At 48.9% G+C, this 115,343-nt stretch carries 104 protein-coding genes (1 of these 104 only partly in view); 55 read left to right on the forward strand and 49 right to left on the reverse strand.

Translation table 11 applies throughout. From position 1 onward, the window contains the following. Window positions 1-165: 165 nt before the first annotated feature. Window positions 166-1,188, reverse strand: coding sequence for a tRNA preQ1(34) S-adenosylmethionine ribosyltransferase-isomerase QueA (gene queA / locus Q320_RS0114175; RefSeq protein ID WP_027469548.1), 1,023 nt, complete (start codon window positions 1,186-1,188; stop codon window positions 166-168). A 207-nt stretch (window positions 1,189-1,395) separates the two neighbouring features. On the opposite strand from queA, the gene aroQ reads away from it, so the two are divergent. The 14 genes from aroQ to Q320_RS0114245 all read left to right on the forward strand — a co-directional run bounded on the left by aroQ (window position 1,396) and on the right by Q320_RS0114245 (window position 13,939). Next, window positions 1,396-1,851 carry a type II 3-dehydroquinate dehydratase gene (aroQ, locus tag Q320_RS0114180; protein WP_027469549.1) on the forward strand — a complete coding sequence of 152 codons (456 nt, stop codon included), beginning with the start codon at window positions 1,396-1,398 and terminating at the stop codon, window positions 1,849-1,851. A gap of 151 nt (window positions 1,852-2,002) precedes the next feature. Next, window positions 2,003-2,464 carry an acetyl-CoA carboxylase biotin carboxyl carrier protein gene (gene accB / locus Q320_RS0114185; protein WP_027469550.1) on the forward strand — a complete coding sequence of 154 codons (462 nt, stop codon included), beginning with the start codon at window positions 2,003-2,005 and terminating at the stop codon, window positions 2,462-2,464. A 77-nt stretch (window positions 2,465-2,541) separates the two neighbouring features. Next, entirely contained in the window at window positions 2,542-3,918 is a 1,377-nt protein-coding gene (gene accC / locus Q320_RS0114190) for an acetyl-CoA carboxylase biotin carboxylase subunit (protein WP_027469551.1), read from the forward strand. A 53-nt stretch (window positions 3,919-3,971) separates the two neighbouring features. Then, window positions 3,972-4,676 (forward strand): ParB-like protein, encoded by a 705-nt coding sequence (locus Q320_RS0114195; RefSeq protein ID WP_035853789.1) that lies wholly within the window; start codon window positions 3,972-3,974, stop codon window positions 4,674-4,676. 10 nt (window positions 4,677-4,686) lie between these two features. Next, a complete protein-coding gene (locus tag Q320_RS0114200) occupies window positions 4,687-5,703 on the forward strand; it encodes a S41 family peptidase (RefSeq protein WP_027469553.1) in 1,017 nt (338 codons plus the stop codon). A gap of 35 nt (window positions 5,704-5,738) precedes the next feature. Next, on the forward strand, window positions 5,739-6,626 hold the full coding sequence (prmA, locus tag Q320_RS0114205) for a 50S ribosomal protein L11 methyltransferase (protein WP_027469554.1): 888 nt from the start codon (window positions 5,739-5,741) through the stop codon (window positions 6,624-6,626). Window positions 6,627-6,709: 83 nt separating this feature from the next. After that, on the forward strand, window positions 6,710-7,708 hold the full coding sequence (locus tag Q320_RS0114210) for a DUF3426 domain-containing protein (RefSeq protein WP_027469555.1): 999 nt from the start codon (window positions 6,710-6,712) through the stop codon (window positions 7,706-7,708). Between the two features lie 97 nt (window positions 7,709-7,805). Beyond that, window positions 7,806-8,351, forward strand: a complete 546-nt coding sequence (gene tpx / locus Q320_RS19990; protein ID WP_051534769.1) for a thiol peroxidase — start codon at window positions 7,806-7,808, stop codon at window positions 8,349-8,351. Window positions 8,352-8,496: 145 nt separating this feature from the next. Continuing rightward, window positions 8,497-8,997, forward strand: a complete 501-nt coding sequence (gene tpx, locus Q320_RS0114220) for a thiol peroxidase (protein ID WP_027469556.1) — start codon at window positions 8,497-8,499, stop codon at window positions 8,995-8,997. A 57-nt stretch (window positions 8,998-9,054) separates the two neighbouring features. Continuing rightward, window positions 9,055-9,873 (forward strand): DUF3025 domain-containing protein, encoded by an 819-nt coding sequence (locus Q320_RS21000; protein WP_051534770.1) that lies wholly within the window; start codon window positions 9,055-9,057, stop codon window positions 9,871-9,873. A 174-nt stretch (window positions 9,874-10,047) separates the two neighbouring features. Further along, window positions 10,048-11,244 (forward strand): ammonium transporter, encoded by a 1,197-nt coding sequence (locus tag Q320_RS0114230; protein WP_035853791.1) that lies wholly within the window; start codon window positions 10,048-10,050, stop codon window positions 11,242-11,244. Window positions 11,245-11,409: 165 nt separating this feature from the next. Beyond that, the gene (locus Q320_RS21005; RefSeq protein WP_156939079.1) at window positions 11,410-11,943 is read left to right on the forward strand and encodes a hypothetical protein; all 534 of its coding nucleotides are present in this window, start codon (window positions 11,410-11,412) and stop codon (window positions 11,941-11,943) included. Window positions 11,944-12,002: 59 nt separating this feature from the next. Continuing rightward, on the forward strand, window positions 12,003-12,899 hold the full coding sequence (locus Q320_RS0114240; protein ID WP_027469558.1) for a TraB/GumN family protein: 897 nt from the start codon (window positions 12,003-12,005) through the stop codon (window positions 12,897-12,899). Beyond that, window positions 12,899-13,939 carry an NADP(H)-dependent aldo-keto reductase gene (locus tag Q320_RS0114245; RefSeq protein ID WP_308417138.1) on the forward strand — a complete coding sequence of 347 codons (1,041 nt, stop codon included), beginning with the start codon at window positions 12,899-12,901 and terminating at the stop codon, window positions 13,937-13,939. The genes Q320_RS0114240 and Q320_RS0114245 overlap by 1 nt, the downstream gene beginning before the upstream one ends. A 109-nt stretch (window positions 13,940-14,048) precedes the next feature. Here the strand turns inward: Q320_RS0114245 and Q320_RS0114250 are convergent, their stop codons facing one another. The 8 genes from Q320_RS0114250 to Q320_RS0114290 all read right to left on the reverse strand — a co-directional run bounded on the left by Q320_RS0114250 (window position 14,049) and on the right by Q320_RS0114290 (window position 23,046). After that, window positions 14,049-15,152 (reverse strand): ABC transporter ATP-binding protein, encoded by a 1,104-nt coding sequence (locus Q320_RS0114250; RefSeq protein WP_027469560.1) that lies wholly within the window; start codon window positions 15,150-15,152, stop codon window positions 14,049-14,051. A 144-nt stretch (window positions 15,153-15,296) separates the two neighbouring features. Further along, the gene (locus Q320_RS0114255; RefSeq protein WP_027469561.1) at window positions 15,297-16,229 is read right to left on the reverse strand and encodes a carbohydrate ABC transporter permease; all 933 of its coding nucleotides are present in this window, start codon (window positions 16,227-16,229) and stop codon (window positions 15,297-15,299) included. Window positions 16,230-16,249: 20 nt separating this feature from the next. Then, window positions 16,250-17,128 carry a carbohydrate ABC transporter permease gene (locus Q320_RS0114260; protein ID WP_027469562.1) on the reverse strand — a complete coding sequence of 293 codons (879 nt, stop codon included), beginning with the start codon at window positions 17,126-17,128 and terminating at the stop codon, window positions 16,250-16,252. 372 nt (window positions 17,129-17,500) lie between these two features. Continuing rightward, window positions 17,501-18,745: an ABC transporter substrate-binding protein gene (locus Q320_RS0114265; RefSeq protein WP_027469563.1), complete on the reverse strand. Its 1,245-nt coding sequence runs from the start codon at window positions 18,743-18,745 to the stop codon at window positions 17,501-17,503. Between the two features lie 723 nt (window positions 18,746-19,468). Continuing rightward, window positions 19,469-20,209, reverse strand: a complete 741-nt coding sequence (locus tag Q320_RS0114275) for a GntR family transcriptional regulator (RefSeq protein WP_027469564.1) — start codon at window positions 20,207-20,209, stop codon at window positions 19,469-19,471. 117 nt (window positions 20,210-20,326) lie between these two features. Continuing rightward, entirely contained in the window at window positions 20,327-21,205 is an 879-nt protein-coding gene (locus tag Q320_RS0114280) for a glucosamine kinase nucleotide-binding domain-containing protein (protein ID WP_035853794.1), read from the reverse strand. Window positions 21,206-21,453: 248 nt separating this feature from the next. Next, the gene (locus tag Q320_RS0114285; protein ID WP_027469566.1) at window positions 21,454-22,158 is read right to left on the reverse strand and encodes a phosphoadenylyl-sulfate reductase; all 705 of its coding nucleotides are present in this window, start codon (window positions 22,156-22,158) and stop codon (window positions 21,454-21,456) included. Between the two features lie 99 nt (window positions 22,159-22,257). Next, complete coding sequence (locus Q320_RS0114290) at window positions 22,258-23,046, reverse strand: sulfite exporter TauE/SafE family protein (RefSeq protein ID WP_027469567.1); 789 nt, start codon at window positions 23,044-23,046, stop codon at window positions 22,258-22,260. Between the two features lie 138 nt (window positions 23,047-23,184). On the opposite strand from Q320_RS0114290, the gene cysB reads away from it, so the two are divergent. Beyond that, complete coding sequence (gene cysB, locus Q320_RS0114295; protein ID WP_027469568.1) at window positions 23,185-24,120, forward strand: HTH-type transcriptional regulator CysB; 936 nt, start codon at window positions 23,185-23,187, stop codon at window positions 24,118-24,120. Between the two features lie 76 nt (window positions 24,121-24,196). Here the strand turns inward: cysB and Q320_RS0114300 are convergent, their stop codons facing one another. From Q320_RS0114300 to glgB, 7 genes are all read right to left on the reverse strand, one after another. After that, window positions 24,197-24,751, reverse strand: a complete 555-nt coding sequence (locus Q320_RS0114300) for an NUDIX domain-containing protein (RefSeq protein WP_027469569.1) — start codon at window positions 24,749-24,751, stop codon at window positions 24,197-24,199. A gap of 162 nt (window positions 24,752-24,913) precedes the next feature. Beyond that, entirely contained in the window at window positions 24,914-27,367 is a 2,454-nt protein-coding gene (locus tag Q320_RS0114305) for a glycogen/starch/alpha-glucan phosphorylase (RefSeq protein ID WP_027469570.1), read from the reverse strand. 133 nt (window positions 27,368-27,500) lie between these two features. Further along, window positions 27,501-28,934: a glycogen synthase GlgA gene (gene glgA, locus Q320_RS0114310; protein WP_027469571.1), complete on the reverse strand. Its 1,434-nt coding sequence runs from the start codon at window positions 28,932-28,934 to the stop codon at window positions 27,501-27,503. A gap of 192 nt (window positions 28,935-29,126) precedes the next feature. Then, on the reverse strand, window positions 29,127-30,401 hold the full coding sequence (gene glgC, locus Q320_RS0114315; protein ID WP_027469572.1) for a glucose-1-phosphate adenylyltransferase: 1,275 nt from the start codon (window positions 30,399-30,401) through the stop codon (window positions 29,127-29,129). Between the two features lie 32 nt (window positions 30,402-30,433). After that, complete coding sequence (locus Q320_RS0114320) at window positions 30,434-32,095, reverse strand: alpha-D-glucose phosphate-specific phosphoglucomutase (protein ID WP_245591026.1); 1,662 nt, start codon at window positions 32,093-32,095, stop codon at window positions 30,434-30,436. A gap of 6 nt (window positions 32,096-32,101) precedes the next feature. Further along, complete coding sequence (gene glgX, locus Q320_RS0114325; RefSeq protein ID WP_027469574.1) at window positions 32,102-34,144, reverse strand: glycogen debranching protein GlgX; 2,043 nt, start codon at window positions 34,142-34,144, stop codon at window positions 32,102-32,104. Next, window positions 34,144-36,330 (reverse strand): 1,4-alpha-glucan branching protein GlgB, encoded by a 2,187-nt coding sequence (gene glgB, locus Q320_RS0114330; RefSeq protein WP_035853796.1) that lies wholly within the window; start codon window positions 36,328-36,330, stop codon window positions 34,144-34,146. Before glgB ends, glgX begins: the two co-directional genes overlap by 1 nt. 182 nt (window positions 36,331-36,512) lie before the next feature. Here glgB and Q320_RS0114335 point away from each other — a divergent pair, with 182 nt between their 5' ends. Then, window positions 36,513-38,144, forward strand: a complete 1,632-nt coding sequence (locus Q320_RS0114335; protein ID WP_035853799.1) for an alpha-glucosidase family protein — start codon at window positions 36,513-36,515, stop codon at window positions 38,142-38,144. 332 nt (window positions 38,145-38,476) lie between these two features. Here Q320_RS0114335 and Q320_RS0114345 read toward each other — a convergent pair whose 3' ends face one another. Beyond that, complete coding sequence (locus tag Q320_RS0114345; protein WP_027469578.1) at window positions 38,477-38,845, reverse strand: 50S ribosome-binding protein YggL; 369 nt, start codon at window positions 38,843-38,845, stop codon at window positions 38,477-38,479. Window positions 38,846-39,021: 176 nt separating this feature from the next. On the opposite strand from Q320_RS0114345, the gene cysE reads away from it, so the two are divergent. The 10 genes from cysE to Q320_RS20005 all read left to right on the forward strand — a co-directional run bounded on the left by cysE (window position 39,022) and on the right by Q320_RS20005 (window position 47,480). After that, window positions 39,022-39,780, forward strand: coding sequence for a serine O-acetyltransferase (gene cysE / locus Q320_RS0114355; RefSeq protein ID WP_027469579.1), 759 nt, complete (start codon window positions 39,022-39,024; stop codon window positions 39,778-39,780). Window positions 39,781-40,081: 301 nt separating this feature from the next. Beyond that, complete coding sequence (iscR, locus tag Q320_RS0114360; RefSeq protein ID WP_027469580.1) at window positions 40,082-40,561, forward strand: Fe-S cluster assembly transcriptional regulator IscR; 480 nt, start codon at window positions 40,082-40,084, stop codon at window positions 40,559-40,561. Window positions 40,562-40,614: 53 nt separating this feature from the next. Continuing rightward, entirely contained in the window at window positions 40,615-41,829 is a 1,215-nt protein-coding gene (locus tag Q320_RS0114365) for an IscS subfamily cysteine desulfurase (protein ID WP_027469581.1), read from the forward strand. A gap of 171 nt (window positions 41,830-42,000) precedes the next feature. Next, complete coding sequence (gene iscU / locus Q320_RS0114370) at window positions 42,001-42,384, forward strand: Fe-S cluster assembly scaffold IscU (RefSeq protein WP_027469582.1); 384 nt, start codon at window positions 42,001-42,003, stop codon at window positions 42,382-42,384. Window positions 42,385-42,452: 68 nt separating this feature from the next. After that, entirely contained in the window at window positions 42,453-42,776 is a 324-nt protein-coding gene (iscA, locus tag Q320_RS0114375) for an iron-sulfur cluster assembly protein IscA (protein ID WP_027469583.1), read from the forward strand. An 88-nt stretch (window positions 42,777-42,864) separates the two neighbouring features. Beyond that, window positions 42,865-43,395 carry a Fe-S protein assembly co-chaperone HscB gene (hscB, locus tag Q320_RS0114380; protein WP_027469584.1) on the forward strand — a complete coding sequence of 177 codons (531 nt, stop codon included), beginning with the start codon at window positions 42,865-42,867 and terminating at the stop codon, window positions 43,393-43,395. Window positions 43,396-43,607: 212 nt separating this feature from the next. Continuing rightward, entirely contained in the window at window positions 43,608-45,464 is a 1,857-nt protein-coding gene (gene hscA / locus Q320_RS0114385; protein ID WP_027469585.1) for a Fe-S protein assembly chaperone HscA, read from the forward strand. 89 nt (window positions 45,465-45,553) lie between these two features. Then, entirely contained in the window at window positions 45,554-45,892 is a 339-nt protein-coding gene (fdx, locus tag Q320_RS0114390) for an ISC system 2Fe-2S type ferredoxin (RefSeq protein WP_027469586.1), read from the forward strand. Between the two features lie 100 nt (window positions 45,893-45,992). Next, window positions 45,993-46,187 carry a Fe-S cluster assembly protein IscX gene (iscX, locus tag Q320_RS0114395; RefSeq protein WP_027469587.1) on the forward strand — a complete coding sequence of 65 codons (195 nt, stop codon included), beginning with the start codon at window positions 45,993-45,995 and terminating at the stop codon, window positions 46,185-46,187. Window positions 46,188-46,532: 345 nt separating this feature from the next. After that, window positions 46,533-47,480 (forward strand): HD-GYP domain-containing protein, encoded by a 948-nt coding sequence (locus Q320_RS20005; protein ID WP_051534773.1) that lies wholly within the window; start codon window positions 46,533-46,535, stop codon window positions 47,478-47,480. A 32-nt stretch (window positions 47,481-47,512) separates the two neighbouring features. Here the strand turns inward: Q320_RS20005 and Q320_RS20010 are convergent, their stop codons facing one another. Beyond that, window positions 47,513-47,791, reverse strand: a complete 279-nt coding sequence (locus Q320_RS20010; protein ID WP_035853802.1) for a hypothetical protein — start codon at window positions 47,789-47,791, stop codon at window positions 47,513-47,515. A gap of 95 nt (window positions 47,792-47,886) precedes the next feature. Here Q320_RS20010 and Q320_RS0114410 point away from each other — a divergent pair, with 95 nt between their 5' ends. Further along, entirely contained in the window at window positions 47,887-48,198 is a 312-nt protein-coding gene (locus tag Q320_RS0114410; RefSeq protein ID WP_027469588.1) for a DUF2322 family protein, read from the forward strand. Between the two features lie 63 nt (window positions 48,199-48,261). On the opposite strand, the gene Q320_RS0114415 is transcribed toward Q320_RS0114410, so the two are convergent. Further along, window positions 48,262-49,656, reverse strand: a complete 1,395-nt coding sequence (locus Q320_RS0114415) for a DEAD/DEAH box helicase (RefSeq protein ID WP_035853804.1) — start codon at window positions 49,654-49,656, stop codon at window positions 48,262-48,264. A gap of 277 nt (window positions 49,657-49,933) precedes the next feature. On the opposite strand from Q320_RS0114415, the gene prmB reads away from it, so the two are divergent. After that, window positions 49,934-50,842: a 50S ribosomal protein L3 N(5)-glutamine methyltransferase gene (gene prmB, locus Q320_RS0114425; protein WP_027469591.1), complete on the forward strand. Its 909-nt coding sequence runs from the start codon at window positions 49,934-49,936 to the stop codon at window positions 50,840-50,842. Window positions 50,843-50,952: 110 nt separating this feature from the next. Here the strand turns inward: prmB and Q320_RS20015 are convergent, their stop codons facing one another. Continuing rightward, window positions 50,953-52,251: a GGDEF domain-containing protein gene (locus Q320_RS20015; protein ID WP_051534774.1), complete on the reverse strand. Its 1,299-nt coding sequence runs from the start codon at window positions 52,249-52,251 to the stop codon at window positions 50,953-50,955. Between the two features lie 344 nt (window positions 52,252-52,595). Between Q320_RS20015 and Q320_RS0114435 the strand changes: the two genes are divergently transcribed. The 8 genes from Q320_RS0114435 (at window position 52,596) to Q320_RS0114475 (ending at window position 61,562) form a co-directional block, all read left to right on the forward strand. Further along, window positions 52,596-53,615, forward strand: a complete 1,020-nt coding sequence (locus Q320_RS0114435) for a methionine ABC transporter ATP-binding protein (protein WP_027469592.1) — start codon at window positions 52,596-52,598, stop codon at window positions 53,613-53,615. Continuing rightward, window positions 53,609-54,277, forward strand: coding sequence for a methionine ABC transporter permease (locus tag Q320_RS0114440; RefSeq protein ID WP_027469593.1), 669 nt, complete (start codon window positions 53,609-53,611; stop codon window positions 54,275-54,277). Before Q320_RS0114435 ends, Q320_RS0114440 begins: the two co-directional genes overlap by 7 nt. Before the next feature lie 265 nt (window positions 54,278-54,542). Beyond that, window positions 54,543-55,322, forward strand: a complete 780-nt coding sequence (locus Q320_RS0114445) for a MetQ/NlpA family ABC transporter substrate-binding protein (protein ID WP_245591027.1) — start codon at window positions 54,543-54,545, stop codon at window positions 55,320-55,322. A gap of 197 nt (window positions 55,323-55,519) precedes the next feature. Then, a complete protein-coding gene (locus Q320_RS0114450; RefSeq protein ID WP_027469595.1) occupies window positions 55,520-57,334 on the forward strand; it encodes a CHASE2 domain-containing protein in 1,815 nt (604 codons plus the stop codon). Between the two features lie 65 nt (window positions 57,335-57,399). After that, window positions 57,400-57,870 (forward strand): SH3 domain-containing protein, encoded by a 471-nt coding sequence (locus tag Q320_RS20020; protein WP_169734464.1) that lies wholly within the window; start codon window positions 57,400-57,402, stop codon window positions 57,868-57,870. Next, window positions 57,867-58,730, forward strand: a complete 864-nt coding sequence (locus tag Q320_RS0114460) for a M48 family metalloprotease (protein WP_035853806.1) — start codon at window positions 57,867-57,869, stop codon at window positions 58,728-58,730. The genes Q320_RS20020 and Q320_RS0114460 overlap by 4 nt, the downstream gene beginning before the upstream one ends. A 140-nt stretch (window positions 58,731-58,870) precedes the next feature. Further along, on the forward strand, window positions 58,871-60,178 hold the full coding sequence (gene pepP, locus Q320_RS0114470) for a Xaa-Pro aminopeptidase (protein WP_027469597.1): 1,308 nt from the start codon (window positions 58,871-58,873) through the stop codon (window positions 60,176-60,178). Window positions 60,179-60,392: 214 nt separating this feature from the next. Further along, window positions 60,393-61,562 carry an FAD-dependent monooxygenase gene (locus tag Q320_RS0114475; protein WP_027469598.1) on the forward strand — a complete coding sequence of 390 codons (1,170 nt, stop codon included), beginning with the start codon at window positions 60,393-60,395 and terminating at the stop codon, window positions 61,560-61,562. Window positions 61,563-61,622: 60 nt separating this feature from the next. Here the strand turns inward: Q320_RS0114475 and Q320_RS20025 are convergent, their stop codons facing one another. Next, on the reverse strand, window positions 61,623-62,126 hold the full coding sequence (locus Q320_RS20025) for a GAF domain-containing protein (protein WP_051534776.1): 504 nt from the start codon (window positions 62,124-62,126) through the stop codon (window positions 61,623-61,625). Window positions 62,127-62,192: 66 nt separating this feature from the next. Then, entirely contained in the window at window positions 62,193-64,574 is a 2,382-nt protein-coding gene (gene metE / locus Q320_RS0114485; RefSeq protein ID WP_051534777.1) for a 5-methyltetrahydropteroyltriglutamate--homocysteine S-methyltransferase, read from the reverse strand. A 96-nt stretch (window positions 64,575-64,670) separates the two neighbouring features. Between metE and Q320_RS0114490 the strand changes: the two genes are divergently transcribed. Continuing rightward, the gene (locus tag Q320_RS0114490; RefSeq protein WP_027469600.1) at window positions 64,671-65,591 is read left to right on the forward strand and encodes a LysR family transcriptional regulator; all 921 of its coding nucleotides are present in this window, start codon (window positions 64,671-64,673) and stop codon (window positions 65,589-65,591) included. A 13-nt stretch (window positions 65,592-65,604) separates the two neighbouring features. On the opposite strand, the gene Q320_RS0114495 is transcribed toward Q320_RS0114490, so the two are convergent. From Q320_RS0114495 to Q320_RS0114505, 3 genes are all read right to left on the reverse strand, one after another. Then, entirely contained in the window at window positions 65,605-66,351 is a 747-nt protein-coding gene (locus tag Q320_RS0114495; RefSeq protein WP_027469601.1) for a substrate-binding periplasmic protein, read from the reverse strand. 312 nt (window positions 66,352-66,663) lie between these two features. Further along, entirely contained in the window at window positions 66,664-67,338 is a 675-nt protein-coding gene (locus Q320_RS21010) for a 4'-phosphopantetheinyl transferase family protein (protein ID WP_051534778.1), read from the reverse strand. A gap of 90 nt (window positions 67,339-67,428) precedes the next feature. After that, window positions 67,429-71,001: a DUF748 domain-containing protein gene (locus Q320_RS0114505; protein ID WP_027469602.1), complete on the reverse strand. Its 3,573-nt coding sequence runs from the start codon at window positions 70,999-71,001 to the stop codon at window positions 67,429-67,431. Between the two features lie 170 nt (window positions 71,002-71,171). On the opposite strand from Q320_RS0114505, the gene Q320_RS0114510 reads away from it, so the two are divergent. Both Q320_RS0114510 and hslV read left to right on the forward strand, forming a co-directional pair. Next, window positions 71,172-72,389: an STAS domain-containing protein gene (locus Q320_RS0114510; protein ID WP_027469603.1), complete on the forward strand. Its 1,218-nt coding sequence runs from the start codon at window positions 71,172-71,174 to the stop codon at window positions 72,387-72,389. Window positions 72,390-72,456: 67 nt separating this feature from the next. After that, window positions 72,457-73,008: an ATP-dependent protease subunit HslV gene (gene hslV / locus Q320_RS0114515; RefSeq protein WP_027469604.1), complete on the forward strand. Its 552-nt coding sequence runs from the start codon at window positions 72,457-72,459 to the stop codon at window positions 73,006-73,008. 105 nt (window positions 73,009-73,113) lie between these two features. Here hslV and Q320_RS0114520 read toward each other — a convergent pair whose 3' ends face one another. Continuing rightward, window positions 73,114-74,334: a PepSY-associated TM helix domain-containing protein gene (locus Q320_RS0114520; RefSeq protein ID WP_027469605.1), complete on the reverse strand. Its 1,221-nt coding sequence runs from the start codon at window positions 74,332-74,334 to the stop codon at window positions 73,114-73,116. Window positions 74,335-74,689: 355 nt separating this feature from the next. On the opposite strand from Q320_RS0114520, the gene Q320_RS0114530 reads away from it, so the two are divergent. The 8 genes from Q320_RS0114530 to Q320_RS0114570 all read left to right on the forward strand — a co-directional run bounded on the left by Q320_RS0114530 (window position 74,690) and on the right by Q320_RS0114570 (window position 83,181). After that, window positions 74,690-75,214: a sigma-70 family RNA polymerase sigma factor gene (locus Q320_RS0114530; protein WP_027469606.1), complete on the forward strand. Its 525-nt coding sequence runs from the start codon at window positions 74,690-74,692 to the stop codon at window positions 75,212-75,214. Beyond that, window positions 75,207-76,142 (forward strand): FecR domain-containing protein, encoded by a 936-nt coding sequence (locus Q320_RS0114535; protein ID WP_027469607.1) that lies wholly within the window; start codon window positions 75,207-75,209, stop codon window positions 76,140-76,142. The genes Q320_RS0114530 and Q320_RS0114535 overlap by 8 nt, the downstream gene beginning before the upstream one ends. A gap of 99 nt (window positions 76,143-76,241) precedes the next feature. Then, window positions 76,242-78,638, forward strand: coding sequence for a TonB-dependent siderophore receptor (locus tag Q320_RS0114540; protein WP_027469608.1), 2,397 nt, complete (start codon window positions 76,242-76,244; stop codon window positions 78,636-78,638). 199 nt (window positions 78,639-78,837) lie between these two features. After that, the gene (locus Q320_RS0114545; protein ID WP_027469609.1) at window positions 78,838-79,554 is read left to right on the forward strand and encodes a DUF4198 domain-containing protein; all 717 of its coding nucleotides are present in this window, start codon (window positions 78,838-78,840) and stop codon (window positions 79,552-79,554) included. Between the two features lie 227 nt (window positions 79,555-79,781). Then, window positions 79,782-80,759, forward strand: coding sequence for a biotin--[acetyl-CoA-carboxylase] ligase (locus tag Q320_RS0114555; RefSeq protein WP_027469610.1), 978 nt, complete (start codon window positions 79,782-79,784; stop codon window positions 80,757-80,759). Beyond that, window positions 80,759-81,505, forward strand: a complete 747-nt coding sequence (locus Q320_RS20035) for a type III pantothenate kinase (RefSeq protein WP_051534779.1) — start codon at window positions 80,759-80,761, stop codon at window positions 81,503-81,505. Before Q320_RS0114555 ends, Q320_RS20035 begins: the two co-directional genes overlap by 1 nt. Beyond that, the gene (locus tag Q320_RS0114565) at window positions 81,502-82,260 is read left to right on the forward strand and encodes an SPOR domain-containing protein (RefSeq protein WP_027469611.1); all 759 of its coding nucleotides are present in this window, start codon (window positions 81,502-81,504) and stop codon (window positions 82,258-82,260) included. The genes Q320_RS20035 and Q320_RS0114565 overlap by 4 nt, the downstream gene beginning before the upstream one ends. 405 nt (window positions 82,261-82,665) lie before the next feature. Further along, entirely contained in the window at window positions 82,666-83,181 is a 516-nt protein-coding gene (locus Q320_RS0114570; RefSeq protein WP_373277231.1) for an FxDxF family PEP-CTERM protein, read from the forward strand. A gap of 63 nt (window positions 83,182-83,244) precedes the next feature. On the opposite strand, the gene Q320_RS0114575 is transcribed toward Q320_RS0114570, so the two are convergent. The 6 genes from Q320_RS0114575 to thiS form a co-directional block, all read right to left on the reverse strand. After that, the gene (locus Q320_RS0114575; RefSeq protein WP_027469613.1) at window positions 83,245-83,916 is read right to left on the reverse strand and encodes a hypothetical protein; all 672 of its coding nucleotides are present in this window, start codon (window positions 83,914-83,916) and stop codon (window positions 83,245-83,247) included. Continuing rightward, a complete protein-coding gene (locus Q320_RS0114580) occupies window positions 83,909-85,198 on the reverse strand; it encodes a flagellar assembly protein T N-terminal domain-containing protein (protein WP_027469614.1) in 1,290 nt (429 codons plus the stop codon). The genes Q320_RS0114575 and Q320_RS0114580 overlap by 8 nt, the downstream gene beginning before the upstream one ends. Continuing rightward, window positions 85,195-85,761 carry an LPP20 family lipoprotein gene (locus Q320_RS21015; RefSeq protein WP_051534780.1) on the reverse strand — a complete coding sequence of 189 codons (567 nt, stop codon included), beginning with the start codon at window positions 85,759-85,761 and terminating at the stop codon, window positions 85,195-85,197. Before Q320_RS21015 ends, Q320_RS0114580 begins: the two co-directional genes overlap by 4 nt. Before the next feature lie 260 nt (window positions 85,762-86,021). Next, window positions 86,022-86,717: a tRNA (guanosine(46)-N7)-methyltransferase TrmB gene (trmB, locus tag Q320_RS0114590; protein WP_051534794.1), complete on the reverse strand. Its 696-nt coding sequence runs from the start codon at window positions 86,715-86,717 to the stop codon at window positions 86,022-86,024. Window positions 86,718-87,013: 296 nt separating this feature from the next. Continuing rightward, window positions 87,014-87,805, reverse strand: a complete 792-nt coding sequence (locus tag Q320_RS0114595; RefSeq protein ID WP_373277230.1) for a thiazole synthase — start codon at window positions 87,803-87,805, stop codon at window positions 87,014-87,016. Between the two features lie 78 nt (window positions 87,806-87,883). Then, window positions 87,884-88,087, reverse strand: a complete 204-nt coding sequence (thiS, locus tag Q320_RS0114600) for a sulfur carrier protein ThiS (RefSeq protein WP_035853811.1) — start codon at window positions 88,085-88,087, stop codon at window positions 87,884-87,886. 215 nt (window positions 88,088-88,302) lie between these two features. Here thiS and Q320_RS0114605 point away from each other — a divergent pair, with 215 nt between their 5' ends. Then, on the forward strand, window positions 88,303-88,647 hold the full coding sequence (locus tag Q320_RS0114605) for a DUF4870 domain-containing protein (protein ID WP_027469618.1): 345 nt from the start codon (window positions 88,303-88,305) through the stop codon (window positions 88,645-88,647). A 140-nt stretch (window positions 88,648-88,787) separates the two neighbouring features. Here Q320_RS0114605 and Q320_RS0114610 read toward each other — a convergent pair whose 3' ends face one another. The 4 genes from Q320_RS0114610 to Q320_RS0114625 all read right to left on the reverse strand — a co-directional run bounded on the left by Q320_RS0114610 (window position 88,788) and on the right by Q320_RS0114625 (window position 92,905). Next, a complete protein-coding gene (locus Q320_RS0114610) occupies window positions 88,788-90,971 on the reverse strand; it encodes a RelA/SpoT family protein (RefSeq protein ID WP_051534781.1) in 2,184 nt (727 codons plus the stop codon). 10 nt (window positions 90,972-90,981) lie between these two features. Beyond that, window positions 90,982-91,191: a DNA-directed RNA polymerase subunit omega gene (gene rpoZ, locus Q320_RS0114615; protein ID WP_027469620.1), complete on the reverse strand. Its 210-nt coding sequence runs from the start codon at window positions 91,189-91,191 to the stop codon at window positions 90,982-90,984. A 91-nt stretch (window positions 91,192-91,282) separates the two neighbouring features. Then, entirely contained in the window at window positions 91,283-91,897 is a 615-nt protein-coding gene (gmk, locus tag Q320_RS0114620) for a guanylate kinase (protein ID WP_027469621.1), read from the reverse strand. Between the two features lie 141 nt (window positions 91,898-92,038). After that, on the reverse strand, window positions 92,039-92,905 hold the full coding sequence (locus Q320_RS0114625) for a YicC/YloC family endoribonuclease (RefSeq protein WP_027469622.1): 867 nt from the start codon (window positions 92,903-92,905) through the stop codon (window positions 92,039-92,041). Window positions 92,906-93,256: 351 nt separating this feature from the next. On the opposite strand from Q320_RS0114625, the gene Q320_RS0114630 reads away from it, so the two are divergent. The 3 genes from Q320_RS0114630 to eco all read left to right on the forward strand — a co-directional run bounded on the left by Q320_RS0114630 (window position 93,257) and on the right by eco (window position 95,848). Further along, window positions 93,257-94,225, forward strand: a complete 969-nt coding sequence (locus Q320_RS0114630; protein WP_027469623.1) for a serine/threonine protein kinase — start codon at window positions 93,257-93,259, stop codon at window positions 94,223-94,225. Continuing rightward, complete coding sequence (locus Q320_RS0114635; RefSeq protein WP_027469624.1) at window positions 94,222-95,130, forward strand: PP2C family protein-serine/threonine phosphatase; 909 nt, start codon at window positions 94,222-94,224, stop codon at window positions 95,128-95,130. Before Q320_RS0114630 ends, Q320_RS0114635 begins: the two co-directional genes overlap by 4 nt. Before the next feature lie 235 nt (window positions 95,131-95,365). Next, window positions 95,366-95,848 (forward strand): serine protease inhibitor ecotin, encoded by a 483-nt coding sequence (gene eco, locus Q320_RS0114640; RefSeq protein WP_027469625.1) that lies wholly within the window; start codon window positions 95,366-95,368, stop codon window positions 95,846-95,848. 204 nt (window positions 95,849-96,052) lie between these two features. Here eco and Q320_RS0114645 read toward each other — a convergent pair whose 3' ends face one another. From Q320_RS0114645 to chrA, 12 genes are all read right to left on the reverse strand, one after another. Beyond that, entirely contained in the window at window positions 96,053-97,276 is a 1,224-nt protein-coding gene (locus Q320_RS0114645; RefSeq protein ID WP_027469626.1) for an HD-GYP domain-containing protein, read from the reverse strand. A gap of 82 nt (window positions 97,277-97,358) precedes the next feature. Further along, window positions 97,359-98,555: an NnrS family protein gene (locus Q320_RS20045; protein WP_051534782.1), complete on the reverse strand. Its 1,197-nt coding sequence runs from the start codon at window positions 98,553-98,555 to the stop codon at window positions 97,359-97,361. 22 nt (window positions 98,556-98,577) lie between these two features. Further along, window positions 98,578-98,877, reverse strand: coding sequence for a DUF2249 domain-containing protein (locus Q320_RS0114655; protein ID WP_245591028.1), 300 nt, complete (start codon window positions 98,875-98,877; stop codon window positions 98,578-98,580). 166 nt (window positions 98,878-99,043) lie between these two features. Then, on the reverse strand, window positions 99,044-99,655 hold the full coding sequence (locus tag Q320_RS20050) for an SCO family protein (protein ID WP_051534783.1): 612 nt from the start codon (window positions 99,653-99,655) through the stop codon (window positions 99,044-99,046). Between the two features lie 22 nt (window positions 99,656-99,677). Then, window positions 99,678-100,418 (reverse strand): formylglycine-generating enzyme family protein, encoded by a 741-nt coding sequence (locus Q320_RS0114665; protein ID WP_211251238.1) that lies wholly within the window; start codon window positions 100,416-100,418, stop codon window positions 99,678-99,680. 26 nt (window positions 100,419-100,444) lie between these two features. Continuing rightward, complete coding sequence (locus Q320_RS20055; RefSeq protein ID WP_051534784.1) at window positions 100,445-100,834, reverse strand: c-type cytochrome; 390 nt, start codon at window positions 100,832-100,834, stop codon at window positions 100,445-100,447. Between the two features lie 75 nt (window positions 100,835-100,909). Beyond that, window positions 100,910-101,956: a copper-containing nitrite reductase gene (gene nirK / locus Q320_RS0114675; RefSeq protein ID WP_211251239.1), complete on the reverse strand. Its 1,047-nt coding sequence runs from the start codon at window positions 101,954-101,956 to the stop codon at window positions 100,910-100,912. Window positions 101,957-102,168: 212 nt separating this feature from the next. Continuing rightward, window positions 102,169-102,498: a DUF2249 domain-containing protein gene (locus tag Q320_RS0114685; RefSeq protein ID WP_035853813.1), complete on the reverse strand. Its 330-nt coding sequence runs from the start codon at window positions 102,496-102,498 to the stop codon at window positions 102,169-102,171. Window positions 102,499-102,616: 118 nt separating this feature from the next. Beyond that, window positions 102,617-104,899, reverse strand: coding sequence for a nitric-oxide reductase large subunit (locus Q320_RS0114690; RefSeq protein WP_027469631.1), 2,283 nt, complete (start codon window positions 104,897-104,899; stop codon window positions 102,617-102,619). 439 nt (window positions 104,900-105,338) lie between these two features. Next, window positions 105,339-105,791 carry an RrF2 family transcriptional regulator gene (locus tag Q320_RS0114700; RefSeq protein WP_027469633.1) on the reverse strand — a complete coding sequence of 151 codons (453 nt, stop codon included), beginning with the start codon at window positions 105,789-105,791 and terminating at the stop codon, window positions 105,339-105,341. A 203-nt stretch (window positions 105,792-105,994) separates the two neighbouring features. Further along, entirely contained in the window at window positions 105,995-108,004 is a 2,010-nt protein-coding gene (locus tag Q320_RS0114705; RefSeq protein ID WP_027469634.1) for a glycosyl hydrolase family 18 protein, read from the reverse strand. A gap of 576 nt (window positions 108,005-108,580) precedes the next feature. Continuing rightward, on the reverse strand, window positions 108,581-109,939 hold the full coding sequence (chrA, locus tag Q320_RS0114710) for a chromate efflux transporter (protein ID WP_027469635.1): 1,359 nt from the start codon (window positions 109,937-109,939) through the stop codon (window positions 108,581-108,583). Window positions 109,940-110,119: 180 nt separating this feature from the next. Here chrA and Q320_RS0114715 point away from each other — a divergent pair, with 180 nt between their 5' ends. The 4 genes from Q320_RS0114715 to Q320_RS20065 all read left to right on the forward strand — a co-directional run bounded on the left by Q320_RS0114715 (window position 110,120) and on the right by Q320_RS20065 (window position 113,850). Continuing rightward, entirely contained in the window at window positions 110,120-111,124 is a 1,005-nt protein-coding gene (locus tag Q320_RS0114715) for a sulfate ABC transporter substrate-binding protein (RefSeq protein WP_027469636.1), read from the forward strand. A 63-nt stretch (window positions 111,125-111,187) separates the two neighbouring features. After that, window positions 111,188-112,270: a porin gene (locus tag Q320_RS0114720; protein ID WP_027469637.1), complete on the forward strand. Its 1,083-nt coding sequence runs from the start codon at window positions 111,188-111,190 to the stop codon at window positions 112,268-112,270. Window positions 112,271-112,377: 107 nt separating this feature from the next. Then, complete coding sequence (locus tag Q320_RS20060; protein ID WP_051534785.1) at window positions 112,378-113,190, forward strand: EAL domain-containing protein; 813 nt, start codon at window positions 112,378-112,380, stop codon at window positions 113,188-113,190. Between the two features lie 63 nt (window positions 113,191-113,253). Then, window positions 113,254-113,850, forward strand: coding sequence for an RBBP9/YdeN family alpha/beta hydrolase (locus Q320_RS20065; protein ID WP_051534786.1), 597 nt, complete (start codon window positions 113,254-113,256; stop codon window positions 113,848-113,850). A 46-nt stretch (window positions 113,851-113,896) separates the two neighbouring features. On the opposite strand, the gene hyoA is transcribed toward Q320_RS20065, so the two are convergent. Then, window positions 113,897-115,343 carry the final stretch of an NACHT domain-containing antiphage protein HyoA gene (hyoA, locus tag Q320_RS0114735; protein WP_035853815.1) on the reverse strand. Its footprint extends 2,912 nt past the window's final position, so only the last 1,447 of its 4,359 coding nucleotides appear in the window; the start codon falls outside the window, past its right edge — the gene reads right to left on this strand; its stop codon occupies window positions 113,897-113,899.

A 115,343-nucleotide genomic window follows, 5' to 3' on the forward strand; every position in this document is an offset into this window, starting at 1 on the left:
TTAATTACATTGATATGGGTATATAAATGAAGCCATTAACCAGCAATAGCTACAGTCAAATACCCTAAGGAATAAAACAAAAGCTCTCACACTGCATTGCTTCGTCTCGTCGTACGATGTGTACTGCCTTCGACGTTGCGCTTTGCGTGAAACCTTTTGTACGGATTAGTGATTTTTCTCTAGCAGCATCGCATCGCCATAACTAAAAAAGCGATATTCATTTTTAACTGCGTGTTCATACGCTGCGCGCATTGTATCAAAACCGATAAACGCGGCGACCAGCATCAGTAGCGTTGATTTCGGCAAGTGGAAATTGGTAATCAGGCGATCGACGACTTTAAATTCAAAGCCCGGCGTAATAAAGATATTGGTGTCACCCGTCAGCTCCGCCAAAACACCGTTTTGCGATGCGGCTTCGAGTGCGCGCAAACTGGTCGTGCCGACCGCAATCACGCGGCCGCCATTGGCTTTGGCGGCCAAAATCGCATCCTTAGTTGCTTGCGGAATACTGTAGCGCTCAAAATGCATTGTATGTTCCGCAATATCGTCAACGCGCACCGGCATAAACGTGCCAGCACCGACGTGCAAAGTCAGAAACGCGGTTTGCACCCCATTGGCGCGCAAATCATCCAATTGCGCATCGGTAAAATGCAGACCGGCCGTCGGCGCAGCCACTGCGCCGGGATCGCGTGCGTACACGGTTTGATAACGCTTGGCGTCTTCATCATCCGGCACATGCGTAATATACGGCGGCAGCGGCAAGAGGCCAGATTGCTCCAAAATCTCGAACACGCTAGCCTCGCCATCGAAGCGCAGTTTAAACAAATCGCCTTGCCGTTCGACCATCTCGGCGGTGAAACCGCCTTGAAAGTGCAAAATCGTCCCCGCTTTGGGCGCTTTCGACGCTTTGACGTGCGCGAGTGCGCTATGTTCGTCTAAAACGCGTTCAATCAGCGCTTCGATTTTGCCACCGCTGGCTTTTTCGCCAAACAAACGCGCTTTAATTACTTTGGTGTCGTTAAACACCAGCACATCACCTGCGCGCAAAAAATCAGGCAGACATGAAAACAGCGTATCCTGCCGCTGTTCGCCGTCGATATGCAGCAAACGGCTCGCGCCACGCACTTCAGGTGGGAACTGCGCGATCAATTGATCGGGCAAATGGTAATCAAAATCTGCAATCTGCATTTAAAAAACGCCTTCGTCGGACATGTAGCAAAACTACACGATTATATCAGCAAACATCGATATAAGCCGCGCTAACATTGATGTAGCGGCATTTTAAAACGATCGTTTACACATTAAACTTTAAAGAAAAAGCACGCTTTTTCTGGACAAGTTCGCAGAACTTGCGGCAAACTCCGCCGATTACATTGCGTTACAAGGAGTTCACGAATGGCCGACTTCGGTAAAATTCTGGTTTTGCATGGCCCTAACCTTAATTTACTCGGACTACGTGAACCCCAACATTACGGTAGCAATACACTCGCTAGCATCAACCAACAACTCATTGACTTGGGTGCTAGCCAAAAAGTTTCAGTCGAGACTTTTCAATCTAACCGCGAATACGAAATCATCGAACGTATCCATGCCACCCTACAAGACGGCACGGATTATATCGTGATCAATCCCGCTGCGTTCACCCATACCAGCGTAGCGATTCGTGATGCACTGGCTGGGGTGAAAGTGCCATTTGTTGAAGTACATCTATCGAATGTACATGCACGGGAAGCATTCCGGCATCACTCGTATTTTTCGGATCTCGCCATCGGCGTGATTTGTGGCCTCGGCGCGAAAGGTTATGCCTATGCGCTGGAATTTGTCATCGACCGATTGAAATCGGCCGAATAAGTACCCATGAACGCGTTTTGTTGCAAGGCGTAATCCACACCGCTTAAAAAGCGACGCGGCAACAAACGTTGATTTAAAGCCTATTTGTTTAAACCATAAGGTGGCCTGCACGACAGGGCACCACTTTTACTTCTCAGAGGGGATTGCAATCATGGATCTGCGTAAACTTAAAAAACTAATCGACTTAGTTGAAGAATCGGGCATTGCTGAATTAGAAGTGACCGAAGGCGAAGAAAAAGTACGTATCACGCGCAACGTACAAAATCACGCCCAGTATATGCAACCCATGCAATACCAAGTTGCACCTCAAGCAGGCGCTGCGCCAGCACCTGCCGCAGTTGCAGCCGCCCCAGCCGAAGCAGCCGCACCTGTGGTGGCTGGCGAAACACAAAAATCACCAATGGTCGGTACTTTCTATCGCTCATCCAGCCCAGATGCAAAAGCGTTTGTTGAAGTCGGCCAAAGCGTGACTGCAGGCCAAACACTTTGCATTATTGAAGCAATGAAATTGCTGAACGAGATCGAAGCTGAACACAGCGGTGTGATTAAAGCGATCTTGGTAGAAAACGGTCAGCCAGTTGAATACGGCGAGCCGATGTTTATTATTGGCTAATTCTGTGAGATGTATTGCCATGTGGCCTTTGATTTAAAATGGCTACAGCGCGATACCTCACGTCTCACGGAGTTCCTATGTTTAAAAAAATATTAATCGCCAACCGTGGTGAAATCGCGTTAAGAATTTTGCGCGCTTGCCGTGAAATGGGCATCAAAACCGTGGTCGTGCATTCTGAAATCGACCGCGAAGCCAAATACGTCAAATTGGCGGATGAATCGGTGTGTATCGGCCCGAATAATTCGGCACAAAGCTATTTGAATATGGCCGCGCTGATTTCAGCCGCCGAAGTAACTGAAGCCGAAGCCATTCACCCTGGTTATGGCTTTTTGTCAGAAAATGCTGACTTTGCGCAGCGCGTTGAAGAATCTGGCTTTGTGTTTATCGGCCCACGCCCAGAAACAATTCGCCTAATGGGCGACAAAGTGTCGGCCAAAGACGCGATGAAAGAAGCTGGCGTCCCTTGCGTGCCGGGTTCTGATGGCGCTTTGCCAGATGATGCGGATGAAATGATTAAGATTGGTCGCCAAGTCGGCTATCCAGTCATCATCAAAGCCGCAGGCGGTGGCGGTGGTCGCGGTATGCGCGTGGTTGAGCGTGAAGAAGATTTGCTCGGCGCGGTTGCAATGACGCAAGCTGAAGCCGGTGCAGCATTTGGCAATCCAGTCGTGTATATGGAACGCTATTTGCAAAATCCACGCCATATCGAGATTCAAATTTTGGCCGACCAACACGGCCACGCGATTTATTTGGGCGAACGCGATTGCTCTATGCAACGTCGCCACCAAAAAGTACTCGAAGAAGCGCCAGCACCGGGCATTACCGACGAACAACGTCAACGTATCGGTGAATCTTGCGCCGAAGCATGCCGCCGTATGGGCTACCGTGGTGCGGGGACGTTTGAATTTTTGTTCGAAAATGGCGAGTTCTTCTTTATCGAAATGAACACGCGCGTGCAAGTTGAGCATCCAGTGACTGAACTCATCACTGGCATCGACATCGTACAAGAACAAATTCGCGTTGCCGCGAACTTGCCACTGCAATACACGCAAGAAGACGTTCAGCTCAAAGGCCATGCCATTGAGTGCCGGATTAATGCCGAAGATCCACTGAACTTCTTCCCAAGTCCAGGTCGTATCACGACCTACCACACGCCAGGTGGCCCCGGCGTGCGCGTTGATTCGCATGTGTATCAAGGCTATTTTGTCCCGCCGAACTACGACAGCATGATCGGCAAGATCATCACTTACGGCGATACGCGCGCACAAGCAATTGCCCGTATGAAAATCGCGCTGTCAGAAATGGTGGTACAAGGTATTTCAACGAATATTCCATTACATCAACAATTGTTACTGGATCCGGAATTTGTTAAAGGTGAAACGAGTATTCATTACCTCGAACACCAAATGCCAGCGATTCGTGAATTAATTGCCAAGAAAACGGCAGCGCAGTAATCAATCATCCCAACGGAGCCGAATGGCTCCGTTTTTTATTGCACAGAAAACCTATGCCTACAAAATACCTCATCGCTGCTGCCCTATTCTTGCCACTGTATGTCGGCGCAAAAGAACTCCCGCCCTGCCAAGCGCAAACCGCCGTCGATAGCTGGTGCACTCTGCCACTGGCTGAATTGCATCCTACCCAGCCCGCCGTCGGCATGCTGCGCGTTGAAGACACGATACAAAAACTACGCGGGAAAAGCACAGCGGCGCTGCAAAAATATGCCAAGAAAAAAACCATCGTCGTTGTGATTGGCCCCAATGGCGAGTTTTACTTGGCGGATCGCCATCATTTATCGCGTTCGCTATTTGATTTAGGCCTTGAACAAGCGCCAGTCAAAATCATTGGCAAGCTCGACAATCCAGCGACATTCTGGACTGATATGCGCAAAAACAATTGGGCTTACCCAGTGGATGAGCACGGCAAAGAGATTGATCCGAATCAGCTGCCGAAAACCTTAGCCGAGCTAAAAAACGATCCCTACCGCTCACTCGCCGCCTACGCCCAAGAAGACGGCGCCTACGGTAAAGCCCAGAACGCTTACTTTATCGAATTTGCATGGTCGACCTATTTCGGCAACGCCATGCAATGGCGCCCGATAACGCGCAACAATCTGCACAGCGCGATCAACGAAGCCAAAATATTGGCGTGCAAACCTGCGGCAAAACCGCTGCCCGGTTACAAAGCTGAATGCGATTTAGTCTCTCAATAAAGCCATCCTCATGAATATCCATACCGATTTACTAGCGACCGTCCAGCTTCTTGAAGAGAACTACTCAGGCTATAGAGACAAACTCAGCAGCCGACGCGAACACATCCTTGCCGCCCGCGATGCCTTACTTCAGAGCGAAACCAACGTTGCAGTCGAGCTAGATCAAGCGATCTGCAACTATCTTGCAGCCTTTGCTGATGGGCATGTGAGTTTGCAGTCAAAAAGCACCCCGCCAAAACAACAAGCAAGCGTTGATTTGAGTCCATCGCTGGAAATGTCACCGGAATTGGCATGGTTACGAGTTCCCAGTTTTGATCCGCAATTTAGCCAAAGCCTTAGCAAATTACTTGAGGAAAATCACACACTACTCTGCGATGGTCGAACATTGATTATTGATTTACGGGATAACCGAGGCGGCTGCGACGATGGCTTTGAACCTTTACTACCGTACGTGATGTCGGAGGCAAACTATCAAGTAACAGGTATGGCGGTACTCAGTACCCCAGCTAATATCGCTGGCTGGGAGAAACTACCCGAACTCTACCCTAGCCTGCCAAGCGAAAGCCTAGCTTTAATCAAGCAACTCACGCTAAAAATGCGTCTATCCATTGGGCAGTTTGTTCTCTTTGATGACAAAGCCATCCATACAAAAGAGCTGAAAAAAATTCATCTCCAGCCATCACAAGTTCTAATTTTGATGAATCACATTACAGGAAGTAGCGCCGAAGAATTCCTACTCGCGGCCAAGCAAAGCGCGCGCGTCACGCTCATAGGCGAAAATAGCGCAGGTGTTTTGGATTATTCCAATGTTCGAGAATTTCCACTGCCATCAGGACAGCGCTCGCTCTGGCTTGCGACATCCCGTAGTTTACGACTGCCCGAGCACGGCATTGATGGCATCGGTATTCCACCCGACATCCCATTGCCAACAGAAATTTTGCAAAACCCCACCGCTTTACACGCTTGGTTTTGTACATATCTTGAGCAAACACAGCACGCATTCGCTGAAGAGGCGCTTTTAAGCTAAAATCGCAGCTCCTAACTTTACCCGCGAAACTCATCATGGCTTGGCAAGAACTCCGCCTAACAACCGACTCCAAACAGGCAGAAGCCTATTCGGACGCTTTATTTGATTTGGGCGCGCTTTCAGTTTCGATTGAAGATGCCGCTGCCGATACGGCGGATGAAAAACCGATTTTTGGTGAGCCGGGCGAGCCTGTCGACCAATTGTGGGATAACAGCATCGTACTGGCACTGTTTGACGTCGATGTGGATGTTGATGCCATCGTCGCTACTGCCGCTACAACGCTGAAATTAGCAGCACCAAGCTATGTGATTGTGAATGTCGCCGATCAAGATTGGGTGCGTTTAACACAATCGCAATTTGATCCAATTCCAATTTCAGCACGCCTGTGGATCACGCCAACATGGCATGAATGCCCGGATCCTGCTGCAGTGAGTATTCAGCTTGATCCAGGTTTAGCATTTGGCACGGGTAGCCACCCGACGACGCGTTTGTGCTTGCAATGGCTGGATACGAATATTGCGGGCGGCGAAAATGTGTTGGATTACGGTTGCGGCAGCGGAATTTTGGCGATTGCCGCATTGAAACTCGGCGCGGGTGAAACCGATGGTGTGGATATTGATGCGCAGGCGATGATCGCCAGCAATCAAAATGCCGAGCAAAACGGCGTCGTCGGCCAGTTCTACTTACCCGATTCAGCACCAAGCAAAACCTATGATGTCGTGGTGGCCAATATTCTGACCAATCCACTCAAAGCGCTCGCGCCGCTGTTGGCGGGTCGTTGCCGCAGTGGTGGCCGCTTGGTGTTATCGGGTATTTTGGCCGAGCAAGCGCATGAAATCGTCGCGATTTATAATGAATGGTTCGATTTTACTTCCCCTGCCGAGCATGAAGGCTGGGTATGTTTGTCGGCGCTTCGTAAATAAGCAAATAATAGCCTCGCGCCACAAACTGTCTTCTCAAGGCTGTGGCGCTTTTGGCGTAGTTTATAGATGAGCGAAATCAACGCATGAGCCAAATTACTTGCTGCCCCAATTGCAGCACCTCCTTTCGTGTTACCGACGCACAGCTCGCCGCGCACCAAGGCAAGGTGCGCTGTGGCCGCTGTGCATTTGTGTTTCATGCGCCTGATTTTATTCAAGCCTTGATGGCGGAATCACCCAGCGCTTTAGACCTTCCTAGTTCAGCAGTAACAAATCCATCCAACTTAGTCGAGCCAAGCGCTGCGATCGCGACACCAAATACACTCACTTCAACAGAAACGGCCACAACAGAAACAGAGGGTATAGCTACAGAGGCTAACCAAACTAAAGCCTTTGATGAAATACCAAGAGAAAATCAGCACACGCTCGCGCAATTAGCGCTTGAAGAATCCGAACTTGATGCCGCTCTAGCAAAGGATGAAGCTTTTTTCGATGAAGTTGATGCAGCTACGCCCACCAACACTGAAAATCTAGCTTTAGAAATCGACAGTGATTCGGAATACCAACCGATTCTGAGTGACGATGATTTATTCACACCACCGACAAAAACCCGCTCATCTTGGCTGTGGACTGTGGGTAGCGTTCTGGCAGCGCTGATACTCGTTGCCCAGCTCGGTTTTGTATTTCGCCAAACGCTGAGCCAAGAATTTCCAGTACTGCGCCCGAAATATCTCGCGCTATGCGCGCATTTGGAATGCTCGCTGCCCCTACCACGTGAAGCCCAGCTATTGCGCTCAGAATATTCCGAGCTGACTTTTATTCCGAATAATCCCACGCTGATTCAGCTCAATGCCACGCTACGTAATTTAGCGCCATTTGAGCAGGAGCTACCTAAGCTAGAACTCACGCTAACGGATGAAAATGAAAAAGTCATCGTGCGTAAAATCTTTACCGCACAGCAATATTTAGTGCAAAACGAGCGCGTACAAAACTCGATTGAAGCCAATGAAGAAGTCCGCGCCTTTTTGCAGCTAGATTTAGGCGAGCTACATTCAACAGGTTATTCTTTATATTGGTTCTATTAATCGGCTTGATTCAGCCAACCATTCAGCGCTTTGCCAACTTGTTTTTCCAGCTTTTACAGCCATACTGAAAGAATTCGTTTGCTCTGGAGAGGTTCGTATGTCTACCGTAATGCTCAACAGCACCCCGATCAGTATTGGCGGTCGCTTCCCCCGCGCTGGTGAAACCGCGCATAGTTTTATGCTGGTCGATACGCAACTGCAAGACGTGGCGCTATCCAAATTCTGGGGGCTGCGAAAGCTGATTGCGGTGGTGCCTAGCCTCGATGCTGCGATTGGCCTCACCATTGCCAGAAAACTTGAATCTGTGGGGTATGAGCTGGAAAACACCGTCATTATGACGGTATCGGTCGATACTCCCTATGCGCTCTCGCGAATCGGCGATGCCGAAGGTTTTCGCAAAATCCAATTGATGTCCACACTGCGCGGCCGTGACTTCCATAAAGATTACGGCGTCATGATTACCGACATTCCATTATCGGGCCTCATGACCACTGCTTTATTTGTGCTCGATACCGATGATACAGTTTTGTACTCCGAGCTCGTTAGTGATCTTAACTCTGAGCCGAGCTATCAATCTGCACTCGAAAAACTCGCGCCGCCACTCATCCATAAAGCCGAAATATCCCTGCCGCAAGACGAATAAAAAAGGCCGCAAGGCCTTTTGTTTTATCTATGCAGCCCCACTTATTGCATGGCAAGCTAAAAAACTATAATCCAAAAATATCCTGGCATCGAAACCTCTGATTGCCATGGTTTTTTACACTAAAACTTACTCACTGGAGAAATACATGACAGCAGTTACTCTTGGCGGCAACCCAGTCGCAATCAACGGTACTTTCCCTAGCGTTGGCAGCACTGCGCCGGCATTTAGCTTGGTGGCAAAAGATTTATCGGATGTGACTTTGGCAAGCCTAGCTGGCAAACGCAAAGTATTAAACATTTTCCCAAGCGTTGACACGCCAACTTGCGCGACTTCAGTGCGTCGTTTCAATGAAGTGGTTGCTGGCTTGGATAACACCGTTGTATTGTGCATTTCTGCTGATTTGCCATTCGCGCAAAACCGCTTCTGCGGCGCTGAAGGCATTGAAAACGTCATCAATCTATCGACGATGCGTGGCCGCGAATTCTTGGCGAACTACGGCGTTGAAATCACCAGCGCGCCATTAGCTGGCGTTGCTGCTCGCGCGGTTGTGGTACTCGATGAGAACGATCAAGTGTTGCACGCTGAACTCGTTGCTGAAATCAAAGACGAACCAAACTACGAAGCAGCACTGAAAGTTTTAGCCTAAGTAGCCATTGCAGGGTTAAAATTTAACCCTGCAATTTTCTGTATAAAATAGACCTCAATGACTTCTTGGCCGCTTGATTTTTTCCGCACTATCCCTGCATTTGCTCCCATCCTGCCTTTCCTTAGCCATTTTAAGCGCCCGCCCGAACACGCCGATTGGTTGACGGTCACACAGACTATTCAAACTCAAGGTGGTGCAACGGTGCGTTTTGTCGATCCCGACAGTATTACGCAATATTACGAGCTCGAAATTTACCAGCTTGGCAATGTCGCAACACGGCTTAATTGGCACGATACGTTTAACGCAATGGTGTGGCAGGCCTATCCCAAAAGCAAAGTGGCGCTCAATGCGCTGCATTATCATGCAATGCACGCAGTACCAGCAGAGCAAACAGCAGGCCAAGGAATCGAAGAACATCCAGCGACCCGCGGCGCGCAACGTGATGCAGCAACGCTGTTTGATGAATGTGGCCTTATCTTGCCGTATAGCAATCCAACGTTACTGGAATTGATGATTAGCCATCAGTGGAATGCACTCTTTGTCGACAATCCGAGTGCTTGGGGCACAGAAATCAATGCACTGGTGTTTGGTCACGCGACGTTTGAAAACCTGCTCGCACCCTTTATTGGGCTGACCGGAAAATGCTGGCCAGTGCTCGTTGAAGCTGAGTTTTTTAGCCTGAGCCTGCTCGAACAGCGTCAGCATTTAGATGGCATCATTGCCGAGCAAATTAATCAACGCTGGCTACAACGCCCGCGCCAACTGCCACCACTACCCTATTTGGGAATTCCAAATTGGTGGCCCGAACAAACTGCTGATTTTTACGCCAATCAAAGTTACTTCCGCACACATCAGCGACACAACGCACCAAAATAGCAAACAACGCACCAACTAAGCACAAACGAAGCGCACCAATACATCGCTACACAGCACCAAAAATAATCACTCCACTCTGAATATCTTTTTTAATCAGTAACTTAATTGCAATGGCACACTGCTTGCTTTTAGTGCAGCCACGATTGAGATTGCGAATAAATTGGAGTGAAGCAAATGAGTGCAAACAGTAGCGACGTGCTATTTATTTTGTTGGGTGCCATTATGATTTTGGCGATGCATGCTGGCTTTGCTTTTTTAGAGCTGGGTACGGTGCGTAAAAAAAATCAGGTGAATGCGCTGGTCAAAATTCTGACCGACTTTGCCGTGTCGGCCATTGCCTATTTTTTCATTGGTTACGGTATTGCCTACGGCGTGCATTTCTTTGGCCCCGCTGCAGAAATGACGCAAAATCACGGCTTTGAGCTGGTTAAATTCTTTTTCCTCCTCACTTTTGCCGCTGCAATTCCAGCCATCGTATCAGGCGGGATTGCCGAACGCGCTAAATTTCACCCGCAGTCAGCCGCGACATTTTTACTGGTTGGCTTCATCTACCCTTTCTTTGAAGGCATGATGTGGAATAACAATTTCGGCGTGCAAGATCTATTCAAAGCCTGGTTTGGCGCACCCTTCCATGATTTTGCTGGCTCGGTTGTCGTCCATGCCGTTGGTGGCTGGATAGGCTTGGCGGCAGTGCTTCATCTTGGTGCACGCCGTGGCCGCTACAACAAAGAAGGCCGCGTTGCCGCACATCCACCGTCGAGCATTCCATTTCTGGCGCTGGGCGCATGGATTCTGATCGTTGGCTGGTTCGGCTTTAACGTGATGAGCGCGCAAAAAATCGAAGGCATTTCCGGCCTCGTCGCGATGAATTCGCTGATGGCGATGGTCGGCGGTACTTTAGTCGCCACTTTCGTCGGCAAAAACGACCCCGGCTTTATCCATAATGGCCCACTCGCAGGTTTAGTTGCCGTCTGTGCAGGGTCAGACATTATGCATCCGCTGGGCGCGCTGATTGTTGGCGGTATCGCTGGTGGGATGTTTGTTTATCTATTCACCATCACGCAAAACAAATGGAAAATCGACGATGTACTCGGCGTGTGGCCGCTGCATGGTATTTGCGGCGCATGGGGAGGTATTGCCGCAGGGATATTTGGTAGTAAAGCCTTCGGCGGTATAGGTGGGGTGAGTATATTGGCGCAGATTGTAGGTACGCTAATGGGTATTTCGATTGCGTTTGTTGGTGGTTATATCGTATACGGCGTATTGAAAAAAACGGTTGGTATTCGGCTTTCTGATGAAGAGGAATTTAACGGTGCAGATTTAAGCATCCATCAAATCAGCGCCAGCCCAGAACGTGAGACAAACTGGTAAGAAACAATGCCAATCCGTGGCCGGCGCTGATCCGGCCAACCCTGCCACTGCAACACGCAAAATCCTCCCACAGGCTTCTTTACAAGTCTTTAAAGCATTCCTTAGCAGTGCTGCAACATTGCGGCTTTACTATGTATGCCTCTCGCGCCCAAATAGCGAATGGCCATGAACTCAATACCGTCCAGCATGATTAAAATCATTTATCGCAAAACCAGTGCAGGTGAGCGAGAAATTATTGCGCGGCAAATGGGGCTTTCAGCCAAACTACGCCGCGCGCTCATTTTGATTGACGGTGTAAAAACAGTCGGCCTACTCAGTGGCCTTGTATTGGGTATGGAGCTATTACCCGCGATCAATGAATTAGAATCGCTGGGCTTGATTCAATCCCAACAAAACAATCAGCTACAACAAGCAAAACCGCTTATCACAAGCCTAGTTTTAGAAGCCGCAAGCCCGCAGCCAGTCAAACCGAGTTTAGACGCCGAGCGTTTAAATGCGATTAAAGATCTAATGATAGCTAGCTCGGAAACACTGCTTGGTATTTTTAGTAAGACTTTAGTTGAAAAAATCAAAGTCATTGAACGCGAAGAGCAACTGGGCAATGCCATTTCGCAATGGAATATCAGCATGCGAGAATCAAAAAAAGGCCAACAGCATGCCGAGCAATATTTAGAAGCCATCAGAACACTAATGAAATAGCGTAGCAGCAAGGGCAGCGATATACTAAGCACCTATCCATTTTTTGTAGGTTTGCTCTAATGTTTGCTCGACTTAGCTCTTCATTACTTATTGCATTCAGCGCGCTGAGTTTTGCGCCATCGGTATCCGCCGAACAAAGCAGCCCCGCCATCTTATGGAAAGTAGAAAAAGATAATCTGCCTGCGTCATGGATACTGGCGACGGTACAAACCACCGACAAACAAGTCGGCGAATTCACACCTGCGACACTCAGTGCGCTGAGCAATGCCAAATACATCGGCACTGAATTTCATAACGACATTAATTCAGTAGTCGAAATGGCGCAAACCATGCTCGATGAAAAACCAAGCTTGGAGCAAAAAATCGGTAAAGAGAATTTTGCTAAATTGCTGCCCTTGCTTGAAGCACGCGGCTACCCAGCTTCGGTAACGGCAAAGCTCAAACCTTGGGCTGCGATTATGATGTTGCTCTCGCCGCGCCCAGCAAAAGACTTGATTCCAATGGATGATCGCTTGCTGAAATATTCAATGGAAAATAGCCGAAAATATTTTGGCGTTGAAAGCGTTGAGCAACAGCTCGCACCTTTTCAAGCTATTCCTGCCGACAAGCAAATCGTGATTCTCAATTCACTGATTCTGAACGAAGCCAAGCTTGAGCAAAACTACAAAAAAATTATCGCGGCTTACTTAAAGCAAGATCTGGATCAAGTTCAACGCTTATTGCAAATCGAAGCGTTAGCAATTCCAGCCAATGAGCGCGCTTGGTATAAAGCATGGCGCAACTCAACGCTCAGCCAAAAAAATAAAATCGCCGTTGAACGCCTAAAAACACCGTTTGAAAAAGGCGATTCTTTAGTTGGTATCAGCGCAGCACAATTGCCAGGCAAAAATGGGTTATTAGCACAATTGCGAGCAGCAGGTTACCGCGTGACGCCAGTCAATAAGGCCAGCAAATAATGCTGCAATATCGAACTTTGCCCGGCACTGATTTGAACGTCTCTAGTTTGTGCCTCGGCACAATGACGTTTGGTGAACAAAATACTGAAACCGAAGCTCATGCACAGCTTGATCGTGCCATTGAATGCGGGATCAATTTTATTGATACAGCAGAAATGTATCCGGTGCCGGCCAAAGCTGGAACGCAAGGCTTGACCGAAACTTATGTTGGTAGTTGGTTAAAACAGCAACAGCGTGAGAAAGTGATTGTGGCCAGCAAAGTCTCTGGCCCCAATCGCGGCATGGAATGGATACGCGGCGGGCCACAATTTAGCCGTGAACATATCATTGCCGCCTGTGATGCCAGCTTGCAGCGACTCAATACCGATTACATCGACCTTTATCAGTTGCACTGGCCAGCGCGGCATGTGCCGATGTTTGGCCAGACTTATTATGAACCGAGCCAAGAGTACGCCAATACACCCAGCCTACTGGAGCAATTGTCAGCACTGAATGAACTGGTTCAAAAAGGTAAGGTGCGATATATCGGCGTTTCTAATGAAACGCCATGGGGCGTGATGGCGCTGACGCGATTGGCTGAGCAACATCATCTGCCGAAGATCAGCACCATTCAGAACGTTTACAACCTAATCAATCGCAATTTTGACCATGGCTTAAGTGAAACCTGCCATCGTGAGCAAGTGAGTTTATTGGCCTATAGCCCACTCGCTTTTGGCCTATTAACCGGCAAATATTGGCAAAACCCACAAGCGGATGGCCGTATGACGCGATTTGCCAACTTTGGTCAGCGCTACCTCAAGCCACAAGTTAACGCCGCTGTGGCTGCATTTTGTGAATTAGCACTGCAACATCAATTAAGCCCTACGCAATTGGCGTTGGCATGGATGCAAAGCCGCTGGTTTGTTGCTAGTACCATCATTGGTGCGACGTTACTCACGCAGCTCGATGAAAACATCGCCAGCAGCAGCATCACGCTCAGTGCCGAACTATTGGCTGAAATCGAAGCAATTCATCGCCGTAGCCCTAGCCCTGCACAATAATTAAGTAAGCATTTTCTGGCATCTACACCACCCAAATCCAATAATTGATGCCTTCAAACACAAAAAAACCCGCAAATGCGGGTTTTTTTCATTGCTAATCAACATCCAATTAGCGAATGCGTTTGAACGCCAAGCCTTCAGCATCAAACAACATGCAGTGTTTTTCAGGGAACAGAACGCGAACTGTATCGCCAAATTTCAAGCCAGTCATATTCGCAGGTAATTTCAAGCAAATGATTTCGTTGATACCAGGGATTTCAACATACGCAAGTACGATATCGCCCAAATGCTCAACCAAATCCACTTTAGCAGGGATTGAACCTGCAACGCTTTCATCAGCCAATTCAATGTGTTCTGGACGAATGCCCAAAGTCACTTTGTCGCCGACTTTAGCGTTACCTGGTTGAACCGCTGCGCGAGCAGTAATGCCTTTTGGCAAGCGAACGACTGCTGCGCCTTGCTCAACTGTTACCAATTGTGATTCAAACAAGTTCATTTTTGGTGAACCCAAGAAACTGGCCACGAACAAGTTCGATGGATTTTCGTACATTTCCAGCGGGCTGCCCACTTGCTGAATAATACCGGCATTGAACACCACAATACGATCAGCCAAAGTCATCGCTTCAACTTGATCATGCGTTACGTAGAGCATGGTGGTTTTGAGTTCTTGATGCAATTTCGACAACTCAACGCGCATATTCAAACGCAATGAAGCATCCAAATTCGATAGCGGTTCATCCAACAAGAATACTTTTGGATTACGTACGATCGCGCGGCCAATCGCCACACGTTGACGTTGACCACCTGACAATGCTTTGGGTTTACGCTCTAGCAAATGCGTCATTTGCAAAATTTCAGCGGCTTTCTTAACACGTTGATCGATATCTGTTTTTGGCGTACCCGCTAATTTCAACGCGAATGCCATATTGTCATACACGCTCATGTGCGGATACAGCGCATACGATTGGAACACCATCGCGATACCACGTTTAGACGCGTGTAAATCATTGGCCAGTGTATCGCCGATATACAGCTCACCTGCAGTAATGTCTTCCAGACCCGCAATCATACGCATCAGCGTTGATTTGCCGCAGCCCGATGGGCCAACAAATACAACGAACTCGCCATCTTTAATTTCTAAGTCCACACCTTTGATCACGCAAACGTCTTTGGTGTAGTTCTTTTTAATATTCTTAAGTGTAATGCTAGCCATTTTTAATATTCCTTAATTCTGAATTGGGTGTTTTTAAAGTAAGCACTCGTGCAAAAGTTTTATGGCAAGGAGTCGAAGCCGCAGAAAGTACATTTCGTACGACAAGGCGAGACAACGAAGCAAGGAAACTTTTGCTTTACTAACTTATTTAACTGCGCCATCCATACCAGAGATAAAGTAGCGCTGCGTGAAGGCAAAGAAAATCAATACTGGGATAACAGTCAGAACAATCGCTGCCATCAGTGTATTTTGCGAACCCGCTAATGGACCGGTCAAATCATTAAATACACCGACTGCCAATGGTTGCATTTCTTTCGAGCGCATAATAATCGATGGCCAGATGAAATCATTCCATGTGTTCACTAAAGTGAAAATACTCAAGGCAGCGAGTGAAGGCACAGTTACAGGCAACATCACGCGCCATAAAATTTGCATTTCTGTTGCACCATCAACTCGCGCCGCATCAATCAAATCTTGTGGTACAGCTTCAAATGCTTGCTTCATTAAGAAGATACCAAATGCAGCAGCCACACCAGGAGCAATTACAGCAAAGTAGCTGTTGATACCGACAAAGCGTTTCCACGTTGCATCAGGGCTGCCAAGCAATGCTTGAAAATCATTCAGCAAATGACCGAACTTAGAAACGGTGATGAAATTCGTCACAAAAGCAGCTTCCCCCGGCAACATCAAGGTTCCAATAATGGCAACAAAGATAATGTTACGGCCAAAAAACTTCATTCGTGCTAATGGATATGCGGCCAATAGTGAAATGATGGCAGTAAAAATCACCGAAAAGCCTGAAATAACGACCGAGTTAAAGAAGTATCTTGAAAATGGGATTTCAGTAAAGACGCGCTGAAACCAAACCAGCGTCATACCAAATGTATAGTTTCCAGTACCATCGTCCGTAGTTGGCATAAAGCCTTGTGGAAACTTATATGCCGTTGAGCCATCTTGTGAAAGTGCAAATGCAAGCGCCCACAACAAAGGAAACACGGTAAAAAAGGCAAATAATATCAAGCCACTGTAATGTGCAGTTGTACCTAATGCTTTGCGAACTACTTTACTTTTAAACATAACAATTCTCCTCTATGTTCTTATTGTTGTTCGCCAAAGAAGCGGAATTGAACAGCGGCCAGCAATACACAAAAGAATGTAACAACCAAGCCAGCAGCAGCAGACACGCCGAAGTTGAAGTTTTTAAACGCCTGATCATAAACATAAAACAGTGCTGTATAAGTTTCAGCCTTACCCGATGTCAACACCACCACTTCTTGGAACACTTTCAGAGCACCGATTGTAGAAAGCATCGTGCACAGCAAAATGGTTGGTTTCATCATTGGAACAGTAATCCTCCAGAACCGATCCCAAGCGTTAGCGCCATCTAAAATTGCAGCCTCTTCAACTTCACTTGGGATGCCTTGCAAGCCTGCAAGGTATAGAACCATGTAATAACCCAAGCCTTTCCAGAAAGTGAACAACATAATCGAATACATTGCGATGTCTGGATTACCCAACCAATCGGTTTGGATCATTTCTGTGGGCGGGAGGATATGGAGTAGATGTGCAACTGATGATGTAATCGCATTCAACATACCTGTGTAATTCAGTACAAAAGACCAAACCACACCGGCAATAGAAATCGCAGTAATTACAGGAATGTAGTAAACCGCGCGAAAGAATGTCATCCCTGGTAATTTATTGTTTACTAATTTAGCAATCAGCAAAGAAAATAATTGAATCGGAGGCACAACCAACAAGAAAAACAATGAGTTTTTTACTGCTTGATGAAATAATTCATCTTCCCAGATGTGCTTGAAGTTCGCAAAGTTATTCCAAGTTAATGCTCCCCCTGAAATCTCATAGTCATGAAAAGCCAAATAGGTGTTAAAACCCACAGGCCAAAAAACAAAAATACCCATCAAGATCAAGGCAGGTGCCAAGAAAAAGTAGGCTAAGGAATTGGAGTTTTTCACGTTTCGACTCTTCAGTGCGTTACAGACAAGGTAGATAATAACTCAAACCACGGCAATTGTGACTTGATATTAACCAAACCCAAGCGATTTACAATGCACGGATTATAACTTAAGCAATGCGTTTTTTGCACATTTGCATTGTATTTTTAGCAATCCGAATTACATCAACGTAAAAAAAAAGCAGACATCTTAATATTTACAGCAACAATACAGTGCCCAATTAATTTTCAATGCTACAGAATGGTGCGCTAGAAAGAACAATTAACATTAAAGTAAGGAAAATAACTTCATACAAATAATATTGCGATGCACAAAAAAAAATGGCGGTAATGCATTAAGCATTTACCGCCACTCTACTAATTCACTAAATAATTATTTAGCGAATGCTGCGTTCCAAGCTGCAACTGCTTCGTTCAATGCTTGTTGAACTGGGATACGACCTTGAATTGCTGCATCGATCTTGTCGTTCATTACTTTACCCAAAGCTGCTTCATCAGCACCAGCTGGCAAATCTTTCAACATGAAGTGACGAGTTTTGTCGATAACCATACCGCCCATTTTGAATGCTTTTTTACCTGGGTCAGTCATGTCATTCAAAGCTGGATCTTTAGAAGCTGCTGCATTTGCCAATTTAGTAGAAGCAAATGTGTAAGAAGCTTTAGCGAATTGCTCTTGAGCCCACTCACCAGTGATGAAGTTACCTACAACACCAACAGATTTCATGTCTTTTTGGCCTTTTGGCACTACGTACATAGTAGTCCAACCACCAAATGCCAATTTGCCGCCATCACCCAATGGGAAGCTAGTTACATCAGCTGCTTTGTAAGCTGCTGGGTTTGCATCTTTAATTTTCTTAACTGCATGGCCACCTTCAGCAAACATTGCAAAGCTGTTGTTTGCGAAACCAGCGATTTGCTTGTCAAAGTCAAGGTTCACATCTTTAACGATAGTGCCTTCTTTGTATGCATCAGCAAATTTTTGAACCAAAGCTACGTGTTTTGGGCTGTTGAAAACTGCTTTGCCACCTGAAACAACTGGCAAACCTTCAAACATGAACCAACCTTGGAAACCGTCTTGAAGCTTAGAAGCCCAACCTGGTTTGCCAGTTGCTGCTTTGATTTTTTTAGCAGCTGCGAATACGTCATCCAAAGATTTGAATTCTGGTTTAACACCAGCTTTAGCAAACATATCTTTGTTGAAAACCATAACAGCAGTTACTTGGTACGATGGGAAACCGAAGATTTTGCCGTCAACAGTTGCATTTTGCAAAGCTGCATTAGTGAATTGAGCTTTGTTGATGATGCCGTCAACTGGAGTCAATAGCTTAGGCGCCATTTCGTTCATCCAGTCAGTAGGAACCAATGCCAAGCCTGGTACGTTACCTTCAGCAACAGCAGCAACGATAGCTGGCTTCATTGCGCCCCAGCCCAAATCTTTGTGTACTAGCTCGATGCCGTTATTCAAGCTGTTGAATTTCGCAACAACTTCTTTATGGTATGAATCGTAAGTTGGAGCCAAAGAGTGAGACCAGAACTCAACTTTAGTAGCAGCTTGAGCTGTTACAACAGAAGCCGCGAAAAGGGCAGCACCAACAAGAACGGAACGCTTAAAGTTCATAACAACTCCTAAAATTTAACATGAAATCGAGCAACACAAAGGCCGCTGAAAAAGGCGCAAGTCAAAAACTGCAAAACTACTTTAAGGCACAACAAATTTCAGAGTCAACTCAAATCACTATCATCACGACGCAAATGAAACATCTGCATTTCAAAAGACATCACGAGAATTTATCTCCGAAAACCTTTTAAATCTGGTGACAAATGCATCATTGGAGAGCTTATAAAACAGATGTTTCGTAAGCCGCTGTTTGACACTACGGAAGCTAGATTACCCCAATTCGTACAGGGAGTGAACTATGTAACGTAGTTCACAAGGGTATGGCATCAAGCCTGAATGAAGAGCGGATTGATTCCGTTTTTCGAGCTGAGATCAACACGTACGGAAAAATCTGTAGGCAAAACCCCTAACTCAAAAATAAAACTACATGGCCGCCGCATGAATAAGCAAAAAAATCACTACAAAACAAGGAAATAAAGCAGCCACACTTAGACAAAAATGTAGGAAATAACACAAAAAATGGCGGATTAACGACTAAAAAATACATTATGTCGGTTTAAAATCATGTGGATCGCCGAGAAAAATCGCCTAGCACTGCTTAAAAAAACATCGGCATGTGACAATTTACATTTGTATTTTTTTGTATCATCACCGCAACACAAGCCAATAAAAAAGGCATGTAGACTAAAGTCTCATGCCTTTTTATTGAATTTAAACCTTAGATTATCTATAAAGCTCGACGACAAAATCATAGTAGTCACTGCGGAACCACGAATGAGTCAACTCAATCGCCGCACCATCCTCCAAATACCCAACCCTAGTTAAATGCAGCATCGCAGCCCCCTTCTCAACCCCGGTAAGTTTAGCCAACTCTTCTGATGCATTTACAGCGCCAATATTCTGAATCGCTCGCACCACGCTCATATTCGCTTCACGCATATATTCATACAGAGATTCACCAATGAGTTCAGGTTCAGGCAGGTAGTGATAAGGAATCGAGGTATATTCGACCGCCATCACCACCTCATTCGCCAACCGCAAGCGCTCTAAATGAGCAATACGGCTGTTGGGCGTGAGATTCAAACGCAGTAATTCTTCTGAGCCCGCCAAAGCAATTTCGCGCTTTAACCATTTTGAAGACGGCCGAAACCCACGCTGCTTTAACATTTCCGACAAATTGGTAAGGCGAGTCAGTGGTTGCTCAAGTTTCGGTGTGATATACGTACCCGAACCTTGGCGACGCAAAATCAGTCCTTGCTCGAACAATAAATCTAGCGCTTTACGCGCGGTGACTCGCGAAATCCCCAAAACATCGCAAAACATTCGCTCAGAAGGCAGAGGATCATCCGCCTTCCAGAAACCCGCATGAATCGCTGCGGCAAGCTTATGGCCAAACTGCAAATACAGTGGCGTTGCACTGTCACTATCTGGCTTGAGTACCAAAAGCTTGTTTTGATTTTGCATCCCCTGCTCCTGTTGTTAAGTACTCGTGTAAAAGTTTTATGGCAAGGTGTAGAAGCCGCAGACAGCACATCGAGTACGGCAAGGCGATACAACGACGCAAGAAAACTTTTGCTTATGCTACTTAAACTCACGGGCGATTAAAATCAAAGCACCAGCACATGAATCTTTTTGCGCGCGCGAAGTGCTGGCCAAAAACGCGGCAGGCATATACGGGCGCAAGGCTTCAGATAAACCACCGCCACAAATCGCAATTGGCAAATCCGGCGTCGATGCACGTAAGGCTAAACCAATATTTTCAATTTCCTGACCTGCATCCAGCAAAAAAGCTTTAGCATATTCATCTGACTCACCAAACTGCACCACGGCAGGCGATAAAGTAGCGCATTCGCTTTGCTTCATCTTACCCATCCACTCAAACACTTTTTCGCGCGTATCACCCGTGATCGACAGGAGTTTTTCACCAAATGCGGTCACAGGACGGCGACCATCCATAATTCTTTGCACGTGATTAATCGCTTTCAAACCCAAATAAGCACCCGAGCCTTCATCCGACGTTGGGAAACCCCAGCCGCCCACTTCAAGCCGCGTACCGTCGCTCAGCCAAGCTTCACCAATCGAGCCGGTTCCAATTGCAATAATCCCGCCATGTAAACCATCGTGTGCACCGAGCAAAGTAGAATAACCATCGGTTTCTACGATAATTTTGGCAAAGCCTGGATTCTTAGCGGTAAATTCATCTGCCCATGCCTTTACTGTCACACCAGACAAGCCAAAACCGACTGCACATTGAGAGAAATCCGGCTCATCAATACCCAAAGCTTTAAAACCATCGCGAATCGCCTGCGTAATATTAGTCCAAGCTTTATCCACGCCCTGCCCCAATGCCGACGGGCCGGCTTCAGCGCGCAGTTTTTCTACACCATCCAAACCTGCGATACAAATCCGTGTGCCTGTACCACCACCATCGACACCAATCAAATACTGAATATTGCTCATTTTTCTTATCCTTCTTCTAATTGAGAGAAGCCTGAATCCCAACAAGGTAAGGGACTTGCAGACCACTTTGGGCGTTTGAAATAAATAAAATTAAACTAAACCAACAAAACCAAGCATTGCGCGCCATGTTGCGACTGAAATATCAACGCAATAAAAGTACCAATTTAGTCAGCCTATCGTTAATTGTCAATTCAGCGCGCCATAAAAAACGCCCGATTCCTCGGGCGTTTGTTTTCAAACAACAGTCTCTATTTCAAAATACTCACTGCGGCACTTTTTACATGCAAACCGCACTCTTTATTTTCTGGATTTTCCCACCACCAACGCCCTGCTCGAACGTCTTCACCCATCGCAATCGGCCGCGTACAGGGCGCGCAGCCAATTGACGGTACATGTTGATCATGCAATTTATTGTAGGGGATATTATTCTCGCGAATATAGGCCCAAACTTCTTTTTCAGTCCATTCAATCAAAGGATTGAATTTCTCTAAGCCGTTACCCGCATCAAACTCTTGGTAGCCCAAATCGGTACGCGTTGGCGATTGCTCACGGCGCAAACCGGTAATCCAGGCTTTCTGCCCATTCAGTGCACGCTGCAAAGGTTCAATTTTACGGATATGGCAGCACGACTTACGCAATTCAACCGAATCATAAAACGCATTGATCCCATTTGAATTCACATACGCTTCAACCGCTGCGGTATTCGGAAAGTAAACTTGAATCGGGTGCGTTGGGTAAGCCACAGCGACTTCTTGCATCAAAGTATAGGTTTCTGCTGGCAAGCGCCCCGTATCCAAACTAAAAATTTTCACCGCGACATTGTGCTGAGCGAGCAAATGCGTAATCACCATATCTTCTGCGCCAAACGAGTTGGCAAATACCGCCGGACTATACTCGGCGGCGATGCGCTCCAATAAAGCAATCGTCTCAGATAGTTTTTGTGCGAAGTCCATTTCAAATCCCCGAATTTAAGTACTTATATATTAAAGCTTTATGGCAAGGTGTCGATGTCGCAGACAATGCAACGATGCAAGAAGGCTTTTTTGCCTATTTTAAAAAACTAATTTGTAACCAATAAACACCAGCATCGTTGCCAAGCAAGGCCGCAGCACATTATCAGAAATACGTCCTGACAAATGGCTACCAAAATAGATGCCTGGCAATGAGCCCATCAACAAATAGGCCAGCAAAGTCCAATCCATATTGCCCATACTGGCGTGGCCCAAACCCGCCACCAAGGTCAACGGCACCGCATGCGCGATTTCAGTGCCGACTAAGCGTTTGGTCGTCATCAATGGATACAATAAGAACAAAGCCACGGTGCCCAAAGCGCCAGCGCCAATCGATGTCAGCGTCACAATAGCGCCGAGCAAGACGCCCGTTATCACAGTCAATAAATTCAAACGCGAACCGCTCAACGTAAATTGATCACCCGCATGTTTTTGCGCAAATGCAATAATTTGCTGCTTAAACACAATCGCCACAGCGGTAAACAACAGCGCCCAGCCTAGCGCATGTTTAATCACCGCATTCATCACCTGAGTATCAGTATGCAAATTATGCAGCACCAAAAGCGTAATCGCCGCAGCCGGAACGCTGCCCAGCGCCAGCCAACCTGTGATTTTCCAGTCGATATTCTTATTTTTCTGATGGACAAACACACCGCCGGCTTTAGTAATCGCCGCGTAGAGCAAATCTGTACCGACCGCTGCGGCGGGCGGAATGCCAAACCAAAGCAAAATCGGCGTCATTAATGAGCCGCCGCCAACGCCCGTCATACCCACAATAAAGCCAACAACCAAGCCTGCGACGATAAAACCTAGCATTCCTACATCAAGCATTCTCTAACTCCATAGCCAACCCTAAATCGCCATTCATCAGCGGGATTTATTCAGCCTGGCATCATAACAATTTTACTTATAACGCCTTAGACAAATATGTTACGATTTTAGAACTAGAAATTCTCAGCGAGACGCAAAATGAAATTACAACAACTCCGATATTTAGTTGAAGTCGCCAAACAAGGTCTAAATGTATCCGAAGCCGCTGAGAAATTACACACATCGCAGCCCGGTATCTCGAAGCAAATCCGCCTGCTTGAAGATGAACTCGGTGTACAAATCTTTATCCGTAATGGCAAACGCGTCGTCGATGTGACCGCGCCAGGGCGAGAAATTCTGCGCATTGCCGAACGTATTTTACTGCAATCGCAAAATCTAAAACGAATTGGCGAAGAATTTGTGAATGTCGAAGGCGGTAGCCTGACGATTGCGACGACACATACCCAAGCGCGTTACGCGCTACCGAAAACAATCCAAACTTTTCTGCAGCGTTACCCCAAAGTTCGGCTGTCGATTAAACAAGGTAGCCCGACGCAGATTTCAGAAATGGTTGTCGATGGTAGCGCCGATATTGCGATTGCGACAGAAGGGATCGACCATTATCCAGAGCTGGCGATGCTCGATTGCTATAGCTGGAATCGCAGTGTCGTCGTGCCTAAAGCGCATCCGCTGACTGAAATGAATCGCCCCATCACACTGCACGACATCGCCGCTTGGCCACTGATTACTTACGATTTTGCTTTTGCTGGCCGCTCAAAAATTAACCGCGCGTTTGAGGCGAAAGATTTAACACCCAATGTCGTGCTGACTGCCATCGATTCTGACGTGATTAAAACTTATGTCGGTTTAGGGCTAGGTATTGGTATCTTGGCTAGCATGGCGTTTGAGCCCGAGCGGGATACCCTGCTCACTGCAATTGATGTGAGCCATTTATTTGAAGCCTCAACCACACGGATTGGTATCCGCAAAGATGCTTATTTACGTGGCTATGGTTATGACTTTATTGAACTATTCGCACCACACCTGAATCGCCATGTCGTTCAGGCCGCATTATTGTGTGAAGCAGAAGATTAAACTAATAATATATAGATAGGTATTGCCACCTAGCCTTTAATTATTAATGTCTACATGGCAATACCCAGCATCCAAATTATAGCAAGCCTTTTTGCTGCGCCCAGAATATGCCGCTCACCGTTTTTGCATCCGTGATGCTGCCATCCAATACGCCCGCGACCAGCTCGGTCATGCTCATGCTGATGCTTTCTAAAAATTCGCCATCATCGAGCTGCTTTTCACCCGCACTTAAATCCTGCGCTAAAAACAGATGAATTTCTTCATCGGTATACGAAATAATGGGATGAATGACGCCGAGATATTCCCACGATGCCGCCGTATAGCCCGTCTCTTCCAGCAACTCGCGTTGCGCGCAGGCGAGCGGCTTTTCATTTGGATCTAGCTTTCCAGCAGGAAACTCAATAAATACCCGATCTAGTGGGTAGCGAAATTGCCGCTCCAGCAAAAGCCGACCATCGGGCAATTGCGGAATAATCATCACAGCGCCGGGATGCTTGATGTATTCGCGTGTGGCGGTCGAGCCATCCGGCAAACGAACCGTATCGCAAAATGCGTTCAATAATTTGCCTTTAAATAGCGGCTGGCTAGAAATTTTCTTTTCAATTAAATGGCGATCTACTGAATCAGACATCATTATTTCCATAAAAAAAGGCGACCTTAATGGTCGCCTAGTTTAACGCGTTTATAGCCTTACAATCGGTACAAAAGTGTTCTAACAAGTCGCGGCATCGAAGACAGTACAAATCGTACGGCAAGATGGCGCAACACAGCTAGAAAACTTTTGTCTTAATGCTTAAAGTTTGACCGGTTTGGTGTACCAAATCCGATCCGCATACTCTTTAATCGTACGATCTGATGAAAAATGTCCCATGCCGGCAACGTTGTAAATCGCTTTTTTCGCCCATTCGTCCGGTTTAGCATACAGTGCATCCACTTTGGCTTGTGTCGCTACGTAGGATTCAAAATCAGCCAACAGTTGATAATGATCACCCCAGTTCACCAACACATCAAAAATCACACGGTAACGCTCTGGCTCAGTGGGGCTAAAGTAACCTGAAGCCAGCATATTGAGCGTATCGCGCAAATCTTTATTGCCTTCGTACAGCGCACGTGGGTTGTAGCCATTGGCGCGCAGCGCGGCGACTTCTTCGGTGGTATTGCCGAAAATAAACATATTATCCGCGCCGACGGCATCTTGCATTTCAACGTTAGCACCATCGAGCGTGCCAATCGTCAACGCGCCATTCAGCGCAAATTTCATATTACCCGTGCCCGATGCTTCAGTACCCGCAGTCGAAATTTGCTCGGACAAATCAGCAGCCGGAATAATGATTTCAGCCAAACTCACACTGTAATTAGGCAAAAACACGACTTTGAGTTTGTCGCCAATTCGGCTGTCATTATTGATTTTGATACCGACATCGTTAATCAGCTGAATTACCAATTTCGCCATGTGGTAGGCCGAAGCGGCTTTACCCGCAAAAATCACCACGCGCGGCTGCCAGTTTTTTTCTGGATTGGCCAAAATTTGGTTGTAACGCGTAATCACATGCAACACGTTCAGCAACTGGCGTTTGTATTCATGAATCCGTTTCACTTGCACATCAAACAGCGCATGCGGATTAATCACGCCGCCTAAAGTACGCGCTACATAGCTCGCCAAGCGTTTTTTGTTTTCGAGCTTCGCTTCACGGAAAGCTTCAACAAATTGCGGAAAATCAGCCGACGCTTTGAGCTCTGCCAATTCATCCAAATTAGCGCGCCAAGTTTGGCCAATCGCGCCATCAATTAATTTAGATAGCGATGGATTCGCCAGTGCCAACCAGCGGCGCGGCGTTACGCCATTGGTCACATTGGTAAAGCGCTCTGGATAGAGACGCGCAAAGTCGGCAAAAATCGACTCAACCATCAAGTCCGAATGCAGTGCCGAAACACCGTTGATTTTATGGCTGCCGACCACGGCCAAATACGCCATACGCACTTTGCGATCACCGTGCTCTTCAATCAATGAGACGCGGCGCATAAACTCGGCATCGTTCGGCACGGCCAGCGCAACTTCTTTTAGGAAGATTTCATTAATATCAAAAATGATTTTCAAATGCCGTGGCAACAAACGCCCCAGCATATCCACCGGCCAAGTTTCTAGCGCTTCGGACATCAAAGTGTGATTGGTATAACTAAACACCTTGCCCGTCATTGCCCATGCTTCATCCCACTCGTAATTGTAATCATCGAGCAAAATCCGCATCAATTCAGGAATCGCCAGCACCGGATGCGTATCGTTCAAGTGAATCGCCACTTTGTCTTCGAGGCGATCTAAATTGTCATGCGTGCTTAAATAGCGGTGGATAATGTCTTGTAAACTCGCTGCGACAAAGAAATATTCTTGGCGCAAACGCAATTCTTTACCAACGTAAGTTGAATCATCTGGGTACAACACGCGCGATACATTTTCCGACAGATTTTTCTCTTCCACCGCCGAGAAATAATCACCTTGATTGAATTTGGATAAATTAATTTCACGCGTCGAACGCGCCGTCCACAAACGCAAAGTATTGGTCGATTTGGTCGCATAACCCGGAATAATAATATCGTGCGCGACAGCCAATACATCGTTTTGGCTATCCAGCCAGCGTACTTTTTTGCCTTCTTGCTCTAAGCGACCGCCAAAACGCACGCGGTAGCACACTTCATCGCGCGGGAAATCGACGATATTCACCGAGCCCAACCACGTATCCGGCACTTCAACTTGGCGACCTTCGATAATGCGTTGTTTAAACATCCCGAATTGATAACGAATCCCATAGCCCATGCCCGGAATACCCAGCGTCGCCATTGAATCCAAGAAACACGCGGCCAAGCGGCCTAAACCGCCATTGCCCAAGGCGGCATCCGGCTCCATGCCGACCAGCTCGTCGTAATCCACGCCCATTTCATCCAGTGCAGCCCGCACCACGTCTTCCATATCCAAAGCCAGCAAGGCATTGGATAGCGCACGACCAATCAAAAACTCCATTGAGAGATAATAAACGCGCTTCAAATCTTGCGAATATTGCGCGCGCGTCGTTTCCATCCAGCGCTCAACCATTTGATCGCGTACCGCCAAGAATGTCGCTTCCATCCAATCTTTCGGCTGCGCCGCGCGTGGGTCTTTCCCTATCGAATACATTAATTTATTAGCGATGGCTTTTTTCATCGTCTCAGCATCATGCTGGCTAGTAGAATCGTACTGGAAAGGCAAACTCATAGAGAAACTCCTAATTAGGAAGAAGCATGACGTAAAACGTAAAAGTAATAACAAAGGTATATCAATGTAGGCTCTATCTAATAAGTCCTACACAAACATACACACAGCTTCACGTTTCACAGCTCACAAACTTTTATGCGCCCAGCGCACGATATAAATCACAATATTGCGCAGCGGCGGTATGCCAGCCAAAGTCGGCATTCATGCCTTGTTGGCGTACTGCTTTCCATTCTTTGGGGCGTGCCCAAAGCGCAAAAATTCTACGAATACCCCGGGTGAGTTCTTCACTGGAGAACTCATCAAATATAGCCCCGGTGGCAATACCCTCTTGCAGATTTTCTAAAGAACAATCTACAACCGTGTCGCTCAAGCCACCAACACGGCGCACCAAAGGCAAAGCACCATATTTCAAGCCATAAAGCTGGGTTAAACCGCAAGGTTCAAAGCGGCTAGGCACCATAATCACATCGCTACCCGCCATAATTTGATGCGAGAACGATTCGTCATAACCAATCTTGACGGCGATTTGACTTGGATTTTCAGCTGCAGCGACGCGAAACGCAGCTTCCATCGCCGCATCGCCACTACCCAGCAACACAAACTGCCCACCACGATCAGTAATTTCGTGCAGCACATCCAATACCAAATGCAGGCCTTTTTGCTCGGTCAAACGGCTCACCACGGCAAACAACGGTTTATCGGCAACCACTTCTAAACCCATCGTTGCCTGCAATGCCGCTTTGCATTTAGCCTTGCCTGCAAGCTTGTCGGCGCTGTAACTGGCGGCGATCAGCGCATCGTGTTCGGGATTCCAAATTGCCGCATCCACGCCATTGAGCACCCCCGACAACGAACCACCGCGATCACGCAGCAGTCCATCTAATCCGCAACCTTGTTCAGTACCAGTGATTTCCAACGCATACCTTGGCGAGACTGTCGTAACGCGATCAGCATAAAAAATGCCGGCTTTCATAAACGACAAATGCCCGTGAAACTCAAGGCCATTCACATCAAAAAAGTGAGCTGGCAAATCCACCGCCGCAAAATCAGAAGGTGAAAACACGCCCTGATAGGCCAAATTGTGAATCGTAAACACGCTGCGCGCCGGATGCCCCACTGCCGCCAAATACGCTGGCGCCAAACCAGCATGCCAATCGTGCGCATGCACCACGCCCGGCCGCCAAAAAGCATCGCAACCTTCAGCGAGACGCGCCGCCACCCAGCCTAGCAAAGCAAAGCGCACATGATTATCAGCATACGGATGATGATTGCCATCTTGATACGGATTGCCGCCGCGCTCGTACAAATGCGGTGCGTCGATCACATACACCGCAACACCGTCAACGGTGGTGCCAAACAGCAAACGCACCGCACCCGCAAAGGTATCAAAGTGCGCAACTTCACCATCAATCGTCAGCCCAGCGAGAATGGCGGGAAAACCGGGTAGCAGCACACGAACATCGCAACCCAGTGGCGCTAAAGCAAGCGGCAAAGCACCTGAGACGTCAGCCAAGCCGCCCGTTTTAAGCAAGGGGAACATTTCGGCGCAAACATGCAGCACACGCATTTTGGACATCCTGTAAAAATTCAAACGATCTAACGGCCTAAGCGCCGCATACGCGCGAATCAAAAACAAACCATTGGTCCACGAAAGGCACGAAACAAAAGATCACAGAAGGTTTTTGCCCTTGTTTGTGCTTTTCGTGGACTACGTTTTTAACCTTGATTCAAAGAGTCTAAGGCGCGTTCTTTACAGCCATTACAGCTTGGCGAGCATGTCTCGCGTTACCAACACCACACCGGTTTCGGTGCGATGGAAACGGCGCGCATCTTCTTCGGCATTTTCACCAATAATGGTGTTTTCAGGAATTTCGCAACCACGATCAATCACACAGCGGCGAATCCGTGAACCGCGGCCAATGGTCACTTGCGGCAGCACCACCGTAGAATCAATGGTGCAGAAAGAATGAATTCGTACTTGCGAGAACAGCACTGAATTAATCACTAAAGAACCCGACACAATACAACCGCCCGACACCAAGGAATTCAGTGTCATACCATGGCTGCCATTGCGGTCTTGCACAAATTTAGCGGGCGGTAATTGCTCTTGCAGCGTCCAAATCGGCCAATTGGTATCGTAAACATCCAGCTCTGGCGTGACCGAGGCCAAATCCAAATTGGCGGCCCAATAAGCATCGACGGTACCGACATCGCGCCAATACGGCTCAGAATCTTGCTCACTCATCACACACGACAAGCTAAACGGATGCGCAAACGCTTTGCCTTCCTGTACCGCTTTTGGAATCAAATCTTTACCAAAATCATGCGTTGAGCCGTCAAGCACGATGTCTTCTTCGAGCAAACGCTCAAGGTATTTGGTATTAAAAATGTACACGCCCATTGACGCCAGCGAGACATTGTCATTACCCGGCATCGCCGGAGGATTGTCCGGTTTTTCAACGAAATCGATGATTTTTCGTGTGGTGTCGACGGCCATCACGCCAAAAGCACTTGCCTCAACGCGCGGCACTTCGATACACGCCACCGTCACATCCGCGCCCAGCAGCACGTGATCGACCAGCATCCGCGAGTAATCCATTTTATAAATGTGATCGCCAGCCAAAATCACCACGTATTCAGAATTATAAGTACGCAAAATATCCAAGTTTTGATAAATCGCATCGGCCGTGCCGCGATACCAATGCTCATCGGCAATCCGCTGCTGCGCAGGCAAAACATCAACAAACTCATTCATTTCATTGCGCAAAAACGACCAGCCACGCTGCAAATGGCGCATCAAAGAATGCGATTTGTACTGCGTAATCACACCAATCCGGCGCACGCCCGAATTAATACAATTGGACAATGCAAAGTCGATAATCCGAAATTTACCGCCGAAATACACGCCCGGCTTGGCGCGATGATCGGTCAATTGCTTCAAACGCGAACCACGCCCACCGGCTAAAACCAGCGCCACAGCACGGCTTGGTAATTGGCGCGCCAATGTGGCTTTATCAATCAGTTGGGTTTCCATATTTTTCTCCGATATTTTTAGATTGATCTGGCTTAAGTCACGACGGTCGCTGCATCACGGCCGGTACGCGTTTTTATTTGTGCTAATTGATCGGCAATCACGATTAAATCGTGCAATGCCTTTTGAGTCTCAACGCCATGCTGCGCCACATCGGCAGCAAATTTTTCCAGATAAACTCGCAGCGTTGCACCCTCAGTACCAGTGCCAGAAAGCCGGAACACCACGCGGCTACCGTCTGTCATAATGATGCGAATGCCTTGTTGCTCGCTGCGCGAACCATCAATTGGATCGTCATAAGCGAAATCATCGGCCAAAGCCACCGTGAATGCGCCCAAGCCCTGTTCTTGCAAATTCTTGCCTTGCAAGCTAGGCAACTGGCTGCGCAAATGCGCCATCAAACCATTAGCCGCTGCGGTATCCACCGCTTCATAATCGTGGCGAGAATAAAAATGGCGACCATATTCTTGCCAATGCGCAGTGACGATCTCTTCTACCGATTTGCCAGTGATCGCCAGCAAATTGAGCCAAAACAGCACCGCCCACACGCCATCTTTTTCACGCACATGGTTTGAACCTGTGCCATAGCTTTCTTCGCCGCACAAAGTCACTTTGCCCGCGTCGAGCAGATTGCCAAAAAACTTCCAACCCGTTGGCGTTTCAAAACACGGTAGATTGAGTTTTTTCGCCACCGCATCCACGGCGCAGGAGGTGGGCATTGAACGCGCCACGCCAGCGATACCAGCGGCGTAGCCTTTAATGAGCTTAGCGTTTGCCGCCATCACCGCCAAACTATCCGATGGCGTGACCAAAAAATTGCGTCCCAACACCATATTGCGATCCGCATCGCCATCGCTGGCCGCGCCAAAATCAGGCGCATTAGTCGCCATCAAATGAGCAACCAAATCATCCGCATAAACTGGATTTGGATCAGGATGTAGGCCACCAAAATCTTCCAGTGGAATGCCATTCACGACGGTGCCTTTGGGCGCGCCGAGAATGCCTTCAATAATTCGCGTGGCGTACGGGCCAGAAGCGGCGCTCATAGCATCAAAGCGCATCCGTTTGCCGGAAGCAAACCAAGCACGAATAGCCGAAAAATCAAACAGGCCTTCCATCAATTCGGCGTAATCACTGACTGGATCAATAACGATCACTTGCATATCACCAAGGGTATATTCACCGAGCGATTCAATATCAATATCTGCAGCGCTATACGTCTTATATTCGCTAATCGTTGTTGTCGCTTGATAAATCGCCTCAGTGATTTTCTCTGGTGCAGGGCCACCGTTGGTGACGTTATATTTAATACCGAAATCGCCATCCGGCCCGCCCGGATTATGCGATGCCGACAGTACAATCCCACCCACTGCGGCGTATTTACGAATAATGCAGCTCACTGCTGGCGTCGACAGCAAAGCGCCCTGCCCGACCAAAACCCGCGCCACGCCATTGGCGGCGGCCATTTTCAAAATCGTCTGCACCGCAGCGCGATTGTGATAACGACCATCACCGCCCAGCACCAGCGTGCCGCCTTTGAGTTCTGGCACCACATCAAAAATCGCTTGAACGAAATTTTCTAAATAATGCGGCTGCTGAAATACGGTGACTTTCTTACGTAAACCCGAAGTACCTGGGCGTTGCCCTGCATAAACTTGCGTTGTGACCGTTGAAACACCCATCGTTAAAACACTCATTACGTCCTACCCCTGATTTTGATTTAAATCTCTTTGTAATATCGTCACACTACGCGCCGCGACGCGGCAATCTTTACCACTGAAATCCGATTGTGTATCGCCAGTGCTCGCCAAACGCATCAGCCATTGCCCTTCGGGTAAATGAAAATGAATCTGGTGCGCCGATGCATTCATCAGCACCAAGAGATTTTTTGCCAAACACACCATCAGCGCGCGGCCACCGGCGTCCTCCCAATCGTGCGCATGCAGCGGCGCGCCTGAAGGGTTCAGCCATTCCACATCCAAAATATCGTCTTCATCAGGCTGCCCCGTCCACCAACGGCTATTTTGCAGCACTTCACATTCACGGCGAACTTTGATCAATTCGGCCACGTAATCAATCAACTCCTGATTGGCTTGCGGCCAATTGAGCCAAGAAATTTCATTATTTTGGCAATACGCATTGTTATTGCCTTGCTGGGTATGGCCGATTTCATCGCCCGCCAGCAGCATCGGCGTACCTTGGCTAAGCAGCAGCGTCGCCAACATTGCCTTCACCGCGCGTAAACGCAGCAAGTTGATGCCTTCATCATCAGAATGCCCTTCGACACCGCAATTCCAGCTGTGATTGTGACCATGACCATCACGGTTATGCTCTTTATTGGCCAGATTATGTTTATGGTTGTACGACACCAGATCGCGCAAATTGAAACCATCGTGCGCGGTAATAAAATTAATTGACGATTTTGGGCTGCGGCGCTGCTTATTAAACATATCGCTAGAAGCGGCAAAACGGCGGGCAAAAACGGCGCGGCTCACGCCATCGTGCAACCAGAATTTGCGCATTGCATCGCGGTATTGATCGTTCCATTCGGCCCATCCCAAAGGGAAATGCCCGACTTGATAGCCACCAGAGCCAATATCCCAAGGCTCGGCAATCATTTTCACTTGTGACAATTGTGGATCTTGCGCAATCGCAGCAAAGAACGGTGCATGCGAGGTAAACGAGCCGTTCAAACGCCCCATAATCGGTGCTAAATCAAAGCGAAAGCCATCCACATGGCATTCATTCACCCAATACCGCAGACTATCCATCACCATTTGCAAGACGCGCGGATGCGAAACATTCAGCACATTGCCGCAACCCGTCCAGTTTTCATAATGCGCGGGCTGATTTGGGTTGAGCACGTAATAACTTGAATTATCAATCCCACGAAAAGATAGCGTTGGTCCCGTTTCATCTTGCTCAGCGGTGTGATTGAACACCACATCCAGAATGACTTCCAGCCCTGCTCTGTGCAAGGCTTTGACCATATCGCGAAATTCCGACAGCGGCGTCGTACCAGCGCGTTGCGACCAATAACTCGCCTCGGGCGAGAAAAAATTGATCGTGTTGTAACCCCAATAATTTTGCAGACCGAGTTTGATCAAACGCGGCTCGTCCAAATGAAAATGCACCGGCAAGAGTTCAATCGCGCTAATACCCAGTTTTTGGTAATGCGCCAACATCACAGGATGTGCAACGGCAGCGTAAGAGCCACGAATTTCAGCTGGAATGTCTGGATGCAGCTGCGTTAAACCACGCACATGCGCTTCATAAACAATGGTTTTAGTCCAAGACGTATTCGGGGCTTCGTCATCAGCCCAATCATAAGGTTCAGACACCACCTTGCCCTTTAAAGCAACCGAAGTATTATCTTCTACGCTAGGTAAATTATGGTTTTCAAGCTGATACCCAAAGTACAAAGGGCTATCAACAAATTGGCCAACAATTGCTTTGGCGTAGGGATCGAGCAGTACTTTTTTTGGATTAAAGCGTTGCCCAGAATTCGGGCTATACACACCCGCCACACGATAGCCGTACACCAAATCAGGCTCTGCATCGGCCAAATAGCCGTGCCAAATTCCATGCGTAAATTGCGTCATCGCCAAACGGGTGGTTTCAATCAAGCCCGTTGCATCAAACAGGCATAATTCAACCGCGCTGGCATTTTCGCTAAACAAGGCGAAATTAACACCATCGCCATCAAAGGTCGCGCCCAGCGGATACGGCGTGCCTCGCTCTAACATTACGCTTTACTCCAGCGCAGATAAACAGTGGCCAATGGGGGTATTGTCATGCAAATAGAATATAATCTACCCTGTGCGGAAATACCCTCGCTAGGCAGACCGATATTACCAGTATTGCTACCGCCATAATATTCAGAATCACTATTCAGGATTTCGCTGTATAGACCTGCACGTGGCACGCCGAGGCGATAACCGTGGCGCGGTACGGGCGTGAAATTGCTGACAACAATCACAAATTCATCATCGGCTTCGCCTTTGCGAATAAAGCTGAAAATCGAATTTTCACCATCGTCATGGCTAATCCATTCAAAACCGCGATGATCGAAATCGATTTGATACAAGGCAGGATTGGCGCGATAGGTTGTGTTCAAATCTTTCACCAAATGCTGCACGCCACGATGCCAAGGATTATCGCCTTCTAACAAATGCCAATCGAGGCTGGAATCGTGATTCCACTCAGCGCCCTGCGCAAACTCGCAGCCCATAAAGAGTAATTTTTTGCCCGGATGCGCCCACATAAACGCGTAATAGGCGCGCAAATTGGCAAATTTTTGCCATGCATCACCCGGCATTTTATCGAGCAGCGAGCCTTTGCCATGCACCACTTCATCGTGCGACAGCGGCAGCACAAAATTCTCGGTAAACGCATACACCAAACCGAAAGTCATTTTATTGTGATGATATTTACGATTGACTGGATCTTCTTTCATGTACGACAGCGTGTCGTTCATCCAACCCATATTCCATTTATAATGGAAGCCCAAACCGCCCATCGCTGGCGGGCGTGATACCGATGGGAAAGCGGTTGATTCTTCGGCCAGCGTAATCGCCTCAGGGCGCTCTACGCCGACGACTTCATTCATGCGGCGCATAAAATCAATCGCTTCGAGATTCTCGCGGCCACCGAACTGATTCGGAATCCACTCACCGTCTTTGCGCGAATAATCGCGATACAGCATTGAAGCGACGGCATCGACGCGCAGGCCATCAATACCGTAGCGTTCCAGCCAATACAGCGCATTACCAATTAAATAATTACGGACTTCATTGCGGCCAAAATTGTAAATCAGCGTATTCCAATCCTGATGAAAACCCTCGCGCGGATCGCTGTGTTCATACAAATGCGAGCCATCAAATTCGGCCAAACCATGCTTATCACTCGGAAAATGCCCTGGCACCCAATCGAGAATCACGCCGAGACCGTTCGCATGTGCGGCCTCAACAAAGAAACGAAAATCATCAGGGGTACCGAATCGGGATGTAGGAGCATAAAGCCCTAGCGGCTGATACCCCCATGAACCATCAAAGGGGTGTTCATTGACCGGCATTAATTCAATATGGGTAAAACCCATCTCTACGCAATATTGCACCAGTTCATCAGCCAACTCACGGTAAGACAACCAACGATTGCCCTCCTCCGTTCGGCGACGCCATGAAGCCAAATGCACTTCATAAATCGACACGGGCGCATTCAGCGCATTAGCGGCTTTGCGCGTTTGCGTGCCTTCCACCCAAGCGGGTAAACGTGCCACACGCGAGGCGGTTGCTGGGCGCAATTCAGCCGAAAATCCATACGGATCGGCTTTAATTTGCAAGCCACCGTGTTGATCGATAATTTCGTACTTATAACCCTGCCCTTCGACGACATTCGGCAAGAAAATTTCCCAAACGCCACATTCACGACGCAAACGCATCACATGGCGGCGGCCATCCCAGTAATTAAAATCGCCCACCACCGACACGCGCTGCGCATTCGGTGCCCACACCGCAAATGCCACGCCATCGATACCGTCCATAGTCCGAAAATGCGTACCGAGTCGTTCATAAGGGCGCAGTTGATTGCCCTCGGCTAACAGCCACAAATCCATTTCGCCCAGTACCGGAGCAAAACGGTAAGCATCTTCGATTTCAACTGTTTCGGTCGGCCATTCAACGCGCAATCGATAGGCAAAATGATTTTTACGCCGTGGTACGACGGCGGCAAAAAAACCACGCTCGTCGACCAGCTCGAAATCGGCCAATTTTTTGCCCGTTTTCGCTTCAATTAAGCTACATTGCGCTGCATCTGGCAGCCAAGCCCGAACTTGCAACGCACCATCAACTAAGTGCATACCAAGGAAAGAAAACGGATCAGAATGCTGCCCAGCGCAAACGGCTGATACTTGTACAAAATCAAGCAAAATCATTCTTACCTCGTTGTTCGGTTGGTTTCTTGGCAATATTTATTTATAGTCAAAGCGACAGGAAGTGCTGGGTTTGCAGTGCACAAGAATCTTATGCGTTTCAAACAGGCGCACGCAAGTCTCGCCGTAACTAAACCCCCTCTTCGCCGTAAATTTACACACTTTCTTGCAAGGAAAAGCTGACAATGGCCAAAAAGAATCCCGATTGGTGGCGCGGCGCGGTGATTTATCAAATCTACCCACGAAGCTTTAAGGATAGCAATGGCGACGGCGTTGGCGACTTGCGCGGCATAATTCAGTCTATGCTTTACTTACAATCGCTCAATGTGGATGCCTTGTGGATTTCGCCCTTTTTCAAATCGCCAATGGCCGACTTTGGTTACGATGTTAGTGATTATCGCCAAGTTGATCCGCTGTTTGGCACGCTAGATGATTTTGATGAGCTGCTCAAAGTCGCGCACAAAGCCAAACTCAAAATCATTATCGATCAAGTGCTCTCGCACACTTCAGATCAACACGCATGGTTTAAAGAAAGCCGTAGCTCGCGGGACAACGCAAAAGCCGATTGGTACGTTTGGGCTGATCCACAAGCCGACGGTACGCCACCGAATAATTGGCTATCGGTGTTTGGCGGCAGCGCATGGCAGTGGGATAGCCGCCGTTGCCAGTACTATATGCACAATTTTTTAACCAGCCAGCCGGACTTAAACTTCCACAGCAAAGCGGTGCAAAAGGCAATTTTGGGTGAGATTGAATTTTGGCTAGAACGCGGCGTGGATGGTTTCCGCTTTGACGCCTGTATTTTCCATTTTCACGACAAATTGTTGCGCAGCAACCCCGCAGCGCTGGTCGCCGACACCACCAGCGTTTCAGCCAGCAATCCCTACGGCATGCAGCAACATCTGTACGATAAATCGCAGCCCGAAAACATTAAATTTCTGCAAAAACTGCGCAAGCTGTTGAACAAATACAAAGCGGCCAGCATCGGCGAAATTGGCGACGACGATTCACCGAGCCGCATTGCCGAATACACCGAAGGCGGCGATAAATTCCATCAGGCTTATAGCTTTGATTTACTCACCGAAACTTTCAGCGCTACGCATATCCGCAAGATCGTCGAAACAATGGAAAGTAAATTTGCCGTACTCGAAAAACCGGGCTGGACTTGCTGGTCGATTGGCAATCACGATGTACCGCGTGTAGCAACACGTTGGGGCAAAGGGCAAGGCGGTGTGCAATTTTCTAAGTTGATGATGGCGCTACAAGGCAGCTTACGCGGCTCGATTTGCCTGTATCAAGGCGATGAACTCGGCCTCACTGAAGCCGAAATTCCATTTGAATTGCTACAAGACCCGTACGGCATTACATTTTGGCCTGAATTCAAAGGCCGCGACGGCTGCCGCACGCCGATGCCATGGCAAACTGGCGCAGCGCACGCAGGATTTAGCAGCAGCCAGCCTTGGTTGCCAGTTCCGTCTGAGCACGCCCTAGCCGCCGTCGATACGCAAGAAAAACCACGCGAATCGATCCTTAATTTCAGCCGCCGTTTTTTAGCATGGCGGCGCAAACAAGCGGTGTTGATCAGCGGCGATATTCAATTTTTAGCCGCGCCAGAACCCGTGTTGCTATTTAAACGCAGCAATGGCACGGAACAAGTGCTGGTCGCTTTCAACCTCAGCGATCAAACCCACACCATCCCACTCCCCAAAGGCTGGGAAAAAATCACCGCAATGGACGGACATGGCCTAATGGGCGGCGCAGTGGATAAAAAGCAGATTGTACTCAAACCTTGGGGTGGATATTTCGGGCAGATTTGAGTCAATAATAAGTGTATATAATGCCAGCCATTATTTATAAATCGCTGGCGCTGCATACCATCAATAACCAAGGCGACATTCAAATTTGGTGTTGATGCTGTGCCGCGATGGCTGGGCTGGGGCTTAAACCTCCCGTCCAAGCACACCGAGCACAAAGAAAGACAAACAGCTTTATCGTTTGGAACTGTTTTGAAGGCCACGCGAGGGAACCGCGGAGCGGGGTGCGCCTCGGGGCGCCTTTCTTTGCTTCTTTCTTTGGCGACGCAAAGAAAGAAGTCCCCGTCGCGGATTGCGACTCCAAAACACGTGCCGCAGGCACTTAAATTAAGTGCTTAGCCCCAACCATACCAAGCATCATCCAGCTCGGCTTCGCAAGTCGCCACTTGTGGCTGCGCGAGCAAAGCGCTGCGGATTTCGGCTAGCAATTCTGGCGTTAGCGATGCAAAGTCACTGACAATCATCAATTCAGCGACGCTGACTGGCGCTTCGTCCGCCCCGCCGGTCATCGATAATTCGCGCTCCGCCAGCCATTGATGCAAATCATCCGCCCACAGCGCGAAATCAGTTTCCGACAATGGCGCAGCAAAACCCACTTTCACCACCGCCAGCCATTCTTGGAATTCTGCCAAATACAGCTTTTTACGTTGCCGACGATTTAAGCTTTGCACCCAGCGTTTAGACGGTTGTTTATCGATTCTCACGGTTTAATTCCTCAGTATTTAAAATGCATTTCACTGCATAACTCGGCAATAAAATCAGCCGCAGCGCTGCGGCAAGTGTACACGCTTCGTCAAACGAGCCAGCAAGCTCGCCTCCCTTTTGCATGAAAAACCGAGTAAAATACTCAGTCTTTCTGCCTCAACCAAGCTTGACCATTATGCTAGCCCGTTTGCGTGAAAATATCCGCGTGGTTTTTGACCGCGATCCTGCTGCCCGCTCGACGCTGGAAGTCGTGACCTGCTATCCCGGTTTTCATGCGCTCACTTTGCATATCGTTGCGCACGGTTTATGGCTGCGTGATTGGAAATTACTTGCACGTATGCTCTCGCACGCCACGCGCTTCTTGACCGGCATCGAGATACACCCCGGTGCAACAATAGGCCGCCGCGTGTTTATCGATCATGGCATGGGAACCGTCATTGGCGAACACGCCGTTATCGGTGACGAATGCTCACTGTATCAAGGCATTACCTTAGGTGGCCTCGGTTTAGCGTCAAAGCCAGGCAAACGCCACCCCACCTTAGGCAAAGGCGTCGTCATTGGTGCGGGTGCAAAAATCATTGGCCCAATCGAAATTGGTGACGAAGCCAAAATTGGCCCTAATGCCGTGGTCATTAAAGATGTCCCTGCGGGCGCCACAATGGTCGCCAATTTAGCGCGTATGGTAGATAAATCAGTCGACCAACGACGCATCGAAAAAGCCGAGCAACTCGGCTTTTCGGCTTACGGCGTTGGCGCGGATATGAATGATCCAATGGTCAAAGCAATTCACGGTCTGCTCGATCATTCGGTGACAACCGATAAACGCCTAGAACTCGTGTTGCAAAGACTGGAAGCGCTGGGCGTTGATTGCGCCGAAGAGCGCGCCACTGCGGATAAGTTTGATCCAACGTATTTAAATCAAATCGTCGATTAAGCAATCCAAAAACCTCGGATCACGAAAAACATGCCCCGCAGGAAATCGCCTTGGGGTACGAAAGTAACATCGAAAAAATGCCGAACTCAAATTCAAACTTGAGTGCTAATTCATAATCTCAAGCCAGCCAAAGCGGCAATTTATTCGCCTTTTTTTGCCTTATTTTCGTATCTTTCGTGATCTGTTTTTGCCCTTCTCAGAGAACAACATACCCGACTAAAACAGTCGGGATTATACTTGACTAATTTAGTCGGGATTTGATACCATCGAGGTATAAAAACTAAATCAGCAAGGATCTCCTATGCGCTTGACCACCAAAGGCCGCTTCGCCGTCACTGCGATGCTGGATCTGGCATTACGCCAAGCCGGTGGTCCTGTCACGTTAGCGGGGATTAGCGAACGGCAGCATATTTCGCTGTCGTATTTAGAGCAATTATTCGGCAAATTACGCCGTCGTGAGTTGGTAGAAAGCGTTCGTGGTCCTGGTGGCGGTTATTGCCTCGCTCGCCCTGCTGGTGAAATTAATGTAGCCGATATTATCCAAGCCGTTGACGAACCGATCGATGCGACGCAATGCGGCGGCAAAGAAAACTGCCGCGACGAAGGTCGCTGTATGACCCACGATTTGTGGAGCGATCTGAGCACAACGATTCATGATTATCTGTCGAATATTACACTGGGTCAGCTGATCGAAAAGCAGCAAAATAAACTCAAGCGCTGCACTGAAAAGCCCGGCGTTTTGCAAGATAAACGCCCTAACAGCATTGCCAGCCACAGATAAAATATACAAATATACGGGCCAAGCCCATCGATTTTGAAATTGGAGCAAGACGAATGAATCCAAAACATCCAATCTATCTTGATTACTCAGCAACGACGCCAGTAGATCCGCGCGTTGCGGCCAAGATGATCCCTTACCTCACTGAAATGTTTGGCAATCCAGCCAGCCGTTCGCACCCGTATGGCTGGGAATCGGAAGCTGCGGTTGAAGACGCGCGTGAAGAAGTGGCGAAATTGGTGAATTGCGATCCAAAAGAAATCGTCTGGACTTCGGGTGCAACCGAATCAAATAACTTGGCGATCAAAGGTGCGGCGCACTTTTATCAAACCAAGGGCAAGCACATTATTACAGTGAAAACTGAGCACAAAGCCGTGCTCGACACCGTACGTGAACTGGAACGCGAAGGTTTTGAAGCAACTTATCTCGACGTGCAAGACAATGGTCTGATCGATTTGGCAGTGCTAAAAGCCGCCATTCGCCCAGACACGATTTTGATCTCGGTGATGTCAGTCAATAACGAAATCGGCGTGATCCAAGACATCGCGACGATCGGCGAAATCTGCCGCGAACGTGGCATTGTGTTCCATGTGGATAGTGCGCAAGCGACGGGTAAAATCGAAATTGATTTGGCTACATTGAAAGTGGATTTGATGAGCTTCTCGGCGCACAAAACCTATGGACCCAAAGGTATTGGTGCTTTGTACGTACGCCGCAAACCACGTATCCGTTTGGAAGCACAAATGCACGGTGGTGGTCATGAGCGTGGTTTCCGCTCTGGCACTTTGGCGACGCACCAAATCGCTGGCATGGGCGAAGCATTCAAAATCGCCCGTGAAGATATGGTCGAAGAAAACAAACGTATCGGCGCGCTGCGTGATCGTTTGTGGAATGGCCTTAAAGAAATCGAAGAAACGCATTTGAACGGCGATATGGAGCAACGCGTACCGCATAATTTGAACGTGAGTTTCAATTATGTTGAAGGCGAATCACTGATTATGGCGCTCAAAGATTTGGCAGTATCGTCAGGCTCTGCCTGTACTTCTGCCTCGCTAGAGCCATCGTATGTATTGCGCGCACTGGGTCGTTCAGACGAATTGGCGCACAGCTCGATTCGTTTCACGATTGGCCGCTTTACCACAGAAGCTGAAATCGATCACACGATTGCATTGTGCAAAGCGAAGATCGGCAAGCTGCGTGAATTGTCGCCATTGTGGGATATGTTCAAGGAAGGCATCGATATCAGTACCATCGAATGGTCTGCCCATTGATTTTTCGCGGCTCGTTGCGCTACTCGGCGTTATAAAACCGCTAGTTTACATGCGTAAACGGCGCGGCTTTATGCCTTGATTAGCACAACGATCCATCGAAAATCAGCGAACTGATTTAATTTTTGCAAACACTAGCATTCGCAAATAACTAGATAAATAGAGGCACACAAAATGGCATATAGCGAACAAGTACTCGACCACTATGAAAACCCGCGTAATGTGGGTGCGTTTGATAAAGGCGACGATACCGTAGGTACGGGTATGGTTGGCGCACCAGCCTGTGGCGACGTGATGAAATTGCAGATTAAAGTCGGTGCTGATGGCCTGATTACTGATGCAAAATTCAAAACTTATGGCTGTGGCTCGGCCATTGCTTCTTCATCACTCGTGACTGAGTGGGTAAAAGGCAAAACGCTAGATCAAGCTTTGGCGATCAAAAACACGCACATCGCTGAAGAACTCGCTTTGCCACCTGTAAAAATCCATTGCTCGATTTTGGCGGAAGATGCGATCAAAGCGGCAGTTGAAGATTACAAACAAAAGCACGGCAATTAATTATCAGGGTATTGCTCTCTAGCAATTATTCAACAACGGCCATAGGTCAATACCCCAATGGAGTTTATATGTCATTGACACTCAGCGAAGCGGCAGCGAATCACGTTGCCAATTTCATCAAAAAGCGCGGCAAAGGCCTTGGCATTCGCTTGGCAGTGAAAACCTCTGGCTGCTCAGGCATGGCGTACAAGCTCGAATTTGTCGACGTTGAAAGCGATACTGACTTGGTATTTGAAAGCTTTGGTGCCAAAATCTTTACCGATGCCAAATCGTTGGCTTATCTCGACGGCACCGAACTGGACTACACCAAAGAAGGCCTGAACGAAGGGTTTAAGTTTAATAATCCCAACGTCAAAAATGAATGCGGCTGCGGCGAAAGCTTTGGCGTCTGACCGTGAGGTGTAAGTGTGAGGCGTGAGGTGAAAACCTTGCCTCGCTACGCTTCACACCGATCCCCTCACTTCTCACACTGCATAGCCCATGATTAATTTCGCTCAATCCCATTTCGACCTATTTGCGCTGCCAACGACTTTTGCGCTCGATGCCAAACTGCTCGATGCCCGCTACCGTGAACACGTCGCCCAATACCATCCCGACCGTTTTGCCACAGCCTCTGATGCCGATCGTCGCCTTAGCCTGCAAGCCACCACGCACATCAACGAAGCGTATCAGACCTTAAAATCAGGCCTCGCGCGTGGACGCTATTTGCTTAAATTGGCAGGCGTCGACACGCAAGAAGAAACCAATACGGCGATGCCGATGGACTTTTTGATGGCGCAAATGGAATGGCGCGAAGGGATTGCGGAAGCGAAAGCCAGCCAAAATATCGAAGCACTAGAAAATCTCGCCAGCGAAATGCACGCCGAAATCCAAGCGCTAGAAAGTAAGCTCGCCACACAAATCGACGTGCAACAAGATTTCAGCAGCGCAGCAGTCAGCGTTCGCAAACTGCGGTTTATGGAAAAGCTAGAGCAAGAAATTGGTGATGCGATTGAAGCGGTGATGTATTAAGTATTGGAACTCGTAGGGTGGGCTTTAGCCCACCGAGCTACAATATTGGTGGGCTAAAGCCCACCCTACGCCGCTACGCTGTTCTAATCTCCGCCACGTTGACGGCGCTCAACCCGCTCTAAAAATTAGAAGGGTATATACCTAAAGCCATTTAATACCAATAGCTTCAGGCATATACCTTATAAAATTTATTATTATTAGGATTTAAGCCAATGGCTTTGTTGCAAATCTCCGAACCCGGCCTTTCTGCCGCACCGCATCAACACCGCCTTGCGGTGGGGATAGACTTGGGTACGACCAATTCCTTGGTGGCGACGGTCAAAAGCGGTAGCGCCGCCTGTTTGCCCGACCATGATGGCAGAACCTTGCTGCCCTCCGTGGTGCATTACGGCATGGATGGCGATATTTTGATTGGCCACACGGCACAGCAAAAGCAAAATGAAGATCCAAGCAATACGCTAGTTTCGGTGAAACGCTTTATGGGTCGGGGCATCAATGACATCGCTGATTTAGCCACACCATATCGCTTTGTTGATGAGCCGGGCATGCTCAAAATCGTTACGCGTGCGGGGATTAAAAGTCCGGTTGAAGTGTCGAGCGAAATCCTCAAAAACCTCAAAGCCCGCGCCGAAGAAAGCCTCGGCGGCGAGCTGGTTGGCGCGGTGATTACTGTTCCGGCGTATTTTGACGACGCGCAACGCCAAGCCACCAAAGACGCGGCGACGCTCGCTGGCCTGAATGTCCTGCGTTTATTGAATGAACCGACGGCCGCTGCGATTGCCTATGGTCTGGACAACAGTTCGGAAGGCACCTACGTCATTTACGATTTGGGCGGCGGTACGTTCGACGTATCGATTCTGGAATTAACACGCGGCGTATTTGAAGTTCGCGCCACATCGGGCGATTCGCAGCTCGGTGGCGATGATTTTGACCACCGTATTTATTGCTGGATTCTAGAGCAAGCCGATATTCACGGCCCAAATCCCAACGACACACGCCTACTCCTGACGCGCGCGCGCGAAGCCAAAGAAGCACTCACCGATCATCTCAGCACCCAAATTACCGCCGTATTATCCGACGGTGCGATTGTTGATTTAACGCTCACCGCCGAGCAGTTCCACACGATGACCGCGCATCAAATCAGCAAAACGCTGCTGCCGGTCAAAAAAGCGCTGCGCGATGCCAAGCTGAAAATTGAAGACGTAAAAGGCGTGGTACTGGTTGGCGGCGCGACGCGCATGCCGCATGTACGCAAAGCGGTGCGCGAACTCTTCGGTCAAGAGCCGCTGACCAATCTCGACCCCGATAAAGTCGTGGCGATTGGCGCAGCGATTCAGGCCAATGTGCTCGCTGGCAATAAAGGTGACGACGAATGGTTGTTGCTGGATGTGATTCCACTCTCGCTCGGCCTAGAAACGATGGGTGGCTTGGTCGAAAAAGTCATTCCACGCAATAGCACGATTCCGACCGCGCGCGCGCAAGAGTTCACGACGTTTAAAGACGGCCAAACCGCGATGGCGATTCATGTACTGCAAGGCGAGCGCGAGCTGGTTACCGATTGCCGTAGCTTGGCGCGGTTCGAGTTACGCGGCATTCCACCGATGGTCGCTGGCGCAGCACGAATTCGCGTGACCTTCCAAGTCGATGCGGATGGTCTGCTGTCGGTTTCAGCGCGTGAGCAATCCACCGGCATCGAAGCCAGCATTGCAGTGAAACCGTCGTATGGCCTCGCCGACGATGAAATCGCGCGAATGCTGACTGAATCGATGACGCACGCGCAAGTCGACGTGCAAGCGCGCAAACTCGCCGAAGCACGCGTTGAAGCAGAAAGCATTGTCACAGCCGTGCTGGTGGCGCTCGATACTGACGGGCATTTGCTCGATGCGAGCGAGCGCACGCCGATTGATGCGGCGATTAGCGAATTACACGCAGCATCAAGCAGCAATGATGCGAATGCGATTATTGCCGCGACCGAAGCGCTGAACGCTGCTACCGATGAATTTGCCAGCCGCCGGATGAATGCCGCCGTTAAGCGTGGTTTGGCTGGCCATAAAATTACTGAAATTTAACGATCAAATCGGCCTTGCGATAGAGAAAATACTGCCGTAAAACGCGGCGAGGCTGGCTACAAAATGACTGAGATTTAAGGATTATTTGCATGACACAAATTGTAGTTTTACCGCACCCTACCCTCTGTCCTGATGGCGCAGTGTTGGACGTTGAGCCTGGCACCACCATTTGCGATGCGCTGCTCGCCAATGACATTGAAATTGAGCATGCCTGTGAAAAATCCTGCGCCTGCACCACTTGCCACGTCTTGGTGCGCGAAGGTTTAGCGAGCTTGAATGAAGCCGATGAGCTAGAAGAAGATCAGCTGGATAAAGCCTGGGGCTTAGAAGCCTGCTCACGTTTATCGTGCCAAGCTGAAGTGGCGAATGTTGAACTCGTTGTTGAGCTGCCAAAATACACCATCAATCACGCGCGCGAACATCATTAATATAAGGCAATAGGCAGATCAACCCTGCCTTGTATAGGTATATCCATACAGCGCTTAGTTAATAATGCCTACAGCTAAATACCCATCAGGAGAACAAGTCATGAAATGGACCGATAGCCGCGAAATCGCAATTGAATTATCAGAGAAATATCCTGACGTTGATCCGACCAAGCTGCACTTTGTCGAGCTACGCGATTGGGTTTTGGCGCTAGATGGATTTGATGACGATCCAAAGCATTGCGGCGAAAAAATTCTTGAAGCGATTCAATTGATGTGGATGGATGAGGCTGAATAAATCATTCCAATCGACTGAAAAAATTCTCGAAGAGATGGAAATGATATGGATGGGTGAAGCCGAATAATTCATATCGAATCTAGAAGAAATGAAGATGATGTGGATCGATGAAGCGGAGTAAATCGCTTCAACCGGCTCAAAAAACCACACATTTTCGCACTCACTATCCAGCAATTCGCGCGGTAATTGCAGCGACTAGCCAACAAAAAAATCGAATACAGTAAGCTTAAAACCATAAAGTCAGCGTCGTTATTTACGCTGACTTTATCGCATCAGCTGAACCCCTCATTTCGCCGCACATTAGAATCCGCTAAACTGATCTTTTGTCGCAATTCGGCGCTCTTCATGCCTCAAACTCATTTATCTGCCGCCCAACATTTACTCAGCGCTCGGCAGCAACTCGCGCCGCTCTTGGCACTTGAGCCCAGTGAACACAGCTTGGTGATGCAAGTCGCCGAACTGGTGCAGCATATTTATTCCAGTTGCGAAAAAAATGCCAACGTCGCATTAGCAATGATTCAACTCGATACCGATGCACCCTATGCTGTTCGCCATGCCGTCAATGTTGCCGTTGTCGTCAATTTAGCGTTGCAAAATCTAGGGCTATCGGAAGGCGAGCGCTGGCATTTTGTCGCTGCAGCGCTGACGATGAATATTGGTATGTATGAGTTGCAAAATGAACTAGCGCAGCAAAGCAGCGCGCTGAACGATGAGCAAAAAGCTCAAATTCGCCAGCACCCCGCCGTAGGACGTGAGCTTTTACGCAATGCGGGCGTGGCCGATGCGATTTGGCTGGAATGCGTGTCGCAACATCACGAAGCGCCCGATGGCAGCGGCTATCCACTCCAACTGGCTGGCGATGATATTTTATTTGGTGCGCGTCTAATTGGTATTGCTGATCGCTATTGCGCGTTGTTGTCGAACACGACCTATCGCAGCAGCCAATCAGCCGATCTAGCTCTGCAAACCTCGCTCAAGAGTGAAGGCGGTAGCGTGGATGAAAAACTGGTGAACTTATTCAGCCAGACTATCGGCAGCTACCCACCAGGCTCGGTGGTGGCGCTCAAGAATGGCGAATGCGGTGTCGTGATGAAATACGATAGACAATCGGGCGCACCGCAGGTGTTAGCGCTCTTCACGGCAAACGATCAGCTCTATGATCATCCCCTAAAACGCAACTGCCTATTGCCTGAATTTGAAATTCAAAAAGTGCTCGATAACCGAATCATCGCGGGCGCAATGCCGTTGGCGTTTATTTGGGGGAAAGACGCCAATAAAAATGGACCCGTTTAGAGTCCATTTAAATTCAAGCACACAATGAAGCGTTATTTTGTCGCTGGCGCTGAAGCACGATTGGCGCGCATTTCGGCATGTTTTGCGCGCATTTGTTTATGCCAGGCTTTGCGTTCTTCTAAAGACACTACGCCGTCATTATTCGTGTCCATTTTATTAAAATGTGTTTCAGCTAATTTCAAAAATTCAGCCTTGGTGATATCGCCTTTCGGCATACCTTCCATACCGTGCATACCACCCGATCCCGCAAATGCAGCTGGACTTACCGCTAAAACAATCGCCAATGCAGCTGCTTTTAGATTGAGATTCATTTTAATTCTCCGATCTGCAAACTACACCCTGTAGTTTGTTCTGTGTGATATAACGTCGCAATCCATAAACTGGTTGACACCGCAAAGGTAAGAAGATGAATTTCGCAGAACAACTCGCAACATTAGCAACGATTGATCATTTAGCCGCGCTCGAATTACTCGACGGCGATACCGTCATCGCCCGCATTGAAAACAAGCCCGGCCAAGCCGGTAGCGTTCGCGTGTATCACGCGCTATTTCAAGAGTTTGGCGCAGTTGATGCGCTGGCCGCACAAAAAGGTTTACGCATTTATGCAGAGCACACGGCAGATGCGATCAGCTTTCCGGGCAAACATCCAAACATTGACCGCCTGATCGAGATTGCTGCTCAAAACCAAGCTTTAGCAGTACGTTTGATTGCAGCCTAAGCTGCAAGCCGTCAATTTAAGCCAAAAAAATGGACTCCATGGAGTCCATTTTTTAATTCAAGTTCAATTTTGGCCTTGTGCTTTATTACGTTGCGGCGGCTGGAATAGCGCGGCGATTTGCGGAGGGCGTTTTGGCAATTTAGGTAAATTGCTTGGGAACGCCGGCACATCGCTGGCATCGCGTTGTGCGCGCGATGGCATCCGCTCTAGCTGCTTGTACTCTTTTACGCCTTTGTCGGTCGTTGGATCGACATGATGGCGGCGCTCGGCGCGCGGTGGACGTTCACGCTCGTCGATCACTTGGATCGTACCCGGCGAGAAGCCATGCACTGGAATCAAAGGCATTTCACGATTGAGTAGCTTTTTGATGCCCTCATAAGCTTTGCCTTCTTCGGGCGCGACCAATGAAATAGCCACACCCGTTGCGCCTGCACGGCCAGTACGGCCAATACGATGCACGTAGTCTTCAGCATTAGTCGGCAATTCATAATTCACCACGTACGGCAAATCAGAAATATCCAAACCACGCGCGGCCACGTCAGTGGCAACCAGCACTTGCGTTTCACCGGCTTTAAACTTGGTTAGCGCTTCAGTACGCGCACGTTGATCTCGGTCGCCATGAATTGCTTCGCAATTAAAGCCTGCGCGTTTCAAATCACGCGCCACTTGATCGGCACCGATTTTCGTACGGCAAAACACAATCACTTGCGTCATTTGATATACACGAATCAGATGCGCCAGCAAAGCGCGTTTGCGGGCAGTTTCTACCGGATGCAATTCTTGCTTCACCGATTCATTGGCTGAGTTTTGGCGTGAAATTTCAATTTTCACTGGCTCATGCATAAATTGCTTAGATAGCTTGATAATTTCTGGCGCAAACGTCGCCGAGAACAATAGCGTTTGCTTGCGACTAGTACACAGGTTGAAAATATTTTGAATATCTAAAATGAAACCCATATCGAGCATCCGATCGGCTTCATCCAAGACTAAGATTTCAACTTGCGATAAATTAATTGATTTTTGCTGGATGTGATCGAGCAAACGGCCTGGCGTGGCGACCAAAATTTCGATCCCTTCACGCAGCGCTGGGATTTGCGCTTTCACATCGACGCCGCCATACACCACATGGCTACGCAGACCCGTACCCTTGCTGTAGGTGGCGACGTTGGCATACACCTGATCGGCCAATTCACGCGTTGGCGTGAGAATCAAAGCGCGGATCGGATGGCGCGCTGGAGACGCACTGTGATTGGCATGACGGATAATTCGCGTCAAAATCGGCAAAGTAAACGCGGCGGTCTTACCCGTACCGGTTTGCGCCGCGCCCAATACGTCTTTGCCTTCAAGAATGACTGGGATAGCTTCTGCTTGGATCGCAGTCGGGGTTTCATAGCCTTGTTCAACGACCGCCTTCAATACTTCAGGCGCCAAGCCTAACGATGCAAATGTGATACCCATTACGCTCCAATACTACAGAAAAACTAAAGGCAGCACTTTACACTAAATAGGGCTTTATGCCTACCCAAGGCTCAGCTCAAGCCATACGATGTGCATTAAAATGTAGATTAAAACCAATGATTTAAGCGCTTTTGCATTCACGCCGTATCTAACAGCCTTCCTCATACAAAAAATCAGCAGCTGCTGCGCCAGAAAACAAATTTCGACCAAAATCAATGCAAGCGCGAGCAATCGCAGTAAACTAGCGGCTCTCACCAATCCCCTCTTTGGAGCCACCATGTACGATATCGCCCGTGAACATTTGCGCACAGTGCGTGATCTGCACCGCTTTGCCGTCAGCCGTTTTAATACCGCTGAATTATTTTATGGTCACGGCACCACTGAAGCGTGGGATGAAGCCGCTTATTTGATTTTAGCCACGCTCAAATTACCGATTGATCGCCTTGAACCGGTATTTGACGCGCATTTGCTGCCCGAAGAAATCGCCCAAGTGCTCGACATTATTCAAGAGCGTGTGGTCACGCGAAAACCCGCAGCTTATTTAACCAAAGAAGCCTATCTGGGTGAGTTTAAGTTTTATGTCGATGAGCGCGTCATCGTACCGCGCTCGTTTATTGCTGAAATCTTGTTCAACGACGGCCTAGAGCCTTATGTTGAGCACCCAGAACTAATCCACCGTGCGCTGGATATGTGCACGGGTTCGGGCTGCTTAGCGATTTTGATGGCTCAAGCTTTCCCAGATGCCGCAATTGATGCGATTGATTTATCCCCGGATGCGCTGGATGTCGCTGAGTTGAATATCACCGAATACAGTTTGGGCGATCGGATTGACTTGATGGATTCGGATTTATTCGAAGCCATTCCGGATGAAACCTACGATCTGATTATTTCGAATCCGCCGTATGTGGATGCACACAGTGTGGAAGAGCTACCACCCGAATATCTACACGAACCTGAAATGGCGCTCGGTAGCGGCGAAGATGGCCTCGATATCACGCGCCGTATTCTGACTGAAGCCACCAAACACTTGAATCCACGCGGTGTCTTGGTGGTTGAAATCGGTCACAATCGCGATGAACTTGAAGCCGACTACCCAATGCTGCCGTTTGTTTGGTTATCGACCGAATCTGGCGATGGCTTTGTGTTCTTGCTGACACGCGAAATGCTGGTTGAAGCGGGCTTGTAAAACGGTCTGACTCAAATAGTAAAACGCAGCAAATAAGGGTATATCCATCTGGCCTATAAATTTAAATGGCCAGGTAGATATACCCTTTATCATTCCACTGAGTAATTCACTCAACCCAACTCAACCCGATTACGACCTGCGTGCTTTGCTTGATACAGCGCATCGTCAGCGCGCTTAATCAATGAGCTAAACTCCTCGCCCTCTTCTCGCGTGGCGACACCACAAGAACACGTCACCACAATATGGCTAGGCCAAACTGCATTGGCTATGCTGGCACGCAATTTCTCCGCTAATTTTGCAGCTTCGGGCAATTCAGTAGCTGGACAAACCACCAAAAACTCTTCACCGCCCCAACGTACCAAGCCATCCGATTTACGAATTTCACCTTTCACTAAGAGTGCAAATTGCTTGAGCACTTCATCGCCGACGGCATGACCGTAATTATCATTGACCCGTTTAAAATGATCTAAATCGACAAACAAAACGCTCATTCCTGCGCTAGTCGGCATTTCACCTTGCCATTGTTGCAATAGAAAATCACGCAACCCTTCTCGATTCAAAGCACCCGTTAATGGATCGAGTAGCACTTTATTACTTAACACTTCGGCCTGAATTTCAAGCACGCGATTAATTGTTTCTAATTCAGACATTTGTGCGCGCTTCAAATTAAAGCGCGCTCTATACGCCAACAACTCCATCACCAGCCATACAAAACAGAACACCAACCAAGCCGCCACAATGCCAAATAGCAATTGAGTTAGGCTGATCCATTTGCCATGAAATTCGATTGAACGGATTTCAATCTGATGCCGACCCATTTCCACCACGCCAGGCGTTGCGACCTCAATTTGCGTCACATTATTCAGCCGCATATCCGTACTAAAAATAGGCACATTTTTTTCTTCCACCCACCACGAGGCAACGCGGAAATATTTCAATGGCACGGAAAAAGGCTTACCTGATGGCAACGCCAATTCGAGTTCGTTCACTTTCAAGGCAAGTGGTTCATTCAGTTTTGAAAGCTCAGGTTCAAAATTACGCAGATACACTCTGACTTTCTTAAAATCGGGGCCATTTAGCTTCATATCAAATACAACGCGATCAAAGTCAGATAGATCAATCCCCTCTGCGGTTTTAGATAATTCAAAGCTCACTTCACAAAATGGCCATTCGTATTTGCTTTTTTTCAATTCGCAATCAAGCAACAGCGCATCATCGGTCTGCGTCAACACGCCAATGCTCGCACCACCTTGCGCCCTATCATCAATCACTCTGACTTGATACGGCGTATTGGCATCAATTCGCAGCACGCGCGTCATGCCAAAATGCTGCCATAACAGCAAACAGACCGACAGCAGCATGAGTAAACTCATCGCAATTCGCAAAAAATTGATTGTGCGATTAGACATTTCACCTCCAAAGCCAATCTTGAGTCCTGCAAAATTGACGACCAATTAATGTAATAAGTACCACTCTTTTTGGCGGCGTATCCTTACTGTAGTTCATCTAAGTCCTTGAACGCGAGGCAAAATCAAGCTTTGCGCCTCTCACACCACATCTGATTGCCCGCCTCCGCACAGTGCGCAGAATTCAATAAGCAACACGTAAACGCAGGTGAATCTAGCAACTTGTCAGAGGGTTTGATAATGTGTATTTTGTCGCCCACAGACAAGCCCACATATTTACCTTGCCGCTTTGAATATGCCTATTGAATACTGTAGGCACTCATCCTTATTTAGCTGTCGCAAAGCCCATGATCCAACTCAAAAACTTAAGTAAATCCTACCGCGTTGACGGTCGGGAAATACCCGCACTCAAGCGAATTGACCTTGAGATTGAAGCGGGGGAAATTTTCGGTGTGATCGGCCATTCTGGTGCGGGCAAATCAACCTTGATTCGCTTAATCAATCTATTAGAACGCCCGACTGGCGGCAGCGTTTTGCTCGATAACGTCGACTTAACTAGCTTGTCGACGGCTAATTTGCGCCTAGAACGCCAGAAAATTGGCATGATTTTTCAGCATTTCAATTTGCTCTCGGCCAAAACCGTCGCCAATAACGTTGCGTTTCCATTGCAAGTCGCGGGCGTACTCAATAAAGCAGCGATTGCACGGCGCGTCGCCGAATTACTTGAGCTCGTTGGCCTCTCCGATCACGCTGATAAATATCCAGCGCAGCTCTCTGGCGGACAAAAACAACGTGTCGGCATTGCCCGCGCACTGGCGAATAATCCCAAACTACTGCTCTGCGATGAAGCCACTAGCGCGCTTGATCCGCAAACCACACAATCCGTGCTGCAACTGCTGCTGGAAATCAATCAAAAACTCAATCTCACCATCGTGCTGATTACGCATGAAATGGACGTGATTCGCACCGTGTGTGATCGCGTGGCCGTTATTGATGGCGGTGAAATCGTTGAAATGGGCGCGGTAACCCAAGTTTTTTTGCACCCGAAACATGCGACCACGCGGCGCTTTGTGTTTGAGAGCGAGCACATCGATGAAAATCGGCAATTTGAAGACTTTGCCCACGTACCCGGCAAAATCGTTAGGCTGACTTTTATCGGTGAATCGACGTATAAATCACTGCTCGGCGATATGGCACGCGATTTTGGTATTGATTTTTCGATTCTCGCCGGCCGAATTGAACGCATCAAAGGCACGGCCTGCGGCCAACTCACTTTGGCGTTTACTGGTAATGAGGCCAGCATTGCTGCGTCTTTAGCGCGGTTTACTGCGGAAGGGATTGATTTTGAGGAGTTACGCGGATGTTAAATGAACTCTTTAGCAATATTGATTGGGCCGAAATCGGCCTTGCTACGCTTGATACGCTGACGATGCTCGGCGGCTCGCTGCTCTTTACACTGCTGCTTGGTCTGCCCTTGGGAATTTTGCTGTTTTTGACTAGCAAGCGGCAATTGCTGGAACAGCCTTATCTCTACGGCACACTGTCGTTTATCGTGAATATTCTGCGCTCAGTGCCGTTCGTGATTTTGCTGATTATTATGATTCCGTTCACCGTTTTGCTCACAGGTACGTCGCTCGGCGTAGCCGGTGCGATTCCGCCGCTGGTGGTAGGTGCGACGCCATTTTTTGCCCGTTTGGTTGAAACAGCATTGCGCGAAGTGGATCGCGGCATTATCGAAGCCACACAAGCGATGGGCGCAAGCACCAGTCAAATCGTTTTCAAAGCGCTGCTGCCCGAAGCGATGCCCGGCATGATGGCGGCGGTTACCGTTACTGCAATTACTTTGGTGTCGTATGCAGCGATGTCTGGCGTCATTGGCGGCGGTGGTTTGGGCGACTTAGCGATTCGCTTTGGTTATCAGCGTTTTCAGACTGATGTAATGGTTGTGACCGTCGTGCTGCTATTGGTTCTGGTGCAAGTATTGCAAATGATTGGTGATCGTTTGGTGATTCATTTCAGTCGAAAATAAACTGAGATCTGAATTAGCTAAGCTTAATTAGTTCTATAAATATCAAACTAAATAACGGTATGATCGTTTCCATGCTAACGCTGTAGCGGAAAACCCGTCTGCCGCAGTGTGAATAAACTCAGGACAATCCATCCTGAATATTTATTAAAAGCAAAAGTTCTCCCGCATCGTTGTATCTCAAGCCGTACGACTTGTACTGTCTTCGACTTTGCGCCTTGCTGGAACACTTTTGCACAGTGACTTACCTCTATCCCACAAGGACACCATGATGAAAAAAACACTCACCGCGATTGCCCTCGCTACGCTGGCATTTTCTGCTCACGCCGCAGATAAAATCACCATCGGTGCGACTGCCGTGCCGCACGCTGAAATTTTAGAATTTGTTAAACCTACGCTCGCTAAACAAGGCGTGGATTTGGAAATCAAAGTATTTACCGACTATGTACAACCTAACGTACAAGTGGCAGAGAAAAAACTCGACGGTAATTTCTTCCAGCACCAGCCTTACCTTGGCGAGTTCAATAAAGGCAAAGGTACAAATCTGGTAAGTGTTGCTGGTGTGCACATTGAGCCGTTCGGTGCATATTCGAGCAAAATCAAGAAATTCGCTGACTTGAAAGAAGGCGCGACGATTGCGATTCCAAACGACGCAACCAACGGCGGCCGCGCTTTGCTTTTGCTGGATAAAGCCGGAGTGATCAAGCTCAAAGACAATAAAAACATACTCGCAACCAGCAAAGATATCGCGGTAAATCCAAAGAAAGTCAAAATTCGTGAACTTGAAGCTGCGACTTTGCCACGTGTACTGAATCAAGTGGATGTCGCGCTGATCAACACTAATTACGCGCTGGAAGCGAAGCTCAATCCAAGCAAAGATGCATTGATCATCGAAGGCAATGATTCACCGTACGTGAATATCTTGGTGGCACGCCCAGATAACAAAGACAGTGCCGCAATCAAAAAATTGAGCACTGCTTTGCATAGCCCAGAAACGAAGAAATTCATCTTAGAAAAATACAAAGGCGCAGTTGTTCCAGCGTTTTAATCCCTAATAAGTGCTAAACCAAAAGTTCCCACGCGGCGTTACTTACGCCTCGCAGTACGATTTGTACTGGCGTCGCGTGTGCCTTGCGTGAAAACTTTTGTTCGGTTACTAAAAAAAGAGGTAAAGCGGTGCTTTACCTCTTTTTACATTTGCCACTTCGCGCTATAACAGAAGCCTCACTTCTGTGCAGCGACCTTATGCTCCGTAAACTCTCCTATGCTTCTTTGCTCGCCGTCATTGCCGCCTTGATAGGGCTCGACTTTGGCTGGCTGAACTTTGGGCAAATTATCGATCAACGCTTTGGCGATATATTGCAGCGACAACACGCGAAGTCGCGTCCGGCGAGTAAAGACGTGGTCATTATCGATATTGACCAAAAAAGCTTAGAAGACATGATAGACGAAGCGGGCAGCTGGCCGTGGCCGCGCTCGGTGCATGGCGAAATGATTCAATATATTGCGCAGCAAAAACCACAAGCGATTGTGTTTGATGTGTTATTTAATGAGCGCGATACCTTTAAGCCCGAACAAGATGAAGCGCTGCGCGAAGCGGTGAGCCAAGTCAATAATGTTTACTTTCCCTATTTACACTTGAAAGACGGCAATGCAACTCAGCTCAAAGAGCTACCGAAACAACTGGGTATCTTGCCACAAGCCAATGCAAATAATGATGCCAGATCAATACTACTGCTCCCATGGGTGATCCAACAAGAAAAATGGCAAGGCGGGATTATTAATTTTGACTCCGATCACGATGGCATTGGTCGGCAATACATTGTTCATAGCAATGTCGATGGTTGGCAAATTCCATCACTGCCTGCGAGGCTAGCGCGAGATTTTAATTGGCCAAAACCGACTTCCGATTCGATACGCCTCAACTGGCAAACAGGCCGATCCCATATTTCGTTTTCTGATCTGTATTTCGCCGCCAATAGCGAGCATAGCAATCGCCCAGCCAATGAATTTACAAACAAAATTGTCCTCATCGGTACTGCTGCGCCCGGCTTGCAAGACCTACGCCCAACCTCAATGGGGCAGCTCTACCCCGGTGTAGAAATCCTCGCCACCGCGATTGATAACCTCAAACACGGCGACTGGCTGCGCGAATCACCGCGCGCCTATTATGTCGTGCTAGCTTTGGTGCTGTGCGGCCTGCTGGCTTGGGGATTTAGCGCCAGTCTCAATACGATGACTTTGGCCGCAAGCATGGCGGGCGCTACTTTGCTCGCCGCGCTGATTATGTGGTTTGGCCTAAAGCACAACTACTTCCTGCCATTGGCTTCGGCGATAATCTGGGCTTGGGTTTATTTTTGGGTTTCGGCGCTGGTGTCTTATCTGGCCGAAAAAGCCACGCGAGAACACGCCATTTCGATGTTCTCGCGCTTTCTTGATTCTCGCGTCGTGGGCGAACTCATTGCCAGTGGCGAAATTGATTTGAATAAACAAGCCGAAGCACGCGAAATCACCGTACTGTTTTCCGATATTCGTGGCTTTACCACGCTATCGGAAACCCACGAGCCCGCCTATATTGTGCAATTGCTCAATCAATACTTCACGCTGCAAGTCGACATTATTTTTAAACACGGCGGCACGCTGGATAAGTTTATTGGCGATGCGATTATGGCATTTTGGGGCGCACCAGCGAATGATCCCGAGCATGCCCGCCATGCTGTTGAAGCGGCGCTAGAAATGTCACAAGCTTTAGAAAAATTCAAACGCGAACTCAAAGGCCTGAATGCCGATTTTGACGTTGGGATTGGGCTACACACAGGCTCCGCCGTCGTCGGTTTTATTGGCTCAGCATCAAGAATGGATTACACCGTTATTGGCGACACAGTCAATTTATCCTCGCGAATTGAAGGTTTAACCAAAGATAAAGCACGGATTTTGGTCTCTGATACAACGCGCGAAGCGTGTGCAGCGCATTTTGATTTTATTGCCCATGGTAGCCACGCCGTTAAAGGTCGTGAGCAAGCCGTTTTACTATTTGAACCTCTGGAGAAAACACAATGAGGCAGCTAATCCCCCTTCTTCTCTTTGCAATATGCGGCAGCGTCTTCGCGCAATCGGGCACAGTCGTGCGTAAAACAGATTTACGCGATAAGCCCTTTTTAGATGCAGCCGTTGTAGCACCAATTGCTGCTAATACCACGATTGAGATCCAAAGCAACAAAGGCGCCTGGATGCAAGTCAAAGCGGCCAATGGCCAAGTCGGCTGGATCAAGCTACTGAATGTGCGCACTAGCGGCGGCGGTACCAGCAATAGTGGCCTTGGTACGCTCGGTAACGTCATCAAAACTGGCTCATCTGGCCAAACGGTGACGACGGGCGTGAAAGGACTTTCAGCAGAGCAAATTCAACAAGCTGAACCCAATCCAGCTGAAGTCGACAAAATGGAAAGCTACGCTAGCTCGCAAAGCGACGCCACGCGCGCCGCGCAGCAAGCCAAACTCAACCCACAATCGGTTGCTGCAATCTCCAGCAGCAGTTCGAGTTCAAACAATGGTGGTAGCAGCACCGCAGCCCCAAGCAATGGGAGACGCCCATGATACGCCGCTCAATCACGCTGCTATTTATCAGCAGCGCCCTCGCCCTACCTGCCCACGCCTTTGATTTGGGTAAATTACTGACCAAAGAGAATATGGATTCTCTGAGTAAAATTGGCGGCAACATAGTAGAAGCCAACAAAGAAATCACACCGCAGCAAGAAATCGTTATGGGGCAAAGCGTCATGGCGACGCTGCTCGGCGCGGCGCCACTGGTCAAAGACCCAGCGCTACAAAAATACGTCAATCAAGTCGGAATGTGGGTTGCAGCGCAATCGGAACAACCCAATCTAGCTTGGCGATTTGGCGTGATTGACTCACCCAATATCAACGCCTTTGCCGCACCTGGCGGTTATATTTTGATTACCCGTGGGCTGTGGGAGCATTTACGCAACGAAGCTGAGCTGGCGGCGATTTTGGGACATGAAATTACGCATGTACTGAAAAAACATCAAATCGAGGCAATGAAAAGCACCAATAAAGGCGCGATTTATGAAGAATTACTCGTACTTGGCGTGAATAACAAGACTAAAGGCGGCGCAAAAGAGCTAGGCCGTAAAGCCGCCAAAGCCACTACCGAGGGCTTTTACATCAAAGGCCTGTCTAAAGACGCCGAATACGAAGCCGACATCGGCGGCATGGTGCTCGCAGCTCGCGCTGGCTACAACCCGTATGCAATGGTGAGCGTGCTGCAAACTTTGGGTAACGTCAGCCCAAGTGATACCTCAGTCGCGCTATTTTTTAGCACTCACCCAAGCCCGAAAGATCGCCTCGACCAGATTGACAGCAAAGTCGGCGATCAGCTTGAAGCTTATGCAGAAGGCGCTGAAAACACAGCTCGATTTAACAAAATCAAAAAATAAACGCTACACACTGCCACTCAGGGAAATCGAGGGTAAAAATCACGGCCGCCGCAACTCTGGGCGGCCGTATAATTTGCTTATTCCAGATCGTTAGCCCCATTTGCGGTGTATTGCCCCGCCCCCTAAAATTCGGAGTCTCCATGTCAGAACTGATTACCGCTTGCCACTCCCGCCGCGCCACGCTCGCCGCCCGCTTAGAACCCGGCATTGTCATTGTGCCAACCACGCAAGAAATCATCCGCAATGCCGACAGCACTTACCCATTTCGCTTTGATTCGGGCTTTTATTACCTGACTGGTTTTACTGAACCCGATGCAGTTTTTGTGCAAATCATTAGCGAGAACAGCGTGCAAAACATCCTGTTTTGCCGCGATAAAGATATTGAGCGCGAAATCTGGGATGGCTACCGCTTTGGCCCTGCTGCCGCTGCAGCACAATTTGGTTTTGATGCCGCGTATCCAATTGCAGAGCTGGACACGCGCATCGTTGAGCTAATGAAAAACCAGCCGCGCATCTACTACCCGCTCGCCAAAGAAATGCGCTGGGATCGACGTGTAAATCGTTGGCTCAGTGATGTGCGCGCCCTTGCCCGTACTGGCATCACTGCGCCAAGTGCCATTTTAGACGTGCGCAGCAGCCTCGATGAAATGCGTCTATTTAAAGACGATTATGAAGTAGGTATCTTGCGCCAAGCAGGAAAAATTAACGCGCAGGCACATATACGTGCGATGCAATTTGCTAAGCCTGAGCAAATGGAATATCAAGTCGAAGCTGAAATGCTGCACGACTATTACCGCCAAGGTAGCCGCTTCCCGGCCTATAGCAGCATTGTTGCCAGCGGCGCCAATAGCTGTGTGCTGCATTATGGCGAAAATAATGCCCGCATGAATGACGGCGATTTGCTGCTCATCGACGCGGGTTGCGAAATCGCCGGTTACGCCAGCGACATCACGCGCACCTTCCCAGTGAATGGCAAATTTACGCCAGCACAACGCGCCGTGTACGAGATCACGCTCGCCGCACAAGAAGCCGCCCTCGCTACGATTTTCCCCGGTAGTACGTGGAATGCACCGCACGACGCTGCTGTTCGCGTGTTAGCGCAAGGTATGATCGACTTGAAATTGCTCAGCGGTTCGCTGCAAGAAGTGCTGGAAAAAGAAACCTATCGCCAGTTCTATATGCACCGCACGGGTCATTGGATGGGTTTGGATGTACACGATTGCGGTGCCTACAAAGTCGATGGGCAATGGCGCACTTTGCAAGCCGGTATGGTGATGACCGTCGAGCCAGGCTTTTACATCCGCCCTGCTGCCAATGTGCCAAAAGAATTCGAAAACATCGGCATCCGCATCGAAGATGACGTACTGGTCACCGCCGACGGCTACGAGAATTTGACGATTACTTGCCCGAAAACGGTGGCTGAGATTGAAGCGGTGATGGCAAAATAACACCATCACCGTGAGAGCATAAATATCCACACAAGTGCCAAACCATTCATTTGGATCGTCATACCGGCGTAGGCCGGTATCCAGAGCGACGGTAGAATCAACATTGCAGCTGGATTCCGGCTTTCGCCGGAATGACGAATTGATGATTGTTTGTCGCTTTCTGAGTTATGTAGATACTTAAACACTTAGGCATCACAGCAAAATTAGGAATCCCATGTTAGTCAGCAACCTCCCTCAGCACGTAGATATTGTGATTGTTGGCGGCGGCCCCGTAGGTGCATTGTTGGCGCAGCGTCTACTCAAAAGCGGCCATGATGCGCTCTTGGTCGATGCCAAACACAGTGTCGGCAACGATCCACGGGCGCTAGCGATTGCCTACGCCAGCCAGCAAAGCCTCGCAGCCAGCGGCCTATGGGATGAATCACTTGCGGCAACGCCAATTGAACGCGTTCACGTTTCGCAAGCTGGAACGCTGGGGCGCACTGAACTCAATGCCGCAGAGCTGGATTTACCCATGCTCGGCTCGGTGGTGAAATACCAAAAACTGGCGCAATACGCTTTTGATCAAATGGTTGCGGGCGATGTACGTTTGGCACTCGGTATGAAAGTCACTCAAATCCAGCGCTTGGCGCGCTTTGCGCAAATCACGCTGGAAAGCGACACAGGGACACAAAAAATCTCTTGTCGTTTGGTGATTCTGGCCGATGGTGGCCATTTGATTGCTCAGCTCACGGATATTAAGCAAACGGTTAAATCCTACGCGCAACACGCCGTGCTCGCCACACTGACGCCCAAGCAGCCCCATAAGGGTATTGCCTTCGAGCGCTTTGCGGATGATGGCCCGCTGGCATTACTCCCTACGGGTAATGATTTCACTTTGGTATGGACGCAAACGCCAGAACAAGCGACGGCGCGTTTAACACTGTCTGATGATGGTTTTATTGCTGAAGTTGAGCAACGCTTTGCTGATCGTGTGAGCGGTTTTTCTGCAGTGACTGGTCGTGCGAGCTGGCCTTTAGCGTTAAAAACCTTGAATTCCGTCGTTGGACAACGCGTCGTATTGATTGGCAATGCCGCGCAAACCCTGCATCCAGTCGCTGGACAAGGCCTCAACCTTGGCCTGCGCGATGCCGCGACCTTGGCCGACGTGCTCGCCGCAACGCCAGCCAGGGAACTCGGTGAAGCGGCCAGCCTCGCCCGTTACGCCAAACTCCGCGCCCGCGACGCAGGCCTCGTCACCGCAGTCACCGATAGCTTGATTACGCTGTTTGACTCATCCTCACTACCGCTCAAACACGCACGTAGCTTGGGCTTGCTGGCAATGGATCAATGCAGCTGGCTACGCCGAGGCTTTGCCGAGCGTATGGTGTACGGCGCGCGTTAATTCGTACTGACGAAAAAAAACCGCAACGTTTGCGGTTTTTTTTAGATGCTAAATCATCAGCTATGCGCTTAAAAAGCTCGGCGTTTTTTCTAATTCACCCACTACCACTTTGGCCATATCCGCCAGCATTTCTAATTCAATGGCCGACATCGTGCGCGGTTTTGGATCGATCAAACACAGCGTACCCAAGTTACATCCATTGCTCATGGTCAGTGGCGCGCCCGCATAAAACCGAATTTTGGGTCCGTCGATGACTAAAGGATTGTCTGCAAAGCGCGCATCAAGCAAAGCATCTTCGATCACCATCACTTCATTTTGCAAAATCGTATGCCCGCAAAACGACACATCGCGCGGCGTTTCTCTCGCATCCAAACCGCAAATCGACTTAAACCATTGCCGATTCACATCCACCAAGCTGACCACCGCAATTTGCACGCGAAAAAAGCTGGCCGCTGCCCGAGTGAGATTATCAAATCGCTCTTCGGGCGGCGTATCTAAAATCAGAAACTCCCGCAGCGTTTCAATGCGTAAAGCTTCATTACTAGGCTGCGCTGGCGCTTGCATCTTAATCTCTAAACTAAATGAACACTGAGATTATAGCCGCAAGCTTCGATTCAGCAAAATGCCAGTTTAATGACAAGCGCATCCAGAGCCATGCGCTGCCACCGCCGTAGGTTTTGCCGCTTCCACCACCAGCGTTTTCCCTTCAGCTAATGCCGCACGCGCGGTTTTAGTCGCCGCCAACATATTGGCGAGCGCGCTTTCAGTTTCTGGCCAAGCGCGGGTTTTCAGGCCGCAATCTGGGTTGATCCATAAACGATCGGCTGGCACCACTTCCAAAGCTTTGGCGATTAAGCGCAGCATTTCATTCACGGGCGGCACGCGTGGGCTGTGAATATCGTAAACACCGGGGCCGATTTCATTTGGATATTTAAACTCCCCGAAGGCTTCGAGCAACTCCATATCCGAGCGACTGGTTTCAATCGTGATGACATCGGCATCCATCGCCGCGATTTCCGGAAGAATATCGTTGAACTCCGAATAGCACATATGCGTATGAATTTGCGTGTCATCCGCAACACCCGAAGCCGAAATTCGAAACGACTCGCCCGCCCAAGCCAAATAAGCAGCCCATTGTGATTGCTTTAACGGCAAACCTTCGCGGAACGCGGGCTCGTCGATTTGGATAATGCCGATGCCCGCGTTTTCTAAATCCACCACTTCATCGCGAATCGCCAAAGCGATCTGCTGGCAAGTGAGCGAGCGCGGTTGGTCGTCGCGTACGAAAGACCACTGCAAAATCGTCACCGGCCCCGTCAACATGCCTTTCATCGGTTTAGTCGTCAGGCTTTGCGCGTAGCTACTCCACGCCACCGTCATCGGTGCTGGGCGGCTTACATCGCCGAACAAGACCGGCGGTTTCACGCAGCGGCTACCATAGCTTTGCACCCAACCGAACTGCGTAAACACGAAACCCGCCAACTGTTCGCCAAAATACTCGACCATATCATTGCGCTCGGCTTCGCCATGCACCGGCACGTCGATATCCAACTCATCTTGTTTGCGTACGACCAAAGCGATTTCAGCTTTCATCGCCGCATCGTAATCCGCAGCGCTGAGCTTGCCTTGTTTAAATGCAGCACGCGCCGCACGGATTTCACTGGTTTGTGGGAATGAACCGATTGTCGTCGTCGGTAACAGCGGCAAGTTAAAGCGCTTGCGCTGCGCGGCTTGGCGAATTGCAAACGGCGAAACGCGTTGATCGGCCTTCGTCAATTGTTCTGGCAGCTGCGCCAAACGCTCAGCAACAGCAGGATTGTGAATCCGTGCTGAACTGCGGCGATTGGCTTGCGCGGCAGCATTCTCAGCCAATTGCGCAGTCACGTCATCACCGTGCAGAGCGCGTTTTAACAAGCTAATTTCAGCCAATTTTTGTTTGGCAAATGCCAGCCAAGATTTAAGTTCCGCATCAAGCTGCGCTTCTTGCGCCAAATCCACTGGCGTATGCAGCAAGGAGCAAGACGGCGCAATCCATAGGTATTGCCCTAGAACCGTTTTTACTTCATTGATAGCGAGCAATACATTGCTTAGATCTGCAGCCCAGATATTGCGGCCATCAACCACGCCGAGTGACAGCACTTTATTTTTCGGCCAAATCGCGATAAACGCGGGCAATTGCTCTGGGGCGCGCACCAAATCTAAATGCACACCGGCCACTGGCAATTCAGCCAAGAGTTGCGCATGACTTTCGACTGAATCGAAATAAGTCGCCACTAAAACATTCAGGCCGTGACCTGCCAAAGCTTGATACGTTGATGCAAATGCAGCGATCCATTCGCTTGGCAATTCCAAACCCAGAATCGGCTCATCCAACTGAATATGCGATACACCTTTTGCTGCGAGTTTTTTTAATACAAGGGTATAGCGCTCTAGCAATTTTGGTAGAAGCTCTAGCTTGCTATACCCTACTGTTTTAGTTTTTGCCAACCACAAGAACGTCAAAGGGCCTGGCAATACGGCTTTCACGGTATGGCCTTGGGTTTGTGCATCTTCGATTTCATGGAAAAACCATTCCACGCCGCCGTCAAACGTACTCTCCAAGCTGAGTTCCGGCACCATATAGTGATAATTGGTATCAAAATATTTAGTCATTTCTAGCGCAGGCTGATCCACATTGCCACGCGCCAATTCAAAATATTGCGCGAGCGTGAGGCGTTTGGCGTCAAAACCAAAGCGCGCTGGCAAGCAGCCAAACAGCGCTGCGGCGTTCAAGGTTTGGTCGTACCAAGCAAAATCGCCCACGGTAACAAAATCCAAACCCGCTTCCGCCTGCCAAGCCCAATGACGGCGGCGCAGCGTTTGACCAACAATCACCAACTCAGCTTCGCTGATTTCAGAGCGCCAAAATTTTTCAGTGGCAAATTTCAATTCACGCTGCGCACCAATGCGAGGGAATCCTAAAATGTGCGCTTTAACACCCTGAGGCACTGTTACATTATGAATAGCTGTCATCGCAAACGTCCTTTTACATGAATAGTGTTTGCATCATACGGCGGCAAAGAATATGATTACAGTTCATTATTTTCACAGAAAGCATGAGAAATTCTAATGCAATCACTACTCGAACTGCGCCATCTCAAAACCATACTCGCGATCCAAGACAGCGGCAGCTTGACGCGGGCGGCGGAACGCTTGCATCTGACTCAGTCAGCCTTGTCGCACCAAATCCGTTTACTTGAAGATCATTATGGCTTGCCGCTATTTGCACGCAAATCAACGCCACTCAAACTCACTGCGGCGGGCGAAAAGCTGGCGCTGCTAGCGCAGGACGTATTGCCCGCGATTGCCAGCACCGAGCGCGATATTGCGCGTTTGCGCGAAGGCCAAGCGGGGCAACTTAGAATCGCCGTCGAATGCCACACTTGTTTTGATTGGCTGATGCCGGCGATGGATCAATTTCGCAGCCATTGGCCGGAAGTTGAGCTGGATATTGTGTCGGGATTTCATGCCGATCCAGTGCAATTGCTGTTTGAAGATAGAGCCGATTTGGCGATTGTGTCGGAAGTGGAAACACTGGTTGGCCTGAGCCATACGCCGCTGTTTAGCTACGATATGGTTGCTTTGGTCGCCGCAGATCATGCGCTGGCCAGCAAGCCTTATCTGGACGCCGCCGATTTTGCCGATGAAACACTGATTACCTATCCGGTGCCCGATGAAATGCTCGACTTGCTGCGCAAGGTACTCAAGCCGGCGGGCGTGAATCCAAAACGTCGCCCAACTGAACTCACAGTGGCGATGCTGCAACTGGTGGCCAGCCGCCGTGGCATTGCCGCGCTACCGCGCTGGAGCGTGCAACATTATCTGGAACGCGGTTATGTCGTCGCCAAACCGATTACCGCGCAAGGACTAACGTCTGAGCTGTACGCGGCGATGCCAACGGATCGCAGCACAACCGCGTATTTGACTGATTTTGTTGAGATTATGCGCACTGTGAGCGTGCAGACTTTGCCAGGCGTAGTGTTGCTCTAATTCGATATATGACTTAATTCGGCGCGGCAAATCGTGCTTCGTAACGCGCATTGATTTGCTGTAGCTTTTTATCGCTACGCATACTCTCCAGCGCCACATTCAGCTTGTCGATCAGGCTGGCTGGCGTTTGTAAATTACAGGCTAAATACAAATCAACTTGATTGAACACGTAGACCGCTTGAATCCGCTGCGGATCAATTTGCAAACGCTGCACGATTTCACGCGCGCTAAATGAGGTGCCTGGGTACAAATCAATGTGACCAGCGAGCAATTTGCGCAAATTTTGATCTTCGGTGTTGGCGTAATCGAGCACAAAGCCTTTGCTCTCCAAAAAAATTGCATTCGCGCCTTGGCGCAAATCGCCGACTCGCAGCTTTTTAGCATCGTCCAAGTTTTTAATCTGCAAATTACGCTCGCGCAGGCCAAACAGCGTGCCTTTCACGCTGGCAATTGGCCCTATCCATTGAAAGCGCGCCTCTCGCTCTGGGATACGTCCAACCGTATACGCACAGTGATTCGGCTTAAATTGCACAGTGCTCAGCGCACGCACCCAAGGAAAATCTTTGTGCTCGGCCGACAATTGCGCGCGCTTGAGCATTTCAGTCATCACTTCAACGGCCATGCCTTCGGGCTGGCCATTTACAAATGAATTAAACGGCGGATTGTCCCCCAAATACAGCGTCAAATCTGCCGCGCAGGCCGCACCATGCAAAACCCCTGCACAGATTACCAAGCCTAGCCGCGTGCTGAAATGGCTCACATTACTTTCCTTAAACGAGAACGTAATTTCTTACAAAAACAGACAAAAAAGCCTATTAAATTAGAAAACACTAATGCCTGCAGCTCATTATTGTAAGCAAACAGGCAAAACACAAGTGCGTTCGTCAGGTTTTAAGGAAAGACGGTATGTAGGAAAAGGAAGTTTGGCTGCGCTGCTCATGATCAGCATGGGGATCTACACGAGTTAAAATGCTTAAAACATCCTCCGGCGGTCAAATCATCATTGCCGAAAAATTGCGGCCTCGCCGGAATGACAAACTCATCAGATTTAGGATTTATGGCTCATCAAGGCTTAGATTTTGATGATGGTTTGCCATGCTTGCGTGTCGCACACAGCTTGCCATGCTTGCGGTACATCGCTGGCCAAAGCCAGCAAAACATTGGGCGCTACTTCCCAAACTTGCAGCGACCACGTGCATGAGTCTGGACTTTCACAGCACCAGCCAGTCGCCGTTTTTAGTAAGACAAAGCGCTGCAAGCCACCCACCAGCCCAGTGCCTAATGCTTTAAGCAAAGCCTCTTTGGCGACCCACAAAATATAAAATGCACGCAATTGCTCTGCCTCTGGCAATCCAGCCAGCCAAGCGGTTTCGCGCGGATCAAAATAGCTTGTCGCAATGGCTTGCAATTGTTTGCGCGGGCGGATGATTTCTAAATCAATCCCAACCCGCCCCTGCCCCAAAGCCGCAGCGCAATACGCCGCACCATGAGTCCACGACAGGCCATCAGCAAACGGCCAAGCGGGTGCCGATGGTCGGCCATTCTCATGTTGAGTGAGCGTCGGCACGCAGTGATTCAATTGGAGTAATTGCTGCGCCAAATGCCGAGCCGATAAAAATTGCGCACGGCGTTGCGGATTTTGCATCGCGGCAAATCGCTGCTGCTGAGGGAAATCCAAATCCGCCAAAGTCGGCGCGAGGAGGTCTTCTGCTGCAATCGGACTCACAGCAAAACGGGAAACTAACATGGACTAAGCACTTACCGACTCGAAACATAAAAATCAGATGTATTTGATTGCAGACTTTATCAATAAAAGCCTACAAGCTAATACCCACCATTACTTCAATTTAAACTGCACTCTCGATACGCTACCTTGGTCGGCTTTTGTATCTTCTGCTGTCGCATCAATTTTAGCTTGCGTGATAAACATTCGTGCATCATCAACGCCTGCTTCTTTAAGCGCGTTTTTGACGCGCTGCGCTCGTGCCATTGCTAGCATTTTTAATTGCTCATTACCAATCACCGTGTTCGCCAAAAGCAACTTTTCCATATCCTCAACCGGAATCGATTTATTCAAACCAAGTAGATTTTTCGGTTTGGGAAATTTTTCACTTTTATAAACTTGAGTCAGCAAGGCTGGGCGCTCGGCTGCGCTGAAATTGGCTTCGTCTTCTGAATTAACCGATTCGGCTTTTTCACCCAGCTCGGCGGCTTTCAAAGCTTGCATTTTATTATTCAAGAGTTGCGTACGCAGCCCTTCCGCATCGGCGTCGCTACTTGCCCAACCGGTGATTTCTAGCTGCAAATCAGGTCGATCTGTCAGCGCTTGCGCCAGATTGCTAAGTGCCAATTTCGCTTGATCGTCCAAACGCGCTTGGCCTGAAGCAAAATTAATGTAGGACAAACTCGGGCCATCGCCAAACGCGCTGGCCAATGCATCAAACGGCGCGGTGACGATTTTCTCCAGGACATTGCCAATTACCTGCCAAATAATGCCGCCAACGCTAAATTGCGGATCATCGAGCGAGCCTTCAATCGGCAGATTGAGTTTGATTTGTCCTTTGCGATCAGTGAGCAAAGACAGTGCAAACTTCACCGGCAATTTGGTCGCCGTTGGGCTCTCTACTGCATCGCCCAAAGTGAGTTGATCGAGGAATAATTTATTGCTGGCTTTGAGTTTTTTATTCTCAATGAGATAGGCCACATCCATCGACATTTTGCCTTTTTGAATGCCGTAGCCCGCGTATTTAATCGCATAGGCCGATGCATTAGTCAGCTCATAGCCCTTTACGCCGCCTTTAATATCGATAAAAAAGTCTTTCGCCAATGGATTAAGGCTACCTTTAATTTCTACCGGTGCGATTTTATCGACGCTGCCGCGTAAATCCAAACTTGCACGCGTATCATTTTGACTAGAAATCCCGCCTATGACACCGCCCATTTCAGTTAAATTGGCCGAAAAATTAGGCTTAATAAATAAATCGCTGTATTGAATTTGGCCATTATTTAAAGTGATTTTATCGATTTTAATTGGTACAGCAACGCCCTCACCTTCGGCCAATGTAACGGGGGCGCTTGTTGGTGCGCTGGCTTTATCAACGGCGGCACGCTCAGTGGTCACTGAAACTTGCTCGCCATTTTTTACCATCACGTCTTGCAGATTCAAACGGCCATCGGCGGACAAAATCAAGCGCGAATAAAAGTCGCTGAGTGCCACCTCGCCAATTGCAATATTGAGCGGAACAAATTGCGCATTAATGCCGCCGATATACAGACTTTTCCATTTCAAGAAATCTGCACCGGTGGTTTTATCCAAAGCATATAAATTGGTCGAGCGCAGATTGCCTTTATACGAACCAGTAAATTTGGGCTGCGTCGCAATATTTAGATCGCCTTTGGCATGCAAAAAGCCACTAGCTAAAGAAATATTGATGTATTTGCTAAAATAAGGTTGGCCGTAGGCGGCGTCTAAATTTGCTAAATCGACGCGAAACTGTCCAGAAAATGGCTGCGGTACCCAAGGGCCAGCAACACTTATTTTCGCACCGCGCCCGCCCTGCGCGCTTAGATTCATGTGGGCTTTTGCACCTGGCTTAGAATCCACATTTTTCAATTGCAGTACGATGTTTTTCCACAAGAGCGGTTTTGCATTCTCAAGATGGTTGTCACTCAGCTCGACTCGCCAGCCTTGCAAATTGCCTTCTTTAAGCTGCACTTGCCATGGCTTAGCATTTATCGTGGGTTTGCTCGGCGCAGACGATGCGGGAAGTGCTTGCAACAAATTAATCCGCCCATTCTTTTCTACTTTTAATTGCAACTCACCGTTTTGCGAGTGCAGCTGACCGATTTGAATCTGCTGCGTTGTGGAGTCTAGCGCGATGTCATTCACTGACATCTGGGCAATCAACAGCGCTGGTTTTTTATCTTTCGCTAGCGCCAGGCTAGTGTTTTCCAGTTCCAACTGCGTATTTTTTAATGCGTATTGCAAAGGCTCTGCATTGAACTGCAGATCAGTAGTTAAATTAAGCGTGCTTTTTAACTGGGCGGCTAAAAAGGCGGTGTAATACGGTGAAAAATCAGCGGCCTGAATGTTTGATGCGGTGATATGTCCAGCCAGATTCAGCGGCTGTGCGGTGATATTAAGCTCTGCGGCAAGGCGAGCATCACGTGCGGTCGTAGCACTCAGGCGTAGCGGAAATGATTTATTCGCTTGATTTGAGATGTGTTTCAGATTGAGATCAATCGCTTGCAATGTGCTGCTGTGCGCTGGTTTCACGCTTTGATCCAGCCAGTGCACTCGGCTGTTGGTGACCTTAAGTTCAGCCACTTCCAGCAAAACAGGGCTGCTCACCTTCGCCACTGCGGATGCGCTTGAAGCTGTTTTTGGCGCTGTTTTCGCCTGAAGTTTTTGCCAATTAAGAAGCGCTTCGCTGTCTCTACTCACGGCCAAATCCAGCCCTTGCAGCGCAATGACGCCAAAACGATATTGCTGCGCTAAAGGCTGCATGTTTTTTAGCTCAATATCGAGCTGTTTCAGTGCAACTAATGGCTGCGCCTGCAAAGTGACGGCGGCATCAGCTAGCACGAGGTGACCATTAAGGATTAATTCAGCACGATCTTTTTTCTGGCGAAACACCAAATCCACATTGGTACTCAACTGGGCTTGACTAACTTGCACGCCAGGCGGCAAAGGCGCGTAGCCCAATAATGGCATTAAATCTTGCTGCTTAATTTGAATTTTTAATGCCGTATCCAAACTGTCTTTAAAAGGTTTACTTTCCCCTTGCAAAGCAAATGGGCTGCCATTAAAACGACCAGAAAAATGCGGCTGAATATAATCATCCATTCGCTGCGGCAAAGTTGAAAGAAACGGCAAGGCAAAATTGAGCTGATCCAGCGTCTGGATTTTGCCAACAAAACGATCATCCAAACGGACACTGCCATTCATCAAACGAATATTATTCAATGAAAATCGGGGCAGTTCAGTCGCAGCGTTGGTTTTGCTCGGTTTAGCTTTGAGTAAATCTGAAAAATTATATTGATCTGCCGATAAACGCACGATCTGGATTTTGGCTTGCTCTAAAGTAATGGCGCGCAGTACCGGCGCCAAACGAAAGATTGATGACATTTCTGCATCCAGCAATAAGGATTTAAAACTGACAAAATCCCCATACTGATCCTTAACAACAACATCACGCAAAGTCACTTGCAATAGGTAAGGATTAATCTCTAAGCCCGCAATGTGCACTTGCCGCTGCAGCGCTTCACTTGCACTTTTTTCTAGCCATGGCCGCAAAATAGCTGGCGCAAGCCATGCGCCCAACACGCCAAATACCGCCATTGCCACCACAAAATAGGTGGTGAAACGCAGCCAGCGTGAGCGCTGAAAAAAGGAATTAAATATTGTCATCGTGAGTTTAAACTGATTCAAATGAAGTGCGTAATAAGCAAAAAAAATGGCTCTAGGGCTCTTGCCGAGCTTAACCTATACTGACAGAAAAAGAGTCTCCTTCTCAGCGCATATTAGCAGTAAAATCCTATTAATTCGGGTGAATCGCCCCCAAACCTAGGACATACGCAGTGTTTTCGTTTTTTCGCAAAAAAGATCAAGACGGCAATGATCCCAGCACCCAAAGCGGCCCGGCCACACAAGCGGCGCGCGGTGAAGGTGCAGTAACGCAATCCAAACCCTTCGGCCCCGAAACGGTAATGCCGACAGCAGAGCCCGATGCGGTGCAAGAATCGCATCAATATGACTTATCCAAAATGCAAATTGAGGTCGAAAGCTCTGGCAACACGCTGTCTCCAGCCGAAGAGCAGGCCGCGATGCTGCATGCCAATAATCAAGCGCTCGCTGCAATTAGTATTTTAGAAGACGAGAAAGCGGAGTTTGTGACAAAGCGCAAACTGGAGCCGTGGCTAATGCTGTTTGAGCTTTACCAACAGCAGCAAAATCGTGAAGCCTATGATGCCCTCGGCTTGGAGTTTGTCGTCGCGTTTGAAAAAACCCCGCCCATTTGGCGCAATCAGATCAATCAGAATCAGCAAGCCAATAACGCCAGCGCCTATCACGCGTTTCCGGCGAAATTGACCATAGAAAACATCGAAAAAGAAGCGCAGCAATTTTTAGCGATTCGGCAAAAAAATCCTAATTTGCGTGTTGATTTTAGCAAGATCAAAAAAATTGACGTCCTCGGAGCTGCCGAATTGGTCGCAGTTTTGCCGCGTCGCAGCAAGCAGCAAGGCCAATTGCAAATTTTAGGCTCGCAAGGCCTGATTGATTTAATTAGTCCGCAAATTGAAGTCGGGCGACGTATCCCTGCAGAAGCCCCATTCTGGCTGCTGTTGATCGAGATACATCAGATTTTAGGCTTGCAAGAAGAGTTCGAAAATTTAGCCGTTGATTATGCGATCACTTTTGAAGTTTCGCCGCCGTCGTGGGATCCACTGCAAGCACCGAAAACCAGTTCGCAAATTGCCGAAGACGAAGCCAAAGCCCGCGCCCAAGTGGAACAAGAGGCCGACGAGCAAGCGCAATTGATTGGCATCATCACCGCCGACCAGCCACAGTTACTCGAAAAAATGAACAGCCTAGTTGGCAACGAGAACAATGTTACCCTCGATTTTTCTCGCGTCGACCGGATTGATTTTGAATCGGCAGGGCAAATTCTGAATCTAGCGATGGGCTGGTTACAGCAAGGCAAAAAAATCCGCTTAATCAACGTGAATGAGCTGGTTTTAGGCCTGCTGCGCGTGATGGGAATTGCCGACATGCTGCAAGTCGAGCGGCGCAAATAATTCCCTTGCAACTTGCTTTTCCCTCAACTGGCTGCATCTAGAACCCACAATCAATCAGGAGTTCAGCATGGAGCAATTTGACGGAACAACGATCGTCTCAGTTCGGCGCGGCAATCACGTCGCAGTCGGTGGTGATGGGCAAGTTACCCTTGGCAATGTCGTTATCAAAGGCACGGCGCGCAAAGTGCGCAAGCTCTACCATGACCAAGTCATCGTAGGTTTTGCCGGCGGCACCGCCGATGCGTTTACGCTGTTCGAGCGCTTTGAAGCCAAGCTTGAAAAGCACCAAGGACATCTGACCCGCGCTGCGGTTGAACTCGCCAAAGACTGGCGAACTGACCGCATGTTGCGCCGTCTTGAAGCCATGCTAATCGTCGCCGACCCAACGGCAACGCTGGTGATTACCGGTAATGGTGATGTACTCGAGCCCGAAGAAGGCATTGCGGCAATTGGCTCTGGGGGCGCATTCGCGCAAGCCGCCGCCACTGCGCTGCTACAAAACACCGATTTATCGCCCGAAGTCGTCGTCAAAAAAGCCCTCGAAATTGCTGGCAATATTTGCATCTACACCAATCAAAATCACACGATTGAAAGCATGGGTGCTGAAATCAAAGCGTGAATTGGAATGTGCAGGGATCAAGGGTATATCCCTGCACGAATTAACAATCAATAGCTGCAAGTCAATACCCTGAAATAAATAATAGAATCAAGATAAAACGCAATCTCACCGCTTGACGAGCTTCGGCGTCTTTTTCCCTTGGCGGGCTTGCCGTTTTTTCCACCACAAAATCAATCCAGTGGCAGTGAGCGCGGCAACCATCAAGCCCAAAATACAGACAAAAATTCGATATGGCATGCCCCACACTTTCGCCATATGCAGCGCATAAAGCCAGCTAGTAATCGTGTCTCCAGCGGCAATACTACTGGGCAAACTGTAGCCAACGCGCTCACCACTGGCCGCATTGATCGCGATATCACTCATCGCCAATTCGCCTACATCGAGGCTGGTTTTAACTCGGTAGGCGTACATATTTTGCTCTGGCAAATAAAACATGCGCTCAGCTTGCCCAACCGTAAAGCCGCGCTCTTGCGCCAAGTGCTGCATCGCTTGCTCAGCATGGGCTAGCGCTTGCGGCCAATTTAATTTCACCTCCCCTTTACTAAGCGCTTGCGGCGGCAAACTCCACACATCCTGCTGAAACGTCGTAAAGCTTTTCATGACGGGGTAATACACTTGCTCGCGCAAATTAAACGCCACACTCGACCAAGCAAAAATCAGCAACACCGCCCAGAGCCACAAGCCACTGGCGCGGTGCAGATCTAAGTTGATGCGGTGAAAACTCGCTGCGGTTTTTATTTTCCAAGCCGGTCGCCATTTCTCAACAAAAGGTCGCCCCTTGGGGAAAGTTAAATACGCGCCAACAAAGCAATCAAACATCCAAATCAGCGCCACAATGCCCATCGTCAGCACGCCCCACTCAGGAATCGCAAAGGTGTAATGAAAGCGATACAAAAAAGGCATCAAGGTATTGAGCGAAAAACCAAATTCATTCCATTCACGCGCGCCTTGAATTTGCCCGGTATACGGATCGATAAACACTTGGTCAAAGCCGAGTTCAAAGGGCTGCTTCGTCGCTGGATTGGTCTTGGCGTTTACCCACGTCGCCAATGCATGCTCGCGCGGAATCGCCAATTGCAAAAAACTCAGCTCGGCACGCGGTGCTAATTGCGCATTAACGCGCTGATGCAGCACCAGCGCTGGCAGTGGTTTGGCCGCATGCGGGATGTCGATTTGATATAAATCGCTCGCCAGCCAAACATCGAGTTCTTCATTAAATGCCAGCAGCGCGCCAGTCAGCCCAGCACAGAATAAAAATAATGTGATCGTCAGCCCCATCCAGCGATGCAGCAAAACCAAGGTCTGACGGTTAAATAGGCGAGCCAATACTCACTCCACAATTTGAAATAATTAATAAGTAAAAAATATAAAAAAACAGCCCCGAAGGGCCGTATCAATGTTTTCGCCATGCGAGTAGCAAAAAGCCAGGCAAAATTCCAAGCGCTTTTTGCACAAAACACGCTAAAAATATTGCTTCATCTTGTATGCCGTTTGAAAAATGAAAAAGCGTAAGCCCAAAAGGAGTCATTTGCATAAACCTTTGTTTTTAATAAAAAATAAATTCAAAAATCGATTCAATCGCATTGAGTACCCAGCCTCTTGCGCCATCTCAGTTAAATGGCAGTGTCATTTTCAAGCCGCACCAGTATAATGCGACGCATTCTCATTTGTGATTTCTGTTATGTCCGCCACTTTGCCTTTACTTGAAATTTGGTATCGCGAGCATCACGGCTGGCTCGCGCAATGGTTACGGCGCAAAGCCGGTTGCTCGGCGCTGGCGGCGGATTTACTCCAAGATACTTTTGTGCGTTTATTGCGACGCCCAAGCCACACGCAGCCCATCACCCATGCAGAACCGAGAGCGTATTTGTGCAAGATTGCCAAAGGCTTATTGGTCGATCATTGGCGGCGGCAGAGCATAGAAAACGCGTTTCTGGCCGAATTGGCGCACTTACCCGAAGCCGTTCAGCCCTCACCCGAGGCTCGATTAGAAATGCTGCAATTGCTGACCGAGATCGACGCGCTGCTTGATGGCCTGCCCGAGCGCGAGCGCGCCGCGTTTTTACTCTCGCGCATCGACGGGCTTTCGATTGCCGAGATTGCCTTGCAACTCAAAGTATCGCGCTCATCGGTCGAAAAATACCTTAGCCACGCGCTATTGCATTGCCTGATGCTGCAAGACGACGGAATGTTGCTCAATGACTAAAATAATCGGCACGGCAGCGCTACACGCTGCGGCGCTCTGGTCGGTGCGTTTGCGCGATGGGCGAGCTTGCCCGCAAGCGCTGGCGCAATGGCGCGCAACGCATCCCGAGCATGAATTGGCTTGGCTAAAAATCAGCCAGCTAGAAGCTAAACTCGCCGATTTACACAATGCACCGCCCCATGCTGCGCGCCTTGCGTTAACGCAATCGGGCTTATCGCGGCGACAATTACTCAGCACGCTGGCCAGCCTCGGTATCGCCGTCCCCGCCGCGTGGTTGGCGTGGCCGACGCTACAACATTGGCAAGCCGATTTTCACACCGCCAAAGGCGAAATTCGCCAGTTTGTGCTGCCCGATGGCAGTGAGTTATTGCTTAATAGTGATAGCGCGGTGGTGCTGCAATACTCCGCCACCGAGCGGCAACTCTTACTGCGTAGCGGCGAGATCATGATTCAAACCGTGAGCGATTCGCGCCCCTTGTCGGTGCGTACACCGCATGGGCGCTTTGTGGCGCTGGGCACGCACTTTGCTGTGCGCTTGCGCGAGGATGAGAGTCAGCTCGCGCTCACGATGGGGCAGATTGCGATTGAAAATCGCCACGGCCAGCGCCTGCGCATCGCCCAAGCGGGTGAAGTGTGGCGGCTCGATGGTGAAAATGCCTTGCCACAAACCCAGCTCAACATTGATCCCACCGCATGGCAGCAGCGCCGCTTGATACTAGATAACGCGCGACTCGATACCGTGTTAGCCGAGCTGGCGCGCTATCGCACTGGCTGGTTGCGCTGTGATCCTGCGGCAGCGGCGCTGAAAGTGTCTGGCGTATTTGTGCTGGATGACACGCAACAAATCCTCAACACCCTCGCTGCGGCCTTGCCGATTCAAGTGCGCTATCGCAGTGATTACTGGGTAACGATCGAATTAAAAACCTAGAAAATTCAATTACTTAAGCATTTAAAATCCGCGCTAATTACGGTTTTTTCGCTGCCGTTCGGTATAGCAGTGTTAATCCCATTTTCATCGGAAATCGAAATGCCCGTCCGCCGCTTTGCTCTCAATCCACTTGTCATCGCCATCCAAGCCGCCCTGCTCTACACCCTTAGCGCGCCTGCCCTTGCGGCAGCACCTGGGCAAGAATATCAGCTCCCGACGCAGCCCTTAGCCAGCGCCTTGCGCCAATTTGCCCTTGATTACGGCATCACGCTGGCTTTTGAACCTGAATTGGTCAAAGGCAAAAATGCCCCGCCACTGCGCGGCGCGCATTCTGCCGAGCAAGGCCTGAACATCCTCATTGGGTATACCTCGCTAGAGATTGTTCAAACTGGCGATAAGAGCTATACCCTTAGGCCGACCTTACTCACGATGCTGCCTATGGTCGAAGTCAGCGGCATCAAACCCCTCGCCGTCATCGCCTCAGCAGGCGATGTGACTTTGCCGACGATTGAAGTGAGCGCTGCGCCCGCAGGAAATGGCATGCTCAGCACCTATCGTGTGCCAACGGTTCGTAACGGCGCTTTAGGCACGCAAGATGTGCTGGATACGCCCTTTTCGATCAGCACGACGACCAGTGCCTTTATCAGCAACCAGCAAGCCACGACCTTGGCAGAAGCGTTTAAGGCCGATGCGGCGGTCACGGCAGTGACCAACAATATTGCAGGCGAAAACTCGCAAATTGCGATTCGTGGCGTACAGCTCGATATGCTCAACGGATTCAAAATCGACGGCCTGAATGCCGCACTGTGGATTACCGACTTACCCTTAGAGCATTTTGAAAATATCCAGCTACTTAAAGGTCTGGGCGGCTTTATGTATGGCTTTAGCCAGCCAGGCGGGATTGCCAATTACACGGTAAAACGCGCTGCAGCAGAGTCAATTAGCGTGGCCTCGGTCACCTTGAGTAATGAATCACAATACAAACTGGCGGGCGATTTAAGCCGTCGTTTTGGTGAAGATGATCGCTACGGCCTGCGCATTAACGCAGTCCATGAAGGCGGCAATACTTATCTGGACAGCCCGATTCGACGCGATTCAATTTCTGCGGCGTTTGATACCAAAGTGACCGAAAACGTACACTGGAACGTCGATGCTTTGTATCAAAATCGCAAAGTCAATAATTCGATCTTCGCAACGACGGTCGACAGCGGCATTCCAACGCCAAAACCAATCGACGGTAGCGATAAACTATCGCAAGATTTCACTTATTACCAAACTGAGCTAGGCACCGCTGGCACCGATGTGAACATCGCGCTGAATAATGATTGGTCTGTGCTCGCTGGCGCACGTGCTTCGAAAATGAAGCGCACCAATTACGATGCTTACTTATCTATTTTTGATGCCGATGGCAGCTATAGCGAAGATTTGATTGGCTGGTACAGCGAGCATAAAAGCGCCTCGGCCAACCTGATTCTGAGCGGTAAAGCTCAAACCGGCAGCATCAAGCATGCACTGACTTTTGGTACTGATTACCAACAAGTGAAGCGCAGCGGAGCCGACAGCCTCTATATTCCGTTGACCACGGGCAATCTATTCTCTGGCCGAGGCCATGCCGACGATCCACACGAAACCGTACCGAAAGATTTGCAACAAATCTGGAAAACCCAAAGCCTAGGTGTTTTTGCCAGCGACACCATAGAGTGGAAGCCGCAATGGAGCACGATTGTTGGCTTGCGTTACAACGATTACCACAAAGAAACCACGACAGCGACTTACGATCACACACCGGTAACACCTACGCTGGCCGTCATCTGGAAGCCACAAGATACGCTGTCGATTTATGCCAGCTACGTTGAGGCACTTGAGGAAGGCGGCGTTGCGCCAATGAATACAGTGAATGAGGATGAAAGTTTTGGTCCATTGACGAGCAAGCAATTTGAATTCGGCGTTAAAAAGCTAGGAAACGGCTGGTCAACTGAAGCTGCGGTATTTCGTATTGAACGCGGTCTGGAATACACCAACAGCAACAATAAGTTTGTCCAAGAAGGTGGTCTAGTTTATCAAGGGCTGGATATGGCTGGCCGCGTCGAGCTAGGCGCCAATCTGGCCGTCATGGGTAGCGCGGTCTTGATGCGGAGTGAAAACAAGAGCGATGACCCAAGCGTCAACGGCAAAGATGCCAAAGGCGCGCCGAATTTCAGCACTAGCTTGCAAATGGAATACAAAGTACTCGGGATTCAAGGCCTGACGCTCACGGGCGGTGGCCGTTATGTCGGTGAAACCGCACTGAACGATGACAATAGCCACATGATCGATTCCTATACCTTGTTTGATGTGGGCTTGCGTTATCAAACCCAAATGGGCAAGCAAGGCCTGACATTACGCGCCAATCTCGACAACCTGAGCAACGAGAAATACTGGATGGGCAGCTGGGGCTATAGCCTCACCCAAGGCGCACCACGCACGGTACGTGTCAGTGCAGAAATGAGTTTCTAAAGCGCGCAGTGCTGGCCACAAAGTCATCCAGAAAAACGCAGTTGATTCTTTATGGGAGCGGACTTGCCCTCAACGCAATGTATTCGCGGGCCAGCTCGCTCCCACAAGTTCCAAGCTGTTCTGCATAAGCATTGCCTTGATTGCGTCTCCGTTTTCAGAACGCCCCCTCCCGCGCCATTCGCGCCACAAAGGAAATACCATGTTGAAATTAAGCATTTTGAGTTTACTCTTGGCAGGAACTACCGGTTTAGCGCAAGCGCATGAGTTTTGGATTGAGCCTACTGGCAGCAATCAGTACAAAGTCTTTCTGGGTGAGTACGATTTAAATGCTCGGGAACACTTCCCTGGCATGCTGGATAAAATCACCGCATCACGCGCGATTTGGCACAGTAAAAATAGCGCAAAAGATGTCAAATCGACCAAGGCCACAGATGGTTTTGTGATTGAGCAAGCTTTAGCGGCCGACGATAGCCTGACTTTCGAAAACAGCAGCTACCCCGTCTACGATAGCGAGCACGAGGGCAAGAAAATCAAAGCCGCGTGGCTGCCTGCCGCGCGCTATGTGACGGGTGGAAAACCACTCAAACCCAGCCTTACTTTAGACGTTTTACCTACCGAAAAAGTCGGCCAATTTGCGGTCACTTTACGCGGTAAGCCACTGCCAGAAGCCAAAGTCGCAGTCATCACGCCAGCGGGTTGGAAGCGCGAACTCAGCACCAATGCCCAAGGCCAGATTGAGCTGCCATTACCGTGGCAAGGCAATTACTTAGTCTTGGTGAATCACACCGATGTGAAGCCCGGCAAACTCAAGGGCAAGTCTTATCAAATTGCCAACTATGCAACGAGCCTATCCTTTCAGCAAAACACCGGCGCAGCCAGCTTGCCCGCACTAGCCGCAAGTAAAATGGCCGAGTAAGCCTTGAGATCGCCACGTCATCGCGATGGCGATCTCAACGATTTCATGCCTACGAATACGCTGCGCTACTTCTACTTACACAGCCAATATCAAATACCGCTTCTAAGCTAAAAGCGCAGCAAAAGCACCGACCCGCTCGGTGCGATTCGCTGCGCTTTTAGCTTCGACAACAAACACGAAAAACCTTTCTTCAAGCAGCGCTGGCATTCCTACAGTAAAATGCCGCCATGCACGATACCCTCTCCCTGTTGCGCGAACTGAATGCGCATGAATTTACTTCTGGTGCGCAAATCGCGCAGCGTTTAGCTATTTCGCGCGCCAGCGTGTCGCTGGGCCTTGCCAAAGCGGAAGACTACGGCATCAGCCTAGAACGGCGACATGGCGTGGGTTATCGCTTGGCTGCGCCCATTGAATGGCTAGATGCAGAAAAAATATCGATGTATCTACCTGAAAGTACCGTAGCCAAAGTCTCAGTGAGCAATACCCTAGCCTCAACGAATCGGCAACTTTTACTCGATCCACAGCACGGCAAGCTTTTGGTGGCCGAATGGCAAGATGGCGGACGCGGACGTTTAGGGCGTACTTGGCATGGCGTATTGGGCGGCAGCCTATTATTTTCATTCGCATGGCGCTTTGACAATGGCTCAGCGCAGCTGGCCGGTTTACCTTTAGCGGTCGGCGTGGCCGTGGCGACTGTGTTGCAGCAATCGGGCGTCGCTCAGATTGGTCTGAAATGGCCGAATGATTTATTACTGCAAGATGCGACGGGCGATTGGGCGAAAGTCGGCGGAATTTTAATTGAGATGCAAGGCGATGCTTTAGGGCCTTCGCATGTGGTGATTGGCATTGGCTTAAATATTGCGCTGCCGACTGATTTGAATGATTGGCAAGCCCAGCTTGGCCAAGCGGCGGCGAGTTTAAATGCTGGCGGTTTAAACTGCGGGCGCAATGAATTACTCGCTCGGCTGATTCATCAGCTTGAAACGACCTTAGCGCAATTTGCCGAAACCGGATTTGCACCGCTCTGTGCACGCTGGGAAGCCTTGCACGCTTGGTCGAATGCCGCCCTGAATGTCATTGCGGCCAATGGCAACATTCAAACGGGACGCTTTGCTGGGCTTGCTCCCGATGGCTCTTTGCGACTGGATACCCCAAGCGGCGAAATTTTAGTTCACTCCGGCGACGTTAGCCTAAGGCGCGCCTAATGCAGTCTTTTCCTTCACTTTTGCTGGATCTAGGCAATAGCCGGATTAAATGGCGGCACAGCGAGCAAGCGCTCAGCGGTATTGCCTACACGGTCGATGAACTCTGGCAACAATGCGCGTCATTATCACCGGTACAGCACATCGTTGGCTGTGCGGTAGCCAGTCCAGAAACGCAAATGCAAATTAGCCAGTGCTTTGCCAAACATTGGCAAGCCAGTACGCGCTGGCTGAAAGTGAGCCGCACGGCGCTGAACATTCACAATCATTATCAAAACCTGCGTGAGCAAGGACCAGATCGTTGGGCTGCCATTTTGGGAGCACAGATGCATTTCCCACAGCAGAATATTCTGGTGATTTCTGCCGGCACCGCACTGGTCATCGACACGCTAACCGCTGACGGTGATTATTTAGGTGGCACGATTGCGCCGGGGCTGGGCTTGATGAAAGCGGCACTACACCAAGCCACTGCCCGCCTACCCTTCTCTCAAGGTCAATGCGTTAGCTTCCCACAATCGACAGTCGACGCCATCGAAACCGGCTGTATCCGCGCCATACTGGGCGCCATTGAGCAAGCCCGCGCGGCACTCGCAACTCGCGGGCAGTCGATTACGCAAATGCTCGTATTTGGCGGCGATGCCGCAGCATTACAAGCATTACTTAACGGCCAAGCCGTTGCAGTGGATAATCTGGTCTTAGATGGTTTAGCCGCTTTGCTAGCCGCGGGCGATGGGGAATTTGATTTATGAAATGGCTGTTTGTCTTACTGGTTGTAATCAATCTGGGCGTTTACGGTTTCGCACAATTGGACGCGCCAACCGTCAATATCAATCTCACCAATCGGGAGAAAAACGCCAGCCAAGTTCGCGTCGTCACCGGCCAATTGGGAAAGACACCCGAGCCTGAAGCCGAGGCCAACCCTAGCAGTGCTGCCGCGCCCGAACCTACCTCTAGTGCAACGCCAAGTGCCAGCCCGAATGTCACGGCCAGCCCTCGCCCAACGCCCAGCAGCAAACCCTCCCCTAGCCCCACGGCGCAAGCCGATGCAGGACGCTGCTGGCGCTGGACCGGCGTAACCGGAGAACAGATTGATAACGCACGTACCAAAATTAAAGGTTTGGGATTAACGGCGACCGAAAATGCCAGCGGCGAATCCAGCAAAGTCTGGGTGTATATGCCGCCCTTAGAAAGCGTTGAAGTCGCCAAGCAAAAAGCCCAACAACTCGCCGAAATGGGCGTAAGCGATTATTTTGTCGTGAATAATGGTGGGCGCTGGCAAAATGCTATTTCACTCGGTATTTTTAGTTCACGCGAAGCCGGTGAGCGGCATCTAGCCGAACTGAAAGCCCTTGGTGTGAAATCGGCCGTCGTACGCGACCGCGACGATACGCTCAAACAGGCCAGCTTTGCCTTTAAAAATCTCAGCGACGCGCAAGCCGATAAAATCAGCAAACTCACCGCACAATTCACGGGCTCAGTCATGCGTGAAATCAAGTGTAAATAGGCCTCTGTCATCAAGCGAATGGCCACTGTGCCATTCGCTTGATTGCTAACCATTGCATTCGTCATTCGCAGTTAGAAACGTATTGAGTCAAGCTCACGGTAAAAAAACCACGTACATCACCGCGACATCGAATCGGCTCACATCACGCAATCGCCTCATAAACCGCTAATTTGTAACAATATTTTACATTTAAAAAGCTAATTCTCATTAATGAGAAAAAGATTCATTTTTTAGCGATGAACGGTAGGGCATATTAGGTTTTTCTGTTTGCAGGGAATCCACTTGGCATTTACTATGCGCCATCCAATGCAAATGCAGCTCGCTGAAGCCCTATTTCACGCGGCATTTGCTCAAAAATTCTAAATTTACCTTTTATCAAATCTCACTGAGAAATCAAGAATGAACATGATCAAAACCTTAGTCGCAACGGCTTTGTTGTCTGTCTCTTTTGCCGCAAGTGCAGCGGTGACTGTAACGCCGAATGCAGGAAACACTTTTTCTGCAGGCTCAGGCAAAATTTCTCAACATGGCGACAAAAATTCTAGTTTTAGCTTTGTAACTGGCACTCAATATCTTGATGCTGGTTTTTTCAGCTCAGAATCATTTGTGACTTTTTCATCGCAAGCGGCAAATAAGTTTTCTGAATTGAAAGCGTGGTATCAAATTGGTAGCACAACCTATCTATTTGATATGGAAGCGGACTCTAAGAACAAAATTTTCAATGGCTCTTTTGCTGAGAATCAATCCATTGCAGCGGGCAATTACACATTTGGTTTTAGTGGCAAATTAAGTAACGGCACGGCATCATTTTCTTACAACACAGTCACTGCGCCAGTTCCAGAACCAGAAACTTATGCTTTGATGGGTATCGGCTTGATGGGTTTGCTCGCCGCTCGTCGTCGTAAAGTGAACGCCGCCTAATTGTGCTTTTGCCCAAAAGAAAACCCACTGCATGCAGTGGGTTTTTTGTCTTTTAGCTCCGTATTATGGGTAGCTGTAATACTGCCAACGCAACTCAGGATTGGTTTCTGTATAAAACTTAGGTGACGCTATTTTGCGCCCTACCACTGGCACACTGGTCTCGATTAAGCTGCTTTCAAGCACTTTTGGCGCGTCCTCAATCGTTCCCCACATTGCTTTTGCATTAGGCTGTGCAGTCATGCTCTTTTGCAGACCTTTTGCGGGAGGCAAAATGGCCGAACTTGGTATTTGCGCCGCAGGTAAAACTCGGACTAAGCCCGGCTTCATCGCATAAGATGTATTTGAATTAGAGCGCACGGCATGGCGAGCGGCTGTTGATGAATGGCCCGGCGCTTTTGAGCGCACTACGGGCCGATGCGCCGCAGCATTTGCCGATGAAAATTGCGGCGAAACATAGCGTACCGCTGGTGGATTCGCAGGCTTTACCGCTTCAGGCGCAGCCGCATGCGCTTCATTGGCCGCCGCTGGCGCATGCTCGGCAGTCGGCTTTAATAACTTGATCGGCTCAGTCATTTGCTGGGGCGCGGCATGCTTAGCAGCAGGCTTCGTACTCGGCGGTGCTGACGAGTGTGACTCAGCAGCCTTGATCGGCTTGGCTTCTGTTTTCGGTGGCGGCAATTCATTACCCCAAGCCGATAGCGGTAACAATAAAAATAATACGGCATACTTATTCATTTTTTCGCTCCTGCCCAACAAAACGGACGTAATCACCCGGCTCGACTCGAACACCTTTCACTGTGCCCATTGAAAACAAAGGCTGAACTTGATTCACGGTATACGTTCCAAGCTGCTCTTCTGGCATACCTAAACGCATACTCGGCAAATAGCTGGCTGAGTCAATCGGCATTGCGCTAGCTGAAATTCGATAAACTTGCAGGGTATCGCCCGGTCGCAAATTAGATGTATAGCCTGCATCGATATACACCGAATTTTTTTCTACTCGCGTAATTTTTGCCGAGAACGGAATGCAATTGAGATCTTGACTCAATAAAGTCGTTGCTTCGCTTAACTTTGCCTCAACCAAACGGCCATAATCGGTCTCGGTAAAACCGACTGTCCCTAATGCCCTACCGGTATCTTGCACGACCTCGCCTTCGGCTTTACCTGAAATGCGATGCCGATTGACCAAAGCACCCGATACACCATCAAACACAAACAAATCCATATCAAAACGGCGCGCAGCGGGCACCGCCTTCACGCCCACTTGAGCAAAATTCAAAATCGGTAAATTCGCTACGGTTTTGCGCTCACCCGGGCGTAAATCGGTACCATAAGCGACGGTATAGCGTTCGCCACTAAATGAGGTGTCGCGAACAATCCCACCGACAATAAATTGCACCGAATACAAACGCGCCATTTCACGCACACGTTCTGGTTGTAATAGAGGATCAAACACTTGCGGCACAAGGTCAAACACACCGACATTGGGCGAGCGTTGCGGTAAAAATTGTTGGCCAGCATGCAGCTGGCGCGTCAGTTCGACTTGAATACCTTCAGGAAAACGATCTAAATCCAGCGTTTGCGACGGATGTTCGATCCAAAAATGCGCCAGTAAAACCTTGCGACGATAACCGCCACCATCACAACGCGCCGCCGCGCGCGAAGCAGTCGATTTCATCGTTTCAACTGGCGCACTCGCCACTGGACTAGCTGGCGCGGCAGGTGGTGCCACATCCAGTACCACGTGCAAAAAGCCATTGCTTTGCCATTCGCGCAATAATTTGTAATCGCCTTGTGGCGTTCCCTTCAGCTGAGTTGTTTCACCCCACTGCCCACCTTTTTTAACCGCCAGCGAATTCACTTGTGCGCCATTAAATAAAGCCGCGTTTTCCAAGGCATCTTGAATCGCCAATGGCCGCGCCACAGCAAGACCATCAAGCCCGACGGGCGCAAGACCTTCAAATTCCGCAGCCCACGCCATTGGGCAGAGTAGGCATAAAGCAATTAGTTTTTTCACAGAGATAAATAATAGTTTTGAGGTGTATCCATTTTAACCGCAAGCGGTTGCGGCACAACGCTTATCGGTGCTGGCCCCATCATTGAAGACTCTGCACGCGGCATTTCATTTTTCACTGCAGCCGCTGGCGGTGTAGCACGATAAAAATCCCCGCCCAAAGTGAGCTCTAAAATGGTTTCGAATGCGCCATCGGGCAACGGCGTAATGCTCACAACGCGCGCACCGCGCATATAAGCTTCGATATAGGCCTTGTAGCTATCACTGGTCAGTGCCATCGCCGATACGGTACTGCTGCCGGTTATTTTAATGCCCGCCACAGTTTCAGCCAAAGCGCGATAAGCATCTAATTTAGCGGCGCGCATCGCCAGTAAATGCCGCTGTGCTGGCGTTAAGCCGTCACCCACTGGCATCGCGCCATAACCTACGGCAGTTACTTTAGTGGGCAACACAACCGGCGGCATATCGTTGCTGGACGTATTGGTTTTAGACGAGCTGGCGCAACCCACCAAGCTCACAAGGCAACTCAACAACACGGCGATGAGTTTGAATTTTGAATTTTGCATAGTGCGCTCCGAGGCCTTCCGATTAAATTCACTCTAGCAAGGCAAGCGCCAAACGCTAGTTACTTTAATATCGGCGGTAATCAGAGTTTCTATAGCGCAATCGAGCGCGGAGTATGTAAATTAGATTGAAGTTGAACCCACAGCACTTTGCTGCCCCGCAGCTGAGATTCGAAAACATACTCAGGAATAGTGGCGCGTTTTCACGCAAGCGTAAAGTCAAAAACCGGACTCGCCGTAGCGTGAAAACGTTCGTCTTTCTGTTATTTCTTTTTAAATACCAAATCCCACACGCCGTGGCCTAATTTGATGCCGCGATTTTCAAATTTAGTCAGTGGGCGATAATCAGGGCGTTCAGCGTACGTTTCTGCGGTATTTTCCAGCGCAGGCTCGGCGCTTAACACAGCCAACATTTGTACTGCGTAATCTTCCCAATCGGTCGCCAAATGCAAATAACCGCCAGTTTGAATCCGCGCGACGAGTTGCTGCACAAACTCAGGCTTAATCAGGCGGCGTTTATTGTGGCGCGATTTATGCCAAGGATCGGGGAAGAAAATATGCACGCCAGCCAGCGACTCGGGCTGCAACATATGCTCTAAAACTTCAACCGCATCGTGCTGCACAATGCGCAAATTGGTTAGCGATTGCTCGCCAATCAATTTCAACAAACTTCCCACGCCCGGCGTATGCACTTCAACGCCTAAGAAATCTATATCTGGCCGTTGCGCGGCGATTTCTGCCGTCGCTGTACCCATACCAAAACCGATCTCCAACACGCGCGGCGCAGCACGGCCAAAAGCGGCGTCTAAATCGAGTACATTTGGGCTGTAATCAATACAGATCGACGGGCCAAATTCTTCCAATGCACGCGCCTGAGCGGTGGATAAATGCCCTTGGCGCAATACAAAACTACGAATTTTACGCAGTTTAAATGCTTCAATTTCTGGCGTGTCGGCCATAGCGCTGACTGCGGGAGCTTGTTCGTTTTCCATCTTCATTCCTTAATCGATTGCCTGATAAAAAACGCCGCAACATCGTCGATGCTGCGGCATTTTTATTGAATACGCGTATGGTAAAACGGCAAGCCCAATTCACCAAGCTTTGCGCGTTAAATGGTGAGTGGCAGCATTGAATGTTGGCTTGCCAAAAATCGTTTTACTTCTGGCAAGCCAACATAAAAATAGGGGTATTTAATTGCAGCCAATATTTATTAATAGCTACAGGTAAATACCCATTAAAATCAGAAAAACCCGCTTTATTTCGCCGCAATCAATCCGGTCGTCGGGCTCGATGGATCAGCGCTATAGAATTTGCGTGGTACGCGCCCTGCTAAAAAGGCTTCACGGCCTGCTTGTACGGCCAGCTTCATCGCACGTGCCATGCGAATTGGATCCTTCGCGCCAGCAATTGCCGTATTCATCAAAATACCGTCGCAACCCAGCTCCATCGCAATCGCCGCATCCGACGCTGTGCCCACGCCTGCATCAATCAGCACCGGTACTTTGGCCGAATCAATAATCAGACGCAAATTCCACGGATTGATAATCCCCATGCCCGAACCAATCAAGGACGCCAGCGGCATAATCGCGCAGCAGCCGATTTGCTCGAGTTCTTTGGCGATAATCGGATCATCCGACGTATACACCATCACATCAAAACCATCGGCAACGAGAATTTCCGCCGCTTTCAAAGTTTCGCGCACATTCGGGTACAGCGTATGTGGATCGCCCAACACTTCCAATTTCACTAATTTGTGACCGTCGAGCAATTCACGCGCGAGGCGCAAAGTGCGCACCGCGTCATCACAGTTGTAGCAACCTGCCGTATTCGGCAAATAGGTGTATTGCGACGGAGGCAACGCATCGAGCAAAGACGGTTGTGATGCATCTTGTCCCAAGTTAACGCGGCGAATCGCCACGGTAACGATTTCCGCGCCCGATTCATCCACCGCAGCGCGCGTTTGCGCGAAATCTTGATATTTACCCGTGCCCACAATCAGACGTGATTGATAAGTTTTACCTGCAATTTGAAATAGTTCTGACATCATAAGCCCCTGCGGATTAACAATATATTCTATAGGTATATCAATGCAGGCTAATTCAATAAAAGCCTACAGGCTAATACCCTATCCACCACCCACTGCAACGACCATTTCAAGCACATCACCATCTTGCAGCATCGTTTGCTCGTATTGGCTTTTCGGGACGATTTCGCCATTTTGCTCAATGGCAATGCGTTTACCCGTTAATTCCAAAGCAATCACCAACTCAGCAATATTCAGCACAGCCGGAAATTCACGCGCAGCACCGTTAATTGAAACTTGAATCATTTGTTTTCCTCAGGCCGCAATACCAATTAAATGTAGCAATAGTTTATCACGCCAAAGGCGTTCAAATTTGACGCCGCGCAGGACTTGCTACACTCAGGCATTGCAACGAGACTTGCAGCAAGTTTGACCGCCAAGCATTGCAAACGTTAAGCTGTTTGAATTATTTCTAATCCGCGCCGTCAGCAAAATGGCAGCACACAACGTGAGATCCTAATATGAATGAAGCTGAAATCCGCCCAACGCCTAGCAATGAAACCAATAACATCGTGCTACTGATTTGGCTGGGCACTTTATTTTTTGGTTTTATCCCTTCGCTGATTATTTATTTGGTCAAAAAAGATGATGCGCTCGTTACCGATCAAGCCAAAGAAGCGCTCAATTGGTCAATTACGACCATGATTGGTTACGCGATTAGTTGGATTTTGATGTTTGTGTTGATTGGCTTTTTAGTTTTGCCACTCGTGGGCTTATGCCATGTGGTGTTTTGCATTTTGGGCGCAGTGAACGCGGGCAAAGGTGAAGCTTACCGCCTGCCATTTAATATTCGTTTACTAAAATAAAATCACGCACGTGAACAAAAAAGCCTAGCTATCAGTAGCTAGGCTTTTTTGTAAGTACTCGTGCAAAAATTTTATGGTAAGACGGACAAGCCGCAGATAATCATACGGCAAGGCGAGACAACGATGCCAAAAGAGTTTTGCTAAGCGCGGACACGCTGTAATCGGTAGACAACGGGCAGTCGGCGCAGGCTTTTTAATACTTTAGCCAAATGCTGACGATGATTGACTTGCAAGGTGAATTGCACGCTCAAATACCGCTCATGCGAATCAATCTTATCGCCCATCGTCACCGCAGAAATATCCGCTTCAGCTTCGGCAATCGCCGCTGCCAGCGCAGCTAAAGTCCCACGCTCATTTTCGGCCAACACTTTAACGGGCACATCAAACAAACGCGCGACTTCTGGATCCCAATCGACATCGATCAATTTCTCGGCATCGATACGGCCTTTGGAAACTTGTGGGCAATCGTGCGTATGCACCACCAAGCCTTGATCTTTTTTGACGAAGCCCAAAATCGGATCGCCCGGAATCGGGTTACAGCAGCGCGCAAACTGAATGGCCATCCCTTCCGTGCCGCGAATCGATACCGACATCGGTTTTTTGCCTTGGCGACCATCTTCAGACCACGTACCGGCCAATTGCAGCAAGCGCTTGGCCACGACGACGCCCAATTTTTGCCCCAAACCAATATCGGCTAGCACCGAATCTCGCGATTTTTCGCCGCTTTCGCGTAGGAATTTTTCCCAAATATCGTCATTCACGTGCAATGGCTGTTGCAGCGCCGAAAACGCTTGATTCAGCAAACGCTCACCTAAATGCACCGACTCATCAAAGCGCATGGTGCGTAGGAAATGCCGGATTTGTGAACGCGCTTTTCCGGTAGTCACAAACGCGAGCCAACTTGGGTTCGGCCGCGCATGCGCCGCCATCACGATCTCAACGTGATCGCCATTTTTAAGCTTATTACGCAGCGGCACCAGTTCGTGATTGACCTTAGCAGCGATACAACGATTACCAATGTCGGTATGCACTGCATAGGCAAAATCAACGCAGGTCGCACCATTAGGCAGACTCAAAATCGTGCCTTTTGGCGTAAACACATACACTTGATCGGGGAATAAATCGACTTTGATGTGCTCTAGAAATTCAACCGCATCGCCCGACTCGGATTGCAGCTCAAGCAAAGATTGCAACCATTGATGCGTTTTTTGCTGCACATCAGAAAAACCTTCATCGCCACTTTTATACATCCAATGGCTAGCGACGCCCGCATCGGCAATGCGATGCATTTCGGCAGTACGAATTTGCACTTCAATCGGCGTGCCGTAGGGGCCAAATAAGGTGGTATGCAGGCTTTGATAACCATTGGTTTTGGCAATGGCGATGTAATCTTTAAACTTGCCCGGAATCGGCTTAAACAGCGAATGCAAAGCGCCCAAGGTCAAATAACAGTGTGGGATGTCTTTAACAATCACGCGAAACGCGTAAATATCCAGCACTTCGGAAAAGCTCAAATGCTTTTCCAACATCTTGCGATAAATCGAATACAGATTTTTCTCGCGCCCCGTCACCACCGCGTCAATATTTTGCGCCTGCAGTTTGGACTGGATCGAATCGAGAATTTTTTGCACCACTTCGCGGCGGTTACCGCGTGCAGATTTAAGTGCTTTGGATAAAACATGATGGCGGCGTGGATGGATGTATTTAAACGCCAAATCATCCAGCTCTTGATACACCGCGTTCAAGCCGATGCGATTGGCAATCGGCGCATAAATTTCCATCGTTTCACGCGCAATGCGCTTTTGCTTATCCGCGCGCATTGAATCCATCGTGCGCATATTGTGCAAACGATCAGCGAGCTTAATCAGCATCACGCGCAAATCACGCGCCATTGCCAACAGCATTTTGCGGAAATTTTCGGCTTGCGCTTCTTCTTTGCTTTGGAATTCCAGCTTATCGATTTTACTCATACCATCGACCAGCTCGGCGACGGTTTTACCAAATTTTTCGGTAAGTTCGAGCTTGGTGACGCCACTGTCTTCCATGACGTCGTGCATCAGCGCCGCAGCGAGCGCCTGCGCATCCAGCTTCCATTGCGTCAAAATCCCAGCCACGGCCAGTGGATGCGAAATATACGGTTCGCCCGAACGACGCATCTGACCACGATGCGCGCTTTCCGCAAACAAAAAAGCCGAGAGCAACATCTCTCGGTCTTCTTTTTTTAAATACGCGGTTTTCTCATTTAGAAAGCGATTCGCTTCCTCGATCACCTCCGGTGCATCAGTCAGAGCCGGCACATCAGCAGAAGTGATCATGATACTCATCGTGCGCCTTTTAGCTGCGCGTGCGCGTTAGAATTTCAACGCCAACCAAGCCAGCCGACATTTCGCGCAAGGCCAATACGGTTGGTTTTTCACGACCGTTGTTTTCAACTTGTGGCGTAGAACCGTTTTCGATTTGGCGTGCGCGAAAAGCGGCAGCCAAAGTCAGGTCAAAACGGTTAGGAATGCGATCAAGGCAATCTTCAATAGTTACACGAGCCATGGGGTATATCTCCGAGTGCGGTTTGGCCCAGCGAGGGGCGAAACCGCCTATTATATCACTTATACTACTTGACGAAGCTTGACGAAGAAAATTAGCCTTTTAAGCTTGAAATCAACGCAGTATGGCGCACAGATTGGCGTGCCAAGGTCAAACGTTGCGCCCGAACTACGGCCACAATGTCACGCACTGCGTCATCGATATGCTCGTTCACAATGACGAAATCAAATTCATCCACGTGATTGACCTCTTCTTTTGCCACTGCCATGCGGCGCGCAATCACTTCTTCGCTGTCTTTACCACGTCCGCGCAGACGATTTTCTAGCGTTTCTAGGCTAGGTGGCAAAATAAACAAGCCAATCGCCGTAGGGAATAAACGACGGACTTGCTCCGCGCCCTGCCAATCGATTTCAAGCAGAATATCGCGGCCATTATCCATTACGTCGTTGATCCAAACTTGCGAAGTGCCATAATAATTGCCATACACTTCGGCAAATTCCAGCAATTCATTCGCAGCAATCATGCGCTCAAACTCAGTGCGATCAACAAAGTGATAGTCTTTACCATCCACTTCACCGGCACGCGGCGGGCGCGTCGTGAATGAAATCGACAATTGCACCTGTGAATCAGCCGCTAATAACGCCGCCACCAAGGTCGTTTTTCCTGCGCCCGAAGGCGCCGTCACCACGAATAAATTACCTTTGGCCATAATCTTGTTTCTTCCTAAAAATATTGTAAGTAATAAGGCAAAAATTTTCTTGCATCGTTGTCTCGCCTAGCCGTACTAGATGTACTGTCTGCGACTTCGACGCCTTGCCATAAAACTTTTGCACGTGTACTTATTGCTAGTTTATTCGATATTTTGCACTTGTTCGCGCATTTGTTCGATCAAGACCTTCAATTCCATCGAAACTTTGGAGGTTTCAACCGAAACGGATTTTGAACCTAAAGTATTGGCTTCACGATTGAGTTCTTGCATTAAGAAATCCAAACGTTTACCTACATTGCCGCCTTTTTTCAAAATACGGCGCAATTCAATCAAATGCGTTTGCAAGCGATCAATTTCTTCGAGCACATCGACCTTTTGCGCAAACATCACCATTTCTTGGCGCACACGGTCGTCTTCTGCGCTGCCAATGGCTTCTAAGAAGCGTTGCGTCAATTTCGCTTCGTAATCGATAACGATTTGCGGAATCAGCGGTTTCACGCCCGCGATTAATGCATCCATCGCCGTTACACGTTCAAGCAAAATTTCAGCCAGCTTCTCGCCTTCACGACCACGGCTGGCTAAAAAGTCGTCCAAGGCCACATCCAAAGCTTCTAAGGCAGTCGCCTGCAATAACTCAGTCGGCAAGGCATCCGATTCAATCACACCGGGCCAACGCAAGATATCGGCCATGCGCAAATCACCTGCGCTCGCTTGGTGTTCCTTAACTTGATCTGCAAGGCGTAGCAATTCAGCGACCAAAGCGTTGTTTAGGCGCAACTGCGTATTAGCAGCATCGCGGGCATTAAAATTGAGTCGGCACTCGAGCTTGCCACGATTGAGGCGGCCACTGAGTTTCTCGCGAATCGCACCTTCTAAAGCGCGAAATTCCTCTGGCAATCTAAGGGTTAGATCTAAAAAGCGATGGTTGACGGCACGCAACTCGACCGATAATACGCCATGGGATAATTCTCTTTGGGCACTTGCGTAGCCAGTCATGCTATAAATCATATTAATTCCTTTAATGCTCGCCGCTTTACAGTTACAGCGGCAGGGCTGACACTAAGGTTCTGTTGACACTTGTTTTACGCTCGCGCTGGAGCGATTTTCGAAGTGAATCAAGGCGTAGTAAGCGATACATAGTCATTCTATGTGAGCTTGCTACAACACAGAGTCACCTCGAAAAGCGCCCAGCCCTTCGGGTTTGGCGGCTTTGGGCCTGACACTACGTTACGGAGCGCTGGTGTAGAATGACTACACTGCGCACCCCGTGCCTTGTTTCAGGCCAAAATCCGCACAAACGCGAGTGTAAAACAAGCGTCAACAGAACCTAAACACTTACGAGTATAACTAAAACTAAGCATGGCCACCCCAAGCAATCAACCGCTCGCACGCGGTTACCAATTACAGAACTACACCGTCGCCAAGCTGCTTTCAGCGGGCGGCTTTAGTATTGTCTATTTAGCCCACGATGAGCACGACTACCCCGTTGCCATCAAAGAATACCTACCCAATTCGCTGGCGCTACGCAAAGAAGGCGTTGTCGTGCAAGCGGTGAGCGAAGAACACATCGCACTGTTTCGCCATGGCTTGAAATGTTTTTTTGAAGAAGGCAAAACTTTAGCCCGAATCCAGCATCCCAATATCGTTCGCGTACTGAATTTTTTCCGTGCGAACGATACGGTTTATATGGTCATGGAGTACGAACGTGGCCGTACTTTGCAAAAAGAAATTCAGATCAATCATGAACGCGAAGGCGTGGATGAAAGACTGATCCGCAGCGTATTTTATAATTTGCTCAATGGCCTACGCGAAGTTCATCTTAATAAACTACTGCATTTAGATATCAAGCCCGCCAATATATATATCCGCAAAGACGGCTCGCCGGTGTTGCTCGATTTTGGCTCTGCGCGCCAATCGCTGACTGCCGAGCATTCCCGCCTTACGCCGATGTATACGCCCGGTTTTGCGGCGCCTGAACAATATCGCAAAAAAGAACAGCTTGGGCCTTGGACGGATATTTACGGCATTGGCTCATCCATGTTTGCGTGTATTTCTGGCACTGCGCCACAAGCGGCCGATAGCCGAGAAAAAGAAGATAAGGTTCAGCGTCTTGAAATTGCCTACGGCGATCGTTATTCCCCTGAGCTACTCAATTTAATTCATCAGTGCCTTGAAATTGATCACGAAAAACGGCCACAAAGTGTGCTGCAAATCCAAAAACTACTCCTTGAGCCTGGTTCTGCACCCAGCAAAAAGAGTAATTTAATCAGCACGCTAAAACGCAAATGGATCGAAATAAGCCGCCCTAAAAGCAGGGAAGACGCATGAAATTCTCGGTATTCCAAGAAACTCGTAAAGGCGGTCGGCAATACAATCAAGATCGATTTGGCTATTCATATAGCCGCGACTCACTGCTCTTGGTAGTCGCCGATGGCATGGGCGGGCATTTGCATGGTGAAGTTGCTGCACAAATTACCGTTGAACTCCTCAGCGATCAGTTTCAAAAGAAAGCCAATCCGATTATTTTTAATCCTGCCGAGTTTTTGCAAGATGCGTTGATGAGCTGTCACGATGCAATCTACAACTACGCGATTGCGCACCATTTGATCGAAGTGCCGCGCACGACGGTCGTGACTTGCATTTTGCAAGATGGCATTGTGTATTGGGCGCACGTTGGCGATTCACGCTTTTATATGATTCGAGACGGCAAAGCGATCGCTCAAACGCGCGATCATTCAAAGGTGCGAAAATTAGTAGATGCAGGGCTGATTACTGAACAAGAAGCCATGCATCACGCCGAAAAAAATAAAATCTATAACTGCATCGGCGGCAGTTTATTACCCGAAATTGAAATCGGCGGCAAAGTCGTTCTCAATGATGGCGATGCTTTATTGCTGTGTACCGATGGCTTTTGGGGATCGCTCGCCGAAGGCGAAATTACGCACTTTTTGTCCTCATTCCCTGTGATGTTTTCAGTGCCACAATTAATGGATAGAGCTGAAATTCGTGGTGGCGCGTATGGCGACAACCTCACTGCGCTCGCGATCAATTGGCACGATAGCAATGATTTTCCTGATACCGAAGCCTTTGTTTCTACACAAAAACTCGATGCCAATACCGTCAGCACGCATATCGATGCACTCACTATGGCTTCTACACCAGAAATCAGTGACGATGACATCGAAAAAGCCATCGCCGAAATCCAAGCCGCCATCAATAAATACTCACGCTAGCGTTTTTCAGCGCGAAGTACTCGTGCAAAAATTTTCCAGCAAGGCGCAGCGCCCGCAGACAATATGTTTATTACGGCCAGTAGCTACAACGATGCTGGAGAGCTTTTGCCTTATTACTTAGCGATGTTAATAATTGCATCTATTCGTAGTCTATTTTCTTTATGATGGGCGAACACGATTGTGGCATTTCTAATTCTTGCCATTTGAATGACACCAAACACATCGGAGTATTTGCATGAAACTATCTTCATCCGTTCTCGCCTTAAGTTTACTCACTTGCGGCACAGCATTCGCTGCCCCCAGCGCCACGCCCGATCCAATGAAACCATTTCCTGCTGCCGAAGCAGGCATGGTGCGCAAGGTGATTCATTTGCCTAGCGTCGCCAATCCTGAACTGTATCGCGTGCAATTATTGCCAGGCAAAGTAATGGAAGTCGATTGCAACCGCTCGCGCTTAAGCGGCACGATGACTGAAAAAACTGCAGAAGGTTGGGGCTTTAATTATTGGGTGGTCGACCAAGTTCAGCCGGGTCCAAGCACCATGATGGCTTGCCCACCGAATGCGAAAAAGAAACAAGAATTCGTTGCGATTTATTCTGAACAGTTGCACCGCTACAACGCCAAGTTACCACTCGTTGTGTACGTGCCTGAGGGCATCGAGCTGCGCTATCGGGTTTTCTCTGCCAAAGAGAAAACCAAAACCGCCGTCAACCAATAAGTAGATAAGCAAAAAATTTCTTGCATCGTTATCTTGCCTTGTCGTACTTGATGTACTGCCTGCGGCTTCGATGCCTTGCCATAAAATTTTTGCATTAATAACTTAATTAATTCCAATTTTAAATCAAACGTGACACGAAGGTGAGCAGCAAACAGTGCTGTAGCACGCGACACCGACAATTCAGGGTTGAATTCAAAACTGGAATTACGCGACGGCAAACAAAAACTGGGCTACGTTAATCCCCCATTTCGCGGGATCTTCGTGGCCCATAATTTTATCTGCGCCACCCTGCCCCATAGGCCGAGCTAAATCCACAATCGCTGGCGTGATATAGGTATTGGACTTGGTACTAAAAATCACTTTAAGCTTCGGTTGCAGCAAACTGCCTTCATTTTGCTCCAAGACCACACCCAAACGACCCGACTCCAAACGCACCAAAGTTCCCACCGGATAAATCCCTACCGTGCGCATAAACGCTTGCACCAATTCGGGGTTAAAGTGAAATTTGCTCCATTCCCATAATTTACGCAGCCCTTCAGTGGCTGGCATACCAACGTGATAGCAGCGATCCGATGTAATCGCGTCATACACATCCACCACCGCCGCCATTTGCGCCATTTGGCTGATTTCGCTACCGGGTAACTTATACGGATAACCCGTGCCATCCATGCGTTCATGGTGATGCAAAGTGATATCCAGCGGAATCGCTTCCATGCCGTCGATATCTTTGAGGATTTTCCAACCCTCCTCGGGATGCGTGCGCATAATGGCAAATTCGGCTTCGGTCAAACGGCCTGGTTTATTCAAAATATTATTCGGCACTTTCATTTTGCCCGTGTCGTGCAATAGGCCGCCCATGCCTGCCAAACGAATCAAATCTCGATCTAAGCCCATCGACTGGGCAAAGGTCACCATCAAAGTACAGACGCTCACCGAATGCAAAAACGTATATTCGTCTTTATCTTTAATCGCCGATAAACCCACCAAAGCGCCGCTATTCCTGAGCACCGATTCGGTAATGTCCTCGACAACATTAGCGACATTTTCCAGCTGAATCGCCTGCCCTAAGCGAACATCACGCATCACTGTTTTGACGGCATTAGTCGCTTGCAGATGGATTTTCTGCGCCCGAGCCAGCTCTTCACCATAAGAAATTCGGATAATCGGCGACGGTGCTTCGGCAATCCGCAGCAAATCAGCATCCAGCTCCGCATTCACTTCTTCGAGCGTGGGCGCATCGGCCAAGTCCAAACCACGCTCGGTGTCGATATACACTTCGTGCACGCCGGTCGCGGTGATTTTGGCGATTTCTTCATCATTTTGAATGACGAATTTATTGCGTACAAACGGGTGATCCATCCAATCGAGATTTAAATCGTGGATGAACATACCGGGCTTGATGTACTCTGCGGGAATTTTTTTTATCATCAGGTTTGCACTTACGAAAGTAGCTTCATCGTAGTACAGCCTACACCCCATCGCAGTAAAACCTCAATCGGGGCTAGCCCACCTAACCCGCAGCACCGTCCACACGCGCCTGCCAATACATCGGCAAATACACGCGGCTCCATGCCACTAAAGCCAGCAGCGCCAATAATGCCGCCAGTGCATATGCAGCAGCTTGAATCGCAGGAAAAATCTCCCCAAGCACGCGGGCCAGCGCCACGCCATGCATAGACCAATAACACGTCCACGCCACACCGCCGGTGAGCAAAGGGCGACCTGAATGCCCCAAAGTGACGCGCGTGACAAACGCCAGCAACATACAACAGAAAAAACCCAAGGTCAGCGCATGTAGCGATGCAAAACCAAGTCCATTATGCCCTGCTAGTTTGAGCACTTCACTGATACTGGAAAGTAACATCGCCAAACCCGCCCAAGCAAAAGCCGCGTGCAACATCGCGAGCAATTTCACTTTAAACGATTTACGTAAATCCCAGCGCCAAGTGGTATACAGCAACACACTCGCCATGATGGCATCAACTATAAAGGTATTGATCTGAAAGCCAATCAATACAATGCGTAGCAATGAACACCCGACCAGAGTATATAGCCACCAAGTTGGTCGCCATGGGCTATAAGGCTGCAAAGCCGTGCCAGAGAAAAATGGAATCATTCGGTGGCTCACCGCCAAAAACACTGGCAGCAGCAAGCCCCACACGCCGATCTGTACCGACCAAAGCCACGCAATAGTATTCCCAGTTGCCGCCCAAAATACAGCGCTCAGCAATCCGATCAATCCCAACGTAAACGCCAACGCAATCACCCGCGCATGCAGTTGATCTGTCACTTGGCTGTTTAAAATCGCCCGAATCCATAAAGCCAAGCCAGCCAGCCATGCTATGGCTTGCACGCTGATGCCTAGCACCAGCAATGAGGTATTGACCGTAGAGGCAATGACAACAATGCCACCAAGTAGATACCCCAACATTACAGGAGCATAACGTCGCAAACTGGGGCTAGGCACACTCAGCCAGCGCGGCCCTGCCGTATAAATAAAGCCAAGCATAAACAAGGGAAAAAAGCTGTACGTCATACTGTAAGCATGCAAAAACATCGGTACCACCGCACTTGGCAACACCAAGCCTTGCCAGCGCCCCAGCATATGCACGCCCCACCACGTAAAGCTCAATAAGAGCAGCACGCCACCGGCCAGAAAACCCAGTCGATGCGGTGCGGCGATAGTTTGTTTTAGTGCTCGCTTCATAGCGCGCTCCTTATGCGATTCATCAACCGTTGCAATGCCCGCAACACGGCGCACCCGTCGTTGCATCGCTGATTTTGTCGATTTTCACTTGCCAAATCAGTGGGCCGTCTTGCAAATAATCCCAAGTAAACGCGCCCGCAAACCGCTCGGTAAATTGCGCTTGCAAGGGGCTAGGACGGTGATCGTTCACCAGTTCCATCGCTTCCCCCGCTTTGAGCGATTCAAAGGTTTTAAAAATCAGCGCATGCCGATCAACGGGCGCAATGGTTCGAACATCGATGCGAGTGATGACGTTGATTTGATTCATGTTAGCGATGCTCATGTCGGAATCCTTTCTGCAAATTAAACATACAAATTATATACATATTAAAATACCACGATGACGCCCTATCAATCAACACAATAGATACTGGTTCAGCACCCAACTGATTAAGGTCAAAAAAAACGCCCTGCTAATACAGAGCGCTCAATGGGAGGAAATCATAAAACTATTTTTTAACGAGCTGCGTCTGCATCGCCGAAAGGATAATAGGATCGGGAATCACGCTCAGCGTATCGCTACTCGCCACGATGTTGCCCTGCTGATCGAGCAGCACAAAACGCGTGTTATGGTTAATTTCACCATTTGCACCACGCCGATATTTCACGCCCAGCGCCGCCGCTAATTGTCGTGTGTGCACGTCACTATCACTCACCGCCAAGCTGGCATTTTGTGGGTTAAACCCATGTATTTTCGCTAATCCAGCCAAAGATTTGGCGGTATCAACGCCGGGATTCAAACTAATCATTAGCGCGTGAACTGAAGCTGCGTGCTGACTAGGTACGGCAGCCAAAGTACGCTTAATATTTTCAAGCACAATCGGGCAAGACACATTGCAATCGCCGTAAAACATCGTCACCACCGTTAATTGGGCAGGTGCATCGCCAAGCTGAAAAGCTTGCCCTTGCTGATTCATCAATGGCGTTTTAAGTTGAAACAACGAGTCGCCGCTGACGGGCGCAGCAACCGCACTCGCATGATGCGCGGCGTGTTCATCACAAGCGCCTGCACTAATGGCAAAAAGACCGCAAAAACTCAAAATCAACGCTTTATTCAACATGATAAAACTTCCTGTTATGTCGCTATTTTAAGGATTGCAGCGCTGGTTTCGCGCAGCGAAATCCCAATGTATTCACGCTATCCTGCCCCTTGAGTGCGGTCAGCAAGGCAATCCGCATCAGCACTGCATAATTTTCTTTATCGCCCAAAGACAATGCCGCTGCGCCGCAAGTTTCTAGCACTTTTTGCTCGCCCTGCGCGCGACTATCCACATTCACAAACAGGCCGTTAAAATCATCCACCCATTCCCAAATCGACTGATGCAAATCGTAAACGCCGTAAAAATTGGCCGGATGTCGCCCTGCTGCGGGTAAAACGTCGGTACTCAGCGTTTCATACCAGCCCAAGATTTTGGCGCGCCACAGCGGATCTTTGCGCGCATCAGGCCGTGTTTCATCGGCGGCAGCGGCAAACTCCCATTGCGACCACGTCGGCAATGCCGCGCCTTCCGTTTCACAAAATGCACTCGCAGCAAACCAGCTCACTTGTGTCACCGGTGCTGCAGGCGTGTTGGGTGAAAAATCCAGCGGCGCTGCCCAGCTAGCGAGATAATTTTCGCCAGCAAACAGCGTTGCCACCTGATCCCGCTGCCACTTTGGATTACGCTGCAAAAACTGCTTAAATTCTGCATTGCTCACCGGTAGCGTGCGCAATTGATACGCCGCCACTTGCACCGTTTCGCCATCGAGTGGCAAAGCGGTACGCAGCGTGCCACCCGCAATCGGCACATAATCAGCAGCAAATACGCTACTGATTAAACTCATGCCCAATAGCCTGGCGGCGGCGATTTTCATTTTGCGACTCGCAGTTTTTTCACTTGCTCCACTTTCAGCGTTGGCTTGCCCGCATTGAGCGCCACGCTGACATAATTGAGCACATCGGTCATTTCTTGATCGGTCAAATTTTGCGCCGGCATCGCAGAATTAAATTTCTGCCCATTCACTGTCACTTCGCCCGTCATACCCTGATCGAGAATTTTAACCAAAGTGGCTGGCGTCGCTTTTTTGAAAAAATCCGATTTAGCCAGCGGCGGAAATGCGCCGGGCAAACCCTCCCCCGTCGCCATATGACAGGCGACGCAGATTCGGTCATAAACGACTTTACCCGCACTCACATCCGCAGAAAATACAGGCATCATCAACAAACTGGAGCACAGCACCAGCAAAGATTTCTTTAGCATCTTAATTACCCCTAGTTGGTATATAGATGTAGCCATTATTAAAATTAGGCTACATCTACATACATCTAAAAACGATCATTCCGCGCTCAATTTGCTATTCACGCCTTTGCTATAGATTTCTGGATGCTCATCCCCCGTCACCGACATAATCCCGATCGCGCCTTTATGGAAAGCACGGCTCAAAGCATGATCAACCAAGGTCAAATTGCCCGGCACTTTCGGTACAAATTCAACAATCGTCGATCCGCCCGGTGGCACCACGGTGGTTTGGACTTGCTCTTGGAATTTCGTGCCGCCTTCAAAATAAACTTTATCGAATACCGCGCCGATCACATGGAAACTCGACATCAAATTCGGCCCGCCCGAACCAAAGTAAATCCGCACTTTGTCGTCCACTTTGGCGGTCAGCGCATTTTTGCCAGTCAGTGCATTCGATGCGCCGTTAAACAGCACATAGCTGGCGTTTTCATTAATCGACTTTTGCATATCAAACGGCTGCAAGCCGCCCGCGCCAAATGCGCCCGGCGTGTAAAAATCGCCCTGCATCACGTAATACTCTTTATCCACGGGCGCTAGGCCTTCTTCAGGCTCAACCAAAATCATGCCGTACATACCGTTGGCGATATGCATCGCCACCGGCGCGGTCGCGCAGTGATACACGTACAAGCCAGGATTGAGTGCTTTAAAGGTGAATTTGGCCTGATTACCTGGCGCAATCAACGTTTGCGGTGCGCCACCGCCCGGGCCAGAAACGGCGTGCAAATCAATATTGTGTGGCAGCTTGCTGCTGGCCAGATTCTTTAAATTGAGCTCGACGGTATCACCTTGACGCACGCGTATCATTTTGCCCGGTACGGTGCCGCCAAACGTCCAAAACGTGTATTTCGTGCCCGGCGTAATTTCACGCACCATTTCTTCAACGGTGAGATTCACAATTACTTTCGCGGGTGTTTTGCGCGTAATCGGCGCAGGCACATTCGGCGGCGCGAGCAAGACCGCGGTTTCAACGGGTAAGGCGTCAGTATTCGCCCACACCGAAGGCGCAAACGCCGCGCACACCGCCAGCGCCAAAATTGGCAAAGCGACTTTTTTTACCGCCCAACTACAGCATTCCATAGCCATGATCCTGCTCCTGTTAACACGTTTTGATACGTATATGTTGTAACTAATAAGCATCTTTAATATTGACAATTGTCAACATAGATATTAAATACACATTTAATTTTAGGTAAGCCATTTTTGCCAATAAAAACGGCGCACAAGGCGCCGTATCGTTTTGAATTTACGTTGTTTTTTCGCCTCAAACTGCAAAAAAATCATCCATCAAAGTGAGCTTATTGCCCGCTGCAACCGCAACCACCCGAGCCGCAACCCTCACCCGCCGCAGCCACTTCTTCTTTAAGCGGATGAATTGAAAAATCAATCACAATCGCCTCATGATCGCGTTGAATATAGTTCGCTTTCACTTGGCCTTTATAGCGCTGTTCGATTTGTGCCAGCAATGGCAATGGATCATGGTCATTCACAAAACGCATCGTTTCGCCCTCAGACAAAGATTCCAGCGCACCAAAAATCGCCGCATGCCGAAAACGTTTCGCAACACCGCGTGCATCAAAACCGTACACACCATCTAAAGCAATATGAGAACTTCCGCAGCCTGACATTTTCCTCTTCCTTTATCGATGTGGTGAGCTGAAGCCCACCCTACAAAATATACATTGGGTATATCAATGCAGACTTTAATAATTAACGCCTACATCGATATACATATAAAAATAACCCTTAAACTTTCGCACTCGCAAGCTGACCATCAATCACTGGAACCGGCCGACTTTGATCTTTACCCAACAAACGAATCGCAAACACCGCCAAGAACACCACGCCGACGGCAAATACAATGTCGCCCGGCACGCGCAGCCACACCAAGGTTTCCATTACTGGTGAATGGATAATTTCGGCTGAGCGGGCATACCACAGGCCGTGTTCGATGCTGGCAAAAGCTTGATAAATCCCAGCCGGCAGCAGCGACATAAACACCATCATCGCCAAGCCGATATTCATGCTCCAGAATGCCGGTTTCAGCAGTTTGTCATTCCATTTCGCCGCAGGCGTTAGACCGCGCAAGCAGAACAACATCAAGCCAATGCCGAGCATGCCGTACACACCAAACAGCGCGGCGTGGCCGTGGGCGGCGGTCATATTTAGGCCTTGCACGTAGTACAGCGAAATCGGAGGATTGATTGCAAAACCGAGCAAACCCGCACCGACGGTGTTCCAGAAACCGACGGCAACAAAACACATAATCGACCAACGATATTTCTCGACCCACGGTGCGGCTTGGGTGTGGCGGTAAGTGTGATAAGCCTCAGCGGCAATCAAAGCCAGTGGCACGACTTCCAGCGCCGAGAACATCGCGCCAATCGCAATCACCGACGTTGGCGATCCGGTGAAATACAGGTGATGCAAAGTCCCCAAAATGCCGCCAAACAAGAACACGATGGTTTCCAGCACAATTGCCCTATTGGCTGATGCGATACGGATCAAACCCAAGCGGCTGAGCAGTAAAGCAATCACGGCAGTGGCAAACACTTCAAAGAAGCCTTCGACCCACAAATGCACCAACCACCAGCGCCAGTATTCAATCATCGCGTAATGCGTTTTTTGCCCCCAAACCAGTGATGATGCATAGAACAGACCAATACAGACGGCAGAAATAAACACCATCGCGATTAAACCTTGGCTTTCCGACGGTTTGCGCAGCGCAGGCCACAAACCACGACCGAGCAAAGTCGCCCAAATCAACAGGCCAATAAACAGCAGGATTTGCCAAATACGACCCATGCTGGTGTATTCCAAACCCTGATTGCCGAGCCAAAAACTGTAGTCAGTCCCCAAGCGTTGCATCGTGCCAACCCAACCGGTCGCAATCGAGCCGACGACGATCAATAGCAAGGCATAAAACAGCGCATCAGTGCCGAGTTTCTGAAATTTTGGCTCTTTGCCACCCAGTACTGGCGCAAGGAACAGACCCGTCGCCAACCACGCGGTCGCAATCCACAGCACGCCCAACTGAGTATGAATCGTGCGGCTCACCGTAAATGGCAGCACTTCCGCCAGTGGAATCCCAAAGAAACTGCCGCCTTCAACTTGATAATGTGCCGACACAATCCCCATGCCGACTTGCGCCAGCAGCAATCCAATCACCACGTAGAAATACTTCATCGTCGCGCGCATTGACGGCGTGAGTTTCAATGCGATCAAGGGATCAGTTTCCGGACAGACCGCTAGCTCATCATCGCGTTGCATATTGTGGAACAAGATCATCGCTGAAATACCCGCCAGCAATAAAATCACGCTGGCAATCGACCACATGCTGGTGCCTGTCGTTGGTTTGTTTTCAACCAGCGGTTCATGCGGCCAATTGCTGGTGTACGACAGATGACTTTCACCCGGACGATTAGTCGTTGCCGCCCACGCTGACCAGAAGAAAAACGCCGGCAAGGCTTTCAGATCATCGGCATTTTTGATTGAGCCGGAAATCATTGCGTATTGCTCACGCAATGCGTCTTTGGCCGGATCGCTACCAAATAAGCTCACGTAATGCTGCGCCACTTGCGCCATCGCGACCGCACGATCAGCCTGAATCGTGATCGTATCGCTGGCTTTGTCATACGTATTGCCGCGCATCACCGCAATCAGACGGACATCAATCGGCGCTTGCTCTTCACGTGTGAGCTGTTCGTAATCTTTTTTGAATTGCTGTTGAGCCCAAATATTGCGCAGCGCCAACGCTTCGCGATGTAGCCAATCGGCCGACCAATCGGGCGCCACATAACTACCATGCCCCCACACCGAACCCACTTGCTGACCACCCGCCGACAACCAAGCTTCTTGGCCGCGCTGGATTTGCTCGCCGGTATAAATGACTTTGCCGCTACTACTGATAACTTGCTGCGGAATGGGTGGTTTATCGAGGTAAATTTCCCTGCCAATCCAGCCTAAAGCGGCGAATGACAGGAAAAACACCACCGCAAGCCAGCGCCAAAGGGTGCGCGTTTTTTGCATGATTGCTCTCCGTGAGTGATAAAAAATGAACTGCAAGTGAATTAGTTACATTTTATATGCACATTATCAAAACATGCAAATAATTTACATGTTTAAATCGACAATCCAAATTCAAAGAGATATTGAATCAGGGAAACAGCACCAAATGACGGAGGCACAACGCAGCAATACGACAAGTAGCGCGCTTGCGGAGCAATAAAAAATGCCGCGACTTCAGCGCGGCATCAATGGGTATATCAATATGATCTATACAATAAAATGCTTGCAGCAATATACATCTAAAAAAATATTTCAACTTAATGTCAGCAACACATCAAAGCAAGAAACACGCGCCGATATTAATCGACAAACCCAAAATCGCAAGCTTGAACAACAAAGCTAAAATCGACTACATTTCGGCGACTTGGGCATTTCAAATATCACCATCAAGCACTGCTGCTTATTCGCGGCGCTCGATCAGCGGAATCCGAAAAATGGCATTCAGCTCAACCGGATTACTGATTAAATCAGCCAAACTATAGCGATCCAGCACCGCATACAGCGCTTGCATCGCTTCATTTAAAATCCCTTTCAAGCGACATACCGAGGCGATGCTACAGGTTGAATGTTCGCGATCAAAGCATTCGACCATCGGGCTATCCGCCTCGCTCAAGCGCACCAAAGCGCCGACGCTAATCTCGCTCGGCGCGCGCGCCAAACGCATGCCACCACCCTTGCCACGCGAAGTTTCGATAAAACCATTGCGCGACAAAAAATTCACCACTTTCATCAAGTGATTGTCGGAAATATCATAAGCGCTGGCAATTTCACTGCGCGTAACAATGCCGCCGTCTTGCACGCCGACATAAATCAGCGTGCGCAAACAATAATCGGTAAACACATTCAAACGCATCGCAGGCTCTCCCTCAATAACAGCATTTATTATACATCTTCGATGCCTTGATTCTTGCTAAAACTCAAGCGAAAGCAGCACACGCAAATAACAGATTGGGTATACCAACCTACGCCTTAATCAACATAGCCTACGTATAGATACCTACAAAAAAGCCCTGAACACGTCAGGGCTTTTTCAATTCAAACTACTTAAACCAAAGCTTATTTGCGAACTTTGCTCATTGCATTCATCAAGGTGGCTGATTTGTCGTCGCCATCGAGTGACCAGCTGAACATACCGCCAAGGTTGTTGGCATTCACGTAATCAATCTTAGTTTGAATCACAGCCGGCGTGTCGTACGACCAGAATGTAGAGCCATCAAATTTCCAAGATTGTTTCGTCGTTGGATCAACATAAATCGTACCTGGTGCATTCACGAGCACTTTGTAGTCCTCAATCCCGTTTTCATACGTGCCACGCGCTGGCGTGGTGGCTTGTTGATACAGACCGTTATTCACGTTCGGTACACCGCTCCAACCACGACCGTAGAAGGGTACGCCAACGATGATTTTCTGTGCTGGGAAGCCGGCTGCTAGCAGGTTTTTCACTGAATCATCAATGTTGTAGTACGACGCTACGCCACGCTCGCCCGTTTTTGGATCTAGGTAGTTCGGGCTCTTAGCATCTGGGTACAGATTAGAATGGAAGTCCGTTTTCGCTGCTGGATTAGCGTGATTTTCACCGGCGGCATCCATATACGTCGTGCTGGTGTATTCCCAACCGCCGTGGAAGTCATAAGTCATCAAGTTGATGAAATCGAGGTATTTGCTGTATTCAGCTGGTTCAGTCTTCTCGATTTTATCTTTACCGGCTGACATCGCTGCCGTTAGGTAATATTTCTTGTTGCCGTTGACTTTGCTCAAGGCATCGAGTTGCGCGCGGAATTCAGCCATCAACAAGGTGAAGTTGCGTTTGTCGTTAGCATCAACGGTGTTGTACGGTTGACCGCCGCCGCCTGGGAATTCCCAATCGATATCTACGCCGTCAAACACATTGGCCATCGCGCCGACACCGCCGCGACCGCTGTACATCGGCAAGTTGCCTTTGATGTAAATATCCAAGCACGATGCCACCAGCTGTTTACGTAGCGCATCGGTTTTGGCTGCATTCGCAAACCATTTCGACCAAGTCCAGCCGCCCAATGAAATGAAAATCTTCATGTTCGGGAACATTTTGCGTAGCGATTGCAACTCGTGGAAGTTACCTGCTAGCGGTGTTTCCCAAGTGATTGGCGTGCCACCCGCGATTTGACGGCTAGGCGTGCGGCCATAATCGGCCCATGCATCGCCACCGCTACCCGCATCCGGTGCATTTGGCGTAGTTGCGCCAGACTCTAGTTTGTCGATGCCAGCGCCACATTCGTAGCCGCCATTTTTCGGATAAATATTACCGAAGGCATAGTTCAGGTAAGTCATTTTGGCCGCAGAGCCATTGCTGACGATATCAGCCAATTCCATGCCGCGCGCGTAAACGCCCCACTGTGCGAAGTAAGAACCGACTTCTTTGCCGCCAATTGCTGGCGTTGGCGTTGGGCCAACTGGTGTCGTCGTTGGCGTTACTGTTGGGATTGGTGAGGCCGTTACGACTGGCGTTGTGCTTGCCGTAGGTGTTGCCGTGACGACAGGACTTGTAGTTGGTGCAACAGTCACCACTGGCGTTACCGTTGGCTTCGCAGTTGGGCCCACACAAGCACCTAGATCGCGCCATGGGCCATCCACTTCAGCAGCATTTGGCGTATTGCCTTGCGTCCACCATTTAGCTTGGAAATTACGACCGTTGTAGCTCACCGTTTGATTGGTATAAACCGTTGTGCTGCTCCATGCGGCGGCAGTGCAAGAGCCTGTTACCGGCGGTGTAGTAACGACAGGTGTAGCGGTAGGCGCTGTTGTTGGTTTTACCGTCGGCGCAATCGTCGCAACAGGCGTTGGTGTCGCTACCGAACCCGTCGAAGCACCCAAATCTTTCCACAAAGTTGGCGTTGCCAACGGATTCCAGTTTGCACCCACATAAGCGGTGTGCGTTACCAGCGATGAATAATCATGGCCGCTGTAACTCACCGTCGTGCCAGCACTATATGTAGTGCCTTCTTGCCAAGCCGGAGCGGCATAACTAAATGAAGCAAAAACCGCAACAGGCAAAGCCGCTGCCGCAAAGTGTTTCAGTTTAAACATGTAAGGGTCTCCATCCACTCATTGAATTGGTGTCATTCGCGCAATGCAACTGGTATGTAACTCGACCAGTTAGCCAGACCACTTTTTGTAAGTTTCTTAGGTTCTAGGCTGAATAACGTTTCGCTGCAAACTACACAATGCAGCGATGGGTACGATTTACGTAGATAGGGGCAACTCTTGTCAAGTGACTGTGATCTCAACCATTTTCAACAAAAAGTCATCACGCCATCACTTAATGAAGCACACTACAAAAAATACAAGCCCCAAAAATGCTGCGTCGCAACAACCAATTAAAACTAACTCAATCTGTCAGATAAAATAAGAAAAACAGCATGTTGCAGCGCATTAATTAGCGTTGAATAATGTAACAAAACAACTCAAAAAAAGCCGCTATTCAAGCCGCCAAGCTACAAATGATAGATACAAAAAAAAGACAACTCGAAGCGCAATGAATCATTGCGTCCAAGTCATCTTTCTTCTTATACATTACAAAAACTTACCAGCAAAGAAATAAACATTACATAATAATCAAATAAACCACGCCAAAGTACGAATACCAAGCCTCCACTATTGGCATTACACGCCAGCCAATTTCAGTAACAAGCCCAGCACGGCGCTGAAAGCAATCACTTGCATCACATTGCGCTTAAACTTAAATAAGGCGATGGCAGCGGCTAATGCCAGCAGTGCAGAAATCCAATCAAATACGCCCGCAAAACCTTGCGGCCACAGCACGTGAAAACCAAAAAATAGCGCCAGATTTAAAATCACCCCCACCACCGCAGCGGTAATCGCGGTGAGTGGCGCGGTAAATTTCAAATTATTGTGCGTCGATTCAACCAACGGGCCTCCCGCCAAAATGAAAATAAACGACGGCAAAAAGGTAAACCACGTCACCACGCAGGCCGCGACCGCACCAGCGAGGAACGCGCTATCAGGGCCGAAAAATGCTTTCAGATAGCCACCAATAAATCCCACATAAGCCACCACCATAATCAAAGGGCCTGGCGTGGTTTCACCCAGTGCCAAACCATCGATCATTTGCGCCGCGCTTAGCCAACCAAAATGCCCTACCGCACCTTGGTACACATACGGCAACACCGCATACGCACCACCGAAAGTCAGTAACGCCGCTTTGCTAAAAAACAAGCCCATTTGCGTCAGTGTATGATCCCAACCGTATAGCGCCAAAAGCACTGCCATTGTTGTTCCCCAGAGCGATACCCCAATGCCCAGCACCAGCGCCAGACGCGATCCGCTAAATTTTGCGTGTTCAGGCGTTGGCGTGTGATCATCAATTAAGGCCGCACCATACGATTTGTTACCCGCGCCATGACCGCCACCGGTTTGAAAATATTCAGGTTTAAAACGCCCGCCCAACCAACCGAACAATGCCGCCATCGCCACAATCAAGGGGAACGGTAAATTCAACGCAAAAATCGCCACAAACGAAGCACCGGCAATTGCCCACAAAACATTATTCTTTAAGGCGCGCGAACCAATGCGATGCGCGGCGTGTAGCACAATCGCCGTCACCGCCGGCTTAATCCCGTAAAACAGCCCCGCCACCAGCGGTAAATCACCATACGCAATATAAACCCAAGACAAACCGATGAGTATTACCAGCGAAGGTAAGAAAAAAAAAGTCCCTGCGACAATACCCCCCCATGTTTTATGCATAAGCCAACCAATATATGTCGCCAATTGCTGCGCTTCGGGGCCGGGCAAGACCATGCAGTAATTCAGTGCATGCAAAAAGCGCTTTTCTGAAATCCAGCGCCGATTTTCAACCAGCTCTTGGTGCATGATAGAAATCTGCCCCGCTGGCCCGCCAAAACTAATCAGCCCGAGCTTAAGCCAAAATAAAAACGCCTGCCAAAAACTCACTGGCGCGGGTGGGCTCACCTCAGCGAGCACCGTTTCAATTTTTTCCATCGCAGCAGCCTTTCAATTCATGAATGAGTGCGGCGGATTATCCCTGAAATCAGGCATCGTTTCTGCGCGATCTAGCTCATTCACATATACCCAAATAGAATAATATATAAATTTTTAAGTATTTAATCGAATATAAAATTCATGCAATCATCATTCCACTTACTCACAGGAAGCGATGACATGTTACTCAAACCTATCTCCCTAGCCCTCACTCTGGCCGTTTTTAGCAGTAGCGTATTTGCTGCCAATATCGAATTACTCAATGTCTCTTACGATCCCACTCGCGAGCTTTATCAGGACTACAACAAAGCCTTCGCCAGCTATTACAAAAAGAAAACCGGCGATGATGTGACGATCAAGCAATCGCACGGTGGCTCTGGCAAACAAGCGCGCGCCGTGCTCGACGGCCTTGAAGCCGACGTGGTGACTTTGGCGCTGGCCTATGACATCGACGTGCTGGGCGAGCAGGCCAAGTTGCTCAAACCCGATTGGCAAAAACAATTTCCAAGCAATTCATCACCGTACACATCGACCATTTTGTTCTTGGTGAAAAAAGGCAATCCAAAAGGCATCAAAGACTGGAATGATTTGATTCGCGCCGATGTGCAAGTGATTACGCCAAACCCAAAAACATCGGGCGGCGCACGCTGGAACTACCTTGCAGCATGGGGCTGGGCGAAGAAAACCTATGGTTCTGATGAAAAAGCGCGCGAATTTGTACAAAAGCTCTTCAAAAATGTACCTGTTTTAGATACTGGCGCACGTGGCTCGACGGTGACATTTACGCAGCGCGGTATTGGCGATGTCTTAGTGACATGGGAAAACGAAGCTGAATTGGTATTCCGCGAAGTCGGCCGCGATAAATTTGAAGTGGTTGCACCGGCTTATTCCATTAAGGCCGAGCCACCGGTAGCGATTGTCGATAAAAACGTCGATAAGAAAGGCACGCGAAAAGCAGCGACTGAATACTTGAATTATCTGTATTCCAAAGAAGGCCAAGAAATCATCGCGCAGAACTATTACCGCCCACTTGATAAAGACATTGCCGCGAAATACGCGAAGCAATTCCCTAAAATCCAGCTCTTTGATATTGATGATGTATTTGGCGGTTGGACTAAGGCACAAAAAACACACTTTAGCGATGGTGGTATTTTTGACCAAATCATTAATGCGAATTCAAAATAATAATTGATCATATATTACTGCGGTTAAATGATGCAGCAGTAAACTATCAAAAGGGATTAAGCCATGAACAAAATTATCGCACTATCGATTGCAGCGGCCTTGATTACACCGGCTGTATTTGCAGAAGTGACCATTAGCGGCAGTGTCCGCACCGCATTTGAATATGTGAGCCCCGATCAGGTCGGCGTTAAAGCAGGTTCAAAAAGCGATGGTACAAATAAAACACAATTAGCAGATCAAAGCTCACGCATTCGTTTCTCTGGCAAAGATAAACTCGACTTTGGTGGTGATTTGATTTGGGTATTAGAAAATCGTTTCCGTGTTGGCGATGCCTATGATAAGGCGAGCACTGATGTGTGGGGCTCACGTGATACTTATATCGGTTACAAAGGCGATTTTGGTTTTGCTCGTTTTGGTAAAATGGACAATGCCTATAAAAATATTTACAAAGGGATTGCACCGACACTAGAAGGTGAACTCAATGACTCTTCTGGTTATTTAGGTACTGGACAAGTATTACGCCGCCTTGGTAATCGTGATGCACAAGTCATTTATTATGAGACACCGAACTTCAGTGGCTTTAATGCAAATGCTTCATACACCATTGGTGAAAAAACCGCTAAATATGATGCATCAACCTACCAAATTGGCGGTTATTGGAAAGATGATATTTTTAATGTCGGCGCAGTTTATTCTTTAGGTCAAGATCAAAACTCAGATTATAAATCATCGAAAATCACCTCAGTGGCCAAAGAAGGTGCAAACATTAATGGGCTTTTAATTGGCGGCAATGTGAATTACGCGGGTTTTGGCTTAGGCCTCACTTGGGAACAAGTAGATCGTGATGATGGAAAAATTTCACGCAAACAAGATAGCTACGCTGCTGCTGGCTCGTACAAATACGATAAATTGTATTTCTTATTGAGCTATGTAAAAGCAAATGATGTAGATACTTTAGCAGATTCAGGTGCAGAGCAATTGTCTTTGGGCGCCTCATACAATCTCAGCAAAAAAAGCAGAGTCTATGCAACTTATACAAAATTAGACAATGAGAAAAACGCTAATTTCACGACTGAATCAGGCTACACATTGAACAATGGTCAAAGCTTAGATTTATTCTCGGTCGGCGTGCGCTCAGACTTTTAATTATTAATAAGAAGTTGCAGCCTAATCTTATCAATTAGGCTGCTTATGTATTTTATTAATGAGCTTCATTAAAGCGCATCAATTGCATCACCCTAGGATTAATCGGTATGAATTGGCCTTTTACTCATCCGAATGTTCGGATACCTGTTCCCCCTGAAATAGCCCGTGAATGGCCAGAAAGCACATTTCATATTGATTCATTTCGCGGCGTAATCGTCAAAGCGCTGGGCTCGACCTTGTCCTCTGCATTTCAACCCATTTTTGATCGACAAGGTACGCGTTTTGGCGATGAAGCTTTGCTGCGCGCCACCGTGCGCCACAAAGCCATTTCACCGCAGCAAGCTTTTGATTCGGCACGGCAAGGCGACAAATTGATTGCATTTGATCGCCTCTGCCGCACCGTGCATGTAATGAATTTTGCCAGCTATGCACCGCAAGAACGCTTGCTGTTTTTGAATGTACATCCAGAGCTATTGGTGCAAATCAACGATCACGGTGCGTATTTTGAGCGCATTCTAAATGGCTTAGGTTTTAGCCCCAATCAGGTCGTGCTGGAATTACTCGAAAATGAAGCCGCAACGCTGGATGCAACGGCGATTCAACGTGCGGTTAAAAACTACCGCGCCAAAGGCTACCGCATCGCGCTGGATGATTTTGGCCACGGCATGGCCAATTTAGATCGTTTATGGCTACTAGAACCTGACTTCGTCAAATTAGATCGGCATATTTTGACGCTCGCCAGCCAGCAAGAAAAAGCGCGTCACGGCTACGCCAAATTGGTGTCTTTATTACACGATGCGGGTAGCTTGGTCATCGCCGAAGGCGTTGAAACCCGAGAACAAAAAGAAATCGCACTCGAGAGTGGCGTAGATGGCCTACAAGGCTTTTTACTCGCCCATCCCGAATTTAGACCGATTTAAATCGCAAGTAGATGCTGTCTTGATAACACTTTTGCACCATCAACATTCAAAGAAGCTCCGAATATGAATTCTATTGAGCAATGGCTAGCCGCTGGCAATCGCATCCTTATCGCCCCAGGTTGGAATAACTCGGGTGATGCACATTGGCAATCGCTGTGGCAGCAGCAATACCCACAATTTGAGCGAATCGAACAAGACGATTGGCAGCATCCACACGCTGGTTTCTGGGTGCGCAATTTCGAGCAAAAAATCGCCGAGCGCGATGTGCCGACGATTATTGTGGCGCATAGTTTGGCGTGTGCAACGCTCGCGCATTGGAGCGCTTTATATGGCCGAGAACGCTGCGTGCAAGGCGTTTTATTGGTCGCCCCTGCCGACGTGATGCGGCCAGAAGCGCCCGATGCGTTTCGCGGCTTTGCGCCCTTACCGCATATTCCTTTGCCTTTTTTAAGCTGGGTGGTGGCAAGCAGTAATGACCCTAGTTGCACGGAAGAACGTGCCAGCCAGTTGGCTACGACATGGCGCAGCAAATTAACCGTGCTGCCCGATGCGGGGCATATCAATGTCGAATCCGGCCACGGAGAATGGCCAGAAGGCTTGGACTATTTACGGCGCTTGATTGCGCTAACAAACGATTTTAATGGCGGCTCCGCCCAATAAAACTAAACAAGCAAATGCTTGCGCTCATTGATGTATTGCTTAAGTTTCAATTTTTTTGTTTCGTATTTTCTTTGGGTAAACGTGGTCGTAAATCTAGAACCTTCACTGCCAATTTGAGCGACCACACTTTTTCAGACTCAATTCTTCTAGCCTCCTCTTCCAGCATCAGGCGTAAACCCGCAACATCAAGCTTCGCCCCAGTTTCAGGATGATCCCAATTTTGATCTCGAGTCACGGTCACAAGCAAACAACCAGCACGACGGTTTTCTGGTGCCATATATTTGCTCACAAGCTGCTTATCTAAAGTGTCACGTAAAACACGCCCTGAGTGCTTATCACCCAGCTTGAGCTCAATGACGCTTTCTAAATTGGGCTTGATGATATGCAGACGAATGTCGGTTTCTTTTTCGTCGGCAGTAACTTCCTCTTGGTTGACCTTATAAATTTCATTGGCACGATTTGACAATTCGTGTGCAATGGCACGGCGCATAATTTTTTCTTCCGAAATTTCCGCCCACTGCTCTCGCGGAGAATCATCCCGCAGCAACAAATCGTCTAGATCATCTAGCCTGTCGCACATCAACACAAAAAATTCATCGTTATTGGCAGGCGCAATTTCATATTTTTTTAGAAATTTAACAATTTGAGCCGTCTCATAAACTTGTTCATCCATCTCCTTCGCTGCTCGTTCTTTGGCCAGCACTAAAGCGCGATCTCTAAAATGGACGAATAACGGGTCTTCGATCAATGTTGCTTTGATGCGCCATCCATCTGCGCCGCCAAGATTCAAAACAGCATCCAATAGGTAACTCCTTCCATCTTGCGCATTGTCACGCGGCCCAGGCGAATACACACCTTCATGCGTGATGTCTTCATCAATTCTCACATTCCGATAGGCAAGCCGCAGTAACTCCAGCAGTAACTCTGGTGTAAAACCTGGAGCGGTCAACTCAAACAATTGCTTTTGATGGCGACCACCAAATAACTCAGCAATCCATCGAACGCCAATCGAGTCGGCTTCATTTTCATGCCCCTCTAAGCCATCAATCAATATTCGAACACCATCCTCAGGGGCGTAACACAGTAAGACGGGTAGCCATACTGAAGAAAAATTTGAATTCAAACCATGAATAAGCTGATTTTTAGCCTGCTGTTTCACAAGCAAGGCTTCACTTTCTGCGCCATAAGTCATCAGCAGATTGACTACCATTCTCAGGCGCGTCTCTACCGCATACTCACATTCGGACTCCCGTAATAGCGGCGAAGTAGCGAACCACTGAGCTAACTGGGGAATCAATAGCAGGACAATTGCTTGGGATTCATATTGTAAGCATTGCAAGACGTGATGGTGAGCAAGTGCCACTACGGGCTCCGACAGTTCACTCGCCAATTCCACAGCAAATATTTCAGTAACCGCAGTTGGATGGGTAATTGCCAAATCAGTTAGCCACGCGGGAAAGTGATTTAATTCTATCAAGGCAAAACGGCTAGCA

Origin of the sequence: Deefgea rivuli DSM 18356 (assembly GCF_000620145.1) — a bacterium.
GTDB classification, from domain to species: Bacteria; Pseudomonadota; Gammaproteobacteria; order Burkholderiales; family Chitinibacteraceae; genus Deefgea; species Deefgea rivuli.

What these genes read in the sequence shown, in the direction of transcription:
- Q320_RS0114460 (WP_035853806.1), top strand. Translation starts at nt 57,867, where the DNA reads ATGATACGCCGCTCAATCACGCTGCTATTTATCAGCAGCGCCCTCGCC.
- Q320_RS0114605 (WP_027469618.1), top strand. Translation starts at nt 88,303, where the DNA reads ATGAATGAAGCTGAAATCCGCCCAACGCCTAGCAATGAAACCAATAAC.
- Q320_RS0114715 (WP_027469636.1), top strand. Translation starts at nt 110,120, where the DNA reads ATGTTACTCAAACCTATCTCCCTAGCCCTCACTCTGGCCGTTTTTAGC.
- queA (WP_027469548.1), bottom strand. Translation starts at nt 1,188, where the DNA reads ATGCAGATTGCAGATTTTGATTACCATTTGCCCGATCAATTGATCGCG.
- Q320_RS0114595 (WP_373277230.1), bottom strand. Translation starts at nt 87,805, where the DNA reads ATGATGTCAGAACTATTTCAAATTGCAGGTAAAACTTATCAATCACGT.
- Q320_RS0114200 (WP_027469553.1), top strand. Translation starts at nt 4,687, where the DNA reads ATGAATATCCATACCGATTTACTAGCGACCGTCCAGCTTCTTGAAGAG.
- Q320_RS0114630 (WP_027469623.1), top strand. Translation starts at nt 93,257, where the DNA reads ATGGCCACCCCAAGCAATCAACCGCTCGCACGCGGTTACCAATTACAG.
- rpoZ (WP_027469620.1), bottom strand. Translation starts at nt 91,191, where the DNA reads ATGGCTCGTGTAACTATTGAAGATTGCCTTGATCGCATTCCTAACCGT.
- accC (WP_027469551.1), top strand. Translation starts at nt 2,542, where the DNA reads ATGTTTAAAAAAATATTAATCGCCAACCGTGGTGAAATCGCGTTAAGA.
- Q320_RS0114195 (WP_035853789.1), top strand. Translation starts at nt 3,972, where the DNA reads ATGCCTACAAAATACCTCATCGCTGCTGCCCTATTCTTGCCACTGTAT.
- prmB (WP_027469591.1), top strand. Translation starts at nt 49,934, where the DNA reads ATGTACGATATCGCCCGTGAACATTTGCGCACAGTGCGTGATCTGCAC.
- Q320_RS0114565 (WP_027469611.1), top strand. Translation starts at nt 81,502, where the DNA reads ATGAAATGGCTGTTTGTCTTACTGGTTGTAATCAATCTGGGCGTTTAC.
- hscB (WP_027469584.1), top strand. Translation starts at nt 42,865, where the DNA reads ATGATTAATTTCGCTCAATCCCATTTCGACCTATTTGCGCTGCCAACG.
- Q320_RS20060 (WP_051534785.1), top strand. Translation starts at nt 112,378, where the DNA reads ATGAATTGGCCTTTTACTCATCCGAATGTTCGGATACCTGTTCCCCCT.
- iscR (WP_027469580.1), top strand. Translation starts at nt 40,082, where the DNA reads ATGCGCTTGACCACCAAAGGCCGCTTCGCCGTCACTGCGATGCTGGAT.
- Q320_RS0114410 (WP_027469588.1), top strand. Translation starts at nt 47,887, where the DNA reads ATGAATTTCGCAGAACAACTCGCAACATTAGCAACGATTGATCATTTA.
- metE (WP_051534777.1), bottom strand. Translation starts at nt 64,574, where the DNA reads ATGACAGCTATTCATAATGTAACAGTGCCTCAGGGTGTTAAAGCGCAC.
- iscU (WP_027469582.1), top strand. Translation starts at nt 42,001, where the DNA reads ATGGCATATAGCGAACAAGTACTCGACCACTATGAAAACCCGCGTAAT.
- Q320_RS0114545 (WP_027469609.1), top strand. Translation starts at nt 78,838, where the DNA reads ATGTTGAAATTAAGCATTTTGAGTTTACTCTTGGCAGGAACTACCGGT.
- Q320_RS20010 (WP_035853802.1), bottom strand. Translation starts at nt 47,791, where the DNA reads ATGAATCTCAATCTAAAAGCAGCTGCATTGGCGATTGTTTTAGCGGTA.
- Q320_RS20045 (WP_051534782.1), bottom strand. Translation starts at nt 98,555, where the DNA reads ATGAAGCGAGCACTAAAACAAACTATCGCCGCACCGCATCGACTGGGT.
- Q320_RS0114210 (WP_027469555.1), top strand. Translation starts at nt 6,710, where the DNA reads ATGAGCCAAATTACTTGCTGCCCCAATTGCAGCACCTCCTTTCGTGTT.
- Q320_RS0114320 (WP_245591026.1), bottom strand. Translation starts at nt 32,095, where the DNA reads ATGAGTGTTTTAACGATGGGTGTTTCAACGGTCACAACGCAAGTTTAT.
- Q320_RS0114440 (WP_027469593.1), top strand. Translation starts at nt 53,609, where the DNA reads ATGTTAAATGAACTCTTTAGCAATATTGATTGGGCCGAAATCGGCCTT.
- Q320_RS0114445 (WP_245591027.1), top strand. Translation starts at nt 54,543, where the DNA reads ATGATGAAAAAAACACTCACCGCGATTGCCCTCGCTACGCTGGCATTT.
- Q320_RS0114690 (WP_027469631.1), bottom strand. Translation starts at nt 104,899, where the DNA reads ATGCAAAAAACGCGCACCCTTTGGCGCTGGCTTGCGGTGGTGTTTTTC.
- Q320_RS0114245 (WP_308417138.1), top strand. Translation starts at nt 12,899, where the DNA reads ATGCTGCAATATCGAACTTTGCCCGGCACTGATTTGAACGTCTCTAGT.
- Q320_RS20015 (WP_051534774.1), bottom strand. Translation starts at nt 52,251, where the DNA reads ATGTCTAATCGCACAATCAATTTTTTGCGAATTGCGATGAGTTTACTC.
- Q320_RS21015 (WP_051534780.1), bottom strand. Translation starts at nt 85,761, where the DNA reads ATGCAAAATTCAAAATTCAAACTCATCGCCGTGTTGTTGAGTTGCCTT.
- Q320_RS0114555 (WP_027469610.1), top strand. Translation starts at nt 79,782, where the DNA reads ATGCACGATACCCTCTCCCTGTTGCGCGAACTGAATGCGCATGAATTT.
- Q320_RS0114625 (WP_027469622.1), bottom strand. Translation starts at nt 92,905, where the DNA reads ATGATTTATAGCATGACTGGCTACGCAAGTGCCCAAAGAGAATTATCC.
- nirK (WP_211251239.1), bottom strand. Translation starts at nt 101,956, where the DNA reads ATGGCTATGGAATGCTGTAGTTGGGCGGTAAAAAAAGTCGCTTTGCCA.
- Q320_RS0114530 (WP_027469606.1), top strand. Translation starts at nt 74,690, where the DNA reads ATGTCCGCCACTTTGCCTTTACTTGAAATTTGGTATCGCGAGCATCAC.
- thiS (WP_035853811.1), bottom strand. Translation starts at nt 88,087, where the DNA reads ATGATTCAAGTTTCAATTAACGGTGCTGCGCGTGAATTTCCGGCTGTG.
- Q320_RS0114575 (WP_027469613.1), bottom strand. Translation starts at nt 83,916, where the DNA reads ATGAATAAGTATGCCGTATTATTTTTATTGTTACCGCTATCGGCTTGG.
- Q320_RS0114665 (WP_211251238.1), bottom strand. Translation starts at nt 100,418, where the DNA reads ATGAGTTTAATCAGTAGCGTATTTGCTGCTGATTATGTGCCGATTGCG.
- fdx (WP_027469586.1), top strand. Translation starts at nt 45,554, where the DNA reads ATGACACAAATTGTAGTTTTACCGCACCCTACCCTCTGTCCTGATGGC.
- Q320_RS21010 (WP_051534778.1), bottom strand. Translation starts at nt 67,338, where the DNA reads ATGTTAGTTTCCCGTTTTGCTGTGAGTCCGATTGCAGCAGAAGACCTC.
- iscX (WP_027469587.1), top strand. Translation starts at nt 45,993, where the DNA reads ATGAAATGGACCGATAGCCGCGAAATCGCAATTGAATTATCAGAGAAA.
- Q320_RS0114570 (WP_373277231.1), top strand. Translation starts at nt 82,666, where the DNA reads ATGATCAAAACCTTAGTCGCAACGGCTTTGTTGTCTGTCTCTTTTGCC.
- Q320_RS0114290 (WP_027469567.1), bottom strand. Translation starts at nt 23,046, where the DNA reads ATGCTTGATGTAGGAATGCTAGGTTTTATCGTCGCAGGCTTGGTTGTT.
- Q320_RS0114275 (WP_027469564.1), bottom strand. Translation starts at nt 20,209, where the DNA reads ATGCAAAATCAAAACAAGCTTTTGGTACTCAAGCCAGATAGTGACAGT.
- Q320_RS0114250 (WP_027469560.1), bottom strand. Translation starts at nt 15,152, where the DNA reads ATGGCTAGCATTACACTTAAGAATATTAAAAAGAACTACACCAAAGAC.
- iscA (WP_027469583.1), top strand. Translation starts at nt 42,453, where the DNA reads ATGTCATTGACACTCAGCGAAGCGGCAGCGAATCACGTTGCCAATTTC.
- Q320_RS0114635 (WP_027469624.1), top strand. Translation starts at nt 94,222, where the DNA reads ATGAAATTCTCGGTATTCCAAGAAACTCGTAAAGGCGGTCGGCAATAC.
- Q320_RS0114335 (WP_035853799.1), top strand. Translation starts at nt 36,513, where the DNA reads ATGGCCAAAAAGAATCCCGATTGGTGGCGCGGCGCGGTGATTTATCAA.
- Q320_RS0114240 (WP_027469558.1), top strand. Translation starts at nt 12,003, where the DNA reads ATGTTTGCTCGACTTAGCTCTTCATTACTTATTGCATTCAGCGCGCTG.
- Q320_RS0114415 (WP_035853804.1), bottom strand. Translation starts at nt 49,656, where the DNA reads ATGGGTATCACATTTGCATCGTTAGGCTTGGCGCCTGAAGTATTGAAG.
- Q320_RS20050 (WP_051534783.1), bottom strand. Translation starts at nt 99,655, where the DNA reads ATGTTGAATAAAGCGTTGATTTTGAGTTTTTGCGGTCTTTTTGCCATT.
- Q320_RS0114540 (WP_027469608.1), top strand. Translation starts at nt 76,242, where the DNA reads ATGCCCGTCCGCCGCTTTGCTCTCAATCCACTTGTCATCGCCATCCAA.
- accB (WP_027469550.1), top strand. Translation starts at nt 2,003, where the DNA reads ATGGATCTGCGTAAACTTAAAAAACTAATCGACTTAGTTGAAGAATCG.
- Q320_RS0114435 (WP_027469592.1), top strand. Translation starts at nt 52,596, where the DNA reads ATGATCCAACTCAAAAACTTAAGTAAATCCTACCGCGTTGACGGTCGG.
- Q320_RS0114280 (WP_035853794.1), bottom strand. Translation starts at nt 21,205, where the DNA reads ATGAGCAATATTCAGTATTTGATTGGTGTCGATGGTGGTGGTACAGGC.
- Q320_RS0114720 (WP_027469637.1), top strand. Translation starts at nt 111,188, where the DNA reads ATGAACAAAATTATCGCACTATCGATTGCAGCGGCCTTGATTACACCG.
- hslV (WP_027469604.1), top strand. Translation starts at nt 72,457, where the DNA reads ATGGAGCAATTTGACGGAACAACGATCGTCTCAGTTCGGCGCGGCAAT.
- Q320_RS0114685 (WP_035853813.1), bottom strand. Translation starts at nt 102,498, where the DNA reads ATGTCAGGCTGCGGAAGTTCTCATATTGCTTTAGATGGTGTGTACGGT.
- Q320_RS20065 (WP_051534786.1), top strand. Translation starts at nt 113,254, where the DNA reads ATGAATTCTATTGAGCAATGGCTAGCCGCTGGCAATCGCATCCTTATC.
- gmk (WP_027469621.1), bottom strand. Translation starts at nt 91,897, where the DNA reads ATGGCCAAAGGTAATTTATTCGTGGTGACGGCGCCTTCGGGCGCAGGA.
- glgC (WP_027469572.1), bottom strand. Translation starts at nt 30,401, where the DNA reads ATGGAAACCCAACTGATTGATAAAGCCACATTGGCGCGCCAATTACCA.
- eco (WP_027469625.1), top strand. Translation starts at nt 95,366, where the DNA reads ATGAAACTATCTTCATCCGTTCTCGCCTTAAGTTTACTCACTTGCGGC.
- Q320_RS0114610 (WP_051534781.1), bottom strand. Translation starts at nt 90,971, where the DNA reads ATGAGTATCATGATCACTTCTGCTGATGTGCCGGCTCTGACTGATGCA.
- Q320_RS0114255 (WP_027469561.1), bottom strand. Translation starts at nt 16,229, where the DNA reads ATGTTTAAAAGTAAAGTAGTTCGCAAAGCATTAGGTACAACTGCACAT.
- glgA (WP_027469571.1), bottom strand. Translation starts at nt 28,934, where the DNA reads ATGCGTGTGCTGCATGTTTGCGCCGAAATGTTCCCCTTGCTTAAAACG.
- glgX (WP_027469574.1), bottom strand. Translation starts at nt 34,144, where the DNA reads ATGTTAGAGCGAGGCACGCCGTATCCGCTGGGCGCGACCTTTGATGGC.
- pepP (WP_027469597.1), top strand. Translation starts at nt 58,871, where the DNA reads ATGTCAGAACTGATTACCGCTTGCCACTCCCGCCGCGCCACGCTCGCC.
- glgB (WP_035853796.1), bottom strand. Translation starts at nt 36,330, where the DNA reads ATGATTTTGCTTGATTTTGTACAAGTATCAGCCGTTTGCGCTGGGCAG.
- Q320_RS0114700 (WP_027469633.1), bottom strand. Translation starts at nt 105,791, where the DNA reads ATGCGTTTGAATGTGTTTACCGATTATTGTTTGCGCACGCTGATTTAT.
- trmB (WP_051534794.1), bottom strand. Translation starts at nt 86,717, where the DNA reads ATGGCCGACACGCCAGAAATTGAAGCATTTAAACTGCGTAAAATTCGT.
- Q320_RS0114655 (WP_245591028.1), bottom strand. Translation starts at nt 98,877, where the DNA reads ATGAGCATCGCTAACATGAATCAAATCAACGTCATCACTCGCATCGAT.
- Q320_RS0114705 (WP_027469634.1), bottom strand. Translation starts at nt 108,004, where the DNA reads ATGTTTAAACTGAAACACTTTGCGGCAGCGGCTTTGCCTGTTGCGGTT.
- Q320_RS0114365 (WP_027469581.1), top strand. Translation starts at nt 40,615, where the DNA reads ATGAATCCAAAACATCCAATCTATCTTGATTACTCAGCAACGACGCCA.
- cysB (WP_027469568.1), top strand. Translation starts at nt 23,185, where the DNA reads ATGAAATTACAACAACTCCGATATTTAGTTGAAGTCGCCAAACAAGGT.
- Q320_RS0114535 (WP_027469607.1), top strand. Translation starts at nt 75,207, where the DNA reads ATGACTAAAATAATCGGCACGGCAGCGCTACACGCTGCGGCGCTCTGG.
- cysE (WP_027469579.1), top strand. Translation starts at nt 39,022, where the DNA reads ATGCTAGCCCGTTTGCGTGAAAATATCCGCGTGGTTTTTGACCGCGAT.
- Q320_RS20035 (WP_051534779.1), top strand. Translation starts at nt 80,759, where the DNA reads ATGCAGTCTTTTCCTTCACTTTTGCTGGATCTAGGCAATAGCCGGATT.
- Q320_RS0114505 (WP_027469602.1), bottom strand. Translation starts at nt 71,001, where the DNA reads ATGACAATATTTAATTCCTTTTTTCAGCGCTCACGCTGGCTGCGTTTC.
- Q320_RS21000 (WP_051534770.1), top strand. Translation starts at nt 9,055, where the DNA reads ATGACTTCTTGGCCGCTTGATTTTTTCCGCACTATCCCTGCATTTGCT.
- aroQ (WP_027469549.1), top strand. Translation starts at nt 1,396, where the DNA reads ATGGCCGACTTCGGTAAAATTCTGGTTTTGCATGGCCCTAACCTTAAT.
- hscA (WP_027469585.1), top strand. Translation starts at nt 43,608, where the DNA reads ATGGCTTTGTTGCAAATCTCCGAACCCGGCCTTTCTGCCGCACCGCAT.
- Q320_RS21005 (WP_156939079.1), top strand. Translation starts at nt 11,410, where the DNA reads ATGAACTCAATACCGTCCAGCATGATTAAAATCATTTATCGCAAAACC.
- Q320_RS0114490 (WP_027469600.1), top strand. Translation starts at nt 64,671, where the DNA reads ATGCAATCACTACTCGAACTGCGCCATCTCAAAACCATACTCGCGATC.
- Q320_RS0114300 (WP_027469569.1), bottom strand. Translation starts at nt 24,751, where the DNA reads ATGTCTGATTCAGTAGATCGCCATTTAATTGAAAAGAAAATTTCTAGC.
- Q320_RS0114450 (WP_027469595.1), top strand. Translation starts at nt 55,520, where the DNA reads ATGCTCCGTAAACTCTCCTATGCTTCTTTGCTCGCCGTCATTGCCGCC.
- Q320_RS0114645 (WP_027469626.1), bottom strand. Translation starts at nt 97,276, where the DNA reads ATGATAAAAAAAATTCCCGCAGAGTACATCAAGCCCGGTATGTTCATC.
- Q320_RS20055 (WP_051534784.1), bottom strand. Translation starts at nt 100,834, where the DNA reads ATGCTAAAGAAATCTTTGCTGGTGCTGTGCTCCAGTTTGTTGATGATG.
- Q320_RS20025 (WP_051534776.1), bottom strand. Translation starts at nt 62,126, where the DNA reads ATGCAAGCGCCAGCGCAGCCTAGTAATGAAGCTTTACGCATTGAAACG.
- prmA (WP_027469554.1), top strand. Translation starts at nt 5,739, where the DNA reads ATGGCTTGGCAAGAACTCCGCCTAACAACCGACTCCAAACAGGCAGAA.
- Q320_RS20005 (WP_051534773.1), top strand. Translation starts at nt 46,533, where the DNA reads ATGCCTCAAACTCATTTATCTGCCGCCCAACATTTACTCAGCGCTCGG.
- Q320_RS0114475 (WP_027469598.1), top strand. Translation starts at nt 60,393, where the DNA reads ATGTTAGTCAGCAACCTCCCTCAGCACGTAGATATTGTGATTGTTGGC.
- Q320_RS0114305 (WP_027469570.1), bottom strand. Translation starts at nt 27,367, where the DNA reads ATGAGTTTGCCTTTCCAGTACGATTCTACTAGCCAGCATGATGCTGAG.
- tpx (WP_027469556.1), top strand. Translation starts at nt 8,497, where the DNA reads ATGACAGCAGTTACTCTTGGCGGCAACCCAGTCGCAATCAACGGTACT.
- tpx (WP_051534769.1), top strand. Translation starts at nt 7,806, where the DNA reads ATGTCTACCGTAATGCTCAACAGCACCCCGATCAGTATTGGCGGTCGC.
- chrA (WP_027469635.1), bottom strand. Translation starts at nt 109,939, where the DNA reads ATGGAAAAAATTGAAACGGTGCTCGCTGAGGTGAGCCCACCCGCGCCA.
- Q320_RS0114285 (WP_027469566.1), bottom strand. Translation starts at nt 22,158, where the DNA reads ATGGACTTCGCACAAAAACTATCTGAGACGATTGCTTTATTGGAGCGC.
- Q320_RS0114230 (WP_035853791.1), top strand. Translation starts at nt 10,048, where the DNA reads ATGAGTGCAAACAGTAGCGACGTGCTATTTATTTTGTTGGGTGCCATT.
- Q320_RS0114265 (WP_027469563.1), bottom strand. Translation starts at nt 18,745, where the DNA reads ATGAACTTTAAGCGTTCCGTTCTTGTTGGTGCTGCCCTTTTCGCGGCT.